This window comes from Vibrio ulleungensis, from assembly GCF_016900875.1.
Taxonomy (GTDB): Bacteria; Pseudomonadota; Gammaproteobacteria; order Enterobacterales; family Vibrionaceae; genus Vibrio; species Vibrio ulleungensis.
This window is the reverse complement of sequence record NZ_JAFEUM010000001.1, coordinates 1-113,010: the sequence shown is the minus strand read 5'-3', so window position 1 is coordinate 113,010 and position 113,010 is coordinate 1. Positions and strand designations below refer to the sequence as shown.

Below are 113,010 nucleotides of genomic sequence, written 5' to 3'. Positions count from 1 at the left end.
GTGAGGTGGCCTCTTGGAAGGAGGGAGTAAGCGTCCCGCTTTCGGCTTCAAACACCGAGCTCATGCTAGTGGCTACTTTTACTTTTTCGTCAATGATAGATTGCGGTAAACCAGCGCTCTGAATGAGTTTAAACAACGGCATTCTCTGCGCTTGAGTACGGAAATGCGCTTGTTGGCTATTCAGTAACGCGTACTCTGCACCCATCTCCCATTGACTATGATGGTCAAACCTAGTGTGCTGATCGCGTTCAATTAAGGAAGTGCTTACGATGTCTGCGTTAGTTGTTAAAGACTTAGCTTCTTTACCCACATTCCATATTTCCACACCATCTACCCAAGGTGTGTAGCCGTGATAGGCGTCAAATCTGTGCAGTACAGTGCGCCACTCATTTTGCTCACTGAGTTTAAAAGGGCCACTACCAATAACCGCTGTACCTTTTAGCTTGCTTATCCCCATCGCTCCCATAGCCAGTAGTTTGGGCAAAATGGCAGCGGCATGAGTTGAGTAGACATGTATCCTATAGGGAGAGATGACCTCTATGTCGTCGATCAGTTGAAACAATCGCGCGTTATCGTTGTTGGACGACTGCAAGCGACGAAAATGATTGACGATGTCTTCTGCCAGTAGCGGGCTTGTGTCGTGAAAGAAAGCGCCTTTTCTCAATGTGAGCGCAAGGCCGTTAGACGTGGGTCGCCAGTTAAGAGCCAGATCCCCGCTATAGTCGTTGAGCCGCTCGTCCCATTTAAGCAATTGGGCAAATAAATAACTGGCAATATGCGCTTCACTGCGACGGCTTATTGCAATGGGATCTAAGCCGTGTGTGGCGCGATAAAATGGAATCTGTAACAGCTGCCGAGGTTGCGTGCTTGTGTGGCGGCTAAGGTAGTCTCGTAGGAAGCGATCTTGTTGAATGGGTTTAATTAGCGAGAGCGCCATTTCAACCTTATTAATTCCGAGTAAGCGCTTAGCTTCTTGTTCAATGAGATCATTTACACTGTAAAGCAAAGTGACCGTAGGCAGATGACCGCGACCAACACCTGCTTGCCAGTCAATAATACCTTCTTGTTGTAATCGTTTTATCACCAGTTGCGCATTGCGTTTTGTACAGTTGAGCGAGATCACCCACTGATCCAGTCGAAGTCGAGTCGGCACGCCAACTTCTAACGAGTCTCTTGCAAAGACCAAGGCCATCCAATAGCGCATAAAGGTGAAATCCTAAAAATTAGTTTCTATTTTTCTACATCTTTTAATCCTAAATAATAAGGAGAGACTCAGCCAAAGAAAAGGACTAATTGGTGACTACAGCAATAAATACAAAGCAGAATATTTGGAAATCCTCAGCGTTTGTAACGCTGTTTAGCAGTGCACTGTTGGTTGCATTTGCAAGCAAGGTTTACGATCTAGCGCTTCCACTATTAGTGTACGAACTGACGCAATCTGCAAAATGGATGGGGTGGATGAGGGCCGTTGAGTTTTTACCTAACTTACTGTTGGCGCTGTTTATTGGGGTGTGGGTGGATCGGGTTGATAAGAAACGCTGGTCACAACAAATGCTGACTGGGCAGGCACTTATGGTGATTTTGTCGTTCTCAGCGGTTCAATGGATGAGCCAGCCACTATGGGTTCTTTTTCCTGCGGCGTTTTTGATGATGGCGTTTAACTATGGCTACCATAACGCTCGAATGGCAATGCTAAAGCGGGCGCTGCCTCAGAACATGCAAAACACCGCGACAGCTCGTATGAGCTCACTATATAGCTTCATGGAAACCGTTGGGCCGGTGTTATCTGGCGCGCTGTTATTGATGGCTGCTATTCATTATGCTCTGCTCGTGGTAGCAGCAATGTTGGTGTTAGCGTACTGGCAGCTAGATAGACTGGATGAGCAGCCGCCACTAAATCAAAGTTCTCAGTCGTTTTTTGCCTCTTTATCAGATGCTTGGTCGGTGTTTGTGGGCAGTCGAACTATGGTTGTTATTACTCTAGCGGTGATGGTGATCAACACCACGGGCTCGGTATTTTGGATCCAAGCGATCTATTTTGCGAAGGCAGAGTTGACGTTAAATAGTGTGCAAGTGAGCTATCTGGTTGCTGCGTCTGGTATAGGAGGGATGCTTGGATCCTTTACTGCCGATATTGTCCGTCAAAAAATGGGATTGGGTAGACTATTGATACTTTCAATTGCATTGGAAGCCATTGGTTTTTTGTTTCCTATTGTCTGGCCGACACTGTGGGGCTTGGGGTTGGGATTTTTGTGGGTGTCTGCGGTTGGGCTTTATAGCAGTATCTGTATCTGGAGTTTTCGACAAGAAGCGTTTGATGAAAAATGGCTCGGACGCATCGCAGGGATCACCGGGTCACTGTTTAAACTCCTAATGCCACTGGGGCTTGCCGCCTCTGGATACTGGGTGGAGGGGCTAGGCATTACAAGTTTGTTCCTTCTCTGTTTTGTGGTGCAGGCAAGTGTGGCATTCATGCTGCTTGCAACGCGGGTAAGAAACGTGGCTTAATGAATAAAATCAGCAAGATAAGGACATTGTGCTATGCATTACCCAAAGCCACTGACTAAAGGAAGTACCATTGCAATCACCGCTTTTTCCAGTGGGTTAAGCAATGCACATTTGCCTCGTTTTCATCTTGTATGTGAGCATTTAACGCTGCACGGGTTCAACCTTGAGGTAGGACAATGCTTGATGGGAAAATACCAAGGCGCCAGTGCCAGCGCGGATGATCGAGCTCGAGAGTTGATGGATTTTCTTACCAACGATAGCGTCGACGCAATTTATCCTCCTTGGGGTGGTGAGCTCGCGATGGAGGTGTTGCCGCTACTCGATTTTGATTCACTTGCGCTAGCCAAACCCAAATGGGTCATGGGCTTTTCCGATGTCAGTACCTTAGCGGTCGCGCTAACCTCTAAACTGGGGTGGGCCAGTGCACATACACCTAATCTGATGGATCTTGTTCCTAATGCAAAGGATACGCTTACCGAGCATACATTGAGTCATATGGCGACTGCGTCGAAAGGTCAGTTCACCCAATATGCTTCTCCAAAATATGCACCTCAGTGGCCAGATTTTTGCCAAGACTCCGCTGCACAATTAGACCTTTGTGCTACCACACGTTGGCAGTGGTTGGTGGCACCCCAACAAGGTACGTCGGTAACAGGGCGCTTAATTGGTGGGTGCTGGGATACACTTATTGATTTATTTAATACTGAGTTTCTGGATTTAAGCCAGCTGAATCAACGTTATCCTGAAGGCATTGTACTGTACTTAGAAAATGCTGAAATGAACCCCGAAGCCATCGCTAGAGCGATATTGAGTATGAAGTTTCGCGGGGTGTTTAAGCATATAAAAGGGCTGGTACTTGGTCGTAGTTTTGGGCCAGAGAGTGCAATGCTTAGCTATCGACAGGTTCTAAGTAACCACCTTGTAAACATAGGTATTCCCGTGGCGATTGACTTAGATATTGGGCATGCGCCACCCAACCTAACCATTATTAATGGCAGCGTTGCGCATTTGGATATGGGTAAACAGCCTTGTCTAACCCAACACTTAGTGTGAGTGGATAAAAGCTTGCCGAACAAACTCGATAAAAGCGGTGAGCCGTTGCGGTTGATAACGGTCTTTGTGATATAACATGGAAAAATCCACACTGGGTATTTCCCACTCATCAAAGACTTCGACTAACCGCCCGAGTTTAAGCTCATTGTCACAGTAGATTTTGGGTAGGCGCACAATTCCGTTGCCTAGCAAAGCACCATTGATCAGGCTGCGACCATTTTTACACTCAAAAGCCCCCGAGACTTGAATATCTTGCTCGTTGCCCGTCTCGTTATGTCTAAACCGCCATTTTTTCACCGTTCCGCACAAACAGCGATGCTCAGCAAGTTGTTTCGGCGTGGTGATAGTTGGATGGTTAGCCAAATAGGCAGGAGATGCAAATGTACCCATTTCTATTGCAGTAAGCTTGCGTGCGATAAACCCTGCGTCTTGAAGCTGCCCCATCCTAAAAGCTACGTCAAACTCTTCTTCCACTAAATCAATTCGGTGACTGCTTAAGTCGAGTAGTACCGTGACCTTTGGGTACTTGAGCATGAATTGGTGAGCCAGATTTGCGATGAGCGTTTCCCCAAGATAGCCACCCACACAATTAATCCGTATCAACCCTTGCAGGGTTTGCACATCGTCAACCGTTGAGCGCAGTGCTTGGTCAATGTTAGCGAGGGCTTGCTGGCTTTGCTGAAATAGCCGCGTCCCCGCTGCAGTTAGGCGCAAAGTGCGGGTGGTGCGAATAAACAGCGTCACACCCATTTGCTTTTCCAGTTGGCTTACTTGTCGTGAAACGTGGGAGCGAGAGACGTCGAGGTGCTGTGCAGCTTTGGTGAAGTTGCCAAGTTGAGCTATCAAAACAAAGGTACGTAAGTCGGCAAGGTTGATGTCATCAAGCATGATCTAGGCTGCCTTATTGTTGCTGTATGACAACAGTGTTTCACTTAATAACCTATATATCAACAAATCAGTCATGATTATGATTACCCCCATACAGCACAGGCTGGCAAATCGAATTAATGTGGAGTGAACAAACATGTCTAAACTTATCGTAATTACAGGCGCAAGCTCAGGTATTGGCGAAGCGATTGCTCGCCGTCTTAGCGCTGCTGGCCATCCTCTTTTGCTGCTTGCCCGCCGCGTAGATAAACTGCAAGCATTGCAACTGCCCAACACTTTGTGTGCCAAAGTAGATGTCACAGATAAAGCCAGTTTTGAACAAGCTATTACCGAAGCCGAAGCGAAATTTGGCCCCGTCGATGGCTTAGTCAATAATGCAGGCTGCATGCTGCTAGGCCAGATTGATACTCAAGATGCATCAGAGTGGAAGCGCATGTTCGACGTTAACGTTTTAGGCCTACTCAATGGCATGCAAAGCGTGCTAGCGCCGATGATAAACAATGGCCAAGGCACCATTATCAACATCAGCTCAATTGCGGGTAAGAAGACTTTCCCCAATCATGCGGCTTACTGCGGGACTAAATTTGCCGTTCACGCCATCTCAGAAAATGTTCGTGAAGAAGTAGCGGCGTCAAATGTTCGCGTGACTACCATTGCTCCAGGCGCGGTAGAAACCGAATTGTTATCTCACACTACCTCGACAGACATTAAAGATGGCTATGATGTTTGGAAAGAAGAGATGGGTGGGGTTTTGGCTGCAGACGATGTGGCTCGCGCTGTAGAGTTTGCCTACAATCAACCGCAGAATGTCTGTGTGCGAGAAATCGCGTTGGCACCGACTAAGCAGCAGCCTTAACGATTAAAAATTAAAAGCGCCAGCCTAGTTAGGCTGGCGCTTTTCTATGTGTGGCAGTATTTAACTGGCCGCAGGTGTGACAGCATCTGTTTGTCGAGCTTCTTTTTTGTCTAGATAGCCACTATAGGTAGTTAGTGCTAATGCCAGAAGCACGATCAATGCACCAATCCATGGTGTATCCATAACGTCTCCGCGAGCGACGATGTGACCACCACCCCAAGCACCTAGCGCTATTCCCACATTAAACGCGGCAATGTTAAGACCTGAGGCCACATCAACAGCATCTGGTACGGTCTTTTCTGCAATGGATACAACATAGACTTGCAACCCAGGTACATTTCCAAAAGCAAACGCTCCCCACACTAAAATGGTGAGTATTGCCAGTACTGGGTTATATGCTGTCATGCTAAATAGCACCAGTACCGCGGCAAGCCCGATAAATATCCACTGCAGAGCTTTAACCGGCCCCATTTTGTCGGCCATTTTGCCGCCCGTAATGTTGCCAAATGCAACCGAAACACCATACACCAACATAATGAGACTAATTTTATTGGCATCAAAGCCAGTGACGTCTTCAAGAATTGGGGCTAAGTATGTGAATGCGACAAAAGTGCCACCATAGCCAAGTGTTGTGATGAGGTACACCAATAATAAGCGAGGCTGAGTGAGTACCTTAAGTTGTGCACTGAGCTTACTCGCAGGTGCTTGAGCAAGATTGTTGGGAACCAAAAGCGCACTGCCAATTAAGGCGATAAACCCTAAGATCGCGACAGTTAAAAATGTAGATTGCCAACCAAAGCTTTGACCAATATAAGTCCCTAAAGGAACACCAGTAACCAGCGCAACAGTAAGCCCTGTAAACATGATGGCAATAGCACTGGCGGCCTTTTCCTTGCTGACTAAGCCAGTGGCTATGGTTGAGCCAATAGAAAAGAACACACCGTGGGCAAGACCCGTTAGGATTCTTGCGGTTACTAAGCTGCCGTAGCCAGGTGCTTGCCAAGCGAGCAGGTTTCCAGCGACAAACAGAGCCATGACGGACAGTAATACGGTTTTTCTTGGCCAGTTTCCAGTTAATGCGGTTAGTACAGGCGCACCAATCGCGACGCCTAACGCGTACAAACTGACCAGTAAACCCGCAGAGGGTAGAGAAACATTAAGATCGAGTGCCATCGTCGGGATAAGACCGACGATCACAAATTCGGTTGTACCGATGGCAAATGCACTTAAAGTCAGCGCAAATAGAGCGAGTGGCATAGACGTACCTAATTGATTATTGTGAGAACAACACGGCGTTGTTCAGCGATGCGGGGGATTATTGCGGCTTTGGTCATTGCGATAAATAACAGTTATTACAAATTAATTTTGTAAATTCAGCAATAATCAAGCGGTTTGAACGGCCATGTTGCCCATTTGGGTCTGTACTACCTATTCTTAGTAGTATCCATTCGAACTTGGTCAAAATAAATGACACCGAATTTTTGCTTTTGACCGACTTGATGTAGCTTAGAAGTCAGAGACTTACAGACATTGGAAATCAACCATGCAACAAGATCATACTCCTCCCTACGTGCTTGCTTCACTTTGGGCAAGGTTTGCCGGAAACTTCATTGATTCACTCATAATCGGGATCGTTTTGATCCCCATCGTCTATTTTGCTGGTGGGTTTGACATGATGATGGAGTCACAACCTGCAGAGCCTAGCTTGGCGCAAAATGTGGGTGCGGCAATTGCGGGTTTAGCGGTTTATGCGTTGGTCAATTGGAAGTCACTAGAAAAAGACGGTCAAACGGTTGGCAAGCGCATTATGGGCACGAAAATTGTGTTCTTGGATGGTACACAAGCGGGGGCTGCGGATGTTGTGTTAAAACGTTACGCTGTCTATCTGTTATTGCCTCACGTTCCATACGTGGGAGGTGTGATCAGTCTAATTGGGCTGTTGCTTATTTTTGGCGGTCAGCAGCGATGCCTGCATGATAGGGTAGCAGGAACCAAAGTGGTGTGCAGTTAACGAAGTATTATGCAGTTAACGATCCTGGCATAGACAAATGAATACTCAAGGAAGATACAGATGAAAATTTCGGGTACGTTTGACGTTCAACTAAAACCTATTGATGGTTATGCAAAAGGCGAAGACGGCGTTAATTTAGGCCGCATGTCGATCGACAAAGTATTTGTTGGAGAGCTTGCGGCATCAAGTCAGGGTGAAATGTTAAGCGCCGTGACTCAAACACCAGGCTCGGCGGGTTATGTTGCTATTGAACAGGTGTCTGGCAGTTTAAGCGGTAAAAAGGGCAGTTTTGTGCTGCAGCATTATGGGGTGATGGATAAAGGGCAAGATAGGCTTATTCTCGAAGTTGTTCCCGACTCTGGTTGTGGTGAACTCAAAGGGATATCTGGGGCGATGTTGATCACCGTGGAAGATGGCAAACATCACTACGAGTTTGACTATCAGCTCTAGACGCCGAAATAGCGATTAATTAGGGAGAATAAGAGTGAAAACAATTGGATTGTTGGGAGGCATGAGTTGGGAGTCTACCGCGAACTATTATCGTGCGTTGAACCAACAAGTGAATGCTCAATTAGGCGGGTTACATTCGGCCAAAATTGTACTCAATAGCGTCGACTTTCATGATATTGAAACCCTGCAACATCAAGGACAATGGGAGCAAACGGCTCAGCTACTCGCCATTGCTGCACAAAATGTTGAAAAAGCCGGTGCAGACTGCTTGATGATCTGTACCAACACCATGCACAAAGTGGCCGACCAAGTGCAGCAGGCCGTCTCTATCCCATTACTGCATATCGCTGACGCGACCGCAACGGCTCTAAAAGAAGACGGTATGACCCATGTAGGTTTGTTGGGGACACGTTTTACAATGGAGCAAGATTTTTATAAGGGTCGCCTAATCGAGCAACATGGAATCGACGTCATGGTTCCCGACTCGACCGAGCAAACGGTCATTCACGATGTGATTTATAAAGAACTGTGCCAAGGAGTGATTAATCCAGCGTCTCGAGCCGCGTTTATCGCCATAATCGAGAAACTGCATCGGCAAGGTGCCGAAGCGATTATTTTAGGCTGCACTGAAATCGCGATGTTAGTCAAAGCAGACGATACCGAAGTGCCTTTATACGACACCACAGAGATCCATGCCGCCATGGGCGTGAGGTGGGCAATCTAAATTGGGGTCAGAGTCAATTGACTCTGACCCCAATGATTTAAATTAGTAGATCCCAGACGATAAATAGCGATCGCCGCGATCGCAAATGATCGTAACAATTACTGCATTTTCAACTTGCGCGCTTAATCGTAGCGATGCAGCGACTGCGCCGCCGCTGGATACACCACAAAATATCCCTTCTTGGCGTGCCAGATCGCGCATAGTGGATTCAGCTTCTGCCTGCCCAATGTCCATCACAGTATCGACGCGACTCGAGTCAAAAATTTTTGGCAAGTACTCTTTCGGCCATCGGCGAATGCCTGGAATACTGGCACCGTCCTCAGGTTGTAGGCCGATAATCTGTACATCTGGGTTTTGCTTTTTTAGGTAGGTTGAGGTGCCCATAATGGTGCCTGTAGTCCCCATCGCACTCACAAAATGGGTGATGTTGCCTTGAGTCTGCTCCCAAATCTCTGGTCCAGTGCTTGTCATGTGGGCCAATGGGTTATCGGTGTTGGCGAACTGGTCAAGTACTTTGCCCTTACCTTCAGCTTGCATCGCCTGTGCTAAATCTCGCGCACCTTCCATACCTTCTTCTTTACTCACCAAAATAAGCTTAGCGCCGTAAGCGGTCATTGCTGCCTTTCGTTCTTCGGTGGCATTTTCTGGCATGATCAGCGTAAAAGGGTACCCTTTTATTGCGGCAGCCATCGCCAGTGCAATTCCGGTATTCCCACTCGTGGCTTCAATGAGGCTGTCGCCCGGCTTTATTTCGTTGCGAGCTTCGGCCTGTGTGATCATGGACAGGGCCGCTCTGTCTTTGACTGAGCCTGCAGGGTTATTGCCTTCTAGCTTTAACAAAATGGTGTTGGATGTGTTTCCCTGAATGCGCTGCAAGCGAACCAGAGGTGTGTTCCCTACACAAGATTCTATGGTTGGGTAATCCATAATGTTTATTCCTTCTAACATTTTATGGCGATCGTCTATTAAGCCGTTTCAACATAAAGTCATAGCGATAACGTTGATTGACTCCATCATCGTTTATGTGACGCTCAATAATCAAGTTTGTTTTTTTAATGGATTCTTTGCTCAAAGCTGGATCGCTTAAAAGGCCGTGACGACTTTTATTTTATGAAGCACCTAATAAAAATATGATATAGCACTGCTAGCAATTGAAGCTGAAAGCTATAGCAACATTGTGTTGTGAGGCTACTTGGAGAGATCGCGAGCTAAAATCAGTGCAAGCCCAAATACCTGTAAAAACAGGGCGATTTGTTTAAACCACGAGACAGTGATCTGCTGTTGTGTCACTTGCTCGTTTATTTCTAGTGTTTGTAAGTAGTATTGATCAATGTCATTTCGATGGCGACTCTGAGCATGGTCGATAGCGTCAAACCAAAGTTGCACGTTCGAATTTGAGAGTGTTTCTGGAGGCTCGATGAGCCACGGAGAGAGTTGCGATGATACGAGTGATGCAGTTTGCTGATTTAATGTTGGCATTGTAGACATATAGAGCACTAAGTTTTCCTTTTTTCTTTCCAATGTATCGACACTGCTCCACGCGCGCTGAATCGCGTAACTGTTCTCGTCATTAATATCATTGAGTGCCGAAATGGCGCTGTCGAGCTGCTCGATTTTTGTACTGGAAATAAGCATGGCAACGATGTTTAACAGTAAACCCAGTAAGACTAATACCCATGGTTTAGGCAAACGCATAATGGCTCCACAGTTTCTATAACTTATTGGAGAGTATAGATCTAATAGAGCAATTCGGTTGGCCACCTATTGGCCAAAGCACAGCGTATGTCAAACTTCAGTGAACGCATGACGTTTAAGAAAGTGGCGCGAATCGTTACACAGGACTATCAAGTTCGTGAACCAAAGGTGTGTGTCCAGATTAGTTCCCGCTGGTGAATGCTGTGTGCTCGCCTGAGCTTTGGGGACGTTTGATTCTGCCATAGAGCTGAACTATGCTGAAAAATTAGGCGTTTGTCTTAGAGTATATCGACAATTAAATACGAACATTAAGGGAGTACAATGAGCCGATTACGCTGTGTAAAATTGACGTTGGTAGGAATGATTGCAACGGCAGCATTTGGGTTACAGGCTGCGGAATCATTGGTAGAAGTAAGACTGATCGCAGACCTTGATGATGAGCGCGGGTACTGTTTGGATATTGCCGGTGGACAAGGTGAACAAGCGCCGGTTGAGCGAGGTTTACAAGCACACACTTGTTATGATTACACCGGAGAAATTTTAGTGGATCAGGCATTTGTTGAGGGAGATTTTGCGCAGGGTCAGTTTAACATCCAGTATTTTGATGTTTGTATGTCTGCCTCAACCTTAGACGAAGGAGCAAGTCTAATGCTTGACGCGTGTGATAGTAGCGATTCACAAGGATTTGATTTCCAACAGAACGGCCAGATCGTTTTGAACGCTAATCCAAGTTTGTGTGTTACTGCAAGCGCCACAGAGAAGAAAGAGGGACGCGGAGGCAGCCCAGCACACGTAATGAGGCCTGTTACTTTAGAAGTGTGTGCCGACGATAACGCGGATTATCAGAAGTGGACTACGTTTAGCTTTTAATGCTCGTTGGCTGCCCTAGCCAACCAGTACAGAATAGTGAGCCAGTCATAGGTGTTCTTATGGCTGGCTTTTTTACGTTCTAACAATAATTCACATCACGACCCAGGGCAGGTGGGTGGGGCACAAGTAATTTTGAGTAATTTTGGACACACACCTATGAGGGTTGGTGTGTGTCCTGATTGCGGTTAATTATTGACAGGCGTTTGGGCTAAAGCTTGGTACCTCTGGATACATAACGTTTGGATCCGTTGGGCACTCTCTTACGTACGTCCCGTCACTGTTTGTGGTTGTCTTGTGTATGTATCCATCTTGATTACGCGCCGTGGTCACATAGGTGCCGGAAATGCTTTCGGTGATCTGCTTGTACCAACTATGGGGTTGGTTATCAAAATTGAATGATTCATCCCAAGCAACTGGCCATGAATCGATCTCAGCGCTGATATGCGAAAAGTCATCAAGGTCGAGATCGGCCAGAGACGACAGAGAATCTTGGAAAAAAGCGGCAAATTTTTGATTCCATAAATCGCGTCGGATTTCCTCTGCTTCAATGGCCTCTGGTAAAAGTGCTTGGTAAACACACAATGCAACGTTGGCGACATTGAAAGGGGGACTCGACCGCTGATAACTGGTGAAATCGGTATTAATGTCAGTGTAAATATTTTCTATTAGCACTTGGGTTGTGCATTGGTAGCTGGGGTTGTCGAAATCATTTAGGTAAGCGACAACACCATATTTTCGCATAGCACCGTGCTCATCGAGCTCTGCGTTAGTGTTGTCGAGGTGACGGTAGGTTTTATCTATTCTATCGGCAAAGTCGCTTTTAAAAAACACACTTCCTTCGAGTTGCTCATGCCTAAGCGCTGAGGTTGGCCGGGAATAAGCGTAGTCGAGTAGCCACTTGTAACCGCGCTGTTTTTCGTCGGCATATCGCTCAGTTGCTTCCAAGAACGTATAGGCATAGCTCCAAACATTGGCTCCGCTCGCAATTAAGTCAGCGCGCTCTGCGAAGCTTTTTTGATATCCCACCACTATGTTCATGGCAAGCTCGTGTGCCGCTGTGTCGCCATTGGCAATAAAATCACCGTAAATTTGTTCTGGGGTTAAATTGTAGATCCCGCCAAGATCGACAGTGGACTGATCTAAGGTCGTGAGGAGTCGTTTGTGTAGTTCGGTATTGTTCTTAATCCCTTCACAGCCCACTTCAAAATAGTCCTTTGACAGTTCAATGGACATCGCATCCCAGGCTAACGTAGTGAGTGGGGTGATGTGATTACTTTCATGGATATCTGCCTTTGAGGCAGGGAGTACCAATTGATAAGCTGCATTTACTGGACCTAGGTCTTCATCGATAGCCCCCACAGGAACATCAACAATAATAGGGACATAATCTAAACACAGCTGGTCGGAAGCGTTTAATTCAAGATTATATTCTCCAGCGCTGGTGCTTAAGGTGTTTGGCTCGCCTTTGTCTAAAAGTCCATTGTTATTAATATCCAAGAATATGGTTGCACCACTGACATAGCCATCGATCACTTTGCCTTTTACTGATGCTGTGGAGCTGGTGGGGGTAGAAGGTCCTGATGAGTCACTGCAACCGATCATGAATGAGGCTGCAAGCAATAGCGATATTGGTCGTCTAAATTCCATTTTATTTCCCTTTTCACGCTTAAAAAACAATAGGTTATATTTTAGGTTAAGTAGGGCTTCTAAAATGTGAGGGGGTAATGCTAACGCAAGGGGTGGTCAAAAAGTGAACAACAAAATGTAAGTCGGTGTAACTGACTGTGTAGGAAATAGCCAGAGATTGCTGAACGCTGGCCTAACGGCTTAATTCGCCACTATATATGGAATATATGAAAGAATCTTATGGCGATGCTCGTTTAAGAGAGTTTGGTGAAGGATCTATACAGATTTAACTTACTTAAATATTTCCTCGAGTGAGTCTCCAAGTGATTGTTCTGCCTACCTACACGCGCGCATGTGTCTGTTAGTTAGCTCATATCTGAGCCATAAATTTAAATCCAACCAACGATTCGAATCAAGTTTAACTTGAGCAATGGTTTTCCAATGCTCTAGATTTCGAACATAACTATTTTTAGCGTTAGTAATTTTTCCTTTGGCTCCTGAACAAAGAATTTTTTGCGACGTTAAGCCGGTTTTAATCATTCAAAAAGAAAAATTGACCTCAATTTTGTAGCACGAGCGTGTTTATCTCTGTTTCTGTTTGTAAACGTTATCACGTAATATATTTCGCTATATTATGTTTTATCCGACTTTATGTGAGACCAATTCCAATATATTGGGTAAAAATATTAAACGATATAAAAAAGCGACAATTGACTGTGTAAACGTTTCCATAGGGATTTACTATTTGTCCTGAGTCTGGCTCTCAGACACAGCCCAATAATTATAAATGGAACGGAGACACACCAATGAAACAGAAAGCGCTTGTTAAAGCCCTCGGGTTAGCTCTTACCCTAGCGCCTTTCGCTGTATTTTCAGCAGTGGAAAACGTGACCTATTTTGGCTATGCAAAATGGGGCAACATTTACACAGATAATAATGAACACAATGATGGAAAAGGTGAACTTAACGACGTAATTCGTGCTGAAGCCGGTTACGGAAACTTCCGCTTGGGTAACGAGCTTAACTGGTGGGAAGCTGGTGTAAAAGCGGATATATGGCGCGATGGTGATGCTTATTTCGACACCACTTTGTATTTAGGCTCGGGGGACGCATGGGGTGATGTAAGCACTATCCAATTGTGGTCTGCTGGTCATGGCCTGATTGAAGGTCAGGAAAACGCAAAAATATGGGCGGGTGAGCGCTTTTATCGTCGTCATGAAGTACACATGATAGACATTAAGTACTGGGACACATCAAACACCGGTATTGGTCTTGAAGACTATGATGTAGGTTTTGCTAACGCACACGTTGCTTGGTTTGCACCAAGCTCAAATGGCGGTGATGAAAGGACGTTGCACCATTTTGACTTAAGGCTAAGCGATATTGCATTGAGCGACAGTGCCGATCTTACATTAGGCTTTAACTACATTACCGAACATAACTCGACCTATGACAACAGCAACATTACAACCTCGGGTTCTATGTTTACTGCGTCCTATCGTCAGGGTTGGGATTACGGTTCTAACACCTTCGTGTTCCAGTACGGTACCGATGGTCTTGCTGGTGGCTTGATGAGCGCTGAAGGGGGCTCGGATCGCAAATACAGCACTGGTGAAGAGCACGATGGCAGCAGCTGGAGAATCTTTAATTCTGGTGACCTGAATGTTAATGAAGACTTCCAAGTCATGTACTCAATTGCTTACCAAGACAAAAACTTGGACAACAATGAAGGTGAGCAGTGGTTTAGTGTGGGTGCGCGTCCTCAATATGCATGGAACAATTTTATGTCCACCGCGGTTGAAATTGGTTATGAAACCGTCGATGCGCAAAATGGCGCGGGCACCAATGACATGTTTAAAGCAACGGTGGCTCAGCTGTTCCAAGCGGGTAAAGGTGTATGGGCTCGTCCATCATTTCGTATTTTCGCCACCTACTCAGACTCAAATACCGAGTGGGACCGCAGCGGGACTACCTATGGCAAGGCTATGCATAGTGGGACTGGCAATGTTGAAGAAGTCACCTTTGGCTTCAATGTTGAAACTTGGTGGTAAGGCAGTATTGTCTGACCAGGCTGTTTGCTTATTAGAAACAAAGTCGGCCTAACCGACTCAAAATGACTTACTTAGAAACGGCGGCACGCAAGGATATGCGTTGCCGCTTTTTCAGGATGTACCAATTTAATTAAGATGGGTATTTTTTAAATTGCGCTACTCTACGGTATATCTCACGATCACTTCGTTATCCAATATGAGATTAGTCGACCAGATAAACTCAGCTCCTTTTCCTGTGAACAGTTCTTGAAAGTTCATGTAACCGTTTTTGTTGTTTACTCCAATTTGCTCCTCGGTGTAAGTGGTAGCTAATGGCCAGTCTGAATGGTCAAAGGTGTCAGTCTGCCATCCATTTGGCAGGGCCCAATGCAGGGCATTGATGTCGTCGGCACTGTTTCGTCCCGATGTATCACAAGAAGCGCTTTCTCTAAGAGTCCCCTTTTCTACAACACAACCTAGATCGTATATGGGTGCAATATAGAAGGTTTGCGCATGCCATTGGTCGCTCGTTACCGTACCATCACTAAAGCTTGCGATTAATCCCCCGTCACCAGGCTGATAGCTATTACCGCGACCACTTTCAGAGCCAACGCCAAGGTTTTCTTCCCAATCAATCAGTTTAATCGCAATGGTGTAAGGGCGATTGACCTTAAATTTTACAACGCTTGAGTTAAAGGGCGTAAAGGGGACGGCATCCACGGCAATCAGTTGTCCATTGATGTACAACTCAAAGTAATTGTCTGCAAAGAGGTAACCGGTGATGATGTCACCTGACTCGTCTACCGTCACCACAGGGACAGACTGCACATCAACGTCATTGATGCTGTTGGAACGATTACCCGAACACTCGTCGTACATATTGTCAGCATAGGGCCCATTTAAAAATTCATTATCTGCCGGGACGGTCCATGTTTCTCCGTGTATATCGACGATCTCACCTTGTCCTGCAACCCGTGCACGCCCTTGTTCACACTCAAATAAGGATTCTATTTTGGTGGTTGCTTCGCCTTGGGTTACAGATCCAGTTCCTGCATATTCTTGTGTGTTTGCATATAGAGCCGCTGGAAAAAGAAAGACCAAGGGCAATAAAGTTACGCGTGATATTGCTATCATAATTTCCCAATATTTGTTGAGGTTCCCTAATCAAAATGTAGGTGATTAGTGTCAATTAGCAATACTTACGGTACTTCAAAGCAAAAGGTTTGCAAAATTCAGCTGAATTGACAGCTTATATAATGTTAGGAAAGGGGGTTGTGTTCGTTCGACGTTAAGAGAGAGTAGAGCGGTTTTATTAGCCCTTTTTTAACAAGCAGATTCAATGTGCGAGCCATTAATGAGAGCCTGATGCTGTGATTACTCTCAATGCTGCCCTTATCTGAGCGCCATTGTCTCTAATTTTTGCCTATTACTCTCACGTTATTGAACTGAGAATAAAGCGGTGCTAGGTTGACTACATGTGTTATTGACCTAGGTATAGGCATGAGTAAGTCTCAAATTAAAGCACTGATAGAGAGCAGAGTGAGCTCGGATGGGATGACCGAAACAGGGATAAAAGGGGTCAAACTGTTCAGAGTCACTACTCCAGTTAACTGCGCTCCAGCAGTTTATGAACCAACCGTTATTGCGATTGTGAGTGGTGCAAAAGAAGCGATATTGGATGGCAATCGCTACGCGTACGACAGCAACCAATACATGTGTTGTTCGATGTCGATGCCTGTTGAAGCAGGTACCCCAGAAGCGTCCCCTGAAAACCCGCTATTGGGTGTGTACATTTCTTTAGACACCAAGGTGATGACTGAACTGGCGATTGAATCTGAAAGCGCCTTAGGAGCAATACGCAAACCTCAAGGCCGCTCACTTCCTCCTGGATTAGCCCTTTCGCAATGGGATGATGGATTTACAGATGCTCTGCACCGCTTACTCATGTTAGGCGATAATAAAGCCGATACATCCATTTTGGGTGACGGTCGTCTACGTGAATTGTATTACGCAGTTCTCAAAGGCGAGGCCGGCGAATCCGCCCGAGGTGCATTTGGTGTTGGAAATGAAATCGCACGATCTATCGAATATTTATCTTCTCGCCTAGATGAGACCGTGACAATAGATGATATGGCAGCCCAAGTTGGAATGAGCCGCGCGGTTTTGCATCGTAAGTTCAAACAAGCGACGTCAATGTCTCCCATCCAGTTTGTTAAATCGATGCGCCTCAATAGTGCGGCAATGAAAATTGCGAGCGGAATGAACGTAAGTACCGCGGCAATGGAAGTTGGCTATGCCAGCTCCTCCCAATTCAGTCGAGAATTTAAGCGCATGTATGGACAGTCACCAAAACAATGGAGCCATACCAAGGCGATCCCTGAAGCGTTAGCTTCGTAACTATAAAGTGAACTATAAAGTGAACTATAAAGTGAACTATAAAGTGGACAGGCACATTTGGGGGTTATACGTCACTGTGCGTATAACAGAACAGGCACATTAATCCACACTCTAATAACAGGGACTGGCTTAGGTAAAAGTTACTTGCACCTAAAATTCACAATCCATGGCTTTTCTTGTGATAGATACAGCTTATCCGTTTAAGGGGCTTCATAATTCAGGACAGGCACCTTAAAAACCCGGAACCAACCAATTATGGCGCAACGTCTTATAAAAATAGTAATGGCTCCTACTTACCTTGAACGTAGTAGAAGCCTTTTAGACGAGTTAGACAACCTTACCTACTGGGAAGAAGAAGAGTCCGAGAATAGTGTGGTGTGCAATGTCTTAAGCAGTGTCGAGCGCTGTGAAGAAGTCATGGATTGTTTCGAGCAACAGTTTGCTCACAGTGAAGGCTTTCGAATGATAGTGTTTCCTGTTGAGGCTACAGTGCCACGGATTATAGAGCCTGTAGAAGATTCGACGACCGAAACCAAGGCTGATAAAGCCGCGCGAGTCAGCAGAGAAGTGTTGTATAGCACAATCGTGGACAGTACTAAAAACAACCGCACTTATGTAATGATGGTTGTGTTATCGACGGTAGTTGCGTCGATTGGCCTACTTAACAACAATGTTGCCGTCATTATTGGCGCAATGGTAATAGCGCCGTTTCTAGGTCCAAATGTTGCGCTAGCACTGGCAACATGCTTAGCTGACAAGGAGTTAGGGAACAACGCGCTAAAGACTTTTGGCAGTGGTATTTTGATCGTGTTGGCACTAACGATTTGTGCTGGGTACTTATTGCCGGTTGATTCAACCGTCCCGGAAATCGCTGCCCGAACTGAGCCCAGTTTTTATGACATTGTACTTGCGCTAGCCTCCGGTGCAGCGGGCGTATTAGCGTTCACAACCGGTGCATCGGCTTCGGTCATTGGTGTTATGGTGGCTGTTGCCTTGCTTCCGCCTTTAGCAACCTTTGGGTTGCTGTTAGGGAATGGAGAGGTAGGGCTTAGTTTTGGCGCATTACTCTTGTTCTTAGCTAATGTTATATGTGTCAACCTAGCTGGTGTCGCCACCTTTATTTTTCAAGGCGTTACGCCGAGGGTTTGGTGGGAGGCGGATAAAGCCCAAAAAGCGTCGAAAAAAGCTCTAACGATTTGGGCTATCGGGTTATTTTTATTGTGTACATTATTAATTATTTGGTGAATCGCGCAGGTACTCTGTAGGCTAAAGCCACCGGATTCGCTTGAACACAAACAATAAGCCACTCGCTATTGCTACCATAACCCCCCAGAGCACGAAATAACCGTATTTAAATGACAGCTCTGGGATGTATTCGAAGTTCATCCCATAAATCCCAGCAACAAAGGTTAACGGCACAAAAATTGCCGATACCACAGTCAGAATCTGCATGGTTCGATTGAGGCTGCGAGCTCAATGATATGTAGCCTTCAATCAAGTCACCGCAAAGGTCGTAATACATAGCGGTCAAGCTTTCTAAACGTTCAAACTTGTCATGTACATCGCGCAAACTGTGTTTGATCTCATCTTGAGTTGCATCAATCAACGAGAAAGATTCATCCATCACTTGTTTAGTGAGTTTGGCATGATACGACTGAACTCGTTGGATTTTCCTTAAGTGAGATTTCAGCAGTATCAGTCTATTCATTAAATCGTCACTGGAATTTGCCAGCATTTCATCTTCTAGCTCGCTGATTTCATCTTCAGCATCTAAAATGGCGTCAGTAAATTTTTGAGCAGAGGTGTTCATTATCTTGGTAAACAATAAACTTGGACAACGCAGGTAATTGGCCAGCTGAGCGCTATTGGACAGCGCTTGTATTGCGTAAGAGTGACTAATCCGGCGAGTGATAAGAATATTCTCCCCAAGAAATCCAGCTATAGCCATTGTTTCGATATCGAGCTGTGGCTTTGATGAACTAAACCCACGGTAAAGAATGAAAGTAAACTGCTCAAATTGTTCGATTTTTGGTGGCCGTCTAGTTCGTTGAGCATCTTGTATTGCGAGTGGGTGGCAACCTAGCTCTGCCAGTAACGCAGTCTCTTCTTCTGTCTCCACACCGTTCATATCGATCCACACATTGCCACCGTTTGCTTTCCAGCTTTCGACTAGCTCTACTCCACCGCGGTGTAGGGTATTGTTTTCTCGATAAAACACAGTGAGCATAAATACCTGCCATTGGCCTATGTTTTTTGACTATAACTCTGATTGAATGGACATACACAATTATTAGTAAGTCTTTTCCTGTGCATGTGAAGTACGAATTAGATTAAAGGACACACACCGAGTTAATAATGGATACACACTTTAAATGAATAGTGGACGCACACCTCATGTTGCTTTCAAAAGTATGATTTTCCGACTGATTTAACATCGCAAGGCTCCCAATTTTTACACTGTAAATTACCTTCTTAGCGAAGGTGACTAAGACTTGATTAAATTCTCTATAAGATTCTTAAAATGGCAACAGCAAGAAAACGGCTAATTTCTATTGAAGCGACTTCGTATTATCACTGTGTCTCACGATGCGTTAGGCAGAGTTATTTGTGTGGAGATAATAAGCGAACTGGCACCAGTTATGAGCACCGCAGAGAGTGGGTCGAGCGCAAACTTTTATCACTTACTCATACCTACTGCATTGACGTGTGCGCTTACGCAATCATGAGCAACCATTACCACGTGGTGTTGCACATTAACCATGAAAAGGCGACGTCCCTTTCTATGTCTGACGTTGTGGAGAGATGGAGTACCGAGCATAAAATCCCAGACCATGTAAAGCGTTGGCAGTCTCAATCTACGTTAGACCAAGCAGAGTATGATCATTGCGTGGAAACCATTGAACAGTGGCGAGAGCGGCTTTGGTCGTTGAGTTGGTTTATGAAAGAGCTAAATTATGACATTGCCTGTAAAGCCAATAGTGAAGATGGATGTAAAGGTCACTTTTGGGAAAGTCGGTTTAAAAGCCAAGCGCTACTTGATGAGAATGCTTTAATCGCTGCAATGGCTTACGTTGATCTAAATCCCGTACGAGCTGGTATTGCCTCTACCCCAGAATCTTCAGATTTTACCTCTATAAAAAGGCGCATTAACGAACTAATGGAAAACGTGTCACTGAATTCCTGTTTGTGTCCTTTTGTCGGCATTAAATCGACAAAGAGAAAGCATGGATTGCCGTTTAAATTGATTGAGTACTTAGAGTTAGTGGATTGGACAGCAAGGCAATATCGAAAAGATAAGCACTCGTTACCGAGCAACTACCCCGCAATTCTGGCTAGACTGAAATTACATGACCGAGATTGGATGAATGCGTGTAAGCATCTTCTTCGCCCGCATACTTCAGCAGTCGGAAATGACGCCCTTGTACCTAAAACTAAGTTAGCGTTGGGGAAAGCAAAGATACATTTGTTTCGGCTAGGGTGTTAGTGTGCAGCCAGTTTTCGCTTACATTTGATCGTTAAAATACCAAAGGACGATAGAGCAAGACTTCCTAGCTGATGTACATATATATGTACGAAGCTCACAGTACTGAAGCCTCCAAGGCTAGTTTAACTTGAATGTTGGTGTTACCCGATAATTATTTGTTATGCAGGTTCGTTGTCAAAATATCCGTCAAGTTTCAATTTAGCTATTACCTACCACCTCTCACATTACTTACCATATATGCCTGAATTTTAATTATTTAAAAACAGCTAGTTAAGTGCTGATTGAGACTCAAAAGGTGCCTGTCCTCTTTTATTAGTGTGTGTCCCAAATACCAGCCTCATCCCCAAGTAGTATTGACAAATCCCTGTTCCTTATATAGAACGTTCTATATAAGGAACAAAAAGAGTAATAGAACGAAGGACTGTCAATGGAAACTCCTCCACTCAATACGTTAGGTCGTAATCTACAAAAATGGCGTGTAGCTAAGGGCTTGTCGCTGTCCAAATTGGCTGAAAATGCAGGCATTGCGAAATCTAATTTGTCACGGCTTGAGCAAGGTGGGGGAAATCCCACCATAGATACTATCTGGCGGCTGGCAGTGCAATTGGATGTGCCTTTCGGCAGCTTAGTCGCCTCAATGAATACACCCATTGGCGATGACAAAGTGCAGGTTCGACTAATTGAGCAAGGTACGGACAACCCTCAAGTTGACGCGTATTGGATGCTGTGTGCACCTCATACCGAGCGTCTTTCTGAGCCTCACATTGTAGGATCCATTGAGGCTGTGACGGTTATTAGTGGGGGCGTGAAGGCTGGTGTTGTTGGCGAGGAGTTGTGGTTAACTGCAGGTGGAACGGCATCATTTTGCGCAGACCAACCTCACCGATATTGCACGGAAGAATTATGGACAACGCTGTTAGTTACGATCACGTATGGAAAGAAGGAATAAGGTATGGAGCAAGTATCGAACACTACCAGCCGATCAGCTTGGTCTTTAGGAGTAAGAGATGCTATGCCGCTGCTGGGTGGCTATGTCCCCGTAGCCATATCATTTGGTTTGATCTCAGTTCAGGCGGGTTTTAGTGCATGGGAAACCATCGCCATCTCCATATTTATCTATGCAGGCTCGGCCCAATTTTTATTTGTTGCAATGATAGCCTCGGGCGCGCCACTTTGGCTTGTCACGGTGATGACGTTATTGATAAACGCCCGTCATGTGGTTTACGGCCCTAACTTGGCTCCCTATATAAATCGAAATCGCTGGTGGATCCCGTTAATGCACGGACTCACCGATCAAATATTCGCATTAGCACATACTCGCTTCCCAGAGATGAAAGAATCACAGCGCATACAGTGGTACACCAGCGCTGCTTGGGTTGCGTGGCTTAGTTGGATTGGTGGCACAGTTTTAGGCGCGCTGGCTGGGGCAGAACTCATCGCTAGATGGCCACTATTAGGTGAAGTTCTACCATTCGCATTACCATCATTGTTCCTTGTGTTGTTGGCACCACGATTTAACTCTTTTATTTGGACAGCGTCGCTGATAGTGACAACCTCAATGGCACTGCTATTAAAATTAAATGGCTGGGCAAATGCTGCAATCCCATTAGCAGCTCTATTTGGAATGGCTACATATTATCTTATTAGCTATCAGAGAAGCGCAAAAGGAGAGCAACATGGATAATTCAGTGTGGATAGCGATGGGAATTGTCGCATTAGGCACCTATTTTATGCGTTTGTTACCTACCATGTGGATGATTCGTCGTTTATCTCGAAACTCCGGTAAGCAAGGTCTTGATAATGTCCCCATTTGGTTAACGGTGCTGGGGCCGGCCATGATCGCTGCGATGTTGGGAGTATCCCTTATTCCTGCGGAACCTTCACCCGTTTCTTGGTTCGCAACTGCGGCAGGCAGCGTGGTCACACTACTCACCTGGCTACGTACTCGCTCATTAGGCGTCCCTGTCGGCGTTGGTGTAGCATGTTTTGGGTTGATAGTTTATGCATTCGGTTAGGGTTTTTTTGGCAATCCACAAGGAGTAAAGCATGCGACAGCAATATCACTTTCGTCAGTCTGATCAAGGCCTACTAGCATGGGATGTTTTTCGCTTGATCGAGCTCTCTCAATCTAGGCCTGTCATAGAGGTCTCTTTAAGTGCCATTACAGAGCTCGACGAAACCTTTTGGTATGACTTTGGAGGAACCGCGCCCACTTGTCGAAGTGTTATTGGACACACACAACTTATTCAACAAGCGGATCTTAGCTACCCGATAATCTTATGTGAGAAAGGGCGTGTTATGGACGGCATGCATCGTGTTTGCAAAGCGGTATTGTTAGGACAGTCCCACATTAGTGCGGTACAGTTTAATTCGTTCATAGAGCCCGATTACATCGGTGTCGACCCTGATAAGCTACCCTATGAACGAAACGCGTTATAAATCCTAATTGTCTGTGATTTGAATGGCTGCGTGAGTTTTACCGCCTTCGTCTGCAAAGGCATAAGCCATGCGCGGCGTATTATGAGCAAACCCATATTCACCTTGTGGCGAAATCATGATCACCCCGCCATATCCTTCCACTCTGCGATGTAAATAGTCTATTGCCCCAATGGCAGCGTTCATTGCGTTATGTTGCGTTAGGTTGTCACATGCAGTGCGGCAAAGCATTACGCGCATTAAGGACTCACCATAGCCAGTCGATGATGCGGCGCCTAATAGATTATCAGCATAGCCTCCCGAGCCGATTACAGGACAGTCACCGACTCGGCCTGGATGTTTGCGAGGTGTGCCACCGGTGGACGTGGCGCAGGCTAGATTTCCGTATTGATCAAGAGCTACAGCACCAACGGTATCTGAAGGCTGAGGGTCTCCGCTAAAAGCATCCACGGTCTTAAAAGAAGTATCTGATTTTATCTGGTGGTAAAACGATAATTCTCGCTCAGTAAGCAGCTCTTTAGGATCAATCTCTTGCATTCCGCACTCTCTTGCAAATTGCAGAGCGCCATCTGCGACCAAGAAACGAAAGTCATCTGCCCTCATAACATGTCGAGCTAGTGAGACTGGGTGAAGAAGGTTAGCGACCCCAGCAACAGAGCCAAAATCTAGAGCTTTGCCATCCATAATGAAAGCATCGAGCTCGATATTTCCTTGGGCATTGAGAAAAGCGCCTCGACCCGCATCAAAGGTAGGATCCGCTTCCAAAATATTTACTGCTTTTTCTACCGCGTCTAACGCGCTGCAACCTTGTTCAAGAAGTGGAAATACTTGCTCGATCGCCGTTTTTACTCCGGCGACGTGGTCATCTACAAATTGATCGGGAATGTCCCATGCGCCGCCGTGCACGATCAGTTTTGGTTTCATGCCTGTCCCCTTTTATTTTTAGTATCTGAAAATAGATAAGTGATTAAAAGTAATACGTTTTTCAATGGAATGCGAACAGCAATCACCAAATTTGTTCACCGTGGCTAGAATTAGCGGCTTGTGTTGCTTCGATATTTTGTGATTTCAACGTGGTTAAAGGACAGAGTTCATTGCAATTCATTTTGATTTAATGAATTCATCAAACTAGAATGAAATTTGATGAATATGGTCGTTTTAGGAGCGCAATGAGCATGAACACTATAGTGGATCCTTGGTACTATCACCGGCGTGAATTGGCTCGAAAGTATGGGGTGCTTTGCCAAGACACGTTGTTTTCACGCATGGTCTACCTAGGTACCCGTAGGATTGGAAAGACTTCTTTTTTTCTTAACGACCTTAGTCCGCACCTTATCGAACTCGGCATGTTGCCTATCTACATTTCTATGTGGGGTAACAAAAGCGCGCCTCACAGTGAATTTGCTCAGCAATTATCGGTCGCACTGGATGAGATTAGTCACAGCGGCGCGGTTAAACGCTTGCTCAACACTCAGGTTAGAAAGTTAGCGGTGGGAAACCACGTAGCCAAGGTTGAAGTGGAGTTTGAGCCGGTTTCGGCCACTGATGCCGATTTGACCAACATTAAAGCGCTACTTAGCCAAGTGATAGAAAAAGCGGGGGGGGGCAAAAAGTCATCCTGATACTGGATGAGTTTCAGCACTTAGTCACTTCCAAGTACTACGACAACTTTCAATACGCACTCCGAACTCTTCTCGATACCGTCAATACTGGCATCAGTGTGATTTATACTGGCTCAAGCCGCACGGGAATGCGAGCTGCTTTTGAAGACGACAAAATGCCGTTCTATCAGTCCGCAGTCATTCAAGAATTTCCCACATTAGACGATGGGTTTGTGGATCATTGCGTAAGTCGACTCAGTGAAGCCTATTTGATTCATGTTGATCGCCTAGAGCTTCTCGATTTCTGGAAAGAAACGGACCATTCACCACACTGGATGATCAATTTAATGCGCGAGGTTGTAGAGAAAAAGGTCATGGGCCGAGGTTTCTCTTTAGGTACATCTATAGAGCTGATACGTGACGCTATCGCAGAAGAAGAGAATCACACCTCTATCATTCAGGGGATGAGCGTAACCGATAAAGCTGTATTGCTATTACGCTGCGCGGGTAAAGGACTATATTCAGAAGCATCAATGAGTTTTGTGGCGTCATTAGGGGGCAAGGCAACTAGGAGTTCGGTTCAATCGTCTGAGAAAAAACTTCAGTCCAAAGGCATTATCACAACGTTGCCAAACAAAAAGGTGATAACGGAAGTGTATGGCCTTTTGGATGCCGTTAAAAAAGACACTGATATTAAGGAGTAGGGCTTAGGCTCCGCGCAATTGCTAGCAGCGCAATCTTTGAGATCAAAAATGACAAAGCCTCATGGCAACGAAACCGTAGTACGTTGCCATGAGGCTTTTCAGTGATAAACTCGTCATCAAAGTTGATGAATAAGAATTACCACATCAAATCATCGGGTACGACAAAGTCTGCATACGGATCATCTTCATCTGCCGTATCGTCTGCTCGGCTGTTTTGATCGATTACAGTTTCTTCATCACGCTGGGCAATTTTATTAGCAACGCCGCTTGGGATTACAGCGTAGCTCTCTTCGAAGCGAGCAATAGCTAACAGGCCTTTTGCAAGTTGATCTTGCACAGCCGATGTCACATAAACAGACTTGACCAAGGTTCCATCGGTGAAGTTGTACTTGATCTCACCGTTGCCAAGATCCAGCTTATTCATCTGTACTAATTGCTTAACCTGCGCTTTTACTTCTTTGCTCAGTTGTTGCTCTTTGTGCTGCTGACTCAACGCTTTGTCGCGCTCAAGCTGCTGTTTTTTCTGCTCTTCAACGGCTGCTTTTACTTCGCGTGCTTGCGTGCGTGATTTCTTAGAGCCTTTCTTTGCTTTTTTTAACTTTTTCTCGTTAACCAAGCCAGCTTTTAGCATCTGCTCTTGCAGGGTTAATTTTGCCATGTGTTGTTAGACCTCGATTAAAACTCTTTTGGGGCAAAGCCAGTCATTGCATCCAAACGTAGCTCTTTACCGATTTTGGTTAGCGGATGCACAATCACGATGCCTCGTACCGATTTCTTGAGCTTACCAATATCAGCTTGTTCTGCTTTGGTTATTTCACGAGAAAACGGCATGTCTTGCAGACGCTTTTTCTCTTTGCTGTCTTCGTATTGCTGTTTGCCTTTTAGAGAAGTAACTTGCTTTTCTAAGTTGGAAATTTCGTCAGTAAAACGCGAGATCATTTGGTTATCATTGCGGCCGCGGGCTGCATCGAGTTTACGCTTGGCTTTGTCCAGGCGATTGTGCAGCTGCTGCAAGTCTTGTTTTAGGCTCATTATGGCTCTCTAGAATAAGGTGTTTGGGTTATGTACTGATTATAGTGCAATCGTTAAACAAGATTGCTCAAATCCGCTGGACGGTAGTAGACCGACTTAAGCACTTTCCCTTTGCGTATGGTCTTAGCATCCGAGACGAAGTCCTTCGCGCATTTTGCGATGATGTATTCGCCTTTGGTTACTGCTTCTAACGCAATGTCTTGCTTGGCGTAGAAGTCTTCAGTTTCTCTGTATTCTTGCTGATTTCGGCACACTTTACTCATGTTGCTCGAATGAATCTCATCCCAACACGGTAAGAAGTCAATATTACGGTTGACGGCCACATTAAGCATTAGGTCAATCAGGTAACTGATTGCAAGGTTGTCTTCAATGCGGCTATTCCCTAAATGCACAAGGCGTCCCATAAGTACGTAAACCGTATCTATGATGGCATCCGCTTGTTCAATTTTAGAGTCGGCTTCGGCAAGCTCTGTCAGCTCTTCGATGGCCAAAGAAGTGTGCAAAGTGTCGGCTTTGTCGTCTAAAGAGGTTGGATCGGCAACGGGAAGATCAAAGGTTGAACGAAACTCACTGATATCGCGATACAGGTGGTCAAAAATCTCTTTGGTTAACTTCGACAGGTGCATGGTGTCTCTCTGGCTTTTCGAAAAAAAGCTATTAAAACAAACCATGGCACTTATTGCTATTTAAAGCGTTGGATTCTTCACAAATAGTGCTTAAAAGAACCCAACTTTGAGGCGATTAGGTCGAATTACTTGTCCATAGACATCTGAACTTGCTCAGAGACCTCTAAGGTTCCATTAATCTTAAGAAATGGGCAATCTTGCGCCATCTTTATGGCTTCCTCAATTGTGTCGGCTTTTACCATTGTATATCCCGACATATGAGTTTGACTTCCTTTCGATACTGCACCGTCTGGTGTCACCACATGGGTGTCTTTAAACGGATTGGCGGGGGAAATCACCGCATCGCCAAGCGCGCCTAACCATTGTTGATAGTCGGCCATGTGCTTTTGACCTTCTTCAGGGGTTTTCGGATGGTCACCACCTAGGTAGCTGATTACGAAATTGGGCATAGCGTCTCCTCGCTGTTTTACTCCATTGTGTCTAGCTACTTTAGGTAGTTGTTACAGTTTGAGCAAGTTTAGTGTCGTGTAGTGTGAATCAACCGTTTATGTTTAGAGTGATTACTTACTGAGAAATAAGGTGATTTCCTCAAATTGGTCTATCTTGACATTAACTTGTTCATGATTAGGTTGCTTTGCAATAGTATCGCGGGCATTCAAGAACATTGCGGACAAAACGCATGAGAAAAAGTGGATTTCAGCGGGTGCAGATTAGAAGCAGCCTCAGCGTAATTGGCTGGGTCATTACAGGCAGTGTAAACGCAACAGGATTGGGGTTCTGGGAGTCTTCAACTTCTGTGAGCGCGTTAGCCGGCGCACATGGTGCCTCGGCGGTAGACGCGAGTGCACTTGCGATAAACCCATCCAGCATTGCGCAGCTTGATAGTGCTACGGTTACCGTCGCGGCAAGCCGATACCAGGTTGATACTAGCTATGCTTTTGTTGATGGTGCTTTGACCACTGACTATTCAACCGCAGAGGTTATTCCAGCTGGTTTTTTTACGTCTCCTGTAAATGAAAACTGGCACCTTGGACTGGCTATATACAGCCGGAATGCCGCAGACATAACAGTGCCATCGATTCTTTTTTTACATCCCAATGAAAGCAACGTTTCACCCATTATGGTCTCACTCGCTCCTAGTATTGTTTTTGCCAAAGATAACTGGAGTATAGGGATGACCGTCGAGTATATTCACTCGCAATACTCTTACGATTATACCGAATGCAAAATATTTCTTGGCTGCAGTGACTACAGTATCCAAGATACAACCTCTGGCTGGAGTGGCGGGCTAAGCGGTACGTGGCAAGCAACACCTTGGTTGAGTGTTGCGGCATCACATAAATTTTCGACCGATTTTAGTGACCCAAATATCGATATCCAATTGCCTTCGGTCACTAGCTTATTCACAACGATCCATGCTACGCCCGACCTAAATCTTCACTTGAGCTACAGCTATTCAGCGTGGACTGGAAAAGGGGTTCGTTACACCGATTATAACGATGTTTTTGGGTTACTGGTTGGTTATGATGATTCGCAGAGACTGGCTGGAAGTATCGAGTATCACCTTGGAAAACTTATGCTGATGGCCGGTGCAAGCGCTGATCAGGCCATTGATGTGTTTGGTGGCACTGATGTTCGGGTCCGAGCAGGATTAGGGTATTCGATTACGCCAAACTGGCGGCTAGACGCTGCTGTTGTTTCCGAGAATTACTCGGAGAAACAAGAACAAGTAAATGGCGTCACGGTGGTAAATGTTCAAAATGAAGGATTGCTGTTAGGCTTGGGTGTGAACTACCAGTTTAACTAACGTATCCATTGGGAGAAACCGCATGATAGTAACAGATCGTCTCATCATTCGATCGTGGAGAGAGTCTGATCGCGCACCATTTGCCAAAATGAGTGCCGATCCTCAAGTGATGCGTTTTTTTCCGTCTACGCTAAGCGTGGCAGAAGCCGACCATATGGTTGACAAAATAGAAAACTATACCAAACAGCAGGGCATGGGATTTTGGGCGGTGGAAGAGAAGGCGACCCAAGAGTTTATAGGCTTTATTGGGTTAAATTGTTTGGCCGAAGACAATGGAATACTACCTCATTCATTTGTCGAAATCGGCTGGCGGCTTCGTGCTAAAAGCTGGGGTGTAGGTTACGCAACGGAAGGGGCGCTTGGCGTGCTCAGTTACGCCAAAACGTTAGATATTAGCGAAGTCTACGCATTCACTGCTCTAATTAATGCACCATCGATCCGTGTCATGGAAAAAATTGGTATGCATAATACGCATCAAGATTTTGATCACCCCAATGTTGATGCGGGGCATAGGTTGCAACGTCATTGCCTGTACAAAATTTTTCTCAATAGTTAAAACCAATGTAAGTAGGCTGCGCAGTTTCGGCTCTAAATAGCTTCTTTGTTTGACATCTTCAGTCCACTAATTTCCTGTTGGAACTATCTCGTTCGGTGTCTGTCCTGTTTGATATTGGGGTGTCTGTCCAGTTTGAAATCGGCATCAACTAATTGTGTGGGTCCAGTTTTAAGTTGTCCTGCTTGATATTGGGGTGTCTGTCCAGTTTGAAATCGGCAACAACTAATTGTGTGTGTCCAGTTTAAAATTTCTAAAAGGTGTTTGTCCATTTTATAAATGCAAAAAGAGCCTCAGTGGAAATAGTCACTGAGGCGTAATGTCGTACATATGTAAGACTAAGGAACAAGGCAGGTGTAGGTTTAGATTGCGTTGCCGTTTACCGATAGTGCAACGTCGATGTTGCCGCGAGTGGCGTTAGAGTATGGGCAAACTTGGTGCGCTGTTTTGACTAGGGCTTCGGCGTCTTCTTGAGGCATTTCTAGCTCTACCGCTAAAGCGACTTCTAATTCAAAGCCACCTTGTGCATTCGGGTTTAACGATACCGATGCAGTCGTTGGGGCTGCTTTTACATCCAATTTTTGTGTGCGTGCCACGTGCAAAATAGCGTTTGAAAAACACGCCGAATAGCCAGCTGCAAAAAGCTGCTCTGGGTTAGTTGCGTCACCGTTACCGCCTAGGGCTTTTGGGTATGCGAGTGCGACATCAAGCAGCCCGTCATCTGTTTTTACGTTGCCGTTACGACCGGTGTTTGCTGTTGCTGAAGTAGTGTATAGAGCTGACATAATTGCATTCCTTTAATTTGATAGCGTTCAATTAGATTGTGCTCTAACTATATTGGATCTTTTTCAGTCATGCAAGTATATTGTGCACAATATATCTAAATTATTGACGAGGCTAACCATGAGCTGCGACACATTACTCGATATTGATAAGCAAATTTGCTTTTCGATGTATTCGGCGACAAACGCCATTACTAGGGCGTACCGCCCAGTGTTAGACGAATTGGATTTAACCTATTTGCAGTACATGGCAATGCTTGTGCTGTGGCGTGAATCGCCGCTGAACGTTAAAGAGATTGGCAAAAAACTTCGCTTAGATTCCGGCACGCTCACCCCGCTTCTAAAGCGTATGGAGCAGAAAGGGTTGGTTGTTCGAAAACGCAGTCTTACCGACGAGCGAGCACGTGAGATATCGCTAACACCTCTAGGTGTAGAGTTGGAACAAAAAGCGTTAACGGTGCCAGACCAAATGGGGTGTAAAGTGCAAATCACTCCTGAAGAAGCAGCCTTACTAAAAAAATTAGCCGACAAAGTGACGGAAAATTTGAGTAATGCCCAATCGAAGTAATTAACGGCTTAGTTAGTTGATTTGGTTGGTATAAATGGCGATGGCTAAAGAACTATTATTAAGGTTGATTACATGTCGATAAGCATCAATATCACAAGCGTTGCGGTAAAAGATCAGCAAGTTGCGCACGACTTTTACACCCAAAAACTTGGCTTTGTGGTCAAACACGATATTCCAATGGGAGAGTATCGGTGGCTTACTTTAGTCGCACCTAATCATCTCGAAGGAACAGAACTGCTGTTAGAGCCGATGGCTTTTGAGCCAGCCAAAGTGTATCAAGCTGCGCTTAAAGACGCAGGTATACCTTGTACTTCCTTTGAAGTTGACAATATGGACGCTGAGGTGGCGCGACTGACAGAGCTAGGGGTCAGCTTTCAAGGTGACGTGCAAAATACCGGAGATGCGTTAATTGCCACTTTAGATGATGGCTGCGGAAATTGGATAATGCTCACGCAAACCCTTTAGATTTGGGCATTGTCATTATTTGCTAGAGTGGAGTGTAGAAAACAAGTACCCCACCCAAGGCAGGTCGATAGCCTTGGGGTAGACGTGTTAAAGTGCAATTAGTCCTTGATGAAGCGGGTGTACACAAACAGCAGTATAAAAGCGCCTAAAGTTGCGGTTACAATGCTGCCGATATTTAACCCGTCAGCACCCCCAAATCCGGCTAAGCTGCCAACGTAACCACCAACAAAAGCGCCCGCTATTCCGAGCAACATGGTCAAAAACCACCCTCCACCATTTTCTCCAGGCATAAGCCATTTCGCCAATGCCCCCGCAATTAGCCCAAGAATAATCCAAGATAGAAAACCCATAGCATGCTCCTTACTAAGACGTTGAGGGGAATCCTCGCGCTTGTTTGATGAATTCAGCCAAGTGTTTTGAAGTATAGGAGTCATTTGCAACGGACGCTGCTTTTTGGTGTTGTCGCTTTTATGCCGTTTTCGGCTTAGCGAAGCCACATGGATAGGAGATACCCAAACGCCATTAGAGCCAGTAACGCAGACAACCATTGCTTCACTTCAAACTCCCAACGAGAGACAGCCGTGTCATTACTAAACAATTTGGTAAAGCGCTGTTTTAAATAGAGCGTACTAGCAGCGGCAGTACAGATACAAAATATACCAAGCCCAGCAACCAAGTATTGCTCGTTAGTCTCCCCAATTTTAAACAGCAAAAGCCCCGCACCAAACATGAGAAGTTGGGTGCGAATCCAGGACATAGCTGTCCTTTCAGGTTGCAGTCCAGGATCCCGGGTCATAGTGCAATGACCAATGCGATCACAAGGGTGAGTAAAATCATCACGATGCTAACGATTTTTAGGAAACGGGTATATTGGAGTGTTTGGTTTAGCCGCATGGCTTGTTCATTACTTGCCCAGCGACGATAAGCAAATAGAGCAAGCAATCCAGAGCACAAACACAGTGCGGTTGAAATGATGATACGAATGCTGGGATCAGCAAGTTCGGGTGTAAGCTGATCGATGCCCACAGCTCCAGCAAGCAGCGCCAACGCGGTTCGTATCCAAGCGAGATAGGTTCGCTCATTGGCGAGTGAGAAGCGGTAATCAGGCGCTTCTCCTTTTTGCCGCCAGCTTACTTGGTGTTTTCGTCGTAGTGGTTTCATGGCGAACAGGCACATTAAGTATTGGATTTAACAATGTCTCATCATAGATCGGTGTTTCACAAAAGTATGTGACACAACTGCAACTGCTAAAGGGCGTTGGAAAAAATCCCATTTAGCTTGCTTTTTAAAGCGTTATAGGAGAAATGGTGTTGCCCAATGGCGTAGTTTTGCTCCATTCTGTCTCGTCTTTTTTCACCATCTATTAAATACTCGAGGCACGCGTGTGCAGCGCTTAGTAACCGCTCTGTTTTGATCACCGCGAGTCCGTTGGAATCGAGTTGATGGTCATTTCCCAAGTCGATGATATTAAATTGAAACTGTTGAATATCTGAATCGAAAACTGGATAGCGATACACCGCCATAGGGACTTTGGCGACTAACCCTTCAAGAAATTGATTCCCCCAGCCTTCAAGCAGGCTTGGGTAGGTAATGAGATCGGCGTGGCTGTACACATCCCATAAAGAATAGATTTTTTGACCCTGTTTATTACTTCGAGAATGGCCGACCCAGTCATTAATGAACTCAAGCTCGACGCCTTGCGCACTGGCTTTATGTTTGAGCTTCTCCATGTATTCTGGCTCTTCACACAGCCCAGCGAATACAAGCACGATCCGGCTGTTTTTAGTGAAAATTTGTCCATTGTACAAAGGAGCGTTTTCCAACTGTTGGCGCAGTGACATAAGAGTTTCGACGAGATCTATAGCTATCTCAATTCCTTTTCGAGCCACCACTCGGGTGGCTTGTAAGATGAGAATATCGTTAGCTCGAATATTAAAACGAGAACGGAGATCTTGGTTGTAGTCATCAATACCCCATTCATTTCCAGCGAAATCAAATACATTGGGTACCACGGTAGCCTCAAGTTGGCAGCGAGATTGCATTTCCGTTTGTGCGAGATGATTAATCACGCAGTGCTCGATCAGTGGGTGAGTGGGCGGGAAATAGTTGTCGAGCAATTTGGTCACGCCAGATGAAGTGGGTTGAGAGTACTTAATTCGTTCCCAATGAAAATCGTGGTGATGGCAGATAACGCGAGTGTGTGTGGCGATTGCGGCATTCACTAACCCAATCGCAGCAGGTAAATGATAACCAAGTGACAGCATATTGTTGGGTACCATGACATCAATATGATGCTTGGTGATCACTTGTTCAATTTTGACCGCGATACGCTCAGCTTGCCGTTCAATCGCTTCTAGCAATGCACAGTCGCTGGGGTAGTCTGTTCGTTTTATGTAGGAATTTTGTGTGATCTTGTCGTTAAAAGCGTCCAAATAGTGCAGCTCTGGTATTAACTCTGCATCACAATTACCGGCACTTCCTGCAAGGTATATGACGTTGTGTCCTAGACTTTCTAGCGCCCACTTCCACTTGTCCATCTCTAGAGATACACCATCCGTTTCACCTACTCGAAAATGGGCAAGTAATATATTCATTGTTCTGCTTCCATTCATATTAACTCTTCCTAATGTAGCGTACCTGTTGTTTGCTACGGTCGAACATTAGATATTGAGTGGTTAAAAATTGATCACCATCACGATATTAGCAGAACCGGTTTTGTTTTTCGAATAGTGCGATCTTGGTCAAATATTAATCGCATTTTGGCGCCTAGACTCAGTCCATTCAAATTTGCAAACGAGTGACGACACCGAGTCACTTTTTTTTGATTAGACACCAAAACCGGTTTTGGTAGTGAGAATGTTTAGTTTTTAAGGGACAAAAATGGCCTTAGATTTCAAACAACGTAGTGCACTTCATCGTGACCTTCAGCAAATACTTGCTGGTGTGTATTCGCCTGCGCAACTTAAGCAATTATTGCCAAAGCTTGTCGACGTTGCCTCTGACAACGCTATAGGGCATGTAATGGGTGATTGGGTTGATCAGAAAGATGTCATGCTCATCACTTACGGTGACTCTATTCTTGAGGAAGGCGTGTCGTCCCTTACGGCGCTTAAGCGATTTCTGGATAAGCACGTAAAAGAGGTGCTTTCAGCGGTTCATATCCTGCCTTGTTTTCCGTATACGTCAGATGATGGTTTCTCAGTTGTAGATTATTGGAAAATTAATTCACAGCTGGGGGATTGGAATGATATTCACGAATTGGCCGAGCACTATGACTTGATGCTCGATGGAGTGATTAATCATATCTCTAAGTCTAGTGAATGGTTTCAGGGGTATCTTAATGGAGATCTCCAGTATATTGATTTCTTCACCGAAGCGAATCCGGATCGCGATTACAGCTCCGTGACTCGACCTCGAGCGCTTCCCTTACTGACTCCTTTTGAAACCTCACGCGGGGTAAAACATATATGGACAACGTTTAGTGACGATCAAATCGACCTTAACTTTCGCAGTCCAAATGTGTTTCAGAAAATCGTCGAGTTATTGCTGTTTTATGCCGAACAAGGTGCGTCATTTATTCGCTTAGACGCCATTGGGTTTATGTGGAAAGAATTAGATACCCCGTGTATTCACCAACCGCAGACTCATGCGTTGGTGCAGGCCATGCGCGCAATACTGGATGTCGCGGCTCCTCAGGTAAAGTTGATCACCGAAACCAATGTTCCTCATCAGGACAACATCAGCTACTTTGGCAGTGGGGATAACGAAGCGCACCTTGTGTATCAGTTTCCATTGCCCCCGTTAACTCTTCACACCCTGCAAACTGGCGATAGCAGCATTATTATGCGCTGGATGAGCGAGTTAGAACCTAGCTCGCCTGGCACCACCTTCTTTAACTTCTTGGCCTCTCATGACGGCATTGGTGTGCGACCTGTTGAAGGCATATTGAATAAACAACAAGTGGACTCTTTGCTAAACGTTGTTCAGCGAAATGGTGGACGGGTGTCTTATAAAGACAATGGTGATGGAACGCAAAGCCCTTACGAGCTCAACATAAACTACTTTGATGCCATCAGCGATCCCGCTTGTGACGATAAGACTAATTTAGATCGTTTTATGGCTGCGCAGGCAATATTGCTGTCAATGGCTGGCGTTCCCGGAATTTACATTCATAGCCTTTTAGGCTCGCTAAATGATCAACAAGGCTTACAAAAGTTGGGCTATAACCGCGCAATTAATAGAGAAAAGCTGCATCGTCAATCACTGGATAAAAGCTTAGCTGAGCCTAACTCGAGACGAAGCCAAGTGCTTTCTAGATTTAAGGTACTACTGACCGTACGGTGCAGTGAGGTAGCGTTTTCGCCCAGTACATCACAGCGGGTGGTCGATGTGGACACAAGGCTTGTGACATTGGTGCGTGATGAATCTCTTGCTGTGGTGATCAATATTAGCGCGCAGCAGTTGGAGCTCGACAGCACGAAATTGCTGGCTGGACTTAATATTGACTTGCTCTCTGGCACGCGTGTAGCTCAACTGTTAACCATACAACCCTATCAGGTGTTATGGCTTAAACATCAATAAGATTTTGCGCAGCGCCAACATCGCGGTGCGCACAACCCCCAAAGGGGAATAATAAGACAGACCCTACAAATAAGGACATAAACATGAAACTGAAGACGCTAACGTTAGGACTCGCTGCAGCAGGAATGTCCATGAGCAGCCTAGCGATGACAACAGTCGAATATTGGACGACGCAAACTCAGTCTGATCGAATGCAAACCATCGAGGTTATGGCTGATGTATTCGAAGCGCTGAACCCTGGCATCGATATTAAGCTGGTCGCGGTCGATGAAAACGATATACCGAAACAAATCGCTGCTGCGGCCGCGTCAAATACGTTACCCGACATGATAGAAGTGGGCTCAAACTTATCTCTAGCGTTTTCAGAGCAAGGCATTGTAGATCTTGAAGCGACAACAGAAGTGATTAATAACGTAGGGATCGACCGTTTCTATACCGGCGCGTTAAAACTGGTAGAGGATCCGGCTAAAAAACAATATGTGGCATTGCCCTATCGTGGTTGGGTACAAGGCATTTGGTACCGCGCTGACTGGTTTGAAGAAGCTGGCTTAGAGCCGCCAACTACGTGGGAAAGTATCGAGAAAGCGGCAAAGCACTTTAACAACCCAAAAGAGAATCAATACGGAATATTGATCGGCACTAAGGCCGACAGTTATGCCGAGCAGGTCTATACCCAGTTTGCTCTGTCTAATGACGCGCCGCAGTTCGATCGAAACGGCAAGCTGATATTCAATTCAGAAGCTCAAAAAGAGGTGCTCGATTTCTATAAAACCTTGTCACAATATACGCCCCCTGGACCACAAACTTGGCGCGCCAGAGACTATTACTTGCAAGGTAAGCTGGCGATGTTTTTCTATTCCACCTACATCATGGATGACATTGCACTAGCTGAAGCCGCGGCAAGCTCACTGAGTAACGAAAACTTCAGCGACCTCAAAGGTGCAACCTTTGACCCTGATTTGGCGAAAAATACTCGATTGGCGACAACCATTACTCACACCAGTCCGTCGACGTTCGGTACTTTGGTCGGCTTTTCAATCATGAAAAACGACAATCAAGCGGAAGTCGATGCCACAAAAGCGTTCATCGAATACATGAATGAACGTGACCAAGTGGTTGCCTACTCTCATATGGCACCGGGTGGTCACTTGCCAATGCTGCGCGATATTGCAGAAACTGATGAGTTCTTAAACGATCCTAAAGGAATCTTTGCCAATTATGGTAAAGAGTCGATCAAAGAGATCATTGCTGGATTTGAGAACATTAAGAATTTCTCCATTGTGGACGGAAAAGCGTTCCCAGAATCTGGTGAAATATTCTCCAAGCAGATCATCCCTCGTATGATTTACAGCGCCGTAATCGAAGATAAAGACACACAAGCGTCGTTAGATTGGGCCGAAGAGCAGATGATGCAAGTGGCTAAGTAGTAGAGCAAAGGCGTTGGTGCATTTGTGCCAACGCCTTGTCAGTACGTCGACGAGCAGCGCATCGGATTGCGCAACATTTCTTCAGGAAACTGTCTCGATAGGAAGGATGCATGACTCCATTAGAGAGAGCAGAAGCACGGTTAGGTTGGAAGTTGGTGGCACCAACCCTAGCCATTATTGGGCTTTTGATACTCTATCCAATTGTATTTAATGTTTATCTAAGCTTTTTTGACGTCAAACTCAATGGCGACAAAACCTTTGTCGGCGTCGAAAACTACGCTCGACTGTTGTCCAACCCAGACTATTATTCGTCAATCGGTACAACAAGCATTTATCTATTGGGTACCGTAGTTGGAACCACAGTGTTAGGGCTGGCTGTAGCATTGCTAATGCGAGAGCCGTTTAAAGGGCGGGGACTGGTCAGCGCCGCGATTTTAATGCCCTATTTTGCCCCGGTAATTTCGGTGGTGTTTGGTTGGCAATTTTTATTTGATCCCGTTAACGGGGTTTTTAACTGGCTAATGGTAGACGTTCTCCACCTTTGGGACGCCCGTGCAAATTTGATTGGCGAACCTGACACAGCGGTATGGGTGGTGATTTTATTTGATGTGTGGAAGCACTTTCCTATTGCTTACTTACTGATCCTTTCAAAACTTTCGTCCATTCCTAAAGATCAATATGAAGCGGCAGCCATTGATGGCTATGGGCCGATTGGACGCTTTTTTCATGTCACTCTGCCTGAGATTTACTTTGTATTGGCGACCGTGGTCATTTTACGCCTTATCTGGAACTTAAATCGATTTGAAGATGTGTTCTTACTGGCTCCCAATGTTCAAACACTACCGGTATTTACCTACTACCAAGCGTTTACGGGCGTGATAGATCAGGGTCTTGCAGCCGCGACCTCGGTGATCCAGTTTGCGGTGTTGTGTGTGCTGATTTGGTTCTACGTTAAGAAAATTCTGAAGTGGTGATCCTCAATGTTAGGTAGAAAAACATGGAAAAGTCGAGTGGGGTTTTGGGTCGCTATTATGCTGCTAGTGAGCTTTTGTTTGTTGCCCTTTGCGCAAATATTGTCAACCTCGCTAAAGCATCAGTTTGATTGGGGAAACCCGTCACTCATCCCTCAAGTCGTCAACTTGGATGCGTACAAAGAACTGCTGGGTTTGGCTGAGCAAAAAGAGGTCGAAGTCCCGGCGGCGATTAAGAAAATTCTCGATAACCCCAAAATACCGCAAAACAAGAAAGACGCGATATTGGCCAAATACACCGATACCAGCGACGTGTTCCCGTTTGGGCGCTATATGCTCAACAGTTTTTTGATTTCGGCAGGTGCGGCGGCGGTGTCGTTGGTTTTCGCAGTTATGGGGGCGTATTCGATCAGTCGATTGCAGTTTTCAGGGCAAGTGATTGTGCAACGCTCAGTACTGTTTGTGTATATGGTCGGCGGCGTCCTTTTAATGGTGCCGCTGTATCAAATGGCGGTGAATGTGGGGCTGGCAACCTCTATGTGGGGCAGCGTGATAAGCCTGTTTGCGATTTACATCGTTCAAACCCTGCCGGTGGCCTTGTATATGCTGGGTAATTATTTTCGCAGCATCCCGTTTGCGTTAGAAGAAGCGGCGATGATGGATGGCTACTCACGTAAACAAGCTATCTGGAAAGTGGTGCTGCCGTTGTCTTTGCCTATGTTGGCGACAGTGTTTATGTACTGCTTCATTATTGGATGGAACGAGTACCTGTTTGCATCGGTATTTTTAAAGCAATTTAAAGAGTTCTATACCTTGCCGCTGGCTTTGCAAGAACTGTTTGTGTCAAAGAATGCAATTTGGGACCGAATCATGGCAGCTTCCATGCTGACCTTAGCCCCAGTTGTGATCTGTTTCTTATTCGCAATGCGTCATATGGACGGTGGTAAAACGGACGGCGGGGTAAAAGGTTAATATTATGGCGGCAATTTCTCTGAAAAATATCGTAAAAAACTATGGTGATACCAAAGTCGTTAAAGATATCAGCCTGGATATTGATGACGGCGAATTTGTTGTACTAGTTGGGCCATCAGGTTGCGGAAAGTCGACCACATTGCGCATGATTGCGGGCTTAGAACAACCAACATCGGGCGAGATTACGATTGGCGAGCGCGTGGTGAATGATATAGAACCGCAAAATCGCAATCTAGCGATGGTGTTCCAAAACTACGCGCTATACCCACATAAAACAGTCGAAGAAAATATCGTGTTTGCGCTGCGCCGATTAAAGATGAAGGAAGCTGAAATTCAGCAGCGCTTAAACGATGTAGCGAAGATGCTTAAACTGGAAGAGTATCTTAAACGCAAACCGGCAGATCTTTCGGGTGGACAACGTCAACGTGTGGCGATGGGGCGGGCGATTGTTCGTGATGCCGACTGCTTTTTATTCGACGAGCCACTATCTAACCTTGATGCGAAACTTCGCAACCATATGCGAACTGAAATTGCGCAGATACATCACCAATTTGGTCGAACAAGTGTGTACGTTACCCATGACCAAGTAGAGGCGATGACCTTGGCCGATAAAGTTGTGGTGATCCGTGATGGGATTATCGAGCAAGTGGGTTCGCCAATGGATATATTCCTTAATCCTATAAACATCTTTGTGGCCACATTCATTGGCTCGCCGTCGATGAATATAATGGATGGTCGTCTTTATAGTGACCACTTACAACTCGGGAACTACTCTCTACCACGGCAGCAACTCACCAATGTGAGTTTTGATGAACCTATTGATGGGGAAGGATTGCCGGTTAAAGTTGGGATCCGACCTGACTTTTTTAATGACAAGGCGTTCTTTTCTGATGGCGAGGCGACCTTTAACTTTAGCGAGGTCGATATCGAACTTGTAGAGCCAATGGGGTTTGATAAGGAAGTGCTGTTCCATCTTGGTGACGATAAGGTTAAAGCTCGACTGGATCTTCGCTCGGAGATTTCTCGCGGCGAGAAAATGGACTTGTTAGTCGACCTGTCTAGGGTGCTGCTGTTTGATGAACAAACTCAGCGCCGCTTATAAGTAGTGGTCACGCACTTTGGCCATGAGTGGGTTCCCATTCGCGTTAAAATTGGTTAAAAGTGAATTCTGTTACTTGCGTGTAATGGTTTATGGAGCGAAGTCTAAGTGAGTAAACGAGTCCAACATACGGCTATTCGAGATGTATTCGTTGATAATGGATTAAACAATGTCAATTAAGAAACTTGCAGAACATTTGGGCTTATCAAAGTCGACGGTATCGCGGGCGCTCAATGGCTATAGCGACGTCAATGCCAACACGCGTAAAAAGGTGTTAGCGGCGGCGCAGGAGCTTGGTTATCGTGCCAATCCGACCGCTAAACGCCTTGCATCCGGGCGTTCTCGCAATGTCGGGATCATTTTGCCTGCTGCCTCTAGGATGTTTGTGTCCCCCGCCTTTTCTAAAGTTTTGGCAGGAGCGGCAGCCTTACTCAGTAAGTATGACTATCAATTAATCGTAACCACTATTTCTGAATCTCAAGATGAGCAGCAGGTGTACTCTCAATTAACCAGTGGGGGATTAGTGGATGGATTGTTTATTGTAAGAACTCGCAGCGACGACGCACGCATTAAAATGCTTACGGATCAGAATTTTCCTTTCGTATGTCATGGGTTTATCGAGGGATTTGATTCAGAGAGTTTTGTCGATGTAGACAATCAACAAGCATTTTACGAATTAACCAAGCGGCAGATTAACCTGGGACACACACGGATAGCATTTTTGGATGCGCCAATCGAGCTAACGCTTTCTCAGGCGCGTCAGCAGGGCTATTTGAAAGCAATGCGTGAGGCCAACCTTGAGGTCAATGATAAGTGGTTACTCAATGGTGAACTCAATGAAGATGCCGCTATGGCGATGACCAAAGAAGTGATGTCTTTGGCCAAACGCCCTACGTCAATCCTGTGCGCTGACGATACCATGGCACTTGGCACTATTGCCGCATGTGAAGAGCTTGGGTATCAGCCCGGTATTGATGTAGCGATTGCCGGTTATGGTGATTATGAACACAGCCGCTACAGCAAGCCGTCAATTACCTCTTTAAGCTACGATACGCTTGCCGTTGGCGAAGAGATGGCGAAGTTAATGCTCAACAAATTAGAAAATATGCAATTTGATACACGCAATTGGTACGTCGCTACCATTGTTCCCCGCCAATCAGACAGTCAAGTTAAAACGGATCCAGATAGTTAGATTAGCTGATCGACAATATCAATCACTTCCGATAAATGACTGACTTGATAGCGGGCAATATCGAAGTCAGCACCCTCGAATTCAGGTTTGGCGATTGTTATTGCACCGGAGGCAACGGCTGCTTTGACACCTGTTAAGCTATCTTCTAAGGCAAAGCACAATGTTGGATCGACCTCCAGACGGCGGCACACTTCTAAATAGACATCGGGTGCCGGCTTGCCATTAACCACTTCATCGGCACTTAAGGTAACGTCGAACTCCTCATTGAGTCCTAGCGTATTAACCACCGCGTCAATGACAGCCTGACTTGATGACGTTGCTAGGCCAATCTTTAATGGTGTCGTCTTTAGATAGCCAACCAAGTGATGTAACCCTTCGGTTGCGATGGCTTCTTTAGAAATCAACGTAATGGTTCTATTGAGAATTGACTGGGCTAACTCTTCAACGGTTAGCGCTAGTTTGAAGCGTTTTATCCAGCACTTCGCTATGTCGTCGATACGCTTTCCCATTGTGTTTGCAATGCAATCATCAATAGTGATGGTGTGGCCCATTTCTCGCAGTAGTTCAATTTGTGAACGACGCCAAAAAGGCTCAGAATCGAGCAGGACACCGTCCATGTCGAAAATAAAAGCTTGGTAATGTTGAGTCATGTTTTGAATTCTATTTTTGATAAAGCTCGAGTGGAAGCCCGTCGGGATCTTGGAAAAAAGTGAACGCTTTGCCTGTGAGCTCGTCAATTCGAATCGGTTCAACAGCAATGTCATGTTTGGCTAACTGCGCAATGCTCTCTTCAATATCATTAACCGCAAATGCAAGATGCCTAAGCCCTTGTGCTTCTGGGTAGCTTGGCCTTTCTGGTGCATTAGGAAAAGAGAACAGCTCTATTTGTCCTCCCGAGGGGATGGCTAAGTCTAGCTTATAGGAATCGCGCTCAGCGCGGTAGGTCTCTTCGATGATCTCAAACCCTAATACTTTATGGTAAAAATGCTTGGACTGTGGATAGTTAGAGCAAATAATTGCAATGTGATGAAACGCTAAGTCCATGTGAGTTACCCGTGTTATTGAAATGAAATCGTGAAAGAATCGAGCCTTTGATTCGCTACAAACAGCGTACAACATAGCACCGATTCATGACAGAAAGATTTACTTTTGGGTTGGTTAAGTTAGGGTAGGAAAATGGAAAAAATATCACTAGCTCAAGCCAAAAAATTGGCATTGTTAAGCCAAAAATTACCCGCTAGAACGGTCAATGGCAACGGCTACCAAGAGACAAAGAATGCATTTGAGCAATTGGGCTATCTGCAAATAGATACGATCTCTGTGGTGCAGCGAGCCCATCATCACGTACTGTGGAGCCGCAATCCCAACTATCAACTCACTCATCTCGATCAAATGGTCAATCAAGGGTTTGCCTTTGAGTATTGGTCGCACGCTGCATCATATTTGCCGATGCGCGACTTTCGCTTTACGCTGCCTCGTAAGCACGCACTAAAAACCGATATGCAGAGACACTGGTTTGTCAAAGATCATTCTCTAATGAAGCATGCATTAGAGCGTATTGAGACCGAAGGTCCGCTGATGGCCAAAGATTTTGAAGGAACGAGCAAAAAGCTTGGTGTGTGGGGCAGTAAACCGACGAAGCAGGCGTTGGAAAACCTGTACATGCAAGGTGACTTGATGATTCGAGAGCGTCGCAATTTCCACAAGGTCTACGATTTAACCGAGCGTGTATTACCTACACACGTTGATTGCTCAATGCCTACCGATGAAGAGTATTGTCGATATCTCATTAAAGGCTTCATTCGAGCCCATGGATTTGGTAACGCTGCCGAGATGAGTTATTTACTCAAAGGAATAAAAAGCCAGATAGCACGGCTATTGCAAGAGATGTGCGAGGACAAAGAGTTGGTGGCACTCGCTATTGAGTCAAGTGTCTATTACACAACACCAGAGACTTTGGCGCTTATTGATCAGAGATTAAACCGTCGACGCGCTGCAATTTTATCTCCGTTTGATAATCTACTTATTCAGCGTTCACGGGCCATTAATCTATTTGGTTTTGATTACAAACTAGAATGCTACTTTCCAGAAGCGAAACGAGAATTTGGCTATTTCTGCCTTCCCATTTTGTGGCAAGGAGAATTGGTGGCTCGAGTGGACTGTAAAGCGGATAAAAAAAGCGGCCAGCTGGTTGTTCATTCACTGCACAAAGAACATAAGCTCGCCCATCGCGAGGAGTTCGATCATGATCTACGAGATGAACTTGAGCGCTTCGCCCAATTTAATGGGGTCAGAGTCAATTGACTCTGACCCCACTTTTCGGTCGCTATTTGTTGGTGACGTGTTCAATGATGGCATCGAATGCACTGATGTTATACCCATCAAAGTAATCATTAGATGAGACAGGCTGTGAAGATTGCTTGATGATGGCAATGTCACGCTCTTTGTCGATGTATATCCATTGACCATGTACACCGATTGCATTGAAAGACTCTTTGCCTTCTACGTGGCGAACCCACCACTGAGCTCTGTAGCTCCATGGCTCTTCACCCATTACACCGTGTGCTTCGGTGCCATTGGCAAATGCTTGTTGATCGCCACCCGCTGCGAGTTTATCAATAGTCTCTTTCGCGACAACTTGTTCGCCGTTGTACACACCGTCATTTAGCATCATCATCGCAAAGCGTGATAAATCATTCGGTGTAGCGTTTAGACCACCGCCCGCAAACAAAGTCCCGTTCTTATCTAAAAGCACATAAGTTTCGCCGTCAGTACCCAGTTTTTTCCATAAGCGCTCTGCTAAATTCTCTTGGAACGAGACACCGGTTGCCATGTTGGTGAGCCAATTAACGACGTCAGTTTTTGGTGTTTGATAGTGGAAAATATCTCCGTGCTCGTGTTGTTGGTCTTTTTTCAGGGTAGGCAAAAAGTCGTAGATGCTGTTCGCAATATCTGCACTGCCGTCATCATCCATCAATCCAAGTACTTTTGCGTATTGTACGATCCCAGAGTTTGGATCCGCGTAGTCTTCTGAGAAATCAATTGAGTTGGTCATATCCAATACTTGGCCAAACGTCGCTCCTGAGAAGCCAGTAGAGGCCGTTAGAGAAGGAAGTACATCAGTGACTAAATCGCTCTCTTTAACTTTGCCATCAGCGACCGCCATTAAACCGAACAGCCCAGCAAATGATTTGGTTACCGACATCATTTGATGTGGGTGATTGGCGTTCATACCATTGTCGTAGTGTTCGAAAATGACTTGATCACCTTTTACAACGACCAGTGCATCGGTATAGGTTTCTTTGAAGTAGGTTTTCATATCAACGACTTCGTCGGTTTGAAAACCATCTTCACCTGCTTTGTTAACGCCTAAGGCTAAAATTGTATTGTCGATTTCACGCTCAACCGCAATGGCTTGTTCGGCATTTTCGATGCCTGTGCTTGGGTAAATAGAGCGCATGTTTAGGTAAGACCAACGATTGAATGGAGGAGTAAACAGCGCGTTAGACTTATCCACCATTTTTTCTGCAGTTGGTGGGAATCCTTGCATCAGCCCTAACTCGCTCGCTGTCGCGAATTCGTTGGCAGCGACACCAAGTGAACCTGCGGCTAACGTTGAGCCTACAAGTAGTGAAATAATGTGTTTTTTTAGACCTTTCATGTTGTGCAATCTCTCTAGCAGTGTTGTTTCGATAGAGCTATTGTGGCGAAATTGCGCTTGCGGTACGAGTTAGCACCTTTAAGTTTGGCTTATAGGTTGTCTAGTGTTGGTTAATAACGCTTTGTCCTACTAGGTGACGTTTCATTGGTACAAAAGCTAATGACGTCATTGAAAGTATAACGGCACAGACCATCCAGCTCAGTGTGATGGAATAATGTTCAGATACCCAGCCGAACAGCAGTGAGGAACCTATTGCACCAAGTGTGACCGAAAATGAACTAACCGATAGCATCGTAGAGCGGAAATGTTCTGGCGTATAATCATTCAATACCACTTGTTCAGAGTTGTTGCCGACCGTGAACAGGAAGAAAAACAGTAAGTACAACCCAGTGAATTCGAACACATGAGTACTTAGGCTGAGACCAATCAGTGTGCAGGCAGCAAGTATTCGCGTGTACAACATCAACTGAGAATGCGACTGTTTAAACCACCTGAGCAGCGTCACCGATGCGATAGATGAAAGCGCAGACATCAAAAAGTAAAGTGCCGTGACGATCCCAAAGAGCGCCGTGCCATACCCTGACTGCTGGGCTAACGGCTCAAGAAAAGGCTGCCAAAAGTTTTCGATACTCATTAAAACAACGCCGCACCCAACTATCGTAAACAACATTTTGGAGACCACTTTGTGCGAGGCTCCGTGTCTAAGCGCCTGAACGATGGTTTTGCCAACGCCGTGTGTTGCGTTCGCTGGTGCAGCGGTGCCACGAGTCGCGAAATACGGCTTGGCGAGAAGCCAGTGAGTGGCGAACAAAAGGAGAGTATTGCCAATAATGGTCACTAAAATCGAGAGTTGAAAGGGGTGTTGGAAGGTTGCAGACAAATTGGTGGATGGTAATATGCCACCCAACAAAGAGCCTAACGCCAAACCAAACCTAGTGTAAGAAACACATTTACGCGTGCTAACGCGCTATGGTAATTGAGCTCTGCTTCTGGAGACGAGCCAGCTTGTTTAAACGCATCATAAAACCATGCGTCGAGAGTGCCCGAGTAGATTGCTCTTGCCGCGCCCAAAAAGGACGCCGCTATTATCAACGATGTAAAATCGGTGGCAAAATAGAGAGCCGTAAACCCAGCAATATTGACCAAAATTGAGCATTGATAGGTGCGCATTCGCCCAAAGCGATCGGCCATGCCACCCAATGGAATTTCCAAAACGGCCGTTGTGCCAACATATACAGCCATGATCATACCAACCTGCCGTAAAGACATTCCAATGGACTGAATCATCAATACCAGTATCGGGATCATAATCCCAACAACCGCCCAATGCAGGCCCTGCTGGATACTGTAACGCCATTGCAGATGCGACTGGTTCATAGACTCCCTGTCCTTAAATTCCGTGGGGTCAGAGTCAATTGACTCTGACCCCACTATTGTTATTTCTCGAGTAGCATGCTTACTTTAGCTTTTGGTGTTTTGGATATTTTCTTCATTAGCGCAAAGTCTGGGTTGGTAACAGAAAATTGCTGCTCAAGGCTGGCTAAATGTACCAGCCATAGTGAGGCGGTGACTTCTGCATCGGCTAATGCACGGTGAAATACGCCGTCATTGTCAATGTCATGGTATCGAACGAGATCACCGAGCTTATGGGATGGAGCCTCTTGCGTTAGTCGTCTTGAAATTAGCAGGGAGCAGGCGAATTCACCATCATACTCTCGGTCAATCAGCTCCAGCTCTGCGTCCAAAAAGCGTTTATCGAATGAGGCATTGTGCGCAACTAAATTGCTGCCTCGAATGAAGTCTGCAAATTCATTCATCACGGTCGCACAATCGTCGGCGGTGGTCAGCATAGTATTGGTGATACCAGTGTAGTTTTCGATAAAACCACTGACTCTAAATCCGGGGTTCATTAAACGTTGAAACCGATCGACGATCTTTCCATTTTCAAGCTTTACGGCACCAATTTCGATGGCGCGATCACCTTGATTAGGCGATAGGCCGGTTGTTTCAAAATCGAGGACGATTACAGAGTTGGCGGGACGTGTAGAGAGCACAAACTAATTCCAAATGACGTGGCTTATGAAATCATTGACGGGGTGTTGCTCGTCAATGAAAGCAAGCGAAAAGGCAAAGTGAGTAGTTTACGGTAAATTGCGTCTATGACAAAGCTACGAATCCGGTGTGGTTGAGTCTTCTGGTACTAATAAAACTCTAGTTACTATGAGCCGGGCTAATGGCGCGACTACCGCAAATAGCATCAGCGCAATGGGAACCATGTACGATACAGCACTTAACCATGCATCTAAAAAAGACTCATCAGCAGGGAGATGCTTTGATACCAGTATAGCGGGCATACTCAGTAACATGGTCGGCATCACCATTGACGCGATCAATGGGTACTGAAACTTGCGTGGGAACTTCTTCATCAACGACTCCATTTGACTCTGACTTTGCTCTATCATAGTCTGGATATTACTGTTCAAAAATAGCCAACATTGAAATCTAAGCTTGCAAATATGAAAGGTTAAAAATGAGATCTAAAGACATATCTAATCTTTATTTATTTTGCCAAGCTGTTGAAAATGGTGGGTTTACAGCGGCTAGTGCCAAGTGTGGTACATCAGCTCCAACGTTATCAAGAGCGGTAACTAACTTGGAGCAGCAGCTGCAGGAGAAGCTTATTCACCGCAACGCAAAACAGTTTGAACTGACTAACGCAGGTGAAGAATACTACCGGCGTTTTGGTGCGCTTATTTGTCAACTCGATGAAGAGTGGTCGAATCTATCCAATAGTCAGCCCGAGCTGACAGGGGAAATTCGCATTTCATGCCCAGAACCTATTGTTGATGCGTTTATTCAGCCCATCGCTTTAGAGTTTATGGATATGCATCCTGGCATCACGCTCTCAATCGAATTTAATACCAGCACTGAGCGTTTTGTCGAAGATCGAATCGATATCGCACTCGTAACCAACCCAGTCAAACAAAATCACTTGATCCAGCGCTTGTTGGTTCAATCTCCACTCGTATTGGCTGCGACACAGTGTTATCTAGATAAATGGGGCACCCCTAATAAAGCGAAAGAGCTGCTTAAACATCGCTTACTTTCAGGAAGAAAACCTGTGCAATGGGCGTTGATTGAGAATGGAAAAAAAGTGATTGTCCCTTACGTACCTAAATATGCTGTTGGGAGTTTGAGGCTAAATGTGGACGCAGCGTTAGCTGGGGCAGGAATATGTCTGATGCCCATAGCAACCTACAATCGCTTTTCCAGAGAAGGGAGATTAACTCAAGTTCTCCCTGACGTTACATGCCCTGACGGCAGAGCTTACATCGTTTGGGCAGATAGAAAGCTGATACCCACTCGGGTTAAAGCATTTCGAGACTTCATCTTTGAACGCAGCAAACAACACAGCGAATTTATAGAGACAATTTCCTACAATAGAAGCTAATCGGCTGCTTCGAGTATTTGATTTGCTATGTCTACCATCGTAGCCCCTTGAATATCTGGTTGCAGATAAAGTGGGTTATATACAGCAGGGGCTCGCGCTATATACGCGGCTTGTAAACCTGCTGACATAGCGCCATGCGTATCCCAGTCATGTGTAGCTACTAACCGCAGTTTATTAGGCTCGGTGTTTAGCGTCTTACAAGCAAAATGGTACACCTTAGGGTCGGGCTTAAAACTGCCGGTCGACTCCACAGATAGGATGTCGTCAAAATAGTCATCAAGACCCGCATTGGTTATCTGCTTGCTTATTAGTGCCATCGATGAGTTTGAGAATGCCACGGTTTTGATGCCGTGTTCTTTAAGCAACGATAGCGCAGGTTTGACGTCGTCGTGTGCGGAAAGTTGCGCGAAGCCACTTAGCAGTTCTTTTTTTGTGGAATCATTTAAGCGGATATCAAAGTGCATCGCAACGCTGTCTAGGCTTATTGCGGCTAAAGTTGCGAAGTCACTTTCTATTTTGGTAGAAATACATACGGTTGAGGTATGCAGCAGCTGAGAAAACCAGATCTTAAGTGCTTTTGTTGAGCCAAATGTGGCAGAAAATTTTGGTTGCAAAGTAGCAAGGTTGAGGACCGTTTCATTGATGTCGAATAACACTATTGGTTGAGCCAAGGTGATTTTCCTTTAGTAAGTCGTCGGTGATCACGGGTGTTATTAACCACGTGCTTCAGTCGCTAGAAACAAAAACAGCCAGACCAAGAGTATAGTCCTGATCTGGCTATCAATTACATCAATGAGATGTCTTTATCCATTAAGGTGTTTATCGAAGAATTCTATAGAACGTGTCCAAGCCAACTCAGCTTCGGTTTCAGCGTAGCGGCCGGTAGAGTCATTGTGGAATCCGTGATTCACGTCTTCGTACATATATGCGGTGTAATCGGCACCAATCGCCTTAAGCTCTTCTTCATACTCAGGCCAGCTTGCGTTAACGCGTTTATCTAAGCTGGCAAACTGAAGCATCAGTGGGCCTTTGACATTTTTTCTCAACTCTTTTGCCGCAGGAGTACCATAAAAAGGCACGCCAGCATCAAGCTTGTCTGGAATGGTTGCCGCTAGCATATTGACAATGTAACCACCGAAACAGAAACCGACAGCGCCTAGTTTGCCGCTGCTGAGCTCATGCGACTTTAGGAAGTCGGCTGCGGCTAAGAAGTCTTCTTCTATGTTCGCGCGCTCCATACTGCTTTGCATAGCGCGACCTTCATCATCGTTACCAGGGTAACCACCAAGTGGATACAGTGCATCCGGTGCAAACGCGATAAATCCTTTAGCCGCAAGGCGTCGAGCGACATCTTTAATGTATGGGTTTAGCCCTCTATTTTCGTGGATCACCAATACAACAGGAGCGGTGCCTTCAAGATCTTTTGGCACAACTAAGTATCCCTGACACTCACCACTGCCTTTAGGCGAATCAAACTTCGCGTAGCTTGCCTTGATAAGAGGGTCGTTAAAAGAGACTTGTTCGGCGAGTGCGTAGTTAGGAATTAGGGCAGACGTTAACGTCGTCATGGTAAACCCAAGTGCAACTAGCCCAGTTAGGCGAGTTAGGAACTCTCGACGATCAATAAGCCCGTGGGCATATTCGTCGTACCAATCAAAGGCTTCTTGGGGAATTGCTCTTTGTTCTACTTTCTCTGGTGCATCGGTCTTAGACATCCGTTTTGTCCTCACTGATTAAAATATCGTTTTTAATACGTTGTTTGTCGAATAATCGATCAGAAAAAGAATGGTCGATTTTGACGCAGAGTGAGAGTGTCTTTACATAAATTTACGTTCGGGCGGGTGCGTTAAAGAGATAAATGCTCTACTTGATAAAGGGTTATGCGACTCTACAGTCGCCGACTTCGCAGTGACGCTGCTTAAACTGCGTTTCATTGACGCATTAACATAGTGTGAATCGGCCACTCATCGTCGCTCTTCGTTAGGGGTGAACCGGTTGAAGGGTAGCGTTTAGCCACTGTTCAAAGCGGTGCACTTTGTCTATGCCCCTTTTATAGTTAGGAGCAATCAGGTAATAGCCGTATGGGCTATGCATTGACAGTCCTAATGGGTTGTTCAGTTGTGTGCTTAATAACGTATTGGTCAGCATGAAGTTGGGTAATAATGCCAATCCTTGATGACTTTTAACCCCTTCTAACGACATATAAAAGTGTTCATAGCCAATTTTTCCGTAGCGAGGTGTGTGGGCCAATTGGTGCTCCTTGGTAAACATCTCCCACAGTTGTGGCCGAGTGATCTGTGGTATGAGTGTGTGGCGATTTAAATCTTGAACAGTCTGTAATGGGTTATCAATGAGCAATGTGTTTGAGCCAACCAGTTGCAGCGACTCTTGCATAAGCAAGTGTGCATGCTCGTGATGTTTCGATAGCGGCAAACAGCGAATATAGACATCACAGTCATTGCGACTGCTTTTTACCGGGCCATCACCAATTTTAATGCTGATTTGCAAGTTAGGGTGTTGGTTAGAAAACAGCTCTATATGCTCAATCAACCAAAGACTTGCAAAGGATGGCGTGACATTGACACTTAATACGTCGCGCGTCATGTCTGTTTGAATAAGGTTGGCGGTTGAAGTTTGAATTAATTGAAGCGCTTCTGCGACTTTGGGTAAATAGCGTTCGCCCGCTTTAGTCAGATTAATACCATTGATGTGGCGATGAAAAAGAGGTTGGCCTAATTGCTGTTCTAGTGCAGCAATTTGCTTACTCACCGCGCCCTGAGAAACAGACAGCTGAATAGCTGCTTTAGAAAAGCTCATTGTACTGGCAACCGCCATAAACGTGCGTAGAGCTCGCGTTGACGGAAACTCACTGCTCTTAATCATAACCATTACTCATGCGATACGTTGAAATCAGTGTATTTCGACAATGAGTAAAAAACCATCAATTTTTACCACTCATATTCCAAAAGCTCATAGGGGGTGACATTTACTCGCTTGTTGAAGTAAAAGAATCGGGCTAAATAATAAACACTCGCTTATGAGGATGAGGACAAATCATGACTAAGGTGTTTCATCGGCATTGCCACTCTAAACTGCCCACTGTTGTTAGAGGTGAAGGGGTATACCTTTTCGACCAACAGGGTCGTCGTTATCTCGATGCGTGCGGCGGTGCGGCTGTGTCTAACCTTGGACATAATCATCAACACGTAAAGCGAGGGATCGCTCAACAGCTTGAGGCTATTCCTTTTGCTCACAGTCATTTTTTTACTACCGACAGTTGTGAGCTACTCGCGAAAAAACTCACTCACCTTGCACCTGATCCGTTAAACCATGTCTACTTTGTCAGTGGGGGCTCTGAAGCGGTTGAGTCCGCCCTCAAAATGGCGAGACAATATTTTGTCGAGAAGGGGGAGTTGTCGCGAACTGAGTTTATTGCGCGCAAGCAGAGTTATCACGGAAATACCTTAGGTGCACTTGCCGTTGGAGGTAATCAGTGGCGAAGAAGTCAGTATGAACCTTTACTAACCAGCGCTCACCATGTGTCAGCCTGCTATCCATACCGAGATAAGCACCCGTCCGAGAGTGACAGGGCTTATTCGCAAAGATTGGCTGACGAGCTGGAACAAAAAATAGTGCAGATTGGGCCAGATAAAGTTATGGCGTTTGTTGCAGAGCCTGTTGTCGGCGCTACCGCTGGTGCGCTCACCGCGACAGCAGACTATTTTCGGTTGGTCAGGAAAGTCTGCGACCAATATGGCATCTTACTGATTTTTGACGAGGTGATGTGCGGGGTAGGGCGCACTGGAACCTTTTTTGCTTTTGAGCAGGAGCAAACCGTACCGGACCTAGTCACTTTGGCAAAAGGTCTTGGGGCTGGTTATCAACCCATAGGGGCAGTGTTAGCCAGCGATACTGTCTACGATACCATTGCATCAGGTAGCGGCTTTTTTCAACATGGTCACACGTTCATGGGTCACCCCATGGCCTGTGCAGCTGGTTTAGCCACGTTAGAGGCAATTGAGCAAGACCAGTTATTATTGAATGTGAAGCGCCAAGGGCAGTATTTAAAGCAGCTCTTAGAAGAAAAGTTATCACCGTTTGCCTATATTGGTGACATTAGAGGTAAGGGGCTGTTCATTGGTATTGAATTGGTCTCCAACAAGCAAACAAAACAGCCGCTGCCAATCGAGAGTCAAGCACACAAAATAATTCATACCACAGCCATGGAGCTGGGCTTAATGTGTTATCCGATGTCAGGCACCATTGACGGCGTAAACGGGCACCACATCTTGTTGGCACCCCCTTTTATTATTAATGATGATCAAATCGTTGAGTTGGTGGATAAACTTGTTCAGACCCTTAACGTATGTGCCAAACAATGGATGTAAGAGGATTAAGCGATTGAAACCAATAGCCATCATTGCCGCTCCTAATGGAGCAAGAAAGCAAAAAAGCGATCACCCAATGTTGCCCATAACGATGTCAGAAATTGTTGAAGATGCGAAATCGTGTCGCGACGCTGGCGCGGCAATGATCCATGTTCATGCAAGAGACCATGAAGGTAAGCATAGTTTAGACATAGAGGTGAATCAGGCCCTTTATGGCGAGTTGAAAAATGAACTCGGTGATAGCGTAATGATCCAACTCACAACAGAAGCCATTGGTGAATACTCTCCCCAGCAGCAGATAGCCTTAATTAAGCAGGTAAAGCCAAAAGCAGCGTCTTTTGCGTTACGCGAGCTTTTTCCAGACGGTGAACAGTTGACGACTCAGTTTCGACAATCTGCACAGTTTTTTGATTGGGTCTCTAGTGAACACATTTTTGCTCAATATATTTTGTATGATCGCCAAGATGTAGAGATTTATCTTAGGTTGTGTGATCAAGGTGTGATACCTGCAACCCATCGCCATGTTTTGTTGGTGCTAGGTCGCTATAGCGCCACTCAAACAGCCACACCCATCGAGCTCGTTGCCATGATCAGCGAACCCGCCCTCACTGCTCAGCGTTGGGGAGTGTGCGCTTTTGGCCAGTACGAGCATCAGTGCTTATCGGCCGCAATGCTGCTAGGTGGTGATGTCAGAGTTGGGTTTGAGAATAATCACCTCGATAGGCACGGTGAATTTGCCCAAAGCAACGCCGCACAGATTGCCGAGCTAAAGAGGCTCGCTGAACATCAAAGGATTGCGACGCTGAATGCTCAGGATTACCGTTGTTTGCTGCAAAAGTAACTCTTAGTAAATTGCACGCTTTCGTTTGTTATCGCTAAGGGCCATTGAAAATGGAGCGTGTGTGAGAAAAGCGAACACCCTCGCCCAAATCCAGACGCAGCCGCACGATAACATGACCATCATGACTAGCGGAGTCATGGCAATGGGCGTTTAGGAAAGGTTGATGAGCTGGGTATTTTGGCCAATTGGATCATTCCAAGGAAAATGATGCTAGGCATGGGCAATGCGATGGATTTAGTGGTGACAGAATTAGGTGTAATGGAGATAACCTCACAGGGTATAGAGCGAATAGAAATCGCCTACTATCGTCTTTGTTGAGCACGTTAAACAGCAAGCGGAGGCCAAATTTTCTGTCTCGTCACAGTTAAAACCATTGACTTTACCTACTGAAATATCGAATATTTATTGAGCAAACAGGCATTTTTTAAAAATATCCTTCAAAAACGCTAGGTAATTGCCGAGTTAGCTGTATAATATGCGCAGCTCTTGCAAATGAGTTATTAGATAAAAATTTAGTTGAAGCCTCCTCCCAGAACTCTTTCGATACCTTGTCGTTTAGCTCCTGTGAATAGCTTAACCTTCATAGTCTTTACAATAGCTTTTGCGTGTAGTTCATTTATTAAAATTATTAATTATATAGAGGTTTCTATGTCTACTAAAACGACTGGTACAGTAAAATGGTTTAACGAAACTAAAGGTTTCGGTTTTATTTCTCAAGACAACGGCGGCGCTGACGTATTCGTTCACTTCCGTGCAATCGTTTCTGACGGTTTCAAAACTCTTGCTGAAGGCCAAAAAGTAAGCTTTGATGTTGAGCAAGGTCAAAAAGGCCCTCAAGCTTCAAACGTAACTGCTATCTAATACAGCATTTACAGATGTGACGCGTCAGCGTCACATCTATCTTTCATCTTTGCAATCCGAATTCCAGCTTAATTTCACCGCTCCAAACTCTACCTCCAGCTCCAATTCTGCAATACCCGATCGACATTCCAAAATAAGTAAAATCATGTCTAGAAGAACTAGTCGCCAGAGATACTGGTACAAAAAGACGTCAAGCGACGCAAAAGTAAAACACTAATTTCAATGGTCCATCGATTAGGCTCATTTCACAAGCCTAGTTAAACGACTGTTTTATCATACTTCACGTAACACCCATTCTGTTTCAATATCAAAATAGGTCCCTTTCACAGACCTGTTTTGAACATTGAAGGTTTGACCGATTCTGTCAACATCGTTATAGTTGCCTCAACCTTTTCTACCGAGATGATGCCATAGTGAATAAGTAACTTCCTAATTTGAACCGTTTTATGGATTCAAATTCCTCTAGACCTAACTCGTCTGGGGCTCTGGGCTATGCGTTTTGCAGGTCTTGAGAGTGAAGGTGTACGTTCCGGTATCGCTTACCCTCAAAATTCTCACAATTTAATTTTGCTAACGCTAGTCCCCAAATTTTTATCTTAAAATTAGGGAGGCCGTTATGCCTGCTATTCAACAAATCAAAACATCATCTCAATCAAGCTCGAATACCCAAAGCAATGCAGTGCGATTGTCTGTACATCAACTTGGTGCTCAATTGGACATGGGAGCCTGGTTATTTCGCCATCTAGAATGCAACTTAAGCTCGGGTGTGTGGGGGCTTGTCGGTCGTAATGGCTGCGGAAAATCCAAATTAATTCACCTTCTTTCTGGTGAAGAAGATCCTTCTGAGGGCCATATTACTCGCGTCGGTGAATTGGGCTGTTTTTCACAACTGCCTTCTAAACTGCTCAGCAGCGAACTCACTGTGACTCAGTATTTAGGGTTGGACGAAAAGATTGTCGCACTGCGAGCGATTGAAAATGGCAGTGTCGATGAGCGGGACTTCGCCACACTTGAAGAGGATTGGGAAGTCGAAGTTAAACTACTTAACTTGTTGAAAAAATTACGCTTACCAGAAAAATTAGACACACCATGTTCTTTACTAAGTGGTGGTCAACTGGCGCTGTTACAACTGCATAAACTATTTGAAAGTGATGCCAGTATTTTGCTTTTGGATGAACCGACGAACCACCTTGATAGCGTTGGACGTGCTTGGTTAGCCGATAAGCTACAGCACTTTGAAGGCTGCGCGGTGATTGTAAGCCACGATAGGTACTTGCTTGAACAGTGCCAAGGTATTTATCACCTAAGCAGTAATGGCCTTGATTATTTCGATGGCGGTTATAGCCTGTATCATGCTACTCGCAGTGCACAGCTGGAAACACTTGAACGTAAAGTAGAACGACTGGGTAAAGAAGCAAAAGCGATTGAAAAGCAAGCTCAGCTAAATCTCGAAAAAGCACAGCGACGTGAAGCCCAAGGGGTGAAACTGCGTAAAAGTGGCAGCCAGCCTAAAATATTATTGGACGGCAAGGCTCAAAAAGCGCAGCTGGCACGATCGGCGCAGCAGTTGAATCAAAACAATCAACTAGACCGAGTTAATAAAGATTTGGATGTTGCCAAGAAGCAGCAAGAGCAGCTCAAATCTCAAAAGCTATACTTAAACACCAATCATTCAAGTAAACGGTCAACATTGGTTAGCGTTGAGGAGTGTGTCCTCGATTTTGTGGATGTTCCGATCGCTAACTTTAAAGTGGCTCAAGGAGAGCGGTGGCATATCGATGGTGATAATGGCACAGGTAAGAGCTTGCTCCTGAAAGCGTTGCACGGAAATCATAATCATTTCAAAGGCTCGATCACCTTGCGCCATCCAACCGTTTACTTAGACCAGCATTTTGGGCTGCTACCAGAGTCGAGCACATTACTCGACGCACTAATGGACTTTTGTGTGGGGCTGACCAATAGCGAAGCATGGCTGCTGTTAGCCAGTATTGGGTTTCGCCGAGACGCTGTGCATAAACGTGTCAGCGTGCTAAGTGGGGGAGAAAAAATGAAGCTCGCCATGCTGATGGTCAGCCACCGTATGGACGCTCCGCTATTGCTGTTGGATGAGCCGGATAATCACTTAGACATCGACTCTAAGCAGATTTTGGCCTCCGCGCTAAACCAGTATCAGGGCGCATTTATGGTGGTCAGTCACGACAAAGTGTTTATTGACGAACTGGGGATTGCCAATACGATTAATATGCAAAAAAGCAGCGAACTTTGCTTGACCTGAACCCAAGGTTAGCCAGTACAATACGCGCCCTTTATCTGGTGCAGCATAGGAGACTAAGATGCCAATAGGTTTTGATTACGGTACCGCAAATTGTTCGGTCGCGCAGAGTGTCAATGGACAGGTGACACCAATAGCAGTTGAAGGGACACACACGTTAATTCCCTCAACATTGTGTGCACCTAGCTCAGAAACGGTATCGGAGTATCTGTTTCGCATCTTGGACATTAAACCTAGTGATAACCTTGGCGAATCACTGTTGCGCCGTGCAATCAGCCAGAATCGGGAAGAAGGGCTGATCGTTCGTGACGATGACGTAAAATTTGGTCGCGAAGCGCTCGCCCTTTACCTCGAAGATCCCAAAGAGGTGTATTATGTTAAGTCCCCAAAATCGTTTTTAGGAGCGATGGGACTGCGAGACATGCAGCTGAGTTTTTTTGAGGACTTAGTCTGCGCGATGATGGCCAACGTGCGCCAGCGTGCAGAGAATGGTTTGGGCCGAGAGGTTAATCGCACAGTTATCGGCCGTCCAATTAACTTTCTCGGTCGAGGTGGAGATGCCTCTAACATTCAGGCCGAAGGTATATTAAAGCGCGCAGCTCACCGAGCTGGTTTTTTTGACGTAGAGTTTCAGTTTGAGCCTGTTGCTGCAGGGTTAGATTTTGAAGCCTCGCTCACCGAAGATAAAACCGTCTTGGTGGTCGATATTGGTGGGGGAACAACAGACTGCTCGATGCTACACATGGGACCGAGTTACCGTGGGCAGATCGATCGCAGTGCCTCCCTTTTGGCTCACAGTGGACAAATGGTTGGCGGGAACGATCTCGATATCAACACGGCTTTTCACCGATTTATGAGTGAATTTGGACTGGGCAGTGAAACCACTGGTGGCTTGCCTATGCCCAACATACAGTTTTGGAATAGCATTGCGATAAACGATGTACAAGCGCAGCGAGCGTTTTATGCTCATGACAATTTGGGGCTATTAAGATCTCTCCATAAAGAGTCTGCCGAGCCTCAAAAGCTCGCAAGATTGATGCAATTGCAGCGTGAAACCTTAGGTTACGCAGTGGTGCGAGAAGCAGAGCAAAGCAAAATTGCGCTTTCAGATTCTGCGCATTATCGCGCACATCTCGATTTGCTTAATGAGCAGCTTGCTATAGAAGTGACCGCTACTCAGATGGAGCAAGCAGTCAGCAATCCAACCGAAAAAATCAAACGTTTGGTGAAAGAAGCCATTGTTGAAAGTGGTATCCAACCCGATGTCATCTACATGACTGGTGGCTCGGCTAAATCGAGCTTTTTAACCTCTGCGGTGAAAGAGGTGGTGCCCAATACGCCCATTGTCAGTGGTAATCACTTTGGCTCGGTAACGGCCGGCTTGGCGCGATGGGCTGAGCTAATTTATCGTTAATACCTGACGCGATTTATCGACATATTTACAATCAGCCATGAATTAGGCATCGCTTTGTCGCTCATGGCTTAAGCGATGCCGGTGATCACTTTTCCATTTTTAAGGGTGTCACCTACTTCTGCACCAATAAGCATTTTGCCCAATGGTGCAAGTGGCGTGACCACAACAATTTTCCCGCCTTCAAGTTTGTACCCACCACACATCGGCATTAGCCAAAATTGTTGGCTACCGTCTAGGGTAATGACAGCGCCTATAGCGACTTCATCCTGTTCGCTAAAATCTCTTAGGCTCATGGCAGTTAGCTGATTGATCATGGTGTCAAACTCGGCCACACGCTGCGACTGTCCATGGGCCAAATAGGCTGCTTCTAAACCGACGGTGTCGTACTGAGTTTCAGCTACACTCTGTTCATGGGTGGCGTCGTTATGCGCATCACTTGCGGCAGAAAAAGCGATGTCCCTTTGCTTGGTCAGTGTGTCGAGCAGTTGTTGTTTTAAATGGCTTTTGTTGAGCAATGATCTAGCCTCGTAACGAAAACGCTAGAGTAGCGAAATCCCAATCAAAACGCGACCTCTACTCATTTTATCGGCGAGAAAGTGGTGGGTTTTGAAAAGAAACCGGTGAGTGGTAGATGCGTAATTCATAGGATAGAAGCTATTGCGTCAGCAATATAGTGGGCGGCTTAGGAGAGTTACTCACTCGATTTCACCCTATCACTTATGCCGCGGTATTAACCAATTCTTGTTCATTGTAGTTGGCGGCACGGGTTAGCCATTTCATTAAGACAACTGCAAAAAGCATTGTAGCCGCGGCTACCGCAAAGCCATATTGAGTAACCCCATAGTGGCTCAGTAGAGCGATAATGACATAGCTACTGCTTTGTACAAATGTGGCAAAGAGTTGTAATGCGCCATCAGCGCGCCCGCGCTGTTCAATTTTGATGGTGACGTGCATCCAATTGGTACGCGCAATTCGGTTAAGCGCGTTTGATAGCCCAAATAGGAAAGCAAAACCTAAGATAAACGCAGGGTGGGGGGCACCACTCATACCCATAACCATAACAGTGCTAAACGCCATCGCATACAGCATGGTTTTGGGAAGCGAGAGCATCCCCAGTAAACGCGTAACGACCAGTCCAGTAAGAAGGGCTCCCAGTCCAAATGACATGCTATAGCCAGCAAGCCACTGCCCCGATATGCCTTGCTGAGCAAACCATACCGGTACCAACTTACCCAAATAGGTCAGCACCGGATAGGAGATCGCAGAGAGCATGAGATAGGCATAGAATCTGGGGTTTCCAGTGATGATGGCTTTGCTTTCTATCATTTGGGAAGTAAACGAGTGGCGTGTCGACGTACGCAACTGTTGCTGATATGGGGTGATCATATAGCTTATTGTCGACAGGGCTGATGCCAATGCAGCAAAAGCCGAGAATTCTATAATGCTCCACACTTCCAGAAGTACAATGCCTAATGCTCCGGCGCCTAGGGTTGTTCCTTGAAGTATGATCTCTTGCTTGCCTGAGATACTGGCATACTCTTCTGGTCGATAGTTCTCTTGAGTAAAGGCGTTATTGGCGGTCCACGCTAGATTACTGGTGACCCAAAAAATTAACTGAGCTAACGCCAGCAACCACAACGAATCCACGCCCAAGCTAAACGACACCAACACTACGCCAGCAGTGGTGGCTTGGACAATTTGCACGAGGACCAACAATTGTTTTCTAGAGTGCCTATCAATAACTGTCGAAAATATCGGCGTGAGCAAAAATGATAGCGCGGTACACGACAGCGCAACTAGCGCTACAAAGGTGCCCAACTCAAATGCAACGGCTTCTGGTGGGCTTTTCAACATTAACCAAGGCAAGGCCATCATAAAAAGCCCAGACGAGATTCCATCAAAAAAGCGGCCGGTTAAATAGGGTAGGGTTTTATTTTTCATACATTATTCTCAATGACTCAGATTTGTTGCTACTCTAATACCTAAAGTTAACTTTAGGTAAAGCGGTTTTTCTAGCAGGAGCGAGGTGTATATGGAAATCAGTGTGGGTGAAGCAGCAAAGCGTTCTGGTATGGCGGTCTCTGCGCTCCATTTTTACGAAAAGAAAGGCTTAATTCATAGCTGGAGAAATCAAGGCAATCAGCGGCGCTATCATCGAAGCGTTATTCGTCGACTCGCTGTCATTAAGGCGGCGCAAGAGGTGGGGTTATCATTGGATGAGATTGCCACATCATTACAGGCGCTTCCAAAGCATCAGGCACCTACGCGCAAACAGTGGGATACCATGGCGGCCCAATGGCAGGCGCAATTGCAGCATAAGATCTTGCAGATGCAAGCGCTACAAAAAGATCTAGGCAGTTGTATTGGGTGTGGATGCTTATCGCTGGAAACCTGTGCCATCTATAATCCACAAGATGTGCGGGCTGAGAAATACACTGGCCAATCGTCGCTGACTAATCCTGAAGATTGGAACGCTGAACTCTAATACTAGTTTCGGCAACATACCATTCAATAATAAAATATTATCATTATTAGAAATATTGATAATTTCATTTAATTTTCTCGGCCTACTATACTCTCTCCATCGAAACAAACACACGAATAGTTGGAGCAAGAATATGAAAATGAATCACGTAGGCATTATGGTTGGCGATATGGACCAGGCTGTTGAATTTTACACCAAGGTACTTGGTCTTAAAATTGTTATGAACAACACCAAAGTTATCGAAGAGCGCGAGTCTGCAATTGGCCGTATGTGTATCGCAGTATTTGGTGAAGGTTTTAAAGGCTTTAATATCGCTCACCTAGTCACTACCGATGGTATTGGTGTTGAACTGTTTGAAATGAAAGAGCGCCAAGAACGTCACGAGGTTGACTTCTCTCGCCTTGGTATTTTCCACTTCTGTCTTCAAACTGATGACTTCGAAACTGTCATGAAGCGTACAGAAGAGTTTGGTGGCAAGGTTCGTATGGATATCATGCGTTACCACCCAGAAGACGACAACAAGCCAGCTAAAATGGTTTACCTAGAAGACCCGTTTGGTAACTTGTTTGAGCTTTACTCTCACACCTATGAAGAAACTTACGCGACTGATTACGAGTAAGCTTAATTCGTAAAACGATGTATTTCGCAGAGTCTGCATGAATACTTAGTGAAACTCGCACGCTAATCGTGTACTGAAAGGGGCCATTCTATGGCCTCTTTTTTTTGTGTTTTTACTAGCTGAAACAAAACTCTTCAACTAAAAAGTCAATTAACTTATGGACTCGTTTAGGGAGATGCTTTCGCGATTGATAAAGTACATTAATAGCTAAATCTTTCATTACGCAATCTTCTAGCAGTGGGTTAGCCTGTTCTGTTCGATAAACGGTTGAATAATTATTGAAGGTAGGCAAGCTATACCTTCTCCCGCAATTGCCGCAATTTTATTTTGCTATGATCAGTCATTGCTTAGTCCAACGTTTATCAAGCGGATCAAAAAGCAATGCGATAGCTACATCGTTGGTTTTTCGTTGAGAACGTACCAGACTCCTGTTTTAATATGACGCCGTGGCTTACGCTGTGGATTTCTCTAGTTTAAGTCAGGGCTCATTTTCCAGCATTGGCTTTATTTACTTTGTAAGGTATTGCTATGTCATTTGATTCGCTGTCTCTGAGTCCCGCGCTTATTCAAGCACTCCCTAGCCAATTTTCAGAGCCCACAGCTATTCAAAGATTGGTGATCCCAGATCTACTTAGCCTTCACGATGTATTGGCGCTGGCGAACACAGGCAGCGGTAAGACGCTAGCGTATGGCTTGCCATTAATACAACTGCTGAGTCAGTCTGCAAGTCATGCTGGCGAAGATAAAAACGCTATTTCCCATCAGGCACTGATATTGGTGCCGACTCGAGAGTTGGCGCAACAAGTGACTACGGCATTGGCTCCACTCGCTAAGGCGTCAGGGCTTGAGGCCATCTGTCTGTGTGGTGGCGTCGATAAAGCGGAGCAGCAACAAGCGTTAAAGGTTGGCGCTCAAGTCATAGTCGCAACCACAGGGCGGCTACTGGATTTCGTTACAGAAGGTGTAGTTAACCTAGCGAACGTAAACCACCTTGTTTTAGACGAAGCAGATAGACTACTAGACATGGGGTTTTGGAAAGATGTGCAAGCTATCGCAAAGCTCACCTCGCCACAGCGTCAAACTGCACTGTTTTCTGCGACGTTTTCAGATGAGCTAGAAAGTAACGCGGCGCAAATTCAAAACAATCCCAAACGGATCACTGCGCATCAAAAGAACAGCGTCACCGAACAAGTGTCAGAGTCGCTATTTTTGGTTAATAAAGGCAGTAAGCCGAATGTTTTAATAGAGCTTGTAAGGCAGCACCAGTGGTCGCAAGTGCTGGTATTTATTGGCGCAAAAGAGAATGCCGATAAGCTCACCAAAAAATTAGTGAAAGCGGGTATTTCTGCTAGCGCTCTTCACGGCAATAAGTCTCAACAAGAGCGTGAACAAACGCTTGCTGAGTTTAAAAAAGGGACGGTCTCGGTTCTGATTGCCACCGATCTTCTGGCAAGGGGGATTGATATCTCGGATCTGCCAGTTGTTGTTAATTTTGAGCTTCCTCAGCACGCTGAGGTGTATGTGCACCGTGTTGGGCGCACCGCTCGAGCGGGTAAAAAGGGCATGGCCCTTTCGTTGGTTTGCCACGGCGAAATGGCGGCGCTGGACGCTATTCGCGCGTTAACAGAGCGTACTTTGCCCTTACAGACTCTCGACAATTTTCCGGTAACAGATACACCCTCTACGGGGGAAAGCAAGCGAGCACCAAGGGACAAAAAGGCCAACCGTCGCACTCAAAACAAGAACAGCAGTAAGCAGTTCCAAGGCAAGCCTAGAAAGCGTTAATGCCACTAACGTACGATCGGATGTAGTATCCTGAAATTGGACTAACGCTCGCCTTATCGTGGCGAGCTTTCGCTAATACTAATCGAAGTAACTAACTGGTCAGAAATTTACGATGGAGACATCGCTGCGAACAAGGCAGAGACTGCCGTAAGTATTTGTTCTAAATAAAAAATCTTTAGCGCCGTTATCAATGATTTCAACGAGCAAGAATGATCAGGTATTTGCTTTGGTTGATATAAAATAGTCGCTGAGAAAATCAATAAAGGTGCGAATGCGCTGGGGTTGATGCTCGACGTTTTTATACACCAGATACATAGGCCGCTTTAACGTAGAGAGGTCTGCGAGCACTTGGATTAACCGCCCGTCGCTCAAGTCTTTTTCTATCATCCAGCGTGGCATTGCTGCGACACCTTGACCCAACCTTGCCATCTGTACCAGCATTTCTGGACTGTCACTTTGAATGTATTCATTGACTTTGATCTTTTGAACCGCGTCTTTAACAGGAAAATACCAAACGTTCGACGGTGTCGCCAATGAGTAGGTTAGGCATTGATGCTGTTGGAGATCCATCGCATGTTCAATAGGCGAATGAGCATCTAAATAGCTCGGCGCAGCAAAATAAACTAACTCGTTATCGAGCAGCCATTTTGCTTTTAACCCCGAGTCTTTGAGGTAGCTGGCCCGAATGGCAATATCGATATTGTCGTCCACGAGATCCGCAAATTTGTCCGATACAGACACATCGACCGTTACCTTGGGATGAAGGGTTAAGAACTGGCTCAATGGCTCTGCAAGCAACTGCACGCTAAAGGCGCTGGGTACAGACAGTTTTAATACCCCAGCAATCGAAGTTTGTTCTGCACGCAGTTGAGATTCAAAGAGATCAATGTCTTCAGTGAGTTGCAAAGCAAACTCTAAATATTGATGGCCATTAGGGGTAAGACGTATTGCGCGTGCATGGCGATGGAACAACGTGAATCCAAGTTGCTTTTCCAACCACGCGATCTTTTTACTGACCGCACTTTGCGTGGTGTTCAATTCGTTGGCGGCGGCGGTGAATGTTCCGAGTTGAGCCACTCTAATAAACACCTTGAGGCAGTCTAACTTATCCATTTTGTCATTCTATTTTGGAATGGTAACTAATCAAAATGTACTCTACTACTCCTTTAATTGGAATGCTTAAATGGTGTTATTCAAAAAGAGGAGTTCAAGTAATGCTGATTATCCAAGGTTTACTCATTGCGTTTTTCATGTTTGCTAGCTCAGTTAAAGTGTTCGGCTGGGTTAAGGCTATTTTTGAGCCCCAGTTGGCATTTTTCCATCGCTATGGTCTTAATCGCGCTGCTATGCGCATGGTTGGGGTCATTGAAGCTACTGGGGCTGGCTTACTTCTGTTTGGGATGCTAACGACCGCTTCGCTCTATACACAGCTTGGTGCCGCGCTAATTGCACTAACTTCGGTGGGGGCGATGTTTTTCCATTTTCGATTCGACACTTGGAAAGATGCGATCCCGTCAATTTTAACCTTAGTGCTTTCCCTCGCGCTTCTGTTGAGTCAATTTGGACAATAGTGATTAGACAAAAAAATGGTCCAATCAATTGATTGGACCATTTTTAGATACTTTAAGCCGCACAACGTGAGGCGGGGTGCTAGCAGTTATTTCATGATGCAGGCGTAAGCAACCGTAAAGGCTGGCTCTTGGTATTGCTTCAATCCAGTTTCTTTAAAAGGAACCAACAGTGGATTGCGCTTTAGACCTTCTTTGATCTCTGCAGGGCTAATCACATCGACTTTTAAACCGTCGATGAGTTGGATAGCGGCTTCTAACTTAAAGCCTACTGCACCACCGGCAAATTTACCTTTGGTTTGACGCTGGCGAATCACCACACGATCGACTTGGTAGTCTTGCATCAACTTGGCAAATGAGAATTGAAAATCTTTCATTTTCTGTGTGTCGTTTGCATCACCAATCGATACTTTAGCGACTCGGCAATCAGGAATATTAAAGACGCCATCGGACAGTGTTAGCAGGCTTACAATCGCGTCATTACCACTAATTTCAACACCACAAATTTTCATTTTTATACCTTGTTATTGATGAGGTTGAGATTATAGGGGCAGTTGGCCTAATGCACCAGAGAACATTACAATCATTCTATGTTTGTTGCACATTTCACAAAAGCAATTTGTTATTAATGCAGTTAATGAAACAGCCGTGGTCTGCTAGTATCAGCTTAGATTCTTTAAAAGGATAGACTAATGACCACGTCTCTTTTTCAACCGATACAATTGGGTAGCCTAGCACTCAAAAACCGCATTGTAATGCCTCCAATGACACGCTCACGCGCCAGTCAACCTGGTGATGTACCTAACGACATGATGGCCAAATATTACGGTCAGCGCGCAACGGCAGGATTGATTGTTTCCGAGGGAACTCAAATCTCGCCTATGGGCAAAGGGTATGCCTGGACACCGGGAATCTATTCTCCTCAGCAAATTGAGGGATGGAAAAAAGTCACCAGTGAAGTCCATGCTAAAGGTGGAGTCATCTTTGCTCAGTTATGGCATGTTGGACGGGTGACGCATCCTGACAATATCGGCGGTGAGCAGCCAATCTCATCGTCTGCAATAAAAGCAGACAATGTGAAAGTGTTTGTTGACAACGGGACAACCGAACCTGGATTTGTCGATGTGACTGTGCCTCGAGAAATGACTAAAGACGAGATTGACCAAGTTGTTGCCCAGTTTAGACAAGCAGCCCTCAACGCAGTGGAGGCGGGATTTGATGGGATAGAGTTACACGCAGCCAATGGTTACTTGGTGAATCAGTTTATTGATTCAGAGGCAAATAATCGAACCGATGAATATGGTGGCAGTTTAGACAATCGCCTTCGCTTTCTTGACCAAGTTGTTGCGACGATGGTTGAAGCTATTGGCAAAGAGCGAGTAGGTGTGCGTTTAGCCCCACTTACTACGCTGAATGGCACCGTCGATGCAAACCCAATCGAGACGTACATTGGTGCGGCAGAGTTATTAAACCGCCACCAAATTGGTTATTTGCATATTGCCGAAGTTGATTGGGACGATGCACCAGACACCCCGGTTTCATTTAAACGCGCACTTCGCAAAGCCTTTCAAGGTGTGTTGATCTATGCAGGCCGCTATAACGGTGAAAAAGGTGCTCAAGCCATTGATGATGGATTAGCAGACATGATTGGATATGGTCGACCTTTTGTGGCGAATCCAGATTTGCCAGCGCGGATTCAAAACAACTATCCACTGGCTGAACATGATCCAAATACGTTGTTTGGGGGTGGGGAAGTTGGACTCATTGATTACCCTGCTTATCAAAAATAGGGATTAATAAAGATCAAAAAGCCCTAAGTATAATGCCTAGGGCTTTGTTTTTGTTTTGAGTAACCGTAGTTTACTTGTCTTTGTTAGTCGACCCAATTTTGTGGATCGCTAAGTCGGCACCAATGAACTCGTCTTCTTCACTCAATCGTAAACTTGAAATCGCATTGACCGCACCATAAACAATGGCACCACCAATAAGTGCGACTGCAATACCCGCAATAGAGCCTACAATTTGCGACATCAAGCTAACACCGCCTAAGCCGCCCAAGGCTTGTTGACCGAAAATACCTGCTGCGATTGCACCCCACAAACCACATAGCCCGTGAAGTGGCCACACACCGAGCACGTCATCGATTTTGGTGCTGCGCTGTAATTTGGTAAATACCATCACAAAGAGGGCACCGGCAACACCACCCACGACAAACGCACCTACTGGATGCATAAGATCGGAGCCGGCACAGACTGCAACCAATCCGGCTAAAGGTCCATTGTGAATAAAGCCGGGGTCATTCTTACCAACGACTAAAGCGACTAAGGTTCCGCCAACCATTGCCATTAAACTGTTCACTGCAACTAAACCACTGATGCCATCCATGGTTTGAGCAGACATGACGTTAAAGCCAAACCAACCAACGATCAGCACCCAAGAACCTAATGCAAGAAACGGAATGTTAGAAGGAGCAAAGGCAATACCAGGCTTACGCCCTTTACGCACACCTAAGATGTATATCGCAACTAACGCCAGCCAGCCTCCCATTCCGTGGACAACGATTGAGCCTGCAAAGTCGTGGAACTCTGCGCCAAAGGTGTGGCCAAGCCAGGTTTGAAATCCAAAATTACCGTTCCAGATAATGCCTTCGAATACAGGATACACAAAGGCAACAATGAGGGCCGAGGCAATTAGGAAAGGTCTGAAGCTACCTCGTTCTGCAATACCACCAGAAACGATGGCAGGAATGGCCGCTGCAAAGGTTAATAGGAAGAAGAATTTAACCAATTCATAGCCGTTGTCTTGAGTCAGGGCCTCTGCTCCAGAAAAAAAGTTGCTGCCGTAGGCGATCTGATAGCCAATAACGAAGTAGGCCACTGCCGAAAAGCCAAAATCGGCGATGATTTTGACCAAGGCATTGACTTGGTTTTTATGTCGCACAGTACCGACTTCTAAAAAGGCGAATCCGGCGTGCATGGCGAGCACCATAATGGCGCCTAGTAGAATAAATAAAGTGTTTGCGCTTTGAGCGATCACACCGATCGCATCACTAATGTTGTCCATAACTCACTGCTTTTGTGTTGGTTTTTGTTTGTATCAACTAGAAGAGCAAGTTCTGTACCAGTTGCACCAAAATTGTTATTTAAATGTTCTTTTTCGGTGCGAAACCAAGTATCTATATGATTTTTAAATATTAAATTGCTTCCTTTTTGGTGCAAAATATTAACATTTGTGGGTGAGGTTGAGGGTTTTCTCGATATTCAGGTTAAGCAATGTGCCACGTTAGTGCGTTAATGCACCATTTTGGTGCCCTTGTGGTGACGAGGTGATAGCCCGTGATGAGATTAATCCGTAACAGAGTCAATGACAGGAAAAATGCTAATAGGTCACTATACTTAGCTCGATATGACTTAGCTTAACATCACACACAATGAGAGGCGGGAATGGAATATATCGATGCATTTATGGCGGCCGTACCAAAGCATGACCAACGCGGCTATCTCGATCATGCCAAGCAAGCTGCGGTGCTCTTTAAGAAGTATGGTGCAATTAGGGTCGTCGAAAATTGGGGGGATGACTTACCAGAAGGGGATTTAACCTCTATGCCAATGGCAGTACAGTGCCAGCCAAACGAAACGGTTGTTTTGTCTTGGGTGATTTGGCCGTCTAAAGCGGTGAGGGACGAAGGGATGTCAAAGCTGTTTTCCGACCCAGAGATGCAAGAAATGGAACTGCCGTTTGATAGCAGTCGCTTAATCTACGGTGGGTTTCAAGTGATCATGGATGAATAATCGTCATTATCCAAATCCACAAAAGTGACTTTGGCATAGCCAAATCGAGTCGTGACATCTTACCCATAAACCGAGATAGAAGCAGACACATGTCGTTTACGCACAAAAAAAGAGCGAACAAGGTATTTCCATGTTCGCTCTAGTCTCTGTTTGTTATTGAGTACTACCTATTATGCATAGCGCTTGATACTGCTTTGCCAAAGCTGTTTTTGTATTTCAAATTGCTGCTTGAGTTGTTGGTGGCGCAACACTAGCAGCGACATTTCGTAACTCTCTACAACTTGCTGCTTTTTGTTTTGCAGTAACTGCTTTTTGCTATCGTAATAATCACTCATACTCGCAATTAACGTATCAAACTCCTGCTCCAACTTGGTTTTCAAGGTTGGACAAGCATCCATGGCATTCAGCTTAAGGTGAGCTTTATGCAGCAACATCGCCGCACGCGCCTTCTCGATCTTGAGTTGAGGAGTGGTGCGAAGTTTTTCTGCTAATCCAACCCATGAACACGCCTTAATTAGCCACTTGGTCGGATCGTAGTGCCACCAGTCGATACCGTTACGGTAGTCGTTCTCAAATAAGTGGTGGAAGTTATGATAACCCTCGCCAAAGGTAAAGAACGCTAATACCCCATTGTCGCGAGCTGAGTTTTTGTCGGTAAAGGTTTGCTTACCCCAAATGTGTGCCAATGAGTTAATAAAAAACGTGGTGTGATGACTTAAAAATAGTCGCACGGCACCCACTACTAGGAACATACCAATAATGTCTTGGTGGATAACCCCTAAAGCAATCGGAATACCAAAGTTAGTAACCAGTGTTAGCGGCACGTAGTACTTGTGCTGCCATTGAACAATATTGTCTTTTTTAAGATCGCGGCAATTTTTGTAATCTGAATAAGTGGCTTGGTTGTAGTCGCGAAGCATCCATCCAATGTGCGAATACCAAAAACCACGAGAGGCTGAATAAGGATCTTTAGTGTCATGGTCAACGTGTTTGTGGTGTTCACGATGGTCTGATGACCAATGTAAAGCACTGTTCTGCATAGAGAATGCACCACCAATAGCAAATATGCCTCGTAATAGTGGGCTGGCTTGGTAGGTTTTATGACTCCATAAGCGGTGATAGCCGGCAGTGATGGACAGATTAGTGAAACTAAACGCAATGATGAACCACACTAGGTGCGCCCATCCTAAGCCGTAGTTATAGGCATACCATGGCGTCACAATGACCGCCAAGACTAGGCTTGTTACAAAGACAAAGATATTGAGCCACAGCAGTGGCGGACGTTGGGTGCTCACAGATACTCCGTATGATGTCTATTTCAGCTTACACGTGTTCACTAGAATATCAGCGAACACGTGTAAGTCAAACACTATGGTCACATACAGGTAACAAGCTGTAACCAAGAGTGAAAATTGAGCGCATGATCTCACCAAGCAACTAGACTCAATAGTTCGAGATCCCACGATCTTTGTTTCATGGTAGTTTCATGGCAATAAAATTCGTTGTGCTAGGCTTCTCCATTTCTATCGGATTGGACTGAGTTTGGAACAAAGCGTGCTCTACTTCACAGTGGGGTATGAGGACCAACTTTACTATCGCAACATCAAATTGACTCCCATTCACTAAACTGGAGAAGCTTAATGTCCTCGATTGAACTAAACGGCGAGTGGACTCTTCGTTCGCCTCAGCATCCTCACATTGCCATTCCAATGTCGTTACCAGGGGATAATTACTCTGCATTATTTAAAGCGGGTCTCATACCCGATCCCTACATCGGCACAAACGAGAAAGACGTGCAGTGGGTGGGCGAAGCTCAGTGGAAAATTGAAAAAGAGTTTGATGCTGGTGCGGCGGATTTAGATGCGCGTGCCATCGAGATGAAACTGAGCCGCGTGGATACGTTGGCAGACATCTCGATTAATGGTCAGCCTGTTTTTTCGTGCAGCAATATGTTCCGACACTACAAGGTCGACATTAAGCCTTTTCTCCGTGAGGGAAAAAATACTATTAGCGTGGAATTTGCCCGTGCTGATCTAGAAGGCAAAGCGAGAGCGGAAAGATTGCCGTTTCCTATTCCGTCATCAATGGGCAGCAACAATCAAATCCCGCACATGAACTTACTGCGCAAAACGCAATGTCATGCAGGTTGGGACTGGGGAATTTGCCTGATGGTGTCGGGTATTTATGACGCCATCACCGTTTCTGCTATTCACACCATCGCACTAGAACGAGCAACGACGGATCAGTTCTGGAACGAAGATGGTAGCGTGACGGTTGAAGTCTCTGTTAGTCACGAAGCGAATATTGATGCGCAGGTGAGTGTGGAATTTGGTGAGCACTCTAAGACTGTCACTTGCGACAAGTTAGGTGAAACCAAGGTTAGTTTTGCAATTGCTCAACCTAAATTATGGTGGCCAGCAGGTTATGGCGAGCAACCGCTGTATGAGCTTAGTGTCGAGTTAGATGGGCAAGTGATTAACAAACGCATTGGCCTACGTAAATTAGTTCTAAACACATCGGAAGACGCTGTTGGTTCATCGATGGAGTTTCAGGTCAACGGGTTCCCAATCACTGCCAAAGGGGCTAACTGGATCCCTGTCGATGCGATGCCATCGAACGAGTCTGAATCTCGATATCGCGCATTGTTGCAAAGTGCCGTCGATGTCAATATGAATATGATCCGTGTGTGGGGTGGTGGTCAGTACGAATCTGAACTGTTCTATGATCTGTGTGACGAATACGGCTTGATGGTATGGCAAGACATGATGTTCTCTTGCGCATTGTACCCATCTACCGACGAATTTGTGGCAGACGTGGTCCCAGAGCTTCGCGATCAAATTCGCCGCTTACGAGACCATTGCTGTATTGCCTTGTGGTGTGGCGATAACGAAGTTATTGGTGCTATTGGCTGGTACCCAGAATCCAAAGCGAATCGCACAAAGTACACCGTAAATTACGATAGATTAAGTCGGAAAATTGCTGAAACCGTGATGCAGGAAGACTCTAGCCGACGCTTTTGGGCGAGCTCTCCATGCAACGGCGATCTGGATTACGGAGATGCTTGGCACGATGATACCCGCGGCGATATGCACTTTTGGGATGTTTGGCACTCAGGGTCTTCGTTCAGCGCTTACTTAGATATTCAGCCTCGCTTCTGCTCTGAATTTGGTTATCAATCGTGGCCTTCACTAGCGGAAGTTAAGCGATTTGTGCCTGAATCAGATTGGAACGTAACGTCACCAACCTTTGAAAGCCATCAAAAAAACCACAGTGGCAATAGCATCATGACGGAGATGTTTACCCGTTATTTCCGTTTCCCTGCGAGCTTTGAGCAAATGCTGTACATGAGTCAGGTCCAGCAAGCCATTGCGATAAAAACGGGGTGTGAATATTGGCGATCTCAAAGTCCAACGTGTCGAGGCATGCTCTACTGGCAGTTGAATGATAACTGGCCGGTAAGTTCATGGTCGAGCATCGAGTACAGCGGTCGTTGGAAGCAGCTTCACTACCATGCAAAACGTTTCTTCTCTCCTTTGTATATTCCGTTCCATGAGACAGAGGACGCATTGACGCTGCGCTTAAGCAATAACACTCGCCATACTGAAGATGTGTCAGGCCAAGTGGTGTGGATGAGTTGGGCAGGTAAAGAACTTGGACGATGGGATTGGGCCGAGCAGGTCAAAGCCGATGGCAACGATCTAGTGTGGTCTTTGGATAAATCGGACTGGGCTGATCGCCGAGAACTCGGATTTTTCTTCGCTGAAATAGAGTGCGACGGAGAGCCTGTACAAAACACATGGTTCCCTATTCCAGAGCTAAAGAATGTGGCCGTAGAAAAGGCTGACTTAAAGGTAGTAAGAGAAGGAGATAGCATCAGTATCTCAACGGATAGGCCAGCCTTGTTTGTTCACTTAGAACATGATGGCGACGGTCGCTTCAGTGACTCAAGCTTTACGTTATTGCCAAATCAGACCAAAACGGTTCGTTATCTTGGTGATGATCTAGAAAGCTTATCTCGTAGCCTAAGGGTGTATGACCTTAGCCATAGCTACTAAGCGTTTTAGTGACCTAGGAGCAAGAATGTTGTGTAGGGTTAGGCCATTAAGCTTGGCCTAGTTAAGGGCTAGATGGTTTCCATCTGGCCCTTTTTTTGTCTGATTGATTGGTGGCCTGATGCTAGAGATAGCAGCCAATCAATCACGACTTGCTCGCGGCAATTCATTTAGACTTTTAAATTGCGCACAATTAGTTTGCATACAACTTAAAAGTGAGCTAAGGTGACACCCAAGGTTGATTAATACCAAACCAAATAAGACCGTTTACTCAATAAGGAAAGTTTTATGCGCGCAGTTCGAATTCACCAATATGGCGGTGTAGACACCCTCAAGCTCGACACAATAGATAAGCCAAGCATCAACGATGATGATGTTTTGATTCAGGTAAATGCGGCAGCGATAAACCCAGTTGATTGGAAAATCCGCGAAGGGTATCTTCAAGCGTTTATTCCTTATGAACTACCGGTGACACTGGGCTGGGACGTTGCCGGCATCGTGACTGAGGTCGGTGCTGATGTAACGGATATAAAAGTGGGCGACGAAGTGTTTAGCCGCCCGGCGATTCATCGTGACGGAAGCTACGCAGAGTTTATTGCGGTAAAAGCGGAAGAGGTCGCTATAAAATCACCAAAACTCGACTTTTCTGAAGCAGCGGCATTGCCACTTGCAGGAATTACAGCATGGCAGTGCTTGGTAGACGTCGCTGACGTGCAGCCTGGACAACGTGTACTGGTGCATGCTGGTGCTGGTGGCGTTGGGCACTTAGCCATTCAAATTGCTAAAGCTAAAGGTGCGGTCGTGGTTGCTACGGCATCAGCAAGCAATCAAGCACTGCTTAAAGAGCTTGGCGCGGATCAGGCGGTCGATTATTCGAAAGCCCCACTTGCCGAGCAGATTGATGCGGTGGATATTGTACTGGATACCATGGGTGGGGAAATTCAACAAAACTCTTGGGCACTGCTAAAAGACAACGGTATTTTGGTGTCGGTGGTGGATCAGCCAGATGAGTCTGTTGCGAAAGCGAACAATGCACGCTCAGCGTTTGTGTTTATTGAGCCAAGCCGCCGCATTTTGGAAGAGTTAAATACTCTTGTCGACGAAGATAAACTGCGCCCAATTATTGAACATCGCTTTACCCTAGAGACCATTGCAGAGGCACATTTGCAAAGCCAATCTGGTCGAACTCGAGGCAAAATAGTGGTTGATGTGAATTAATCGCTCCGATCATAATTGAATAACAAGAAGGCCTACGCATCCATGATGCCTAGGCCTTTTTTTAAATCTGTAGAACGCAATGTTGTTGCTACCCGTTAAAATGACAGGATCAAGCCCGTTGAATAGGTAGGGGCGACTGAATAGGACAAGTAGGTCGACTTTTTATCCAGAAAACTAAGATCCATACCTAATTTAAGAGCAAAGTTACTACTGAGCGCAACGACGCCGGCGATGGAAATGCTCAGTCCGCTTTGTTCAAGCGTTGGGTTATCAGAGCCCCAGTGATTTCTTGTACCACTATAAGTGGCATAGCCTACTTCAACCTGAAGAGAAGTATAGGAATTGCGCGGTATACTCATTTGTGCACCAATCCTGTAAGTAGTAATTTGGTCTTCATTGATCAGAAGAAACTGCGCTTGAGTATCGGTGTATGAAAGATAAATCGAATCCATATTATAAACGTCACGCAACCCTAGCTGAATACCGTATCCAGATAATCCCGAACCGATATAAGGTCCTGTTTTAATTTCAGGTGAGAAGTGAATGGTATTGGCGAAGAGCTGTGTAGCGGTGAGACTCATTATAAGAGCCAGTAAGCGTGTAACGTTCATTAATGTTCATCTTTTCTTACGGTAATAGAGTGATGCCATTTTTAGCAACGCTGGCTATTAGACGCGCAATTGAACAATAAATAAATTGACTATTTGCTATTGAGGTTATTAGTTATGCTTATCACCCTCCGATAGAGGAGTCTTGTTTGCAAACTCAGAGTGACCTAAGTGCTCGGCCAAAAAGTCGATCAAGGAGCGTACTTTTGGCGAGAGGTGACGATTTTCTGGATACAGCGCCCATACTCCCTCTTTTTCATCTCTAAATTCCCTCAACACTTCGACAAGCGATCCCGACTCTAAATCATGTTCAACATAATAATCGGGTAGTTGAACCAACCCTAGTCCGCTCATTGCTGCGCTGCGAAGCGCAACACCACTGTTGCATTTGATGCGCCCGTTAACTTTGAGCGTTTTAGGTGTGTTTTTCTCATGGAAGCGCCAGTAATCGTTAGATCCGATTAAGCTTTGATGCTGGGTGAGGTCAGATAATGCGAGTGGGAAGCCATGCTTTTCAATGTAGCCTGGGCTTGCGCAGACATACAGTTGGCGATCTGCGAGACGCTTTGCTCTTAAGGTGGAGTCTGCAAGTCGACCGAGGCGAATCGCCACATCAATGCTGTCCTCAATTAAGTCCAATTTTTGGTTGGTTAAATGAAGCTCTAACTCAACCGCTGGGTAATCATTTAAGAACTGATTCATGAGTGGGGCGATATGGGTTTCTCCATAGGTCACCGGGGCGGTGACTTTTATTAGACCTTTTGGCGACACTTGCATTTGGGTGACTAGCCTCTCGGCGTGATCTAAACCTTCGACCAATTGCTTACATGTATCGAATTAGAGTTGTCCGGCTTCAGTCAGAGTCACTTTTCGCGTGGTGCGGTGGAGCAGTTTAACCGCTAATCGTTGTTCGAGCTGAGCGACTCTACGGCTTACTTGAGCAACCGATGTCGACAACTTACGAGCGGCAGTCGTAAAGCTCGTGGATTCTGCTACCGCAACAAATTCTGTCACTCCTTCCCAATTACTCATTATATCTATTCCGTATTATCTGTAGCTATAGGATAAATTATTATTACGTATTTGTAATAATGATTTTCAAAATTGACGGCTAATCAGATCCTGAGAAATGTCTATACTATTCAAATACTCTATATACCCTCAAAGGAAAATCAGATGACACTTTCACTTAAGCCTGGTCAGAAAACCATCAAATCTAAAGCTGCAGTAGCCTGGGAGGCGGGTAAACCTTTGACCCTAGAAGAGGTGGACGTCGAACTGCCTAAAAAAGGTGAGGTATTAGTAAGAATTGTAGCGACTGGCGTATGCCACACAGATGCATTTACTCTATCTGGTGACGATCCTGAAGGTATTTTCCCTGCCATTTTGGGCCATGAAGGCGGTGGCATCGTCGAAATGGTGGGCGAAGGGGTGACTAGCGTTGCGGTTGGTGATCACGTAATTCCACTTTATACAGCAGAATGCGGAGAATGTAAGTTTTGCCTTTCTGGCAAAACGAACTTGTGTCAGGCAGTTCGTGAAACACAAGGTAAAGGGTTGATGCCAGATGGAACCAGCCGATTCTCGATAAACGGAGAAACTATATACCATTACATGGGCTGTTCGACATTTTCTGAATACACAGTGTTGCCAGAAATCTCATTGGCCAAAGTGAACCAACAAGCTCCGTTAGAAGAAGTGTGCTTATTGGGTTGCGGCGTAACCACCGGTATGGGCGCTGTACTCAACACCGCCAAAGTTGAAGAAGGTGCAACCGTGGCCATCTTTGGATTAGGTGGCATAGGTTTGTCTGCCATTATTGGTGCGCGCATGGCTGGTGCAAGCCGAATTATTGGTGTGGACATCAATGAGAGCAAATTTGAATTGGCCCAACAATTGGGCGCAACAGACATGATTAACCCACAAAAGCTCGATAAGCCGATACAAGAAGCCATCGTTGAAATGACTGACGGTGGGGTAGACTATTCATTTGAGTGCATCGGTAATGTTAACGTAATGCGTCAGGCATTAGAATGTTGTCATAAGGGCTGGGGAGAGTCAGTGATCATTGGTGTGGCTGGTGCTGGCCAAGAGATTTCAACTCGGCCATTTCAGTTAGTGACTGGTCGCGTATGGCGCGGAAGTGCCTTTGGTGGCGTAAAAGGCCGCTCTGAATTACCGGAAATTGTTGAGCGCTACATGGCTGGAGATTTCGGTCTTCAAGAGTTTATCACTCATACCATGGGACTTGAGGACGTAAACCAAGCCTTTGACCTAATGCACGAAGGAAAGAGTATTCGTACTGTGATCCACATGGATCAATAAGGATAGATTCAGTCAGAGATTACCGGCTTACCGGTAATCTCAATGCTTATGGATGTAAAAATGAACAATGTAAGTCAAAATCGAGTGTGTAGCGGTTGGCATAGACAGTACACCCATGACTCAGAAGTGCTGGGGTGCGAAATGCGTTTTGCGCTCTTTTTGCCCATTGGAGCAACGACTACTAAGCCGGTTCCAGTGCTCTACTGGCTATCCGGTTTAACCTGTACTGACGAAAACTTTATGCAAAAAGCCGGTGCCTTTAAAATGGCCGCAGAGCTTGGCATTGCAATAGTAGCACCCGATACCAGCCCTCGTGGCGATGACGTTGCGGACGATGACAGCTACGATTTAGGACAAGGGGCAGGGTTCTACCTTAACGCAACACAAGAGCCGTGGTCTAAGCACTACCAGATGTACGACTACATCTCTCAAGAACTGCCGCAGCTGATTGAAGAGCACTTTCCAGTATCGAGTAAAAAATCCATTTCTGGCCACAGTATGGGTGGGCACGGTGCAATTACGATTGGCCTAAAGAATCCCCATCGTTACCGCTCTATATCGGCGTTTAGCCCAATCTGCAATCCAATGAATGTACCTTGGGGGAAAAAGGCGTTTTCGGCTTACTTAGGCGATAATCTGGAGTTATGGCGAGAATATGATAGTTGTGAGCTGCTCAAGCGGGCTAAGTCAGAGCTTCCTATTTTGGTTGACCAAGGTGACGCCGATAATTTCTTGGCAGAGCAGTTGAGTCCCGAACAACTGATAAAAGCGGCGAACGAGTGGGATTCTGATGTCACTGTGCATATGCAGCATGGGTACGATCATAGCTACTACTTCATTTCCAGTTTTATTGACCAGCACTTAAAGTTTCACGCGAAGTATTTGCTAATGGAGCGTTAAGGTGAAAGCGAGCGTACACGCCATTGCACCACTTATAACGGAGCAAGACTGATATTGGCGACGATCGCTTTATGATCGGACATTACAAGGGGGCTTACTGTAAACTGATTAAACATCAGATCATCGGACAAGATGATCCAGTCGAGCCTTTTGCTGTTATACGTGTTCAGGTTGCCGGTATCCGCTTGATAGGTATGAAGGTGGTGCTCAATGCTTGACGATACCAGCCTTTTTGCAATATCAGCACTATTAAAGTCCCCCATAATGGCGAGTGGATTTCCACGGTCAATGAGCACGTCGGTCAACTCTTGAAGCTGCTGTTTTCGTACCGCCTCACGGAGAAAGTCCATGTGCAAGGAAACAACATCAAGCATTACGGGTCCATTGGTTGTTTCCCATTTTACTTCAATCAGTGTGAACCCTTTGCGAGTTGTCGGAAATGAAGGCGAGAATGTGACCCCTTCGGCATAGTAAATCTCATGCTTGGACAGCACTGCTGTTCCATATTGGCCAAACCAACTATGAACGTGAGAGGTGTGGGCTGATTGATAATGACCAGTGCGATGGGCAATGTAACTAATATGGTCAAAGTCACCACTCCACCACGACGGCAAATCGGCTTCTTGTAACGCCACAATATCGGCGTCAACGTCGACCAAAAACTGACTGACCAGTGTTAAGTTTTTTTCTATTTGCTCTTTAGAGGTAAGGATTTGGCTAACATTCGTCTTACGCCCGTGCGCCAAGTTTAAACTGACCAGATTGATCGAATCTTTGGCGGTAGGCAGCATCGTATCGGGGTAATGCTGAACATGTAAATCCTGATTGATTCCCGAAGCTGCCCAAGCAGGAAATGCGACTGCAATAGCGGCAAGCAGCATGAACAGAGGTGACCATAGGCTTGCAACCGAACGCCACCTTGAATTAATTGACATCATTGAAGTCCTCAAAGTGGTTTTTGACGCTTACATTTCATGTTGCAACAGTATGGCTTACTTATAGTAAGTTTCCATTATTACAACAATCCGCTTTCAAATGATGATTCTAACAATTGGCTTTTCAGCTGATTGGTCAGCTCAAGCGGCGTCTCAAAACGCACTCCAATAAACCAACCTTGCGCTTGTTTAGTGATTTTAGCGACAGAGCATATGTTGTTGTCATCAATATAGTGGCTAAATTCGGACTGTATAAAGACTCGATCACCTTCGTTGAAATCGGGTTCGATGTGGGTTTTTATACCACATCCAGATATGGAGAAATCAGCCAGTGTGGCTTCATAGAGATTATTTTGATGATCGAGAGTGCAAGGCAGTTCCATTTTATAGCGTTCGTGTTCACGAACCGCTTTACTCGCAAAATTAAATGGCAGACGAGTAAATATGATAGGGCTAGGTTTATTCAAAACCATCAAGATGCTGGTCTTAAAGGCAATCACGTGGCCTAACTCAGTATTGGATACTCCTCTGACGACGACATCGGCATTTTCTAAGCGGCGAATGGATTGTTCGCTGAGCATACGTTGAGGCACATCTATAATCAGGTAGCCGCTGTCTTTACGTCCGACGAAGGTCGCGGGGTAGTTAAACTTACTGCCTTCACCAAACTCAAACGTCAGGGTGAGGTTCATACCAATTTGTAGAAACTTGTAGAGCTGCTCAAGCGTTTGCGGGTTTGCAGTGGGCATCCTTACCTCGTTGCGTCGATCATACACAAACGAGAATATCGTACTGTTTGGTAACAAGGCAAGTCCGATGTCAAAAGTGTGCCGCAATTGCCTTTTAGACTACCGCAAGGTGAACTACTCTACAGGTAGCCAATTCTTAGGCACCATTAAAGGAAGGAATACAGCATGACTACATTGACTATTGTTGCCAATATCAAGGCTAAAGACGGTGAAGTGGACCGAGTAAAATCCGAGTTGCTTAAATTGATCGATGCTACGCGTGCCGAAGAAGGGTGCATCAACTATGACCTGCACCAAGACAACGAAAACCCAGCCCACTTTCTATTTTTTGAAAACTGGGTGTCGCGAGAACTTTGGCAAGCTCATATGGGAACACCCCACATTGCCGATTATTTAGCAGCCACGGAAGGTGCGGTCGAATCCTTTGTCGTGAATGAGATGACTCACATCGGGTAAAACGCTAATTCTTCTAGAGTTAAGCTTGGCTTAACTCTAGCTTCTGTATCCTCGGATGTTTACGGTATCTTAAGATACAGGGCTCTCAGCGGGCGCCTCTTGTTCTGGTAAGTTACTCACAACAAAAGATTTGTTGCGAAGCATCAACCAGCCTCCCAAGCCAATCATACCAGTTGCTAATTGGATAAATCCTAAATTGTCGATGAGTGCTTCAGGTCTCAGCGATACTAAGATCATGCCTGCAGAACCACACATCATGCTAAAGAACTGAATCAGTGCAACTGCCGATCCAGTATCGGTACTTTGCTGCTCGAGCATCAGGTTTGTACCTGGTATACGTGTAGTAATGATAACTAGCGTAGCTGGAGCGGCAATGAATGCAAAGACCCACGGAGAAAGATGACCAATGGTTAGGGTGGTCGCGCCGCAGACTGCCAGCAATACATAGCAACCGGTAATAATGCTAGGGATGGGAACAGCGCGCGAAATTTTCATGTAAATGCGCGGCCCTAGTGATGCAAACATCGCATTAAACGCAAAAGCGTAGCTAAATTGCTGTTCGGTCAATCCAAACTCATCAATATAGATGTACGAACCCGCAGCCAAAAAGCCCATTAGAGCAATTGGAGTGATTGAAAACACGCACAGCAGAGCAACAAAGTTGGGGTTTTTTAGTACCACGCCCAATCGAGTCCACGAACGGGCTACCGAGCCCGTGTATCGAGTCTCTATGGTTTCTTGATAGCTCATGGCGATGAACCCAGCCACTACACCAAATATGGCTAAAGCTACAAACATCATCTGCCAAGACGCGAATTTCAATAGCAGTGCGCCAATCACTGGCGCGACCATTGGGGCAATAATCACCAACGACATGATGGTGCCCATGATTTTTTCGCGCTCTCGACCATCGTAGAGATCTTTTACAATGGCGGTAGCAACGATGGTTACAGCACTGCCCCCAAAAGCTTGAAACAGTCGAGCCCCAATGAGCGCTTCAATGCTGCCTGCCATTGCACACATGGCACTGGCGAGAACGTATAGCCCTATCCCGGTAAGTAAAATGGGTTTGCGACCGTATTTTTCACTCAAAGGTCCCCAAAAGAGTAGACCGATAGCATAGGTGACAAAGTAAACACTCAAGGTCAAATTAACCATGGTTTGGCTGGTGTCAAAAATGTCTACCATTTGTGGAAGTGCTGGAAGGTAAAGGTCTGTGGTCAGTGGCGGGAAGGCACTAATGATGACCAAGAAGAAAAGCATTCCCTTTTCTCCAAGAATAGTTTGTGGTTTTTTCACGATGATGATCCTACGAAGCGATAAAGACCACTGAGGGTTATCTAACCTGCACTTTAGAGTGTACAAAGACCATCGCGACTAAAAATGGTGGCCGTTATTTAGAGTAACCAAGAGACTGTTTCAGGAGGGTCTTTTGTTGATTAAGTCAACCAATATGTTACGCCTATACGTTGACTTGGTCAACTATTATTCAGTTACTAGGGGAAGTTTTTTACGAGTGGACAAAACAATAATAAACCCCGCCTAAGCATACCTAGGCGGGGTTCTAACAACACAAGTCGGTGTTAGGCGAGCTTAAAAGTCGATACTTTTTGACTTAATGCTTCAACTTCAGACTTCACCATTCCTGCCGACGTCGAGCTGGCTTCAGAGTTAACCACTAGCTGGTCAGCAACGTCTTTAATCAGTGTGATGTTCTGTGTCACTTCACCTGTTACGTGCGTCTGCTGCTCTGCGGCTGTGGCGATTTGGGTGGCCATATCGCTAATAAGAGTGACCGCTTGGCTAATTTCTTCAAGGGCCTCTGTCGCTTTATCCGCATCATCGACAGAGTTACCGGCAAGATCAGCACTGCTTTCCATCAACGATACAGCTTTGGTTGTGGTGTTTTGCAATGTATCGATGGTCGACTTGATCTCTTCAGTAGATGAATGAGTGCGCTGAGAGAGCACACGGACTTCATCGGCCACGACCGCGAACCCACGACCTTGCTCGCCAGCACGCGCCGCTTCAATTGCAGCGTTCAGAGCGAGTAAGTTTGTTTGTTCAGCAATGCCCTGAATGGTTGATAGTACAGTAGAGATCTCTTGCGCATGGCGGTTTAAGTCGCTCACTACTTCACCCGCGGTTTCCAGCTCTTTGGCTAAGCTGTTGATTGAGCTACGGGTATGATCGACCATTTCTCGACCATTTTGAGTGCTGTTGGTCGACTCTTGCGCCGCCTGAGCGGTCTGCTCTGCATTGGAGGAGATTTCTTGGGTAGCAGAAGACAATTCGGTCACCGCCGTTGCTACTAAAGTGATTTCTTGTTGCTGTTGGTTAATCCCTTCAACCGCGCGCTCAGCTAATTGAGAGCTCTCTTGTGAGTGACGATCTAGGTGAGTCGACTGGGTGCGAATGTGGCCGATAAGCTCGTTAAGACTGGCAACAAAAATATTGAAGTTGTTTGCTAGTTTGCCCACTTCATCTTCACTTTCGACTTTTATTCGTTGCGTGAGATCGCCATTTCCATTGGCGATTTGTTCTAGTGCGTGAGAGACATTATTGAGCGGTTGGAACAACAGATTACACAGCACACTAAACAGTCCAATGCAGACCATCACAACAATACTGGTGACAATCAGTTGTTGCCAGATTGCGCTATTAAGTGGTGCCACAAGAGAGTCGTAGTTCACCACGGCCACCGTCGTTAATGTGGTGCCCGGAATTTGGCGTGCGTGGATCACCGACTTATCGCCATCAATGGTTGCAATCACATTGGTCGCACCTTGTGTTGCTGATGCGATGCTAGACGTTTCTACACCCAGTTGATTCACTGGTTTATTGAGTAAGTCAGTATTTGGGTGCGTAAAAATGTTGCCCTTGTCATTCATGATGAACATGTAGCCACTGCCAGGCAAAATTACCTGAGAAAGTCCGTTGACGATATCGGTGATCTCTACGTCCGCACCAAGTACAACTTGCTGCCCCGCCAGATTAACGGCTTTACCGAGTGATACTACGTTCGCGCCCGTTGCCGCTGCAACAGTAGGATTATCCATAAATACTTTGGTCGGCGTTTTTTTAGCATTGATGTACCAGCCCCATTTACGAGGGTCATCATTGCCCGGTGGTAGCACTACGCCATTTGCATTGTCTTGGCTACCGTCTGGATAGGCGAGAAAAACGTTATCAAAGGCCGCGGAGTGACGCACCTGCTTAAGATGGGTGACAATGTTGCTTTTATCGATGTCAGATGAAAGAGAAGTCAAAGAGCGCTCTTTGGACACAAGCCAATCGGTGACGTACTGATTGTATGCAGTAACGGTCCCTTTAAGGTTTTGTTCCACCTCTACCTCAAGACGATTTAATGACGCATTGTAAGAGAGGGCTTCAACCAACATACCTCCAATGACAATGGCAACGCTGGCGGAGAGCGCCAGTTTGTTTTTAAGCGATAGTTTTTTAAACATGTTCATCCATACACCGTATTTTTGCTCTATTCACGAGCAAAGTCTTATTGTTATACCCAACTCAAATAACGCTGGCTTTCGAGGCTGTGTATCGACGAAAGAAGCAATTTCTTAAATGGTAATGTTACAAAACCGGACGCACCTCTAAAGTTTCGTTACATTTTGCAAAAAGAAACGTAAAGGAGCGCTCACCAGTAGTTTTTCGGGCGAGAACTGGTATTTCACCGAGTATGGAAAAGTGATCGATTTATCTACGATAACCATATCAATAGATACAGAGCAAACATTGCATACTTTGTGCATGTTAGGGGAAACGATTATGGCTTACTCATCTTTAGTACTTTATAGAAGAGATATGGATGGTCTCATGGCAATCCAAGATACATGGCGTGACTCTTACATGAAATGTTCAATGTTGTTTGGCGAAGTAAAATCGCAATGGTTGTCAGATTCTAGCAGCGAATACCGCTTGGATTTGGTCGATAATAACCAACAGGTTGTGTCGAGTAAGATTTTGAAAGTGTCGGATGATTTGAGCATTGGGCAGATCGTATAGCGCTTAAAAAAAGCGATACACGAGCGCTTAAAAGCGGAAGATTTAGTGGGTAACTGGCCTTTAATCAGTACGAAAATAAGCGAAGAGGGCTCGCCTGAAAGTGACATTGTTCTCCTTGTTATGCCTAGCGCATGATGAGCATGCACTTCATTGGTTTGCAGCGACCTGGATGGTCGCTGCCTTTTTAGTTTAGTGATTGGGTTTTATTTAAATATGAAGCCGTTAACAATATTCTCCAGAGCTTCTTGGCGTCCAGAGACCACTTCTGGCGTCAAATCGTGTTGCGTAGCATAGTGCGCAACTTGCTCTAAACTCATGTCTCCAGCAAGAATTTTACGGCCAAGCTCGTCATTCCAACCAGCATAACGCTGAGCGATGTTCTTCGACAGTACATCATTTTCAACCATGTCCGCAGCCTTCAACAGTGACAACGCCATCGTATCCATTCCGCCAATATGACCGTGGAAGAAGTCGGCCATATCAATGGATGGTCTGCGCACGCGAGCATCAAAGTTAAATCCACCGGTACCAAAACCACCGGCTTTAAGAATTTCGTACATGATCAGTGTGTTTTCTTCAACACTATTTGGGAATTGGTCAGTATCCCATCCAAGCTGTGGGTCTCCTCGGTTTGCATCGATTGAGCCAAAAATACCTAACGATATCGCGGTCGCGATTTCATGGTGGAAACTGTGCCCCGCTAATGTGGCGTGGTTTGCTTCAATGTTGACCTTAACTTCATTTTCTAGGCCAAACTGCTTCAAGAAACCATACACGGTTGCGGTATCGTAATCGTACTGATGCTTAGTAGGCTCTTGAGGTTTGGGCTCAATGAGAATCGTGCCGTTAAAGCCAATCTTGTGCTTGTGCTCCACGACCATTTGCATAAATCGACCTAGCTGCTCGCGCTCTTGACGTAGGTCGGTATTTAGCAAGGTTTCGTATCCTTCGCGTCCTCCCCACAGCACATAGTTTTCACCACCAAGTCTCTTGGTTGCGCCCATGGCGTTAAAGACTTGAGTTGCCGCATAGGCAAAGATCTCTGGATTAGGGTTGGTCGCAGCACCCGCAAGATAGCGTCGATTAGAAAAGACATTGGCTGTACCCCAAAGCAATTTCACGCCGGATTCTTGTTGTTTGCGTTCCATGACGTCGACCATGGCCGCTAGGTTGTTCTCGTACTCTTTAATCGAGTTGCCTTCATGCGCAATGTCGGTGTCGTGGAAGCAGTAGAATGGCACGTTGAGTTTTTCGTAAAACTCAAAGGCTGCATTGGCTTTTACGAGATACGCTTCTTTAGGATCGGAGACTTTTAACCATTCGTGTTCAAACGTGCCGTCTCCAAAAATGTCAGCCCCTGGCCAGCGGAAGTTGTGCCAATAACATGCGGCAAATCGTAAATGCTCTTTCATGCTTTTGCCAAGAACCACACGATCAGGGTCATAGTGTTTAAAGGCGAGTGGATTTGAAGACTCACGGCCTTCAAATTGAATTTTCGGAATGTTTTTGAAGATTTCTGTCATGAGCAATAATCCATATTTTGTAAAATAACAGTCGCTTTTGATGATTGTCATTAATCGTATATATAGCAATTATGAAATTTCGTAGTTAAATTCTAGTTTTTGGTAATTGTGCTCTAGCTCTCATTATCAATAATGCTGCTACTGCGTTAAATCACAGCTGAGTTTTTAACTCGTTGATATATAAAATGTTGCGTAATACTCTTAGTGAAAATTATATTTTGTAGCGTTCATATTATTTGAAGGCTGTAAAAAAATTGAGGCTAAATTCCCGATTAACAAAGGGATGAAGCACATTATTTTCACTTAAGTCCATGCGGTACATAGGATTTAGTTCGTATCTGTACTTGTATTCCTAACCCACCCAATTTTTTGTGAAAATTCAGCATAGATAGTCAGTTAATTCGGTGAGTGAAGTGCAAAGCCGTGACTAATATACCTGTTCTTTTTTTGCGCAGAGAATCAAAAGTTTAATCTGTGTCACATTGGCTTAACAAAATAAAAAAACGTAAAAGAGTTATAAATTTTTGGAAAAGAACTTTGATAATTAGTGTTCTAGATTGACATTCGAGGTTCACTAGTTTGTGAATTTTAATAAAATATTACGTGAGACAAAGGATAGTATAATGAAAAAAGTAATAGTAATGTTATGTGCGCTGGTGATTGGATTATCCGCACCGGCCTTTGCGCAAGTTAAGATTGGGATGGTAATCGATGACTTACGTCTAGAAAGATGGCAGCGCGATAGAGATCTATTTGTAAACCGCGCAGAAGAGCTGGGTGCAAAAGTATATGTGCAGTCAGCAAACGGAAATGAACAAACTCAAATTGCACAAATAGAAAATATGATTTCTAGAGGCGTAGATGTCTTGGTAATCATTCCTACTAACGGTCAAGTGCTATCTAATGTGATTAAAGAAGCCAAGATTGATGGTATTAATATTCTTGCTTACGATCGCCTCATTAATAATGCCGATATCGACTTCTATCTCTCATTTGATAATGAAAAGGTCGGTGAACTTCAAGCGACAGCTTTGCTAGCGACACAACCAAGTGGTAAATACTTCCTAATGGGTGGTGCGCCTACCGATAATAACGCTAAGTTATTCCGTCAAGGTCAAATGAACGTGTTACAACCAAAAATCGACGCGGGTGATATTCAGGTTGTGGGTGATCAATGGGTTGACTCATGGTTGGCAGAAAACGCGCTGAAAATTATGGAAAATGCGTTAACAGCAAACAATAACGACATTGATGTTGTGGTTGCGTCTAACGACTCTACGGCGGGCGGTGCGATTCAAGCACTTGAAGCGCAAGGTTTAGCGGGTAAAGTAGCTATTTCTGGTCAGGATGCCGATTTAGCTGCAGTGCGTCGTATTGTAGAAGGTACTCAGACAATGACTATCTACAAGCCTATTGCAGCGCTTGCTACTAAAGCCGCTGAGCTTGCTGTCGATTTGGGTAACGATAAAGCACCAGACCAAAATGCTGTGCTAAACAACGGCATGAAAGACGTTCCTTCATGGCTGTTAGAGCCAGTTGCAGTCAACAAAGCAAACCTAAAAACCACCGTCATTGCTGACAATTTCCACGCTGAAAAAGATGTATATCATCAATAACTTAGTAAGTGCTGGGTAAAACCAATCGCTTAGAGTTTAGATTGCCTGCTGGGGCAAACTGTTACCAGCTTCAGCAGGCCTGAAAAAATAGAGGTTAAAGATGTCTCTTTTGGAAATGAATAATATCGTGAAGTGTTTTGGTCCCGTTAAAGCGCTTGATGGTGTCAGCATTACCCTTGAAGCAGGCGAAGTTCTTTCACTGTGTGGAGAGAATGGATCGGGAAAATCGACTCTCATGAAGGTGCTGTGTGGTATTTACCCGGATGGGGATTATCAGGGCACGATCCATTATAAAGGCCAGCAAATAAGGCCAACCGGTATTGCCGACACCGAAGCTCTGGGTATCGCCATTATCCACCAGGAGCTCACTTTAGTTAAAGAACTGTCCATTTTAGAAAATCTATTTCTAGGGGCAGAGCTGACAAAATACGGTTTTATGGATTTTGAGCTGATGCACTACGAGGCTGAAATCCTGCTTAAGAAAGTAAAACTAAACGTTTCCCCAGAGACGAAAGTCGGTGATTTAGGGGTAGGTCAACAGCAGTTGGTTGAGATAGCAAAAGCGCTGTCTAAAAACGCCAAGTTGTTGGTCTTAGACGAGCCTACTGCACCATTGACGGAGTCAGAAACACAAATACTGCTCGATCTGGTGATGGAATTGCGCGAGACCGGGGTAAGTTGCATTTATATTTCGCACAAGCTTGGAGAGGTAAAAGCGATCTCCGATCACATTTGCGTTATCCGAGATGGAAAACACATTGGCACACGTGCGGCGTCCGAGATGACAACAGATGACATCATTACCATGATGGTTGGGCGCGCGATGACGCAATTATTCCCGCGCGAAGAACATGACATCGGTGATGTTGTATTAGAAGTAAAAAACGTAAACGCATGGGATAAAGCGAACTCATCGATTCCAAAAGTTAAAAATGCCAGCTTTTCGCTCAAAAAAGGCGAAATACTAGGGGTATCTGGGCTAGTTGGCGCTGGACGTACCGAACTTATGGAGTGCCTGTACGGCTGCTACCTAGGTAAATACAGCGGAGAGTTTTACTTAGAGGGTAAAGCGCTCGCGATCAACAGCAGTAAAGACGCGCTTCAATTGGGAATAGCCATGGTGCCAGAAGACCGAAAGCGTCACGGCATTATTCCCATTATGGGGGTGGGAGAAAACATCACCTTGGCTGGGATTGACCAGTTTCAAAAATTTGGGTTGCTGGATGACTCGAAAGAGGCGAGCGCAATACTGGACTCAATAGACAAACTCACAGTAAAGACACCCAATGCCGAACTGCCGATTAAAAACTTGTCTGGCGGTAACCAGCAAAAAGCCATTTTAGCGCGTTTTTTGATGGTGAGCCCCGAAGTTCTCATACTGGATGAGCCGACACGAGGTATCGATGTAGGCGCAAAATACGAAATCTACAAGCTGATGTTTCAGCTTGTGAAAAAAGGAATAAGCATCATTATGATTTCATCTGAATTGCCTGAGGTTTTGGGTATTAGTGACCGAGTGCTAGTGATGCACGAAGGAGTGATCAAAGGTGATCTTATTAACCAAAATCTCACGCAAGAAATTGTGATGGATTGTGCATTATCTGAAGGAGCGGTCGCGTAATGGAACAGTCAAAAGAAATTGAGCCCGTAGCTCAACAAGGCGTAATCAGTAAGCTGAAAAATATGAATATTCAGTTGCTGGTCATGGCGGCAGCCATCATTTTCATCATGCTGTTTTTCAGCATCATGACAGAATGGAGTTACTTAACCCCACGTAATATTTCTAACCTTTTCCGTCAAACGGCAATCACCGGTATTTTGGCCATTGGTATGGTGTTTGTCATCATTAGTGGCGAGATAGACCTTTCAGTCGGTTCGATGATGGGCCTTCTGGGTGGCGCCGCAGCCATTATGGATGTTTGGCTTGGTTTGCCTTTGCCACTCACCATAGTGTTGACGCTTGTTGCTGGCTTCTTGTTAGGGGCTTGGAACGGTTGGTGGGTGTCGTATCGTAAGGTACCGTCGTTCATTGTTACCTTGGCCGGTATGTTGGCATTTCGCGGTATTTTGATTGGTATTACTGACGGTACCACCGTTGCGCCAACCTCTGATGCTATGTCGTTAATTGGCCAGAGCTACTTACCTAATATGTTTAGCCTTTTGGCAGGTATTGGTTGCTTAGTGTTGTACTTTGCTTGGCAGAAGAAAAGAGACGTTACTCGCGATAAATACCAACTCCCAACGGCGGGTAATCAAGCGCTGCTACTAAAAAATAGTGCGATTGGTATTGCGGTGCTAGCGTTTATTTGGGTTCTCAATAGCTATCGCGGTGTACCAACGCCGGTGCTACTGTTAACGGTGTTTTTGATAGCCGGAACCATTATCGCGAGTAAAACTCGATTTGGCCGACGTATATACGCGATCGGTGGCAACATCGATGCCGCTAGACTGTCGGGCATTGACGTCGAAAAAACCAAAATGTCGGTCTACGCCATGAATGGCTTTTTGGTGGCGGTTGCCGCGCTGATTCTAAGCTCACGCCTAGGGGCGGGTTCTCCTTCAGCAGGTAATATAGCCGAGCTTGATGCCATCGCAGCCTGTGTGATTGGTGGCACCAGTATGGCTGGTGGTGTTGGTACTGTTATTGGTGCGGTTGTAGGCGCGTTTATTATGGCATCACTCGATAATGGGATGAGCATGATGGATGTACCAACCTTTTGGCAATACATCGTTAAAGGCTCGATATTGCTTCTCGCAGTATGGATGGACAGTGCGACTAAGCAAAGAAGGTAACGACAAAACATCTCAATATACGCGACTTCTTCCTAGCGTAGATCTCAATGATTTTTGCTTATTCGGTGCGACCGATTAAGCAAAAATCACTTCATTATTCTCAACATCATTTTGCATTATACGCATCACTGTATTCATCACTACACAATGTTATTGCGTGCAAGCCCTCTTTTCACGTTAGTGCACAGTTTGCCAAATCGTCGAATATCATCAAAGTTAGGTGAAATCCCTAGTGAAATAGAGTGCTCCCAGTATGAGAGCTCGGAGTCAACTAGCTCCATCAACTTCTTTGGACAACCAATGCAACTGCCGGTTGGACTGCAGACGAATGTGTCATTTTCGTAGAGTGGCAATTCTCGTTTTACTTGATCAATGATTCCCTTCATTGCAGTGATTCTGTCGGGTTTCATGCTCATTGTTTAGTGTGATGGCGATGGTGAAGGCGACTTATTTTATAGAACTATAAAGCGATGTATATTGGCATAAAGTGGTAAAGTCTCATTCATAGAGGGCTGGGCTACTAACGGAGCAGTAGACAAATGGAATATAAACCAGTGATGCACATTGGAAGATGGGCTCACTTAATCTACAAGCCTAACGACAGGGTGTCATTTATCGTTATTGGTTTTCGAGCTTCCGGAGATGAGGTGATTTCTCCTGATGATAATTTGCAGCGGGTAGAAGGTTGTGATGGCCAATGTATTACTGAAAACAAACTAGATGCGCTCTGAATTTATTGAATAATAGCCCGACAAGCCTGCAGCGGGATTACACAATAAAACCTGTTGCAAGATCATAGAAAAGCCATGAGGGAAACAGCCATATGCGACACTATATGTTCGATATAGACGGAACATTAGTTCAATCACACGACATGGATGAAACGTGCTTTTTGGACGCGCTCTATCACGTTACAGGCATTCAACTTACTCCTGATTGGTCACACTTTCCTTATGTGACAGACCGTGGGATCTTAAAAACGTTTATAGAGACTCACGCGCCACAGCACCAGCTTAAGGATCTTGAGCGTGATGTGAAAAATAAGTTTATCGAAAACATCCGTACTGCAATTGAAATCAGTCCTATCAAGCCCGTAAAAGGCGCTGTTGAGTTCATTAATGCGTTGAAAAACCGGCAAGATGTCTCGATTTCATTTGCTACTGGAGGATGGTTAGAAACGGCGCTGCTAAAGCTAGAATCAGCTGGGTTTGATACAACTGACATTGCTATCGCTTCATCAAATGATCACTATTGCCGGACCGAGATAATGAAAACAGCCGCTCTACTGGCGACAGGATGTAAGAATAACCCATTTGTCTATTTTGGCGATGGCGAGTGGGACGTAAAGGCGTGCGCGCAATTGGGTGTGAAGTTAGTGCTCGTCGGGGATCGGACTCAACACCATATTTCGATACCCGACTTTAACAATCAAACCTCAGTGTTGGCTTTAGCTGGCGACCTTGGCGCTTAGCGTACGCTTGATCTCGTCTGTCATCTGACATGAACAATGAGCATCACGGTGATAGCCGTGGGCATACTTAAAAACGCGTTAGGCGTTTCGTTTTTACCGGTTATTAATACTTATGGTCGATTACCTTTTACTGTTCTTGGCGGGGCTTGCTGGTGGAGTTCTAAACTCTGTTGCGGGTGGCGGGAGCTTTGTCACTTTTCCGGCTTTGGTGTTTGCTGGAGTGCCTCCATTAATAGCGAATGCAACCAATACGTTTTCTTCTTGCGCTGGCTACTTGAGTGGCGCATACGCGTTTAGAAAAAGACTGTTTGAACATAAGAAAGAAGCCACATTTACCGTGCTATTGAGTCTTGTTGGGGGGGCGATAGGCGCTTACTTACTGCTGAAAACACCAGAGTCTTCATTTGAAGTAGCGATTCCATGGCTGTTACTTTTTGCAACAGCGCTGTTTATCTTTGGGGCTAAAGCTAACGCTTTATTGCGTTTGCATTCCGATAAAAGCAAATACGGTAATCAATCGACGGCAGTCTTTCTATACTTGCTGCTTTTGAGCATAACTATTTATGGTGGCTTCTTTAATGCTGGCTTAGGAATTGTCGTGTTGAGTTACCTGACATTAGCAGGCCATTCTAATATCCATGTGATGAATGGTATGAAGTTACTGGTGTCTTCTTCCGTGTCAGTTGCCGCGATTGTTTGGTTTATTTTAAATGATTCGATCGCTTGGCTAGAGGGCAGTGTTGTCCTAGTGGGTACGTTACTTGGCGGATATTTTGCGGCAAACTTTTCAATGAAAGTATCGCAACATCACCTCAGAACGTTTGTCATTGTTATGAGTAGTGCTATTACCATCTACTTTTTCTATCACACTTATGGATAACAAACTGACCTAAAATAAAGGCCTGTGACTATAAGCGACCGTCATCAAAAAATCGCCTGATTGCGATTCTTAACATAGAAATAGGCACTAATAACAATAAACAAAAACGTAAAGTAGTAGAAGAATGAGGACAGCGTAGCCAAGAAGGCGAGGTCTTGCTCTCGCTCTAGGTCAGAGTAATTTCCAGAGACCAGTTTGTAGTAGTAAGCGTACAAAATCCCTATTGTGCCATAACCAAGGTTGAACATTAACCCCTTAAAGCTTAATACCGTCGCTCGGTTGTGTGATTCGGTTTTCTTATTGAGATGATAGCTTATAAAAATGTTCATCGTCATGATGATAAATATTAGCAGCAGTACCGGTATTACCCCGTAAATTGACCAGCCTAAACTGATCCAGTAATAGCTCGCTATCGTCGCTAACCCCATTCCAAATATAAACGCCTTGGGTGGAATGCTCTCGGCCAGGCGGCGGCTTTGCCCCGCAAGGAGTATTTGAAGGATACTGACACCAGCCCCAATAAAGCCAAAATAGATAATGGGGATATCAATAGCACGGTAGTACTGGCTGTTCATGGTGAGAAACATGCGCGAGGTGTGCTCAAACAAGCTGTAGTACAGCAATATGAACAGTACATAAGGCGTAGACAGTACCCACTTCCCAGCGTTCAGTGTCAACTTTAAGCTTGCGATCGTGCTTGCCGATCTATTGCCATCGTGTGTGACTGGCTTCTTCTCTTCTTGCATGTTAACCGCAGCATAAATTGCGATCATAGCGACAAATAGCGTGGCGAAAACCGGAATACGTTTTAATTCCTTAGTGCTTTCTGGCTCAGCCAACCCAAGCATCGAATAGATACCGGCCATAAAGTTTACGTCGTACATCGCAGCGCCGAGCAATGTGACAAAAATTCCCACGCTTGATGCAATTCGAAGTTGGATTTGCAACACACGGGGCCACATGTCTTCCTGGCCTTGTTCTTTTAAGGTGTCGTAGGCCAATGCTTCATCCGCACCACTTGCCAGTGCCATCGCTAAGCCACTTAATACTCGGTTGACCAAAAATACCATGAACACCAAGCTCGTATTACCCGTTGGCACGACGGCAATCATCGCGATTTCAACAAACATAATTATTGACGAAAGCACCACGAGTTTCTTGCGCCCTAAGGTGTCAGCAAAGGCGCCTGAGGGAACTTCAGCTATCACAATGGTGGCGGCCCAAACCACATTGAGCATGGCAAATTGAGAAAGGGTTAAGCCGTAATCCAAGTACAACAGCGTAAAGATAGGGTAGTAAAAGCGGGCAAAGTAGCTACATCGAAACATAAGATAGCAGCGGACATTACGAACTTTAAGAATTTCTGTGAGCGTCATAAAGCCTACCGCGCTTTTTAATACATAAGAGTAGGTATATACCCATTTGGGTGAGAATGATAATTATGAGTGTTTTTAACCTGTAGAAATGAGATGCCTTTGATTTTATTTGCAGTCGGTGATTTGTAAGACTAGACTGCGCGTTTTGGAAAGTCGGTAAGAAATTCAGTTACAGAGTAAGGAGTGCATTGACTGCGTGTTTCAAACACGCGTTTTGACAAAAACAATTGAGAGCAAGTAAGTTAATTGAAGACGTTAAAGCGGGAGCTCTTTACTGAAATTATCTCGCTAACTAAAACTATTTGGTCACTCAAGTAGTAATTACTGACCGTTCCAGCGAGTATTCCAGCAATAAAACCACAAGCTTCTACAGCCAACGTCTAACTTCTCGCTGATACTTTTTGTACTCGTTACCAAATATATCTTGGAGCGCTCTCTCTTCAGGTATTATTTGGAAAACCGTTATGTAGCAAAAAAAGAGAGGGACGACTAGTAGAGATTGGATATCTCCCAATAGAATTCCAAAGGCTAGAAGAAACAGTAAAAAACCAAGGTACATTGGATTTCTGGAATATTGAAATATTCCAGAACGTACCAAGCTTGCGGAAGACTTTGGAACCATAGGATTCACTGTAGTTTGATGACGCTTGAACTCCCACACCCCTAGAAGACTGACGGCAGCAGCCGTAAGACTTATTGCCCCCCAAAGCGTAAAACGAATGGTAACGGCTCCTTCTGTTAAAGTCCCGCTACTTGTCATGAGCATTAATAGAAAGCAGACGAAAACTAGTATCAATGGGGGAACTTTAAGCTTCAATAAGTTCATAGATTTGTCCTTAGTATGGTGCTAACTAGTTAACTCTATACGGCGTTGTTGAATCATATTCAGAATAACTCTGTTGCTATAAGGTAGATAGTTCGCCATTTAGGTGATTGTTTATATGGAATCCGATTCCTATACATTAACTTTAAACCTTGGATATTACTCCAAGGTCAAGAGTAATTTAGTTATTTTGTCGTTTGTTTCTTTGAGTGGGTAGAGTGGTTGCATAAAGAGTGAGTTGTGAATTGTCCTTCACGCAAGTTTCGTTATGGACTTAAAAATCGGAAAGGGGCAAAGATGAATTAGCACCAAACCGAAGAGCATGGCGAAATTCGAGTTACTCTGAAATATCGCAGCTAATTCGAAACGGTGATCTAAAGCTTTGAAATAGAGTAAGCAACGAATGACTAGCTCCCTCGAAACTCCCGAAGAACCCGCTCAATAAATTGTGTCTTAGCGGTGCGATAACTGTCTTCGCATTGACCTTCATAGCCTTTTTTCAGTTGGTTATATTGACTAACTAAAGCCGCATTAGTGTTTAGTGCATCTCTAAAGTGAAGGAAAAACTCAAACTCAGAACCTTGTGCGACAAGTTGTACCGCAACATCGTCAGCTGATTGTGCTTCTAGCATGCATAGCGCAGGGGTTCGTAATGTGTTCGATTTCTCGACAAATCCAATGCTGGATAAGATTTTAGTCGTTTTATCCATTTCGGTCGGTGAAACCTCCACATATATGTCTAGATCGCCCTTAGACATTGCACCCAGAATCGATGATGCTCCAATATGTTCAACTTTGGCAGTAGGTAGCGCTGCGGCTATTTTGGCTTGATAAAGCGTAAAGAGCTTTTCACACTCACTTTGGTATTGGTTTGGCTCGAAGAATTTCATAATCACTTAATTCAAGTATGTACCTGTCAATACCTTATGGGTAAATGGCACTTAGTCAAACTGCGAGGCGATTTGTGGGATGGAGAATCGAGGCTGAACCATGTTGAAAAATCTTATTCATCTCACTTTCACTTATTACGAGAATGGACAGAACTTCAATATTCAGGATGCAGAGATCCAACACGTTTTGTAGCTATAGACATACGCTAAACTGCCCTTTTTCGAATTTCATTTGGCGAGTAACTTCTATGGCGGATCCTAAATCATTGCTTTCCCGACTAGACAGTATTGGGGATAGCCTCAGTCAAACCCATCAGTGCCACGCTTTACTTGGCTTAGGCAGCGCAGGAATAGAAACAGACAGATTGGATGCCTACAGCGACCTAGATTTTTTTGTCATTGCCAAAAAAGGCTGCAAACAATGTTTAATTGATGATCTCGACTGGCTTAGCCGAATTGGTGATTTGGACTACGCATTTCGAAACACCCTCGATGGCTATAAAGTACTCTATAAAGATGGCATTTTCTGTGAATTTGCTGTTTTTGAGCCGCAAGAGTTGGCTCAGATTAGCTTTCCGGCAGGCCGAATTGTTTGGCAAGAAGAAGGGTTTGACTCGTCCATTTGCCAGCCGAGCCCAAGCAAAATGTCGGTACCAGAACCCAATCCCGATGTGGAGTGGCACATTGGTGAGGCGCTAACCAATCTTTATGTCGGAGTATGCCGTGAACGGCGTGGTGAAAAACTATCGGCTATGCGCTTCATTCAACACTTTGCGCTAGATAGATTGATCGATGTCGCGAGGGTGCAAGACAAGCCAACGGCTGTTATCGCCGATCCTTTCGTAGCCGATCGTCGAATCGAATTTCGATTCCCATCGTTTGCAGTTCAACTGGGCGAGTTTGCTCAGGGTTATCATCGTAATGTTGAGTCAGCATTGGCTCAATTAGACTTCTTAGACAAGCACTTTGATATCAACCACTCAATGGCCAAAGAGATTAGACGGCTCTGCTTCTTTGAAGACTAGTTCATTTGGTTTAGTGCAAAATTAGAGAGCCAACGCCATATCAGCGGCCTGAGCTGCGCAGATTAAGTTGGCTGTAGGGGAAATGGCTATTTATTGAGTTTGGAAACGTAAGGAACATTACGAAGCTTGTCTTTCCAAGGCAGCCCGTAGCCTACCAGCATGTCATCGCTGCTCATCTCGTAGGCGAAAAACTGGGTTACGGGAATATCGACACGACTTGGTTTTACAAACAATGTCGCAATGGACAATGATTTTACCGCGTAGTTTGTTTGCAAATGCTCGACGAGCCGCTTCATTGTGCCACCTGACTCAATCGCATCATCAATCAAAATCACGTCCTTACCCTCAATAGAAATGTTCTGGTGATAAACGATATCAGATAGGTTTTGACGATCTCCAGGAATATGAGGGCAGGAGATGTAATCTAGGCAAACATCAAACTCGAGTTCTCTCACTAAATCTGCGGTAAAAAGCATACCGCCAGGAACCACACTGATTATTACAGCGTCTTCAAATGCAGCATTAAGCCGTTGAGCAACTTGTGTGACACCTTGTTTGATTTGATCTTGGCTGAGGACCTGATCGCCAATATGTTTCGATGCAAATGCGGTTTTTGTCATAATGAATGTTCCTACTGATAGGTTAAATCGGTTGCTGGCTCTGTGCGGTTTAGGCGTTCACTTGCCCAAAGCATAGACACTGCCAATAAAAGTAAAAGTGTGGGTAATAGGCTAAACGATAAACTTCCAAATATTATGCCCATCGCGGGGGGGACAACGGTGGTTCCCACGTACGCGGTTGCCATTGAAAGCCCAATAATGGCTTGAGAGGCGTGTTGACCAAAGCGTTTGGGAGTTAGGTGCATGGTGTTGGGGTAAACGGGTGCGCAACCCAAGCCAATCAATACCAAACTGAACTGCGATACCAGACTCGGCACTGGGAACAGTAAGCCACACACGCCCACAATCATCAGGCAGATACCGGCTCGAACGAGGATTTGTTCTCGAAAATTCTCGGCTAATAGGCCACACACAAATCGCCCAGCAGTGATCCCTAAAAAGAACATCGCAGTCCAAAATGCTGCATTAGAAGCGGATAGACCGTTGACGGTTGTTAGATAGCTTGCCGCCCATAATCCAGTTCCAGCTTCTAGTGAGCAATAGCAAAAGTATACAAACAACTGCAGTTTCACTCCGCGGATATTCCATGCGGCTCGGTTGCTTACTGGTGCGGTATGTACCTTTGAGGTATTGGACGCTTTTTGGGGTGTTTTCCATAGAGGCAGGGTTGCGAATAATGCGATAACTAGAGCAAATTGGATGACTGCTAGCGTGAAATATCCGTCACGCCACCCTTGCTCTGAAAGTAAGTAGTTGGCCATGATAAATGGCCCTGCGGTGGCACCAACACCCCAGAATGAATGTAAGTAATTCATGTGCTTAGATTTATAGTTAAGCGCCACGAAGTTATTGAGCGCAGCATCAACGGCGCCGGCCCCAAGCCCAAGCGGTATGGCTAATAGCACCATACTAAGTACGTAGTTTGAATAGGCAAAGCCAAGCAATGAGAGGGCAGTGGCTAACACGCTAAACGAGAGTACTTTACCGGTTCCAAAATAGTGGGTGACTCTCGCAGCGAGTAAGCTAGAAACAACGGTCCCCGCACTAATGACGATGGAAATCGCGCCGGCATACTCTAAAGAAACATTAAAATCGTGACTTATAGTGGGCCAAGCAGAGCCAAGAACGGCGTCAGGCAAACCAAGGCTAATAAAAGCAAGATAGATGATGGTCAGTAATAGCATAGCGTTTACTTCACGTTGGTTGTTGGATACGAATTATATAATGTGAATATACTCTCGCCTCAAAGCCAAAACTATGGCTATACTGCCAATATTGATAACAATTCTATCAAGATGGCTAAATGCAGGTTTACGACATAAAAACAGACAGTCAAGGCCAAGAGTTGACGGTTCATGGTGATGAGGCATTCCCATGTGCGTCGTACGATGAAGTGTTTTCTGACTTTCTGAATGGTGAAGTACCTTGGCATTGGCATGACGAGATTGAAGTTGTGCTGGTGGTTAGAGGATCAACAAAGCTGGAATGTATTGGTCAGTCTGCGGTTCTTAAGCAAGGGGAGATGGTGTTAATTAACTCCGGGGTGTTACATCGTTTGACCGATGTGGGCACTGAAGATTGCCGGATCTTAAATACACTGTTTAAACCTAGATTACTCGGTGGCGACCCGGTGAGTTTAGTGTTCAAAAAGTACATTAAGCCTCTCATTTCGAACCATAATTTATCGTTCTATCAATTTAGCGATGCTCAGCCTTGGCAGGCAGAAGCGATAGCCACTATGCGCCGTGGCTTTAGTGACTGGGACAAGGCATTAGCGGGTTTTGAAATATCAATGACCGCCTGTTTAATGCAATGCTGGATGCTACTTTGCCGTCATGAACCCCAATTAATCATCGAGTCTCAAAAAGCAGTAGGGAACGAAAAGCGAGTGCAGCAGGTGATGACCTACATTCAGCAGCACTTTGCAGAGAGCATTTCTGTCGCAGACATTAGTGCAGCGGCCAATATTAGCGAAAGTGAATGCTATCGAATGTTTAAGCAGGCACTAAAATGCACACCAAATGGTTATCTTGTCAGTTTTAGGCTTCGCAAGGCGGCTGCGATGCTCATTGAATCACAAAGTAAAATCACCGAGATTGCTCACAACGTTGGATTTAGCTGCCCAGCGTATTTTGCTAAGAAGTTTCGTCAAGGTTATGGGGTAAGTCCTAAACAGTATCGTGCTCAAGCAGTTGATATGAGACCACAGCCTCTCAGCTAGCAGGACAACGAAAGCAAGCGCTTCTGTTATCATCAACTCTTACCGGTAGAAATCAAGGCCCACCGTGGCACTTGAACCTGTTTGCTGATGGATAGGTGACGTAAATAGAAAACCAAAAGCGCTGACACAATCGCAGATATATCGCTGTATTGAGGAGCGAATGTTAAGCCCAGCGCATGTAATGTACAGCCAAGAGCGACGGGAATAGCGTACAACTCTTTTGATAACAGCAAGGTCGGCCTCTGGAGCAAAATATCTCTAATCACACCGCCACCTACAGCCGTAATGATGCCTAACATGATAGGGCCTAAAGGAAGACCAAAACCTAAGCTCCATGCTTTATCGGTACCTTGGATGGCAAACATTGAAATTGCAATTGCATCCACATAAAGATTCACGGTGTAGACCAGGTTTTTCTTTAACAGTGAAACAGAAAGGAAACCAATCAGGCTGCTTGTTATAGCAATCCAGATGTAATACATCTCTTCAGACCAAAACACCGTTGTATTGAGTAAAACATCGCGAGTGCTTCCTCCTCCTACCGCAGTGATAACACCAAGAACGGCCACGGTAAAAATGTCGGTGTTTTTTTCGCTTGCAGCCAGGACTGCAGAAAAAGCAAAAGCAGCAGTGCCAAGGATAGAGATAGACGTGATCAGCTCAGCGGTTGTAATGAACATTTAATTACCCTTAGTTGGTGTGTTTTACGCAATTCAAGTTACGTGCATGGCGCTAATAAAAATTGATTGTGAAGGTGTAACACTTTGCTCATCAAAAAGCAGACATAGCGTTCAATTGAAGCGTCTGCTTTGCATGATGGAGCGGCCTATTGACGTTATTGAATCACACTGTTGCGAACCGCTTTACCTGGGTATACACCTTCTAGAACGGTTGAGTCCTCAACGACGAGCGTACCGTTAACAACGACGTATGGAATGCCAGTTGATGGTATGCCAGGCTCTTTTAGCGTCGAGTTGTCCGTGACAGTTTCGGGATCAAATAAGGTAATGTCGGCATCTGCGCCTACTTGAATGCGACCTTTCTTACTCATTTGTTCGATGCCATTTTCTTGAAGAAATTTCGCAGGCATGTACGACATTTTAGAAATGGCAGACATAAGAGGCATCAAGTTGTCTTCTCGCACCATCTTTAATACACGAGCTTGAGTACCTGACGCTCTTGGGTGACCTTGTAATCCTTCATACGGTGTATTCCAGTTGTAGGCCATCATTCCGTTACTCTTCATCAGGGGAAAGGCGTCGCTTCCGACTATTGTTGACCCATGGGCCAGCGCTTTTTTAAGGTCTTCATCCGTCGCGCCGTAAAACATCACACTGGCCTGCGGGTCCTCTTTTATCAACTGTTCATAACGCTCTTTGGTAAGAGGTTTCATTGTATCTGTTTCGATGATGTCGGAGTAATCACGCGCCATATTGCGCTGGTAGTTTTCTGGTTCTAAATAGTCTGCTGCAGCAATGGTTGCGCCATAGTTGTATGGATAGATTTCAGCTGCAACATTCATCCCTTTTGCTCTAGCATCGTCGAGCATTTTTAGCGCTTCGGGTGTTTCGCCCAGTGTTTGTTGATGAATGTGTTGAACTAATAAGCCACCACCATAAATACCAACGCTCGATAACATCTCTTCAATGCCAGTCAGCCCTGAGTTTGGTGGAAGTTGACTAGAGAATCGGCCATGCAAAAAAGTTGGCACACCATATTCACCCGCGAGCCTCTGCCACTCAGTTGTTTCGATAGTCGTTGCGGCTTTAGACATGTAACCAACCGGAACGCCAATACCGAGTCCGCCATCTTTTAGCTCTTTATCTACCATTTCTGAGATCAGACTAATTTGCTCGCGCGTTGCAATGTGGCTGAGCGCCTCTCCGCTGATTTGCGACGCTTTAGTCTCTTCAGGATCAAAAATATCGTTAATCATTGTACCCGTACGGGTGTTGTATTTGTCATTAAACACTTTAGTGCGAATACCAGCAGACGAGACACTCGCGCCAAAGTTGGTTTGAGAACGACCTTCCAGACGTTGGTACCAAGCATTAACAGGATACGCACCGACCTCCAATGACAATGGGGTGGTTACGCCGTTTCGCAGCTGAAGCTTTTGCATGATCGGGATGGCGACGACGTGTGAGTGTGTATCAATAAACCCGGGTGCAACGACAAGCCCTTCGGCATCAATGACTTTGTCGCCATCTATATCTTCGTTGGTGATCGCGACTATCTTTCCATCTTCAATCGCAACATTGGCGACTTGGTCATACCCAGTTTCAGGGTCCATAACTCGGCCATTATTAATTACCATGTCGTAAGAAAAAGCGTTTGGTGACATTGCCACTAGCATGGCAAGTACAACGGGTTTAATGCGTTTAGTTTGTGTGTGCATAGTCTATAACTCCAATATTGAATCCAGTGAATTTTTTGGGCGGTGAGCGTTTCTTTGATTCACATTATTGATGATTGTTGTCAGTCCTTCGAATCACATAAGACGGATCCGATACGTCATAAAGTGTGTTTATGAATCGATGGATGAAATGTGTCGATGGAAGGCTATTTGAAGGTGAATGCTACTAAGTAACGGCTAAATAGCGTTTTTATTGGAGCTCGCTGCGTAATCGGAATAGTTGAATTAAAATCGTACAGTCAGAATAGAACGATTCTAAAAGCGTTAATTCTTAGTTAGGCAAAAACGAAAAAAGCAGTGCTTGTAGCACTGCTTATAAGATCGGTCGAAAGGTTAAAAGTAGAATTTGTAGTTGGCCCAGACGACAGTGTCGTCAAAATCTATAGATTGGGTTTGAGACTGCATGTATCCAGTGGTGTTATCAACTTTTAGTTGTCCCCAGCGAGTTTTGTCTTTGGAAAACGGGGTAGCAATCATCAAAGTTGATTTGAGCATCGAGGTTTCTATAGCGCCATCCAAATAATTGTACTCGGGCCATGCGCCAATGTAGGTGCCATCATTGCCAAGTTGGTACATGACATAAAATGCCGCCGAACCCCCGAGCGCTTCTTTATCGGTTGCATTAAATGAGGCGACTGATTCTTCTGAATACTCTCCCGCCAATAGACCTAGGCGCGGAAATAACTGTAATCCTTTAACTCCAGCATTGATGGCCGCAACTCCTCCAAGAGACACAGAGGTAAACATGGCATTATCAATAACATCAATAGACAGCGCAGCTTTTGGTAGCGTGTGGCTTTCGGTTGAAAAAACATGGAAGTATTGAAGTCGGCTATCCGAATATTTACCCTCTTTATCCATCGTTCCTTCTACGGTTAGCATCCCTGTTTGACCATTATCAAAATGAAAATCGCCAGAAATAGAACCTTTCACTGAACCTTGGTTGCTAAGGCCAAAATAGGCTGAAGTACTGGTTTCAGTTAAGTCGGATGGGTTCGGTGTTGAGTCTGCGGCAAATAAAGGGGCCGCTGCTGCCAAAGTTAAAGTTGATAGTGCCAGTTTGATTTGGATGGTCATTGTGTGTACCTGTTTAAGTGGATGAGTTACCCTCCTTTGAATTGAGCAGCGAGCTGCTCTTGTCTCCGTTCTCCATCATTATTGTGTGAATTTTCGCAATCAATAACTCGTGTATGACGGATTGCGTACGTCCTTATCCAAACTCGTTCGGCTAGCAAATTTATGACCAATCATGATGTGACGAATTTAGTGCAAACAGACTTTATTCAGCCCTTAGGCTTTAAGCGAAGATGCAGCGTACTTAACGACTTTTAGCGTCAAATACGACGAAAGTGTGCACGGGTGCTGGCTATTTATTGGGTGATAGAGATGTAATGCGCCGCGAACAATAATTCGTGAATGCGAAGGAAAGTTGCAAAATAGTCGAGACTATTTTTCTCAATCGGCTTTTAAGAACCCTATGAACTATTCATCATAATCAGGTCTTTGAATTACATAATCCTGCAAATATCTGATAGGTTGTAGTTAATGGAATGTAAATTGGGAACAACGCATGAACTTTAGTATTGAACAGTTACTCGCCTTTGTAACCGTCTACGAAGAGCGCTCCTTTAGTAAAGCCGCCGCCCGCCTAAACAAACACCGCACAACAACGGGTCAGGTGATCACTAACCTTGAAGATGTGTTAGCCGTAGAGCTGTTTGAACGGGTTGGTCGAACGGTTGAACCAACCGAAGAAGGGCAGCTACTTTACCACTATGCCAAGTCAACGATTGAGCAGTCACGGATCTTCGATAACATCGCGTTAAGTCTCTCGTATGGTGGCCTTGAAAGTATTAATTTCGGCTATCCTAGTATGACGCCGCACCGCTTGCTTTCTTCCATTCGCGCGCAACTTGAGCAAGACTTCCCGAACATGAAAGTTAACTTCGTGGTTAGAACAAAAAGTCAGATAGAAGAAGGACTTGCTACTGGCGATATCCATTTTGGCTTTGTGATGATCGATAAAGGTAAGGGCATGTACAGCAAAGACTCGACGTTTATCGGCCACCTAGAATTTGTACCTTTCGTTAAAAAAGGAGGCAAGCTTTCTAAACTCTCGTCCAAAGAAGTGCTAAGTGCGCTTCGTACAACGCGTCAATTTATCTTAAGTGCATTTACAGAAGAAGGTTTGAAAGAGAAGCTATTGGTATCTGCGGTTCATGAAGAAGTGGATCAACTCGCGTTAGTCATAAAGCTTGTACAAGACGATCTAGGCTGGGCTTGGTTGCCAAAAGTAATGTCCGAGTCACCGTATGTAACTGAGAGTCTCGAGCCACTAGAGTTGGACGAGTTAAAGATGGGAATGAAGTTCTCATTCGCTCTTTGGAATCCGCACTCCAAGCAAATTATGGAAGTGAAAAAATCGATCATTACAGCGACCGATGCTTACGTGAAGCACTTTTTATCCATGCAGTATTCACAGGCGAGGAAGGGTCAATAATACACTTGGTTGCAGTCAATTTAGGGGCTTTACGCTGTTCTCGAAAGCTGAGCTGTGTAACACGCAAACAAAAGAGTGACCTAATTAGGCCACTCTTTTTTTTTGCGAAACAACAGGCTATGCCATGTCCGAAATGTGATGGTGTTTAGAGAGTATTAAACAGTGACCGCACGTCAATGTGCGCCCAGTTTGTGTCGCTACCTAGTGCGGGTAACTTCACCCACATTTGTAGCTCATTTAGGTCTGCAACTACTTGATAGTTAGTCAGGTCAACATCTTGATTCGTTGGCTTAGTCACGCCACCGTTCTCTTTAAAGCTACCGTCTTGGTTGTATAGAGGTAGGTCAAAAATATCGCACATTGATCCAGCATCAATTCCACCAGCTTGTTCGTCATGACGAGCGGTTAAGTTTTCAAGGCGTTTCAACGAAAAACTTTGTGTTTCACGGATTCCTAAACCCCAATCAGGATTAAGGAAAGTATTGACCGTTGCAAATGAACTCGCGTTCTTGTCACTGACGCGCTGTCTGTTCTCTTGTATGGTATTTTCATAGGCGCAAGCTTTGCCACTCTTGTCCGCTAACATCCAAATGGCCGCGATGTCTGTACGAGACGCCTGAAAGCGTGAGCTTAAAGCTTCGATAGAATCAGACTCTGCGATGAAATCAAAGACTGTGTTTAAGAACGATGGTTTCTCAACAGACACAATATTGCCACCCATTGATGTACCGTCATGTAAGTCAGTGTAGACGCCCTTATCATTGAATCCAGTTACCATCCACTGCCAACCGGGCCAGCTAACGTTGACTAAGCCATTCGAACCATCTGTTGGGTTGTATACTGTTGCATAGATTGGGAAGTCTAAAAATAGCTCACTCCAGTCCATGTTACGGCCAATAATTGAATGCCCATCTACAGTGTTCTCACCCCAAGTGGCCAGAGAAGAACAACCAGAAAATGAGTGAAGTTTTCCAAGGTAAATCGCCATTGGGCCACTTTGGTCAAGCACAATCACTTTCTCAAGTGGCCAGCCCAAACCATCTGCAACGCCTTGGAAGTACTGCTTACGACGCAGTGAAAGTGCAGCAAATACTCGTGTACCAAACAATTCATACGCATCTTTTTGGCTAATTAATCCGTTATCAAACTCTGGTTGAACGATAGCGTCGTACATCGCTTGCATATGATCTTTGGCAAGCGTTCCGTACTGTTTCCCCATTTCATACCAACTGCCGTTTAATTGAAGAACGTATAACATTTCCTCGCTTGTTTCGAATAGTGTACCGCTTTCAAATTGCGCCTTAGTGGTTAGTGTTGATGTGTTCATAATGACCTCAAATGGTTTTAGTAAGTTGATGTGTTGTTTAACTTGTGGTCATCATATAGACGATTTTTTAATACCAACAATTCGATATGACGGATGAAATCCGTCCTTTTCAGGTGGAAAGTGTGAGTAACAGGTTTAGCGATGTTAAAGCGGTTGATGCTTCTAGTGGTATTTACCATTGCCTCTATCGACGAAGGTAAAGACTGAATATTGGACTTATTACCTTTGCACTTAAGTCGTTTAGTGGCGCAGGAAGGCGGTTGGAAATTACCCTGCGGAGCGTTGTAGCGGTTAATTCAATTCAAATAGCTTACACGTTAGAATCATGGCTTGTTATCCGATAAAGTAGTGGTCAACTCAACGTGCCCGTACTATAACTGTCACTCGTTTTTTCTTCAGGCGCTCTCAATGTCCAATCTAGACCTAGCAAAAAATGAAATTATTGACAACTTTGTGGCACCTGAATGTGTCGAAAGGGTAGAGATCTTCTATCAAGATGACGATATATTGCTGATCGATAAGCCCAGTGGATTACTAAGCCTATCGGGTAAAAACCCGCTCAACTGGGACTCTGTCCATTATCGCTTGGTGAATGGCCAGTGCGCGACCTCGACGAACAAAGCAACCCCTGCTTATGCAAGCGCAAAATTACCACATCGACTCGATTTAGGGACTTCAGGCGTCATGGTGGTGGGGCTAAACAGCGCAGCCTCTAAAAGTTTGAATAAACAGTTTCAGGACAGAACAGTCAAAAAGCGTTATTTGGCGATGCTTAATGGATGGGTGGAAGCCGACACTGGTCAAATATCGGCCCCCATTGCCAAAGATAAGGCGTTGTTTCCCCGTGTGAAGATTTGTGACGCTACGGGCAAAAGGGCGGTCAGTGACTATCAGGTTGTCACTCGTTTAGAAAACCCGGCTAGAACCTTAGTGCAATACACACCAATTACTGGTCGTACTCATCAATTACGTATCCATAGCCTCGAGTTTGGTCACCCGATATTGGGGTGTGATCTATACAATAGCTTCGGTAAAGGTGACAGCTCTGAAATCGAAGGCCAGGCACAGCGCTTAATGCTCCATGCCAGTGATATTTACTTTACTCATCCAAGAACGGGCGAGCTAATTCATGGGCATAGTCCGAATCCATTCAAATAGTGTCACCGAATCGATGTGCCTAGCAATTGAAGTTTCGTGCTCACGTTGAAGCAAGTTCACACCTAATCGCTTCTAAAGCGAACAACAGTGTATGATCTTGTCCCGACAGAAATTGGCTCAACGTTGGGAGGAAGGGTAGGTCAGGTTGAATCCCTACTCCATTAAACTCGGTTCCATCAGGGTAGGTATTCCTAAGAGTACATACTCGAAAGCTTCCACCACCAGGTAATTGACCAAACAGCGGTTGGCCTGTACTGCCAAACGACGGACTCCCTACGGTTTTGATATAGTCAATAGAGCGTAATTGCACTAAAAAATCTTCTGCGGCAGAAGCGGTGTTGTGTCCTATCAGTACATAAATTGGAATGTCTGTTTTTGTATCTTCGGCAGGTTCAAGCCAATCCCCATCACTGCTGGTCCATTTATTGTACTGTGGTGATTGAGATATTTTTTCAAGCATTGCCAGTGAATCTGAATCAAGTAAGTTTAGATCTACATGCTCCATGATTTGAGCATAGGCACTCATGTTTCCAATGTGTTGACGAGACTGGGTCGATGCGCCTTGCACAGGTTTATCGATGAGGTGTGACAATATAGTATTACCTATAGTTGTCGATCCTCCACCATTGAATCTAAGATCGAGGATAAGCCCTTTTGACTGTTTAATTGTGGGAAATGAACGTTCAAAATCGTCTAGGATGGATTTGTCCTCAAAGCTATTCAAAGCGATGTAAAGGATATCTGAATCGAGCTTCTGTAGTTTAAAACGGCTTTCACCACCAGAGGGTAACGATAAACGTTGGTAGGCTTGTTGGGGGCCCAGTGGTTGCCTTTTTAGCTTACATTTTCGAAACATGTTTGTCGGGGTTAGAACCTCAAACTCAACCTCAGTATCAACCAACCCTTGTAAAGCTTTAGCGTAAGATTCACTGACTCGTACATGCTCAGTCGATGCCGAAATATAAGGCATTACATACTTTGCGATGTAGTCGTCTACTGGTCGATCATTGATGGTTTTAATTACTGAGCCAACAGGTATATCGTTAGCAATTTTTTCTGCTACCGCAACGATCACAGCGTTGTTGCAATGCTCGATGAGAGTGAGTGGAGGTTGACCAAGAAAATCTCGCTGCAGCTTTTCAGGTAGAAATACGTTGGTGTGACCATCCTTTAGCAACGCGCAAAACTGCTGTAATAGTCGGTAATAGGAGTAGGTATCTGTTGTAGCGATAACTTTGGGGATATAACTGCGGTAGGCATCATCAAAATTGAGATCTGGAATCTTGTCGAAATAAACGAAGTTATAGCAAGCGGTTTTCCAAAATTCAGACAAGCCATAAATCTTGTCTTCTAGGGTTAAATCGTCCATATCCTTTGTACCGATCTAAATACCGTCTCAACAACCTATAGGTAATGTTGATTAAAGACTTTGATTTCGTTCAAGAATAGTCTTCTTTTGGAAACCGAAATTCCGAACCATTCTTTATTAGTTGCTATTTTCTTAATTAGTGTCTTGTGCCATCAGTGAAACATAGATTATTAAAACCTTCGTCTATCAAAAGAATCATTGTGGAACGAAGAAAATGTGTGATGTGATTAGAAAAACGCAGAATTGAGTTTTATTTGTTTTTACTAATCAATAAGATACAAGGCTCATATATGGATATATTAACCTTTGTAAAGTTATGCTTAAAAAAATCACGCTAGGTGGCAAGGTAGCCGCCGTATGCGCACTGACTCTTGGCCTTGTTGCCTGTTCTAATATTTCTAATAACGAAGTGGCTGAGTTTGATGGCTCAATCGCTCACGATATACAACTGATGCTCGACCCACTCAGTGGCACTGTAAGTCCCATCGTGATCAACGAAAAAGGCTTTTCCCGTGTTGACGCCAATGTTTGCATTGAATCGTTCATGGATGTCCCAACAGCGTTTAAAAAGGCCTGTGCATTGTCTGGTGGCCGTGCGGAGGATGATTACTGTATCAATAACGACACGGGCTTATACACCAGCACTTATGCGATAGGGGTGAAGAGGATATGTCAGACAGACAAGTTTATTGTCATTGTGTCTGTTGAACAAAGCCATAATGATCCGCAGGCGTTTGACCAGTGGGCAAGAGCTGCCCATGAGGCAGAAAAGGCGCAGTAGCTGACACTATTCTATTCTACGTAGACAACAACGCCAACGTTATCGTTGGCGTCAGGGAGTAGTATATTTTGATCAATATCTAGCGAGCTATTGGACAAAAGTGAGTTACGACCCGTCATTTGAAACGAAATGAACTTTGACAAATTCGACAGTAGGCTAATATAAGCAATCAAACAGTCAATAGTTCATGACAACAGTGGAATTGGAAGGTAATTAACTAGGTGTGTATTTAAGATATTTAGATGCCACCCACCCTTTTATGTTATCTGAAGCAACCAAAGACCAAGTGCCTTCAATATCAATAACGTTCACTTTTTGATTCTTAGTTAATTCATTGACGACTGAGCTATTGGTGCTAGCAGCCGACCTAACATTTAGACTGTTTGCTGTTACCACGTACTTTTTTTGTACTATTTGAGTTTTAGTAGCGTTTACCGTTTCTGAGCGATTGTAATCCGAACCGGAATTTGCAATTCCAACAATGATAATAAAGGCGATGGCAAAGAAACCTATTGCTTTAAAGTTGAAGAAGTTACTTTCAACAACATTATCTATTTGCTCTATCTTCTGCTTTACTTCATGAGGTGAAATGCTAAAAAATTCTCTGCGATTATTGACTCTATAGCCCGAATAGATTTGATGAAGTTTTTGCTCTAAACCTAGTGGATCTTGACAAGGATGTACAAACTCGACTCTAAATGGTGTAGGAATAGAAGTAGATCGGTTTAACTCATTTATTCTCGTTTGATAATCATGTCGTGTTGTCATTCCAATCTTGACCATTCCAGGTAAGCTAGGATTGGAGATAACATAGACCCAACCACTATCGCCTGATCGCATTCTTCTTTGACCACTTAACCCAGGAATACATACTGAGAAAACGAAGGCAAGGGCTTGAAAACCTGCTGTGATCATAAAGCCCATTAATTGAAAAACTAAACGAATGATTTGCGCTTCACCACGAGACATAACTTTAACCTAATAACTCTAGAAAGGGCTTCCATAGGAAAAGCGGCTAGGTAAATCCATCTTCCTAGCCTGAGGGTTCTTTTATACGTTAATTCCGTAGTTACGAGCCATAGGTGCTAGGCCGCCTTGGAAACCTTGACCGATAGCCTTAAACTTCCACTCGCCGTTGTGACGGTAAACTTCACCGAACAACAGAGCAGTTTCAACAGAGTAGTCCTCTGATAGATCGTAACGAGCAACTTCAACATTTGTATCAGCGTTTACAATACGGATGAACGCATTTGAAACTTGACCGAAGTTCTGCATTCTTTGCTGCGCTTCGTGAATTGTTACGCCGATTGAAACTTTGCTAATATCAGCAGGCACTTTTGCTAAATCAACTCGAATGGTTTCATCGTCACCATCACCCTCGCCAGTACGGTTATCACCATCATGGTTTACAGAGCCACACTCAGAAACAAGGTTGTTATAAAATACAAAACCGTTGTCGCTTTTAACTTTGCCTTGAGCATCTAGCATGAATGCACTCGCATCCAAATCAAAATCAGCACCATCTGTTGCACGAGCATCCCAACCCAAGCCTAAAACAAGTTTCGTCATTCCTGGTGCAGCTTTGTCTAAAGAAACATTACCGCCTTTTTGTAAAGAAACAGCCATTTGATATACCTTCTTATAAAATTGAGAACGATGATTAAATATTGATGCCGTAGTTACGTGCCATTGGTGCAAGACCGCCTTCAAAGCCCTGACCTACTGCTTTGAATTTCCACTCACCGTTATGCTTATAGACTTCACCGAACAATAGGGCGGTCTCAGTTGAGTAATCTTCTGACAAGTCGTAACGAGCCACTTCAACATTAGTTTCAGCATTGACGATTCGGATGAATGCATTTGAGATTTGACCAAAGTTTTGGTTGTTAGCACCAGCTTCATGAATAGTTACACCAACAGAAACCTTAGAGATGTCAGCAGGAACTTTTGATAAATCAATTTCAATTGATTCATCGTCACCATCACCCTCGCCAGTACGGTTGTCGCCTTTATGATTAACAGAGCCACACTGAGACAACGTGTTATTATAAAAAACAAAACCATTGTCATTGGTAACCTTGCCTTGCTCATTCAACATGAAGGCACTTGCGTCTAAATCAAACTCAGCACCATCTGTGACACGAGCATCCCAGCCAAGACCTAAAACCAACTTAGTCATTCCAGGTGCCGCTTTTTCTAGTGATACGTTGCCACCTTTTTGAAGTGATACAGCCATTATAATTTCTCTCTCGTAATTTAATTAAAGTGTTATATGGATAGGCGTTACCGCCTATCGACTTTAGATGATGTAGAACATACTTCCTGCCCAAGCAGCGAAGATAGTTAGAAGTAAGAACGCAATGCTCTTTGTAACTTTTTTATGATTGAATAGAAGACTACAAGCTACTGCAACCGTAATACCGATGATTGACCAGCGTAAGATGTTTAAATCTTCACCTGTTTGCATAGCCAGCTCTGTTTTACCGTTAAGCAAAAACCAAACACAAAGCGGTAATGCAAATGCTACAGTCGTATCGAATGTATTTGATGCTAGTGGATTTGCTACCGCATCTTCATAGTCACCATTTTTCGCATCTTTCACTGACAAGATAAGATCAGGTATCGATGAAGCCGCCGCACCGAAAATTAAGCCTGCAAAGAAGTCTGGAACACCAAGCACATCTGCTGTATCAATCACACCATCTGCTAATAAGTGAGATGCGCTTGCAATCACAATAATTGATAGTGACAACACAGCAATAGCACGAGCTAAACTAAATTCTTTATTTTTAAAGAGCAATGCATTGAAGTTAAAAGTAAGTATGTTAATGAAAAAGCCACGAGATTTGATCTCTTCATACTCATATTCTTCTTCATCAACACTATCCGAGTTGCGCTTAGAATCGACATATAAGTGAATTGCGTAACCTAAATAACAAGCGTTAAGCGCCAATGCCATCCATAGGGTCATCTGAGAGAAGCCGAGGAATACGACAAGCATAATTTCTGCCGAAAGCACCCAGAAAACATCACGTAGTAAGCTGCCTTTATCTAGAGAGATAGCACTAACTGATTTACCGTTTTCATCTTTTGCCATCAAAATAGACAGTGCAGGAATAACACAGCCGTTAAAAATTGCTGAGCCAGCCGTTACACCAAGACCTACCATTACCATGTCTGGATCATTGAACCAGAACAGGAAACTGATCACGACAAACATTTCAGGCATTGATGAGCCAACTGCATTAACTGTCGCCCCTTTAATACCAGGTGGAAGCTTTCTCCCAAGATAAGCCGCAGATTGCTCGAATGTATCACACGAGTATTTTAATAAGTAACATGACGAGATGATCGCCAAAAAAGGAATTAGGATTTCAACCATGACTTTGATTCCTACTTAGATGTAAGCGTTTTGAACCGTAGCTACGGTATTTTCAAGACTTTGGTCACGGGTGACTTCACCAATTGCGGCAAGTTTCCAGTTACCGTTATGCTTATACATTTTCGCAAGCACCATAGAAACTGAACCTGCAAATTTGGGATCATTTGCAATATCAAATTGAGCGTGAACCTTGTCTATATGTGTCATGCTTCCTTCAAACACAGGGATAGAAGCGAATGGAATATTTTTGAAATCTTGACGATTAAATGAATTCAGAACAAAAGCAATTTTATCAACATTGCTTGGCAATTGATTTAAGCGAACATCAATGATTTCATTATCTAAGCCGTCATCACCGCCAACATCACCAACAAGATCATCGCCTGAATGCTGGATACCTTGCGCTGATAGCTTACCGAAATATACAACATCTAGAACGTTACTATTAACATCAAACGTGATTGCTGACGCATCAAGATCGACAGCCACCGCTTTACTGCGACCTAAGAAATTGCGCTCCATGATTGCGCCCCAGTTAACGCCAACACAGATGTTAGTGAGTTGCTGACCGTCTGATTTTTCAAGACTGATCTTTTGTCCTTTGACTAAAGAAATTGCCATTTGAATTACCCTCATAATTATAAATAAACAAGTCGTAATTCCTTTTAAACTCGCTGACGGACAGAATTTAACCAAAAGTATCGATGAGTAAAAATTATATGTTCTTATAACTGATATCCGTTAAATGCATACCAGTGAATCCGCAAGGGCTAATGATGGATTTCCTAGTTCTACCAAAATGTGTTGGGTTAGTTGAACAGATCCTCATAGCTACAGGTCTTAGCATGACTAGAAGTAATTTGAACTCCAGTTTAACTATTAAGTTAATCCCGCTCTGACTCATTTAATGAGATGGTACGTCCCTCTTCACAGCTAAACTTAACCTATGTTTAGCGCTCAAAGGAAGGTGTCCCATGTCAACAGCTCATATCATTGGTATTGACCTAGGTAAAAATACATTCCACA

Annotated in this window: 112 protein-coding genes and 2 pseudogenes (1 of these 114 only partly in view); 57 read left to right on the top strand and 57 right to left on the bottom strand. The window is 45.0% G+C overall.

What is annotated here, in order from left to right:
* A protein-coding gene (locus tag JQC93_RS00570) for an ABC transporter substrate-binding protein (protein ID WP_205156538.1) crosses the window boundary here: on the bottom strand, positions 1–1,204 show its 5' portion. Its footprint begins 506 nt before the window's first position; only the first 1,204 of its 1,710 coding nucleotides appear in the window; the start codon lies at positions 1,202–1,204; the stop codon falls past the left edge of the window.
* 92 nt (positions 1,205–1,296) lie between these two features.
* Here JQC93_RS00570 and JQC93_RS00565 point away from each other — a divergent pair, with 92 nt between their 5' ends.
* Positions 1,297–2,508 carry an MFS transporter gene (locus tag JQC93_RS00565; protein WP_205156537.1) on the top strand — a complete coding sequence of 404 codons (1,212 nt, stop codon included), beginning with the start codon at positions 1,297–1,299 and terminating at the stop codon, positions 2,506–2,508.
* Positions 2,509–2,541: 33 nt separating this feature from the next.
* Entirely contained in the window at positions 2,542–3,561 is a 1,020-nt protein-coding gene (locus JQC93_RS00560; protein ID WP_205156536.1) for a S66 family peptidase, read from the top strand.
* Here the strand turns inward: JQC93_RS00560 and JQC93_RS00555 are convergent.
* Positions 3,553–4,449 (bottom strand): LysR family transcriptional regulator, encoded by an 897-nt coding sequence (locus JQC93_RS00555; RefSeq protein ID WP_205156535.1) that lies wholly within the window; start codon positions 4,447–4,449, stop codon positions 3,553–3,555. The two genes, JQC93_RS00560 and JQC93_RS00555, sit on opposite strands and share 9 nt — an antisense overlap.
* A gap of 136 nt (positions 4,450–4,585) precedes the next feature.
* Here JQC93_RS00555 and JQC93_RS00550 point away from each other — a divergent pair, with 136 nt between their 5' ends.
* The gene (locus JQC93_RS00550) at positions 4,586–5,305 is read left to right on the top strand and encodes an SDR family oxidoreductase (protein ID WP_084888922.1); all 720 of its coding nucleotides are present in this window, start codon (positions 4,586–4,588) and stop codon (positions 5,303–5,305) included.
* 60 nt (positions 5,306–5,365) lie between these two features.
* Here JQC93_RS00550 and JQC93_RS00545 read toward each other — a convergent pair whose 3' ends face one another.
* Complete coding sequence (locus JQC93_RS00545; RefSeq protein WP_205156534.1) at positions 5,366–6,562, bottom strand: MFS transporter; 1,197 nt, start codon at positions 6,560–6,562, stop codon at positions 5,366–5,368.
* Positions 6,563–6,848: 286 nt separating this feature from the next.
* Between JQC93_RS00545 and JQC93_RS00540 the strand changes: the two genes are divergently transcribed.
* Genes JQC93_RS00540 through JQC93_RS00530 form a run of 3 tightly spaced genes read left to right on the top strand, consistent with a single transcriptional unit; the run spans position 6,849 to position 8,490 of the window.
* Positions 6,849–7,316 carry an RDD family protein gene (locus JQC93_RS00540; protein ID WP_084888924.1) on the top strand — a complete coding sequence of 156 codons (468 nt, stop codon included), beginning with the start codon at positions 6,849–6,851 and terminating at the stop codon, positions 7,314–7,316.
* 60 nt (positions 7,317–7,376) lie between these two features.
* Positions 7,377–7,766, top strand: a complete 390-nt coding sequence (locus JQC93_RS00535) for a DUF3224 domain-containing protein (RefSeq protein ID WP_205156533.1) — start codon at positions 7,377–7,379, stop codon at positions 7,764–7,766.
* Between the two features lie 34 nt (positions 7,767–7,800).
* Entirely contained in the window at positions 7,801–8,490 is a 690-nt protein-coding gene (locus JQC93_RS00530) for an aspartate/glutamate racemase family protein (protein ID WP_205156532.1), read from the top strand.
* A gap of 42 nt (positions 8,491–8,532) precedes the next feature.
* Here the strand turns inward: JQC93_RS00530 and cysM are convergent, their stop codons facing one another.
* Together cysM and JQC93_RS00520 are read right to left on the bottom strand one after the other, a co-directional pair.
* A complete protein-coding gene (gene cysM / locus JQC93_RS00525) occupies positions 8,533–9,420 on the bottom strand; it encodes a cysteine synthase CysM (protein WP_456243394.1) in 888 nt (295 codons plus the stop codon).
* 258 nt (positions 9,421–9,678) lie between these two features.
* Positions 9,679–10,185, bottom strand: a complete 507-nt coding sequence (locus JQC93_RS00520) for a DNA mismatch repair protein (RefSeq protein ID WP_205156530.1) — start codon at positions 10,183–10,185, stop codon at positions 9,679–9,681.
* A 321-nt stretch (positions 10,186–10,506) separates the two neighbouring features.
* On the opposite strand from JQC93_RS00520, the gene JQC93_RS00515 reads away from it, so the two are divergent.
* A complete protein-coding gene (locus JQC93_RS00515) occupies positions 10,507–11,055 on the top strand; it encodes a ricin-type beta-trefoil lectin domain protein (protein WP_205156529.1) in 549 nt (182 codons plus the stop codon).
* 189 nt (positions 11,056–11,244) lie between these two features.
* Here JQC93_RS00515 and JQC93_RS00510 read toward each other — a convergent pair whose 3' ends face one another.
* Positions 11,245–12,702, bottom strand: coding sequence for a hypothetical protein (locus JQC93_RS00510; RefSeq protein WP_205156528.1), 1,458 nt, complete (start codon positions 12,700–12,702; stop codon positions 11,245–11,247).
* A 785-nt stretch (positions 12,703–13,487) separates the two neighbouring features.
* Here JQC93_RS00510 and JQC93_RS00505 point away from each other — a divergent pair.
* Positions 13,488–14,732 (top strand): carbohydrate porin, encoded by a 1,245-nt coding sequence (locus JQC93_RS00505; protein WP_205156527.1) that lies wholly within the window; start codon positions 13,488–13,490, stop codon positions 14,730–14,732.
* Between the two features lie 156 nt (positions 14,733–14,888).
* On the opposite strand, the gene JQC93_RS00500 is transcribed toward JQC93_RS00505, so the two are convergent.
* Positions 14,889–15,845, bottom strand: a complete 957-nt coding sequence (locus JQC93_RS00500) for a hypothetical protein (protein WP_205156526.1) — start codon at positions 15,843–15,845, stop codon at positions 14,889–14,891.
* Between the two features lie 366 nt (positions 15,846–16,211).
* Here JQC93_RS00500 and JQC93_RS00495 point away from each other — a divergent pair, with 366 nt between their 5' ends.
* Together JQC93_RS00495 and JQC93_RS00490 are read left to right on the top strand one after the other, a co-directional pair.
* Positions 16,212–17,108 (top strand): AraC family transcriptional regulator, encoded by an 897-nt coding sequence (locus JQC93_RS00495; protein ID WP_205156525.1) that lies wholly within the window; start codon positions 16,212–16,214, stop codon positions 17,106–17,108.
* A gap of 255 nt (positions 17,109–17,363) precedes the next feature.
* Positions 17,364–18,353: a TIGR00341 family protein gene (locus tag JQC93_RS00490; RefSeq protein WP_205156524.1), complete on the top strand. Its 990-nt coding sequence runs from the start codon at positions 17,364–17,366 to the stop codon at positions 18,351–18,353.
* A gap of 21 nt (positions 18,354–18,374) precedes the next feature.
* On the opposite strand, the pseudogene JQC93_RS00485 reads toward JQC93_RS00490, so the two are convergent.
* Positions 18,375–19,236: pseudogene (locus JQC93_RS00485) on the bottom strand (magnesium transporter CorA family protein).
* A gap of 393 nt (positions 19,237–19,629) precedes the next feature.
* On the opposite strand from JQC93_RS00485, the gene JQC93_RS00480 reads away from it, so the two are divergent.
* The 5 genes from JQC93_RS00480 (at position 19,630) to JQC93_RS00460 (ending at position 23,031) form a co-directional block, all read left to right on the top strand.
* Entirely contained in the window at positions 19,630–20,592 is a 963-nt protein-coding gene (locus tag JQC93_RS00480; protein WP_236009201.1) for a transposase, read from the top strand.
* Positions 20,593–21,019: 427 nt separating this feature from the next.
* Positions 21,020–21,541 (top strand): helix-turn-helix domain-containing protein, encoded by a 522-nt coding sequence (locus tag JQC93_RS00475; protein ID WP_205156522.1) that lies wholly within the window; start codon positions 21,020–21,022, stop codon positions 21,539–21,541.
* A 3-nt stretch (positions 21,542–21,544) separates the two neighbouring features.
* Positions 21,545–22,276: an AzlC family ABC transporter permease gene (locus JQC93_RS00470; RefSeq protein WP_205156521.1), complete on the top strand. Its 732-nt coding sequence runs from the start codon at positions 21,545–21,547 to the stop codon at positions 22,274–22,276.
* On the top strand, positions 22,269–22,607 hold the full coding sequence (locus JQC93_RS00465; protein ID WP_084885209.1) for an AzlD domain-containing protein: 339 nt from the start codon (positions 22,269–22,271) through the stop codon (positions 22,605–22,607). The genes JQC93_RS00470 and JQC93_RS00465 overlap by 8 nt, the downstream gene beginning before the upstream one ends.
* Before the next feature lie 31 nt (positions 22,608–22,638).
* Positions 22,639–23,031: a hypothetical protein gene (locus JQC93_RS00460; RefSeq protein WP_205156520.1), complete on the top strand. Its 393-nt coding sequence runs from the start codon at positions 22,639–22,641 to the stop codon at positions 23,029–23,031.
* A gap of 3 nt (positions 23,032–23,034) precedes the next feature.
* Here JQC93_RS00460 and JQC93_RS00455 read toward each other — a convergent pair whose 3' ends face one another.
* Positions 23,035–23,952, bottom strand: a complete 918-nt coding sequence (locus JQC93_RS00455) for an isoaspartyl peptidase/L-asparaginase (protein WP_205156519.1) — start codon at positions 23,950–23,952, stop codon at positions 23,035–23,037.
* Positions 23,953–24,197: 245 nt separating this feature from the next.
* Between JQC93_RS00455 and JQC93_RS00450 the strand changes: the two genes are divergently transcribed.
* Both JQC93_RS00450 and JQC93_RS00445 read left to right on the top strand, forming a co-directional pair.
* Positions 24,198–24,650, top strand: a complete 453-nt coding sequence (locus tag JQC93_RS00450) for a hypothetical protein (protein WP_205156518.1) — start codon at positions 24,198–24,200, stop codon at positions 24,648–24,650.
* Between the two features lie 128 nt (positions 24,651–24,778).
* The gene (locus JQC93_RS00445; RefSeq protein ID WP_205156517.1) at positions 24,779–25,333 is read left to right on the top strand and encodes a hypothetical protein; all 555 of its coding nucleotides are present in this window, start codon (positions 24,779–24,781) and stop codon (positions 25,331–25,333) included.
* Positions 25,334–25,469: 136 nt separating this feature from the next.
* Here JQC93_RS00445 and JQC93_RS00440 read toward each other — a convergent pair whose 3' ends face one another.
* The 4 genes from JQC93_RS00440 to JQC93_RS00425 form a co-directional block, all read right to left on the bottom strand.
* Positions 25,470–25,991 carry a DUF2058 domain-containing protein gene (locus JQC93_RS00440; protein WP_084885201.1) on the bottom strand — a complete coding sequence of 174 codons (522 nt, stop codon included), beginning with the start codon at positions 25,989–25,991 and terminating at the stop codon, positions 25,470–25,472.
* Between the two features lie 17 nt (positions 25,992–26,008).
* Positions 26,009–26,365, bottom strand: a complete 357-nt coding sequence (locus JQC93_RS00435) for a YibL family ribosome-associated protein (RefSeq protein ID WP_205156516.1) — start codon at positions 26,363–26,365, stop codon at positions 26,009–26,011.
* A gap of 53 nt (positions 26,366–26,418) precedes the next feature.
* On the bottom strand, positions 26,419–26,991 hold the full coding sequence (locus JQC93_RS00430; protein WP_205156515.1) for a nucleoside triphosphate pyrophosphohydrolase family protein: 573 nt from the start codon (positions 26,989–26,991) through the stop codon (positions 26,419–26,421).
* A 125-nt stretch (positions 26,992–27,116) separates the two neighbouring features.
* Complete coding sequence (locus JQC93_RS00425; RefSeq protein WP_205156514.1) at positions 27,117–27,440, bottom strand: YciI family protein; 324 nt, start codon at positions 27,438–27,440, stop codon at positions 27,117–27,119.
* Between the two features lie 230 nt (positions 27,441–27,670).
* Here JQC93_RS00425 and JQC93_RS00420 point away from each other — a divergent pair, with 230 nt between their 5' ends.
* Both JQC93_RS00420 and JQC93_RS00415 read left to right on the top strand, forming a co-directional pair.
* Complete coding sequence (locus tag JQC93_RS00420; RefSeq protein ID WP_205156513.1) at positions 27,671–28,798, top strand: OmpP1/FadL family transporter; 1,128 nt, start codon at positions 27,671–27,673, stop codon at positions 28,796–28,798.
* A gap of 22 nt (positions 28,799–28,820) precedes the next feature.
* The gene (locus JQC93_RS00415; protein ID WP_205156512.1) at positions 28,821–29,354 is read left to right on the top strand and encodes a GNAT family N-acetyltransferase; all 534 of its coding nucleotides are present in this window, start codon (positions 28,821–28,823) and stop codon (positions 29,352–29,354) included.
* Between the two features lie 359 nt (positions 29,355–29,713).
* Here the strand turns inward: JQC93_RS00415 and JQC93_RS00410 are convergent, their stop codons facing one another.
* Positions 29,714–30,136: an organic hydroperoxide resistance protein gene (locus JQC93_RS00410; RefSeq protein WP_205156511.1), complete on the bottom strand. Its 423-nt coding sequence runs from the start codon at positions 30,134–30,136 to the stop codon at positions 29,714–29,716.
* Positions 30,137–30,254: 118 nt separating this feature from the next.
* Here JQC93_RS00410 and JQC93_RS00405 point away from each other — a divergent pair, with 118 nt between their 5' ends.
* Both JQC93_RS00405 and JQC93_RS00400 read left to right on the top strand, forming a co-directional pair.
* Positions 30,255–30,701 carry a MarR family winged helix-turn-helix transcriptional regulator gene (locus JQC93_RS00405; RefSeq protein WP_205156510.1) on the top strand — a complete coding sequence of 149 codons (447 nt, stop codon included), beginning with the start codon at positions 30,255–30,257 and terminating at the stop codon, positions 30,699–30,701.
* Positions 30,702–30,773: 72 nt separating this feature from the next.
* A complete protein-coding gene (locus JQC93_RS00400) occupies positions 30,774–31,166 on the top strand; it encodes a VOC family protein (protein ID WP_205156509.1) in 393 nt (130 codons plus the stop codon).
* A 98-nt stretch (positions 31,167–31,264) separates the two neighbouring features.
* On the opposite strand, the gene JQC93_RS00395 is transcribed toward JQC93_RS00400, so the two are convergent.
* The 4 genes from JQC93_RS00395 to JQC93_RS00380 form a co-directional block, all read right to left on the bottom strand.
* The gene (locus JQC93_RS00395; protein WP_205156508.1) at positions 31,265–31,516 is read right to left on the bottom strand and encodes a GlsB/YeaQ/YmgE family stress response membrane protein; all 252 of its coding nucleotides are present in this window, start codon (positions 31,514–31,516) and stop codon (positions 31,265–31,267) included.
* Positions 31,517–31,650: 134 nt separating this feature from the next.
* On the bottom strand, positions 31,651–31,962 hold the full coding sequence (locus JQC93_RS00390; protein ID WP_268980134.1) for a DUF202 domain-containing protein: 312 nt from the start codon (positions 31,960–31,962) through the stop codon (positions 31,651–31,653).
* Positions 31,959–32,327 (bottom strand): YidH family protein, encoded by a 369-nt coding sequence (locus JQC93_RS00385; protein ID WP_205156506.1) that lies wholly within the window; start codon positions 32,325–32,327, stop codon positions 31,959–31,961. The genes JQC93_RS00390 and JQC93_RS00385 overlap by 4 nt, the downstream gene beginning before the upstream one ends.
* Positions 32,328–32,413: 86 nt before the next feature.
* Positions 32,414–33,760: a glycosyltransferase family 4 protein gene (locus JQC93_RS00380; RefSeq protein WP_205156505.1), complete on the bottom strand. Its 1,347-nt coding sequence runs from the start codon at positions 33,758–33,760 to the stop codon at positions 32,414–32,416.
* A gap of 286 nt (positions 33,761–34,046) precedes the next feature.
* Here JQC93_RS00380 and JQC93_RS00375 point away from each other — a divergent pair, with 286 nt between their 5' ends.
* The 6 genes from JQC93_RS00375 (at position 34,047) to JQC93_RS00350 (ending at position 41,408) form a co-directional block, all read left to right on the top strand.
* On the top strand, positions 34,047–35,747 hold the full coding sequence (locus JQC93_RS00375; RefSeq protein ID WP_205156504.1) for a sugar phosphorylase: 1,701 nt from the start codon (positions 34,047–34,049) through the stop codon (positions 35,745–35,747).
* Positions 35,748–35,830: 83 nt separating this feature from the next.
* The gene (locus tag JQC93_RS00370; RefSeq protein WP_205156503.1) at positions 35,831–37,174 is read left to right on the top strand and encodes an ABC transporter substrate-binding protein; all 1,344 of its coding nucleotides are present in this window, start codon (positions 35,831–35,833) and stop codon (positions 37,172–37,174) included.
* Positions 37,175–37,284: 110 nt separating this feature from the next.
* Positions 37,285–38,148 (top strand): carbohydrate ABC transporter permease, encoded by an 864-nt coding sequence (locus JQC93_RS00365; protein ID WP_205156502.1) that lies wholly within the window; start codon positions 37,285–37,287, stop codon positions 38,146–38,148.
* Between the two features lie 6 nt (positions 38,149–38,154).
* A complete protein-coding gene (locus JQC93_RS00360) occupies positions 38,155–39,117 on the top strand; it encodes a carbohydrate ABC transporter permease (protein ID WP_205156501.1) in 963 nt (320 codons plus the stop codon).
* Positions 39,118–39,121: 4 nt separating this feature from the next.
* Complete coding sequence (locus JQC93_RS00355) at positions 39,122–40,219, top strand: ABC transporter ATP-binding protein (RefSeq protein WP_205156500.1); 1,098 nt, start codon at positions 39,122–39,124, stop codon at positions 40,217–40,219.
* A gap of 166 nt (positions 40,220–40,385) precedes the next feature.
* The gene (locus JQC93_RS00350; protein ID WP_205156499.1) at positions 40,386–41,408 is read left to right on the top strand and encodes a LacI family DNA-binding transcriptional regulator; all 1,023 of its coding nucleotides are present in this window, start codon (positions 40,386–40,388) and stop codon (positions 41,406–41,408) included.
* Here JQC93_RS00350 and JQC93_RS00345 read toward each other — a convergent pair.
* Both JQC93_RS00345 and gloA2 read right to left on the bottom strand, forming a co-directional pair.
* Positions 41,405–42,058 carry an HAD family hydrolase gene (locus JQC93_RS00345; RefSeq protein WP_205156498.1) on the bottom strand — a complete coding sequence of 218 codons (654 nt, stop codon included), beginning with the start codon at positions 42,056–42,058 and terminating at the stop codon, positions 41,405–41,407. The genes JQC93_RS00350 and JQC93_RS00345 overlap by 4 nt on opposite strands.
* Positions 42,059–42,068: 10 nt before the next feature.
* Positions 42,069–42,452 (bottom strand): SMU1112c/YaeR family gloxylase I-like metalloprotein, encoded by a 384-nt coding sequence (gene gloA2, locus JQC93_RS00340; RefSeq protein ID WP_205156497.1) that lies wholly within the window; start codon positions 42,450–42,452, stop codon positions 42,069–42,071.
* Between the two features lie 132 nt (positions 42,453–42,584).
* On the opposite strand from gloA2, the gene JQC93_RS00335 reads away from it, so the two are divergent.
* Positions 42,585–43,712, top strand: coding sequence for a winged helix-turn-helix domain-containing protein (locus JQC93_RS00335; RefSeq protein WP_205156496.1), 1,128 nt, complete (start codon positions 42,585–42,587; stop codon positions 43,710–43,712).
* A gap of 22 nt (positions 43,713–43,734) precedes the next feature.
* On the opposite strand, the gene JQC93_RS00330 is transcribed toward JQC93_RS00335, so the two are convergent.
* The 5 genes from JQC93_RS00330 to JQC93_RS00310 form a co-directional block, all read right to left on the bottom strand.
* On the bottom strand, positions 43,735–45,069 hold the full coding sequence (locus tag JQC93_RS00330) for a serine hydrolase domain-containing protein (protein WP_205156495.1): 1,335 nt from the start codon (positions 45,067–45,069) through the stop codon (positions 43,735–43,737).
* A 100-nt stretch (positions 45,070–45,169) separates the two neighbouring features.
* Positions 45,170–45,994: an MFS transporter gene (locus JQC93_RS00325; protein ID WP_205156494.1), complete on the bottom strand. Its 825-nt coding sequence runs from the start codon at positions 45,992–45,994 to the stop codon at positions 45,170–45,172.
* The gene (locus tag JQC93_RS00320) at positions 45,985–46,446 is read right to left on the bottom strand and encodes an MFS transporter (RefSeq protein WP_205156493.1); all 462 of its coding nucleotides are present in this window, start codon (positions 46,444–46,446) and stop codon (positions 45,985–45,987) included. The genes JQC93_RS00325 and JQC93_RS00320 overlap by 10 nt, the downstream gene beginning before the upstream one ends.
* 59 nt (positions 46,447–46,505) lie before the next feature.
* Complete coding sequence (locus JQC93_RS00315; protein WP_205156492.1) at positions 46,506–47,123, bottom strand: 3'-5' exonuclease; 618 nt, start codon at positions 47,121–47,123, stop codon at positions 46,506–46,508.
* A 114-nt stretch (positions 47,124–47,237) separates the two neighbouring features.
* Positions 47,238–47,495, bottom strand: a complete 258-nt coding sequence (locus JQC93_RS00310; protein WP_205156491.1) for a DUF2798 domain-containing protein — start codon at positions 47,493–47,495, stop codon at positions 47,238–47,240.
* 104 nt (positions 47,496–47,599) lie between these two features.
* Between JQC93_RS00310 and JQC93_RS00305 the strand changes: the two genes are divergently transcribed.
* Positions 47,600–48,520, top strand: coding sequence for a LysR family transcriptional regulator (locus JQC93_RS00305; protein ID WP_205156490.1), 921 nt, complete (start codon positions 47,600–47,602; stop codon positions 48,518–48,520).
* On the opposite strand, the gene JQC93_RS00300 is transcribed toward JQC93_RS00305, so the two are convergent.
* The 3 genes from JQC93_RS00300 to JQC93_RS00290 all read right to left on the bottom strand — a co-directional run bounded on the left by JQC93_RS00300 (position 48,517) and on the right by JQC93_RS00290 (position 51,403).
* Entirely contained in the window at positions 48,517–49,191 is a 675-nt protein-coding gene (locus JQC93_RS00300; protein ID WP_205156489.1) for a haloacid dehalogenase type II, read from the bottom strand. The two genes, JQC93_RS00305 and JQC93_RS00300, sit on opposite strands and share 4 nt — an antisense overlap.
* A 132-nt stretch (positions 49,192–49,323) precedes the next feature.
* Positions 49,324–50,235 carry a dienelactone hydrolase family protein gene (locus JQC93_RS00295; RefSeq protein ID WP_205156488.1) on the bottom strand — a complete coding sequence of 304 codons (912 nt, stop codon included), beginning with the start codon at positions 50,233–50,235 and terminating at the stop codon, positions 49,324–49,326.
* Positions 50,236–50,500: 265 nt separating this feature from the next.
* Positions 50,501–51,403, bottom strand: coding sequence for a LysR family transcriptional regulator (locus tag JQC93_RS00290; RefSeq protein ID WP_205156487.1), 903 nt, complete (start codon positions 51,401–51,403; stop codon positions 50,501–50,503).
* Positions 51,404–51,576: 173 nt separating this feature from the next.
* Here JQC93_RS00290 and JQC93_RS00285 point away from each other — a divergent pair, with 173 nt between their 5' ends.
* The 5 genes from JQC93_RS00285 (at position 51,577) to yegD (ending at position 58,296) form a co-directional block, all read left to right on the top strand.
* Positions 51,577–52,908, top strand: a complete 1,332-nt coding sequence (locus tag JQC93_RS00285; RefSeq protein WP_205156486.1) for an aspartate aminotransferase family protein — start codon at positions 51,577–51,579, stop codon at positions 52,906–52,908.
* 13 nt (positions 52,909–52,921) lie between these two features.
* A complete protein-coding gene (locus JQC93_RS00280) occupies positions 52,922–53,749 on the top strand; it encodes a BKACE family enzyme (protein WP_236009199.1) in 828 nt (275 codons plus the stop codon).
* 648 nt (positions 53,750–54,397) lie between these two features.
* Complete coding sequence (gene cspE, locus JQC93_RS00275) at positions 54,398–54,610, top strand: transcription antiterminator/RNA stability regulator CspE (RefSeq protein ID WP_084885147.1); 213 nt, start codon at positions 54,398–54,400, stop codon at positions 54,608–54,610.
* Positions 54,611–55,328: 718 nt separating this feature from the next.
* Positions 55,329–56,885 carry an ATP-binding cassette domain-containing protein gene (locus tag JQC93_RS00270; protein WP_236009307.1) on the top strand — a complete coding sequence of 519 codons (1,557 nt, stop codon included), beginning with the start codon at positions 55,329–55,331 and terminating at the stop codon, positions 56,883–56,885.
* Between the two features lie 58 nt (positions 56,886–56,943).
* Positions 56,944–58,296 carry a molecular chaperone gene (gene yegD, locus JQC93_RS00265; protein ID WP_205156483.1) on the top strand — a complete coding sequence of 451 codons (1,353 nt, stop codon included), beginning with the start codon at positions 56,944–56,946 and terminating at the stop codon, positions 58,294–58,296.
* Between the two features lie 68 nt (positions 58,297–58,364).
* On the opposite strand, the gene JQC93_RS00260 is transcribed toward yegD, so the two are convergent.
* Together JQC93_RS00260 and JQC93_RS00255 are read right to left on the bottom strand one after the other, a co-directional pair.
* Positions 58,365–58,811, bottom strand: a complete 447-nt coding sequence (locus tag JQC93_RS00260; RefSeq protein ID WP_205156482.1) for a hypothetical protein — start codon at positions 58,809–58,811, stop codon at positions 58,365–58,367.
* Between the two features lie 202 nt (positions 58,812–59,013).
* Positions 59,014–60,237, bottom strand: a complete 1,224-nt coding sequence (locus tag JQC93_RS00255) for an MFS transporter (protein ID WP_205156481.1) — start codon at positions 60,235–60,237, stop codon at positions 59,014–59,016.
* Between the two features lie 91 nt (positions 60,238–60,328).
* Between JQC93_RS00255 and soxR the strand changes: the two genes are divergently transcribed.
* From soxR to JQC93_RS00240, 3 genes are all read left to right on the top strand, one after another.
* Entirely contained in the window at positions 60,329–60,781 is a 453-nt protein-coding gene (gene soxR, locus JQC93_RS00250; protein ID WP_205156480.1) for a redox-sensitive transcriptional activator SoxR, read from the top strand.
* 133 nt (positions 60,782–60,914) lie between these two features.
* Positions 60,915–61,400 carry a VOC family protein gene (locus JQC93_RS00245; protein WP_205156479.1) on the top strand — a complete coding sequence of 162 codons (486 nt, stop codon included), beginning with the start codon at positions 60,915–60,917 and terminating at the stop codon, positions 61,398–61,400.
* 528 nt (positions 61,401–61,928) lie between these two features.
* Entirely contained in the window at positions 61,929–63,185 is a 1,257-nt protein-coding gene (locus JQC93_RS00240; RefSeq protein WP_205156478.1) for a DEAD/DEAH box helicase, read from the top strand.
* A gap of 213 nt (positions 63,186–63,398) precedes the next feature.
* On the opposite strand, the gene JQC93_RS00235 is transcribed toward JQC93_RS00240, so the two are convergent.
* Positions 63,399–64,298 carry a LysR family transcriptional regulator gene (locus tag JQC93_RS00235; RefSeq protein ID WP_205156477.1) on the bottom strand — a complete coding sequence of 300 codons (900 nt, stop codon included), beginning with the start codon at positions 64,296–64,298 and terminating at the stop codon, positions 63,399–63,401.
* A 101-nt stretch (positions 64,299–64,399) separates the two neighbouring features.
* Here JQC93_RS00235 and JQC93_RS00230 point away from each other — a divergent pair, with 101 nt between their 5' ends.
* Positions 64,400–64,756 carry a DoxX family protein gene (locus JQC93_RS00230; protein WP_205156476.1) on the top strand — a complete coding sequence of 119 codons (357 nt, stop codon included), beginning with the start codon at positions 64,400–64,402 and terminating at the stop codon, positions 64,754–64,756.
* Positions 64,757–64,842: 86 nt separating this feature from the next.
* On the opposite strand, the gene JQC93_RS00225 is transcribed toward JQC93_RS00230, so the two are convergent.
* The gene (locus tag JQC93_RS00225) at positions 64,843–65,265 is read right to left on the bottom strand and encodes a DUF3010 family protein (RefSeq protein ID WP_205156475.1); all 423 of its coding nucleotides are present in this window, start codon (positions 65,263–65,265) and stop codon (positions 64,843–64,845) included.
* Between the two features lie 180 nt (positions 65,266–65,445).
* Here JQC93_RS00225 and JQC93_RS00220 point away from each other — a divergent pair, with 180 nt between their 5' ends.
* Positions 65,446–66,543 (top strand): alkene reductase, encoded by a 1,098-nt coding sequence (locus JQC93_RS00220; RefSeq protein WP_205156474.1) that lies wholly within the window; start codon positions 65,446–65,448, stop codon positions 66,541–66,543.
* Positions 66,544–66,613: 70 nt separating this feature from the next.
* On the opposite strand, the gene JQC93_RS00215 is transcribed toward JQC93_RS00220, so the two are convergent.
* Positions 66,614–67,816 (bottom strand): ammonium transporter, encoded by a 1,203-nt coding sequence (locus JQC93_RS00215; protein ID WP_205156473.1) that lies wholly within the window; start codon positions 67,814–67,816, stop codon positions 66,614–66,616.
* Between the two features lie 380 nt (positions 67,817–68,196).
* On the opposite strand from JQC93_RS00215, the gene JQC93_RS00210 reads away from it, so the two are divergent.
* Complete coding sequence (locus JQC93_RS00210; protein ID WP_205156472.1) at positions 68,197–68,544, top strand: DUF1428 domain-containing protein; 348 nt, start codon at positions 68,197–68,199, stop codon at positions 68,542–68,544.
* A gap of 170 nt (positions 68,545–68,714) precedes the next feature.
* Here the strand turns inward: JQC93_RS00210 and JQC93_RS00205 are convergent, their stop codons facing one another.
* Positions 68,715–69,839 carry an acyl-CoA desaturase gene (locus JQC93_RS00205; protein WP_205156471.1) on the bottom strand — a complete coding sequence of 375 codons (1,125 nt, stop codon included), beginning with the start codon at positions 69,837–69,839 and terminating at the stop codon, positions 68,715–68,717.
* Positions 69,840–70,184: 345 nt separating this feature from the next.
* On the opposite strand from JQC93_RS00205, the gene JQC93_RS00200 reads away from it, so the two are divergent.
* Entirely contained in the window at positions 70,185–72,599 is a 2,415-nt protein-coding gene (locus tag JQC93_RS00200) for a glycoside hydrolase family 2 protein (protein WP_205156470.1), read from the top strand.
* A gap of 285 nt (positions 72,600–72,884) precedes the next feature.
* The gene (locus tag JQC93_RS00195; protein ID WP_205156469.1) at positions 72,885–73,814 is read left to right on the top strand and encodes an NADP-dependent oxidoreductase; all 930 of its coding nucleotides are present in this window, start codon (positions 72,885–72,887) and stop codon (positions 73,812–73,814) included.
* Between the two features lie 95 nt (positions 73,815–73,909).
* Here the strand turns inward: JQC93_RS00195 and JQC93_RS00190 are convergent, their stop codons facing one another.
* On the bottom strand, positions 73,910–74,425 hold the full coding sequence (locus tag JQC93_RS00190; protein ID WP_205156468.1) for a hypothetical protein: 516 nt from the start codon (positions 74,423–74,425) through the stop codon (positions 73,910–73,912).
* Positions 74,426–74,533: 108 nt separating this feature from the next.
* A pseudogene (locus JQC93_RS00185) lies at positions 74,534–75,454 on the bottom strand (LysR family transcriptional regulator).
* A gap of 144 nt (positions 75,455–75,598) precedes the next feature.
* On the opposite strand from JQC93_RS00185, the gene JQC93_RS00180 reads away from it, so the two are divergent.
* Entirely contained in the window at positions 75,599–76,747 is a 1,149-nt protein-coding gene (locus JQC93_RS00180) for an S-(hydroxymethyl)glutathione dehydrogenase/class III alcohol dehydrogenase (RefSeq protein ID WP_205156467.1), read from the top strand.
* Positions 76,748–76,807: 60 nt separating this feature from the next.
* Positions 76,808–77,647 (top strand): S-formylglutathione hydrolase, encoded by an 840-nt coding sequence (gene fghA / locus JQC93_RS00175; protein ID WP_205156466.1) that lies wholly within the window; start codon positions 76,808–76,810, stop codon positions 77,645–77,647.
* 32 nt (positions 77,648–77,679) lie between these two features.
* Here fghA and JQC93_RS00170 read toward each other — a convergent pair whose 3' ends face one another.
* Positions 77,680–78,585 (bottom strand): endonuclease/exonuclease/phosphatase family protein, encoded by a 906-nt coding sequence (locus JQC93_RS00170; RefSeq protein ID WP_205156465.1) that lies wholly within the window; start codon positions 78,583–78,585, stop codon positions 77,680–77,682.
* A 77-nt stretch (positions 78,586–78,662) separates the two neighbouring features.
* Positions 78,663–79,331 carry a PilZ domain-containing protein gene (locus JQC93_RS00165; protein WP_205156464.1) on the bottom strand — a complete coding sequence of 223 codons (669 nt, stop codon included), beginning with the start codon at positions 79,329–79,331 and terminating at the stop codon, positions 78,663–78,665.
* Between the two features lie 165 nt (positions 79,332–79,496).
* On the opposite strand from JQC93_RS00165, the gene JQC93_RS00160 reads away from it, so the two are divergent.
* Positions 79,497–79,787 (top strand): putative quinol monooxygenase, encoded by a 291-nt coding sequence (locus JQC93_RS00160; RefSeq protein WP_205156463.1) that lies wholly within the window; start codon positions 79,497–79,499, stop codon positions 79,785–79,787.
* A gap of 69 nt (positions 79,788–79,856) precedes the next feature.
* On the opposite strand, the gene JQC93_RS00155 is transcribed toward JQC93_RS00160, so the two are convergent.
* Positions 79,857–81,086 (bottom strand): multidrug effflux MFS transporter, encoded by a 1,230-nt coding sequence (locus tag JQC93_RS00155; protein ID WP_456243392.1) that lies wholly within the window; start codon positions 81,084–81,086, stop codon positions 79,857–79,859.
* A gap of 284 nt (positions 81,087–81,370) precedes the next feature.
* Positions 81,371–83,257: a methyl-accepting chemotaxis protein gene (locus tag JQC93_RS00150; protein ID WP_205156462.1), complete on the bottom strand. Its 1,887-nt coding sequence runs from the start codon at positions 83,255–83,257 to the stop codon at positions 81,371–81,373.
* Positions 83,258–83,576: 319 nt separating this feature from the next.
* On the opposite strand from JQC93_RS00150, the gene JQC93_RS00145 reads away from it, so the two are divergent.
* The gene (locus JQC93_RS00145) at positions 83,577–83,813 is read left to right on the top strand and encodes a hypothetical protein (RefSeq protein WP_205156461.1); all 237 of its coding nucleotides are present in this window, start codon (positions 83,577–83,579) and stop codon (positions 83,811–83,813) included.
* Positions 83,814–84,016: 203 nt separating this feature from the next.
* Here the strand turns inward: JQC93_RS00145 and xylA are convergent, their stop codons facing one another.
* Positions 84,017–85,336 (bottom strand): xylose isomerase, encoded by a 1,320-nt coding sequence (gene xylA, locus JQC93_RS00140; protein WP_205156460.1) that lies wholly within the window; start codon positions 85,334–85,336, stop codon positions 84,017–84,019.
* 623 nt (positions 85,337–85,959) lie between these two features.
* Here xylA and xylF point away from each other — a divergent pair.
* The 3 genes from xylF to JQC93_RS00125 all read left to right on the top strand — a co-directional run bounded on the left by xylF (position 85,960) and on the right by JQC93_RS00125 (position 89,745).
* Complete coding sequence (xylF, locus tag JQC93_RS00135) at positions 85,960–86,952, top strand: D-xylose ABC transporter substrate-binding protein (protein ID WP_205156459.1); 993 nt, start codon at positions 85,960–85,962, stop codon at positions 86,950–86,952.
* A 100-nt stretch (positions 86,953–87,052) separates the two neighbouring features.
* Positions 87,053–88,573 carry a xylose ABC transporter ATP-binding protein gene (locus JQC93_RS00130; protein ID WP_205156458.1) on the top strand — a complete coding sequence of 507 codons (1,521 nt, stop codon included), beginning with the start codon at positions 87,053–87,055 and terminating at the stop codon, positions 88,571–88,573.
* Positions 88,573–89,745 (top strand): sugar ABC transporter permease, encoded by a 1,173-nt coding sequence (locus JQC93_RS00125; RefSeq protein ID WP_205156457.1) that lies wholly within the window; start codon positions 88,573–88,575, stop codon positions 89,743–89,745. Before JQC93_RS00130 ends, JQC93_RS00125 begins: the two co-directional genes overlap by 1 nt.
* 140 nt (positions 89,746–89,885) lie before the next feature.
* On the opposite strand, the gene JQC93_RS00120 is transcribed toward JQC93_RS00125, so the two are convergent.
* The gene (locus JQC93_RS00120; RefSeq protein WP_205156456.1) at positions 89,886–90,161 is read right to left on the bottom strand and encodes a hypothetical protein; all 276 of its coding nucleotides are present in this window, start codon (positions 90,159–90,161) and stop codon (positions 89,886–89,888) included.
* A 123-nt stretch (positions 90,162–90,284) separates the two neighbouring features.
* Here JQC93_RS00120 and JQC93_RS00115 point away from each other — a divergent pair, with 123 nt between their 5' ends.
* The 3 genes from JQC93_RS00115 to JQC93_RS00105 all read left to right on the top strand — a co-directional run bounded on the left by JQC93_RS00115 (position 90,285) and on the right by JQC93_RS00105 (position 92,096).
* Positions 90,285–90,476, top strand: a complete 192-nt coding sequence (locus JQC93_RS00115) for a hypothetical protein (protein WP_205156455.1) — start codon at positions 90,285–90,287, stop codon at positions 90,474–90,476.
* Between the two features lie 92 nt (positions 90,477–90,568).
* On the top strand, positions 90,569–91,216 hold the full coding sequence (locus tag JQC93_RS00110; protein ID WP_205156454.1) for an HAD family hydrolase: 648 nt from the start codon (positions 90,569–90,571) through the stop codon (positions 91,214–91,216).
* A gap of 112 nt (positions 91,217–91,328) precedes the next feature.
* A complete protein-coding gene (locus JQC93_RS00105) occupies positions 91,329–92,096 on the top strand; it encodes a sulfite exporter TauE/SafE family protein (RefSeq protein WP_205156453.1) in 768 nt (255 codons plus the stop codon).
* 44 nt (positions 92,097–92,140) lie between these two features.
* Here the strand turns inward: JQC93_RS00105 and JQC93_RS00100 are convergent, their stop codons facing one another.
* The 3 genes from JQC93_RS00100 to JQC93_RS00090 form a co-directional block, all read right to left on the bottom strand.
* Complete coding sequence (locus JQC93_RS00100) at positions 92,141–93,472, bottom strand: MFS transporter (protein ID WP_205156452.1); 1,332 nt, start codon at positions 93,470–93,472, stop codon at positions 92,141–92,143.
* Between the two features lie 367 nt (positions 93,473–93,839).
* A complete protein-coding gene (locus JQC93_RS20480; RefSeq protein ID WP_205156451.1) occupies positions 93,840–94,298 on the bottom strand; it encodes a methyltransferase family protein in 459 nt (152 codons plus the stop codon).
* Between the two features lie 404 nt (positions 94,299–94,702).
* Entirely contained in the window at positions 94,703–95,185 is a 483-nt protein-coding gene (locus JQC93_RS00090) for a GrpB family protein (RefSeq protein WP_205156450.1), read from the bottom strand.
* Positions 95,186–95,433: 248 nt separating this feature from the next.
* Between JQC93_RS00090 and JQC93_RS00085 the strand changes: the two genes are divergently transcribed.
* Positions 95,434–96,210 carry a hypothetical protein gene (locus tag JQC93_RS00085; RefSeq protein ID WP_205156449.1) on the top strand — a complete coding sequence of 259 codons (777 nt, stop codon included), beginning with the start codon at positions 95,434–95,436 and terminating at the stop codon, positions 96,208–96,210.
* 86 nt (positions 96,211–96,296) lie between these two features.
* Here the strand turns inward: JQC93_RS00085 and JQC93_RS00080 are convergent, their stop codons facing one another.
* The gene (locus JQC93_RS00080) at positions 96,297–96,830 is read right to left on the bottom strand and encodes a phosphoribosyltransferase (RefSeq protein ID WP_205156448.1); all 534 of its coding nucleotides are present in this window, start codon (positions 96,828–96,830) and stop codon (positions 96,297–96,299) included.
* Between the two features lie 11 nt (positions 96,831–96,841).
* Complete coding sequence (locus JQC93_RS00075; RefSeq protein WP_205156447.1) at positions 96,842–98,014, bottom strand: MFS transporter; 1,173 nt, start codon at positions 98,012–98,014, stop codon at positions 96,842–96,844.
* Between the two features lie 119 nt (positions 98,015–98,133).
* Between JQC93_RS00075 and JQC93_RS00070 the strand changes: the two genes are divergently transcribed.
* A complete protein-coding gene (locus JQC93_RS00070; protein WP_205156446.1) occupies positions 98,134–99,051 on the top strand; it encodes an AraC family transcriptional regulator in 918 nt (305 codons plus the stop codon).
* Positions 99,052–99,083: 32 nt separating this feature from the next.
* Here JQC93_RS00070 and JQC93_RS00065 read toward each other — a convergent pair whose 3' ends face one another.
* The 3 genes from JQC93_RS00065 to JQC93_RS00055 form a co-directional block, all read right to left on the bottom strand.
* Complete coding sequence (locus tag JQC93_RS00065; protein WP_205156445.1) at positions 99,084–99,731, bottom strand: trimeric intracellular cation channel family protein; 648 nt, start codon at positions 99,729–99,731, stop codon at positions 99,084–99,086.
* A gap of 155 nt (positions 99,732–99,886) precedes the next feature.
* Complete coding sequence (locus tag JQC93_RS00060) at positions 99,887–101,449, bottom strand: amidohydrolase family protein (protein WP_205156444.1); 1,563 nt, start codon at positions 101,447–101,449, stop codon at positions 99,887–99,889.
* Positions 101,450–101,800: 351 nt separating this feature from the next.
* Entirely contained in the window at positions 101,801–102,544 is a 744-nt protein-coding gene (locus JQC93_RS00055; protein ID WP_205156443.1) for a hypothetical protein, read from the bottom strand.
* A 493-nt stretch (positions 102,545–103,037) separates the two neighbouring features.
* Between JQC93_RS00055 and JQC93_RS00050 the strand changes: the two genes are divergently transcribed.
* Positions 103,038–103,967 carry a LysR family transcriptional regulator gene (locus JQC93_RS00050; protein WP_205156442.1) on the top strand — a complete coding sequence of 310 codons (930 nt, stop codon included), beginning with the start codon at positions 103,038–103,040 and terminating at the stop codon, positions 103,965–103,967.
* Positions 103,968–104,112: 145 nt separating this feature from the next.
* Here the strand turns inward: JQC93_RS00050 and JQC93_RS00045 are convergent, their stop codons facing one another.
* Positions 104,113–105,294: a C45 family autoproteolytic acyltransferase/hydolase gene (locus JQC93_RS00045; protein WP_205156441.1), complete on the bottom strand. Its 1,182-nt coding sequence runs from the start codon at positions 105,292–105,294 to the stop codon at positions 104,113–104,115.
* A gap of 408 nt (positions 105,295–105,702) precedes the next feature.
* On the opposite strand from JQC93_RS00045, the gene JQC93_RS00040 reads away from it, so the two are divergent.
* The gene (locus JQC93_RS00040; protein WP_205156440.1) at positions 105,703–106,452 is read left to right on the top strand and encodes an RluA family pseudouridine synthase; all 750 of its coding nucleotides are present in this window, start codon (positions 105,703–105,705) and stop codon (positions 106,450–106,452) included.
* 40 nt (positions 106,453–106,492) lie between these two features.
* Here JQC93_RS00040 and JQC93_RS00035 read toward each other — a convergent pair whose 3' ends face one another.
* Entirely contained in the window at positions 106,493–107,821 is a 1,329-nt protein-coding gene (locus tag JQC93_RS00035) for a S41 family peptidase (RefSeq protein ID WP_205156439.1), read from the bottom strand.
* Positions 107,822–108,137: 316 nt separating this feature from the next.
* On the opposite strand from JQC93_RS00035, the gene JQC93_RS00030 reads away from it, so the two are divergent.
* Positions 108,138–108,602, top strand: a complete 465-nt coding sequence (locus JQC93_RS00030; RefSeq protein ID WP_205156438.1) for a hypothetical protein — start codon at positions 108,138–108,140, stop codon at positions 108,600–108,602.
* Positions 108,603–108,815: 213 nt separating this feature from the next.
* On the opposite strand, the gene JQC93_RS00025 is transcribed toward JQC93_RS00030, so the two are convergent.
* From JQC93_RS00025 to JQC93_RS00005, 5 genes are all read right to left on the bottom strand, one after another.
* Positions 108,816–109,571: a GIY-YIG nuclease family protein gene (locus JQC93_RS00025; protein WP_205156437.1), complete on the bottom strand. Its 756-nt coding sequence runs from the start codon at positions 109,569–109,571 to the stop codon at positions 108,816–108,818.
* A gap of 81 nt (positions 109,572–109,652) precedes the next feature.
* Positions 109,653–110,228, bottom strand: coding sequence for a TerD family protein (locus JQC93_RS00020; protein WP_205156436.1), 576 nt, complete (start codon positions 110,226–110,228; stop codon positions 109,653–109,655).
* Between the two features lie 34 nt (positions 110,229–110,262).
* Positions 110,263–110,838, bottom strand: coding sequence for a TerD family protein (locus JQC93_RS00015; RefSeq protein ID WP_205156435.1), 576 nt, complete (start codon positions 110,836–110,838; stop codon positions 110,263–110,265).
* A gap of 63 nt (positions 110,839–110,901) precedes the next feature.
* On the bottom strand, positions 110,902–111,984 hold the full coding sequence (locus tag JQC93_RS00010; protein WP_205156434.1) for a sodium:calcium antiporter: 1,083 nt from the start codon (positions 111,982–111,984) through the stop codon (positions 110,902–110,904).
* Positions 111,985–111,999: 15 nt separating this feature from the next.
* Positions 112,000–112,605 (bottom strand): TerD family protein, encoded by a 606-nt coding sequence (locus tag JQC93_RS00005; protein ID WP_205156433.1) that lies wholly within the window; start codon positions 112,603–112,605, stop codon positions 112,000–112,002.
* Positions 112,606–113,010: the final 405 nt, after the last annotated feature.

Excerpts from the sequence above, each read along its gene's own strand:
- JQC93_RS00500 (WP_205156526.1), bottom strand. The coding sequence starts at position 15,845 with ATGATAGCAATATCACGCGTAACTTTATTGCCCTTGGTCTTTCTTTTT.
- JQC93_RS00350 (WP_205156499.1), top strand. The coding sequence starts at position 40,386 with ATGTCAATTAAGAAACTTGCAGAACATTTGGGCTTATCAAAGTCGACG.
- JQC93_RS00365 (WP_205156502.1), top strand. The coding sequence starts at position 37,285 with ATGACTCCATTAGAGAGAGCAGAAGCACGGTTAGGTTGGAAGTTGGTG.
- JQC93_RS00125 (WP_205156457.1), top strand. The coding sequence starts at position 88,573 with ATGGAACAGTCAAAAGAAATTGAGCCCGTAGCTCAACAAGGCGTAATC.
- xylF (WP_205156459.1), top strand. The coding sequence starts at position 85,960 with ATGAAAAAAGTAATAGTAATGTTATGTGCGCTGGTGATTGGATTATCC.
- JQC93_RS00465 (WP_084885209.1), top strand. The coding sequence starts at position 22,269 with ATGGATAATTCAGTGTGGATAGCGATGGGAATTGTCGCATTAGGCACC.
- JQC93_RS00090 (WP_205156450.1), bottom strand. The coding sequence starts at position 95,185 with ATGAAATTCTTCGAGCCAAACCAATACCAAAGTGAGTGTGAAAAGCTC.
- JQC93_RS00100 (WP_205156452.1), bottom strand. The coding sequence starts at position 93,472 with ATGACGCTCACAGAAATTCTTAAAGTTCGTAATGTCCGCTGCTATCTT.
- JQC93_RS00385 (WP_205156506.1), bottom strand. The coding sequence starts at position 32,327 with ATGAAACCACTACGACGAAAACACCAAGTAAGCTGGCGGCAAAAAGGA.
- JQC93_RS00190 (WP_205156468.1), bottom strand. The coding sequence starts at position 74,425 with ATGAACGTTACACGCTTACTGGCTCTTATAATGAGTCTCACCGCTACA.
- JQC93_RS00180 (WP_205156467.1), top strand. The coding sequence starts at position 75,599 with ATGACACTTTCACTTAAGCCTGGTCAGAAAACCATCAAATCTAAAGCT.
- cspE (WP_084885147.1), top strand. The coding sequence starts at position 54,398 with ATGTCTACTAAAACGACTGGTACAGTAAAATGGTTTAACGAAACTAAA.
- JQC93_RS00380 (WP_205156505.1), bottom strand. The coding sequence starts at position 33,760 with ATGAATATATTACTTGCCCATTTTCGAGTAGGTGAAACGGATGGTGTA.
- JQC93_RS00230 (WP_205156476.1), top strand. The coding sequence starts at position 64,400 with ATGCTGATTATCCAAGGTTTACTCATTGCGTTTTTCATGTTTGCTAGC.
- JQC93_RS00410 (WP_205156511.1), bottom strand. The coding sequence starts at position 30,136 with ATGTCAGCTCTATACACTACTTCAGCAACAGCAAACACCGGTCGTAAC.
- JQC93_RS00555 (WP_205156535.1), bottom strand. The coding sequence starts at position 4,449 with ATGCTTGATGACATCAACCTTGCCGACTTACGTACCTTTGTTTTGATA.
- JQC93_RS00480 (WP_236009201.1), top strand. The coding sequence starts at position 19,630 with ATGGCAACAGCAAGAAAACGGCTAATTTCTATTGAAGCGACTTCGTAT.
- JQC93_RS00010 (WP_205156434.1), bottom strand. The coding sequence starts at position 111,984 with ATGGTTGAAATCCTAATTCCTTTTTTGGCGATCATCTCGTCATGTTAC.
- JQC93_RS00505 (WP_205156527.1), top strand. The coding sequence starts at position 13,488 with ATGAAACAGAAAGCGCTTGTTAAAGCCCTCGGGTTAGCTCTTACCCTA.
- JQC93_RS00360 (WP_205156501.1), top strand. The coding sequence starts at position 38,155 with ATGTTAGGTAGAAAAACATGGAAAAGTCGAGTGGGGTTTTGGGTCGCT.
- JQC93_RS00070 (WP_205156446.1), top strand. The coding sequence starts at position 98,134 with ATGCAGGTTTACGACATAAAAACAGACAGTCAAGGCCAAGAGTTGACG.
- JQC93_RS00060 (WP_205156444.1), bottom strand. The coding sequence starts at position 101,449 with ATGCACACACAAACTAAACGCATTAAACCCGTTGTACTTGCCATGCTA.
- JQC93_RS00050 (WP_205156442.1), top strand. The coding sequence starts at position 103,038 with ATGAACTTTAGTATTGAACAGTTACTCGCCTTTGTAACCGTCTACGAA.
- JQC93_RS00435 (WP_205156516.1), bottom strand. The coding sequence starts at position 26,365 with ATGAGCCTAAAACAAGACTTGCAGCAGCTGCACAATCGCCTGGACAAA.
- soxR (WP_205156480.1), top strand. The coding sequence starts at position 60,329 with ATGGAAATCAGTGTGGGTGAAGCAGCAAAGCGTTCTGGTATGGCGGTC.
- JQC93_RS00200 (WP_205156470.1), top strand. The coding sequence starts at position 70,185 with ATGTCCTCGATTGAACTAAACGGCGAGTGGACTCTTCGTTCGCCTCAG.
- JQC93_RS00305 (WP_205156490.1), top strand. The coding sequence starts at position 47,600 with ATGAGATCTAAAGACATATCTAATCTTTATTTATTTTGCCAAGCTGTT.
- JQC93_RS00345 (WP_205156498.1), bottom strand. The coding sequence starts at position 42,058 with ATGACTCAACATTACCAAGCTTTTATTTTCGACATGGACGGTGTCCTG.
- JQC93_RS00160 (WP_205156463.1), top strand. The coding sequence starts at position 79,497 with ATGACTACATTGACTATTGTTGCCAATATCAAGGCTAAAGACGGTGAA.
- JQC93_RS00245 (WP_205156479.1), top strand. The coding sequence starts at position 60,915 with ATGAAAATGAATCACGTAGGCATTATGGTTGGCGATATGGACCAGGCT.
- JQC93_RS00400 (WP_205156509.1), top strand. The coding sequence starts at position 30,774 with ATGTCGATAAGCATCAATATCACAAGCGTTGCGGTAAAAGATCAGCAA.
- JQC93_RS00520 (WP_205156530.1), bottom strand. The coding sequence starts at position 10,185 with ATGCGTTTGCCTAAACCATGGGTATTAGTCTTACTGGGTTTACTGTTA.
- JQC93_RS00145 (WP_205156461.1), top strand. The coding sequence starts at position 83,577 with ATGGCTTACTCATCTTTAGTACTTTATAGAAGAGATATGGATGGTCTC.
- JQC93_RS00150 (WP_205156462.1), bottom strand. The coding sequence starts at position 83,257 with ATGTTTAAAAAACTATCGCTTAAAAACAAACTGGCGCTCTCCGCCAGC.
- JQC93_RS00430 (WP_205156515.1), bottom strand. The coding sequence starts at position 26,991 with ATGCACCTGTCGAAGTTAACCAAAGAGATTTTTGACCACCTGTATCGC.
- yegD (WP_205156483.1), top strand. The coding sequence starts at position 56,944 with ATGCCAATAGGTTTTGATTACGGTACCGCAAATTGTTCGGTCGCGCAG.
- JQC93_RS00210 (WP_205156472.1), top strand. The coding sequence starts at position 68,197 with ATGGAATATATCGATGCATTTATGGCGGCCGTACCAAAGCATGACCAA.
- xylA (WP_205156460.1), bottom strand. The coding sequence starts at position 85,336 with ATGACAGAAATCTTCAAAAACATTCCGAAAATTCAATTTGAAGGCCGT.
- JQC93_RS00535 (WP_205156533.1), top strand. The coding sequence starts at position 7,377 with ATGAAAATTTCGGGTACGTTTGACGTTCAACTAAAACCTATTGATGGT.
- JQC93_RS00195 (WP_205156469.1), top strand. The coding sequence starts at position 72,885 with ATGCGCGCAGTTCGAATTCACCAATATGGCGGTGTAGACACCCTCAAG.
- JQC93_RS00035 (WP_205156439.1), bottom strand. The coding sequence starts at position 107,821 with ATGGACGATTTAACCCTAGAAGACAAGATTTATGGCTTGTCTGAATTT.
- JQC93_RS00455 (WP_205156519.1), bottom strand. The coding sequence starts at position 23,952 with ATGAAACCAAAACTGATCGTGCACGGCGGCGCATGGGACATTCCCGAT.
- JQC93_RS00355 (WP_205156500.1), top strand. The coding sequence starts at position 39,122 with ATGGCGGCAATTTCTCTGAAAAATATCGTAAAAAACTATGGTGATACC.
- JQC93_RS00445 (WP_205156517.1), top strand. The coding sequence starts at position 24,779 with ATGCGAGCTGCTTTTGAAGACGACAAAATGCCGTTCTATCAGTCCGCA.
- JQC93_RS00020 (WP_205156436.1), bottom strand. The coding sequence starts at position 110,228 with ATGGCTGTTTCTTTACAAAAAGGCGGTAATGTTTCTTTAGACAAAGCT.
- JQC93_RS00255 (WP_205156481.1), bottom strand. The coding sequence starts at position 60,237 with ATGAAAAATAAAACCCTACCCTATTTAACCGGCCGCTTTTTTGATGGA.
- JQC93_RS00235 (WP_205156477.1), bottom strand. The coding sequence starts at position 64,298 with ATGGATAAGTTAGACTGCCTCAAGGTGTTTATTAGAGTGGCTCAACTC.
- JQC93_RS00330 (WP_205156495.1), bottom strand. The coding sequence starts at position 45,069 with ATGAAAGGTCTAAAAAAACACATTATTTCACTACTTGTAGGCTCAACG.
- JQC93_RS00130 (WP_205156458.1), top strand. The coding sequence starts at position 87,053 with ATGTCTCTTTTGGAAATGAATAATATCGTGAAGTGTTTTGGTCCCGTT.
- JQC93_RS00320 (WP_205156493.1), bottom strand. The coding sequence starts at position 46,446 with ATGAACCAGTCGCATCTGCAATGGCGTTACAGTATCCAGCAGGGCCTG.
- JQC93_RS00165 (WP_205156464.1), bottom strand. The coding sequence starts at position 79,331 with ATGCCCACTGCAAACCCGCAAACGCTTGAGCAGCTCTACAAGTTTCTA.
- JQC93_RS00080 (WP_205156448.1), bottom strand. The coding sequence starts at position 96,830 with ATGACAAAAACCGCATTTGCATCGAAACATATTGGCGATCAGGTCCTC.
- JQC93_RS00545 (WP_205156534.1), bottom strand. The coding sequence starts at position 6,562 with ATGCCACTCGCTCTATTTGCGCTGACTTTAAGTGCATTTGCCATCGGT.
- JQC93_RS00460 (WP_205156520.1), top strand. The coding sequence starts at position 22,639 with ATGCGACAGCAATATCACTTTCGTCAGTCTGATCAAGGCCTACTAGCA.
- JQC93_RS00285 (WP_205156486.1), top strand. The coding sequence starts at position 51,577 with ATGACTAAGGTGTTTCATCGGCATTGCCACTCTAAACTGCCCACTGTT.
- JQC93_RS00390 (WP_268980134.1), bottom strand. The coding sequence starts at position 31,962 with ATGACCCGGGATCCTGGACTGCAACCTGAAAGGACAGCTATGTCCTGG.
- JQC93_RS00405 (WP_205156510.1), top strand. The coding sequence starts at position 30,255 with ATGAGCTGCGACACATTACTCGATATTGATAAGCAAATTTGCTTTTCG.
- JQC93_RS00450 (WP_205156518.1), top strand. The coding sequence starts at position 24,198 with ATGAGCATGAACACTATAGTGGATCCTTGGTACTATCACCGGCGTGAA.
- JQC93_RS00375 (WP_205156504.1), top strand. The coding sequence starts at position 34,047 with ATGGCCTTAGATTTCAAACAACGTAGTGCACTTCATCGTGACCTTCAG.
- JQC93_RS00110 (WP_205156454.1), top strand. The coding sequence starts at position 90,569 with ATGCGACACTATATGTTCGATATAGACGGAACATTAGTTCAATCACAC.
- JQC93_RS00055 (WP_205156443.1), bottom strand. The coding sequence starts at position 102,544 with ATGACCATCCAAATCAAACTGGCACTATCAACTTTAACTTTGGCAGCA.
- JQC93_RS00425 (WP_205156514.1), bottom strand. The coding sequence starts at position 27,440 with ATGCCCAATTTCGTAATCAGCTACCTAGGTGGTGACCATCCGAAAACC.
- fghA (WP_205156466.1), top strand. The coding sequence starts at position 76,808 with ATGAACAATGTAAGTCAAAATCGAGTGTGTAGCGGTTGGCATAGACAG.
- JQC93_RS00075 (WP_205156447.1), bottom strand. The coding sequence starts at position 98,014 with ATGCTATTACTGACCATCATCTATCTTGCTTTTATTAGCCTTGGTTTG.
- JQC93_RS00225 (WP_205156475.1), bottom strand. The coding sequence starts at position 65,265 with ATGAAAATTTGTGGTGTTGAAATTAGTGGTAATGACGCGATTGTAAGC.
- JQC93_RS00440 (WP_084885201.1), bottom strand. The coding sequence starts at position 25,991 with ATGGCAAAATTAACCCTGCAAGAGCAGATGCTAAAAGCTGGCTTGGTT.
- JQC93_RS00220 (WP_205156474.1), top strand. The coding sequence starts at position 65,446 with ATGACCACGTCTCTTTTTCAACCGATACAATTGGGTAGCCTAGCACTC.
- JQC93_RS00120 (WP_205156456.1), bottom strand. The coding sequence starts at position 90,161 with ATGAGCATGAAACCCGACAGAATCACTGCAATGAAGGGAATCATTGAT.
- JQC93_RS00420 (WP_205156513.1), top strand. The coding sequence starts at position 27,671 with ATGAGAAAAAGTGGATTTCAGCGGGTGCAGATTAGAAGCAGCCTCAGC.
- JQC93_RS00040 (WP_205156440.1), top strand. The coding sequence starts at position 105,703 with ATGTCCAATCTAGACCTAGCAAAAAATGAAATTATTGACAACTTTGTG.
- JQC93_RS00290 (WP_205156487.1), bottom strand. The coding sequence starts at position 51,403 with ATGATTAAGAGCAGTGAGTTTCCGTCAACGCGAGCTCTACGCACGTTT.
- JQC93_RS00030 (WP_205156438.1), top strand. The coding sequence starts at position 108,138 with ATGCTTAAAAAAATCACGCTAGGTGGCAAGGTAGCCGCCGTATGCGCA.
- JQC93_RS20480 (WP_205156451.1), bottom strand. The coding sequence starts at position 94,298 with ATGAACTTATTGAAGCTTAAAGTTCCCCCATTGATACTAGTTTTCGTC.
- JQC93_RS00470 (WP_205156521.1), top strand. The coding sequence starts at position 21,545 with ATGGAGCAAGTATCGAACACTACCAGCCGATCAGCTTGGTCTTTAGGA.
- JQC93_RS00065 (WP_205156445.1), bottom strand. The coding sequence starts at position 99,731 with ATGTTCATTACAACCGCTGAGCTGATCACGTCTATCTCTATCCTTGGC.
- JQC93_RS00115 (WP_205156455.1), top strand. The coding sequence starts at position 90,285 with ATGGAATATAAACCAGTGATGCACATTGGAAGATGGGCTCACTTAATC.
- JQC93_RS00550 (WP_084888922.1), top strand. The coding sequence starts at position 4,586 with ATGTCTAAACTTATCGTAATTACAGGCGCAAGCTCAGGTATTGGCGAA.
- JQC93_RS00560 (WP_205156536.1), top strand. The coding sequence starts at position 2,542 with ATGCATTACCCAAAGCCACTGACTAAAGGAAGTACCATTGCAATCACC.
- JQC93_RS00240 (WP_205156478.1), top strand. The coding sequence starts at position 61,929 with ATGTCATTTGATTCGCTGTCTCTGAGTCCCGCGCTTATTCAAGCACTC.
- JQC93_RS00085 (WP_205156449.1), top strand. The coding sequence starts at position 95,434 with ATGGCGGATCCTAAATCATTGCTTTCCCGACTAGACAGTATTGGGGAT.
- JQC93_RS00045 (WP_205156441.1), bottom strand. The coding sequence starts at position 105,294 with ATGAACACATCAACACTAACCACTAAGGCGCAATTTGAAAGCGGTACA.
- JQC93_RS00215 (WP_205156473.1), bottom strand. The coding sequence starts at position 67,816 with ATGGACAACATTAGTGATGCGATCGGTGTGATCGCTCAAAGCGCAAAC.
- JQC93_RS00025 (WP_205156437.1), bottom strand. The coding sequence starts at position 109,571 with ATGTCTCGTGGTGAAGCGCAAATCATTCGTTTAGTTTTTCAATTAATG.
- JQC93_RS00395 (WP_205156508.1), bottom strand. The coding sequence starts at position 31,516 with ATGGGTTTTCTATCTTGGATTATTCTTGGGCTAATTGCGGGGGCATTG.
- JQC93_RS00310 (WP_205156491.1), bottom strand. The coding sequence starts at position 47,495 with ATGAAGAAGTTCCCACGCAAGTTTCAGTACCCATTGATCGCGTCAATG.
- JQC93_RS00105 (WP_205156453.1), top strand. The coding sequence starts at position 91,329 with ATGGTCGATTACCTTTTACTGTTCTTGGCGGGGCTTGCTGGTGGAGTT.
- JQC93_RS00540 (WP_084888924.1), top strand. The coding sequence starts at position 6,849 with ATGCAACAAGATCATACTCCTCCCTACGTGCTTGCTTCACTTTGGGCA.
- JQC93_RS00005 (WP_205156433.1), bottom strand. The coding sequence starts at position 112,605 with ATGGCAATTTCTTTAGTCAAAGGACAAAAGATCAGTCTTGAAAAATCA.
- JQC93_RS00370 (WP_205156503.1), top strand. The coding sequence starts at position 35,831 with ATGAAACTGAAGACGCTAACGTTAGGACTCGCTGCAGCAGGAATGTCC.
- JQC93_RS00515 (WP_205156529.1), top strand. The coding sequence starts at position 10,507 with ATGAGCCGATTACGCTGTGTAAAATTGACGTTGGTAGGAATGATTGCA.
- JQC93_RS00495 (WP_205156525.1), top strand. The coding sequence starts at position 16,212 with ATGAGTAAGTCTCAAATTAAAGCACTGATAGAGAGCAGAGTGAGCTCG.
- JQC93_RS00170 (WP_205156465.1), bottom strand. The coding sequence starts at position 78,585 with ATGATGTCAATTAATTCAAGGTGGCGTTCGGTTGCAAGCCTATGGTCA.
- JQC93_RS00295 (WP_205156488.1), bottom strand. The coding sequence starts at position 50,235 with ATGTCTAAGACCGATGCACCAGAGAAAGTAGAACAAAGAGCAATTCCC.
- JQC93_RS00335 (WP_205156496.1), top strand. The coding sequence starts at position 42,585 with ATGGAAAAAATATCACTAGCTCAAGCCAAAAAATTGGCATTGTTAAGC.
- JQC93_RS00270 (WP_236009307.1), top strand. The coding sequence starts at position 55,329 with ATGGGAGCCTGGTTATTTCGCCATCTAGAATGCAACTTAAGCTCGGGT.
- JQC93_RS00415 (WP_205156512.1), top strand. The coding sequence starts at position 28,821 with ATGATAGTAACAGATCGTCTCATCATTCGATCGTGGAGAGAGTCTGAT.
- JQC93_RS00475 (WP_205156522.1), top strand. The coding sequence starts at position 21,020 with ATGGAAACTCCTCCACTCAATACGTTAGGTCGTAATCTACAAAAATGG.
- JQC93_RS00490 (WP_205156524.1), top strand. The coding sequence starts at position 17,364 with ATGGCGCAACGTCTTATAAAAATAGTAATGGCTCCTACTTACCTTGAA.
- JQC93_RS00015 (WP_205156435.1), bottom strand. The coding sequence starts at position 110,838 with ATGGCTGTATCACTTCAAAAAGGTGGCAACGTATCACTAGAAAAAGCG.
- JQC93_RS00510 (WP_205156528.1), bottom strand. The coding sequence starts at position 12,702 with ATGGAATTTAGACGACCAATATCGCTATTGCTTGCAGCCTCATTCATG.
- gloA2 (WP_205156497.1), bottom strand. The coding sequence starts at position 42,452 with ATGGACTTAGCGTTTCATCACATTGCAATTATTTGCTCTAACTATCCA.